Origin of the sequence: Paenibacillus sp. FSL K6-2524, from assembly GCF_038005525.1 — a bacterium.
GTDB lineage: Bacteria > Bacillota > Bacilli > Paenibacillales > Paenibacillaceae > Fontibacillus > Fontibacillus anaericanus.
In genome coordinates this window covers 4,937,501-5,052,843 of sequence record NZ_JBBOSP010000001.1, presented here as the reverse complement: position 1 = coordinate 5,052,843, position 115,343 = coordinate 4,937,501, and the positions used below count along the sequence as shown (strand labels likewise).

The window sequence follows — 115,343 nt, the reverse complement described above, 5'->3', positions numbered from 1 at the left end:
ATTCAGAAAGAATAGGGACTAAGGCCCCCTATCATGGGTATGAAATTAACGATCCCAGACATGCAGGATGGGACGCTGGCCTAAGTGATGGATTTAATGAAGGATATTTACGTGGTAGAGCTAATGCCATTATGAGTCAGCCTAGAACTCCTTGGCAGATACGCAATATTAAAGTACTGTATGCTGGTTCAGGTAAAGGACTTCCATATTCACCAATTGATGAAGCGGTCATTGCTACACTTCGGACCATGGTCGCAGAGCTGGCTGTTTCGGAAGTCGGCCAATCGCTTCCAGACCTCGCTGCTACGCTTCACCCCGACTTGGTTCTGGTATTGGATGGTATGGAGTTACCTGTAGAGCAAATAGATGCGGTCCGCGCTATGGGGATAAGAACCGCAGTTTGGCTCACGGATGATCCTTACTACACGGATTTAACTGTTCGGATGGTAACGCATTTCGACTATGTATTCACCTTGGAACGTAATTGCATTGATTTGTATCGGGCGGCTGGTGCAAATAATGTCCACTATCTACCATTTGCTGCCCATCCTGAACATTTTCGACCAACCTTGGTCCAGTCACAGATCAGGAGAGATGTCAGCTTTATAGGCTCTGCCTATTGGAATAGAGTTAACTTCCTTCAGCCCATTATAGGAGAGCTTATGAACAAAGGTCTACACATTAATGGAATTTGGTGGGACCGTCTTCCTGAGTATGGGTCTTATCCAGATCGGATCGAGATAGGTAAATGGATGGGGCCAAATGAAACAGCAGAAGTATACAGTGGGACAAAGATCATGTTGAACTTGCATCGCTCCCCCCTTGATGAATCGGTTAACCAAAATAATAGTGGTATCATGGCAGTTTCTCCAAATCCACGGACCTTTGAAATTTCTGCCTGTGGAACACTCCAATTGGTTGATGCGCGCGAAGACTTAGCTTCGTTCTATATACCAGGTCAGGAAATTGAAACATTTAATACTGCGGATGAATTGTTAGATAAAGTGAATTATTACTTAACGCATGAGAAGGAAAGAAGGGAAATTGCACTGCGAGGATTAGCAAGAACTTACCGTGATCATACGTACGGGAATCGAATCGATGAGCTCCTTCGCCATATCTTTGGGTAAATCTAAAAGGTATTACTTCTATAATATATTGTAATTGATTTGAACTTACCTTCACTAAACAACAAGCCGACAACCCCACTGGGATGTCGGCTTGTTATTATTTTTCTTGATAATACGGTTCAAATAATTACAACAGGTACGGTTAAATCTACCTGCATATTGGTCTGAACAACAGCGCAGTCTAAGACATGTTAATCATAAAATTAATCGACAAGGGGATGACTACATGCGAGGAGCCAAAATGATTCGCTTATCATTGTCAGCAGCATTAATCGCGGGAATGGTCGGATTGACTGGCTGCAGAGGTACAACAGATAACACCGCAATGCATACCAAGAGTGTACGAAATCATACTGCCCGGAATTATAATACAAATTCACTGAATCATGGGAGTCGTCTAAATAGTTATCAGAATAACAAAATGAACAATATGAAGCATAGCCCAACTTTGAGTAACAAAGTTGCTCAACTTCCAGACGTTCAGACTGCCCATGTTATCGTGAGGGATAATGATGCTTATGTAGCCCTTACACTGCATAATCAAACAGGTCAAACAGGTCAAACAGGTCAAACAGGTCAAACAGGTCAAACAGGTCAAACCGGGACTTCTAAGCTAGGAACGCTTAGTACTGGCATGAGAAATAACATGGGTACTAGCATGGGAACCAACAGGGGAACCAACTTGGGTACAAGTAATGTCGGCGGTCCTTACGGTGCGGATTATGGAACACGGGGCGCGGGAGATAATGGGCTGAGTAGAATAAACGGAAGATCTGGAAGCCTCATGGATATGGGTCGGGGGGCAATATTTGGTGATAATAACAGAAGCGGAATAAATACAGGTAGAACTACAACCTACGGCACGGGGACTTACAACGGTACAGGCACATATAACGGCACAGGGACATATGGTACAGGCACATATGGTACCTATGGAACGAGCACGGGTACTGGAACAACATTGAATAATTCGGGAACAGTAGTAGATAACGTTCCTCAGAAAGTGAAGAATGAGGTTTCTCGTGTGGTAAAAAATGCGGATTCAAAAATCCGTAACGTATATGTTTCAAATCATCCTGATTTTGTGAGCGGCGTTGGAGGTTATGTGACGAAATCACGTGGCGGGATGATGGTTAACGAAGCAGTAGTTGATTTCGAGGAGCTAGTTCAGCGTATCTTCCCCTCCCGTATGGGAACAATGCCTGGCCCGAGCGGATATACACCAACACCAACCCAAAGAAATGGTGTTAATGGGGTTAATGGTGTAACTCGTTAGATTCAACTTATATCAAACAATGGCAGGTCAAGATGGTATCCTTGACCTGCCATTGTTTTTCTAATTTAAATTAATTTTGGAACAAACGTCCCTTAACCCAAACATCTTGGAGATTTAAATCAGGATCTACGAGAAGTAAATCGGCTTGTTTACCTGTTTCAATTGAACCGGTATGCTGATCGATTCGGATCAGCTTGGCTGGATTTAAGCTTGCTGCTTCTGAAGCTCGTTCTACAGAGAGACCGATCTCTTGAACCAGGTGACGGAATCCACGAATCATGGTTAGCGTGCTTCCGGCTAACGTTGCTTCATTTTCTTTTAGAGTACAAACATTATCTTTCACCACGACAGGCAGATCGCCGAGCATATACTCGCCGTTGCCAAGTCCTGCAGCGGACATGGCGTCTGTGATAAGGATGAGATTGTGATCCGTCTTCACACTGGCGAGCAGTTGGATCCCCGCCTTATGGACGTGAATACCATCAGCAATGATTTCTGCACTCAAGGCAGGGTTACTAAGTAGTGCACCGGCTGTGCCTGGTTTACGATGATGAAGGGGTGTCATCGCGTTGAACATGTGAACCGCATGATGTAATCCAACCTCAGCGGCAGCCATAATTTCTTCATACGTGGCATCGGTATGTCCCGCTGCTGCGACGATTCCTTTTTTGCGTAAATAGCGAATTAATTCATGTGCACCTTCGCGTTCCGGTGCAAAGGTTACCTGTTTGATGAGACCCGGATATTGTGTCTCCCAAGCCTCAACCCACTCCCGATTTGGTGGAACAATGTGGACAGGATTTTGAGATCCAGGCCATTTTGGACTAATAAATGGACCTTCTAAATGAACGCCAACCAACTGTGCATAAGGCATGTCATTGTGAATGTAGGTGTTAATCTGTTCTAAGATCTCGTCGATGACTTCCTTAGGCATTGTCATGGATGTTGCCAACATGGAGGTCGTTCCTTGGCTGCAGTGTAGCTTGGTTATTGCGTCAAAACCTTCTTGGCTAGGTACGGAGAAATCCTCGAGCATACCTCCATGAACGTGAACATCTATAAATCCAGGAAGCACGTAGCTCCCTTTGGCATCAATGATTTTGGAAGAATTAGCGGAGTCAGATGGAGCTCCTGCCGCTGATCCAACATAAGTGATGATGCCTTTCTCTACTTGTACCGCACCATCATGAATAATTCCTCTTGGTGTAACGACCTCGGCGTGAACAATAGTGAAATTTCGATCTGAGTTCATGTTATAAGAGCCTCCCAGCGGCTTGATCAACTAGTACTACGACATTGGCATGAGTTTGGAGGAATGAAGCCGGACATTTAGTAGTCAGAGGACCTTTAAGCGCTGTAGCAAGTATTTCAGCTTTGTCAGCACCTTTAGCCATCAGTAAAATTTGTTTTGCTTTGAGAATGGAACCAATCCCCATCGTAATAGCATGGGTCGGAACTTCATCAATGGAGTTGAAGAAACGAGCGTTGGCATTACGCGTTACCTCGTCGAGGGTTACGATATGTGTTGGTCCTTGTAATTCTTCAGCAGGCTCATTAAATCCGATATGTCCATTATGTCCAAGGCCAAGTAACTGAAGATCGATAAGACCCGCGTCCTCCAGTAGACGGTTATAGTCGTCAGCAGCCTGTTCAAGATTCTCAGCATTACCAGATGGGACATGAGTGTTCTGCTTTTGAATATCAATGTGATCGAACAGTTTCTCATTCATGAAGCGTCTGTAACTCTCCGGATGGTTGTCAGGTAGACCGATATACTCATCTAAGTTATAGCTTTGTGCGTCTTTGAAGCTAACCAGACCTTCGTTATAAAGCTCGATCAATCTTTTGTAAACTCCAACGGGTGTACTACCCGTCGCTAGACCAAGATTTGCACGTGGGTTAATCTGTAACAAGCTAGCTATGAGGCTTGCTCCGGTTTCATTAAATTGTTGTTCATTGTTTACTTTAATAATATTTAACATATTATGACCCTCCAGTAGTTTTACGATATGTTTGAACATTCTGATAGGACGCTTCAAGTTTGGGGATGAAATCTTTAAAATTCATACTAACCATTCCTGTAAATAAAATATCGATGACATGAAGTTGGGCAATTCGGGAAGTCATATCCCCTCTGCGCATTCCTTCTTCCAAAGAAGATGAGAATAACGATATATCGGCTAGCGAAGCAAGTGTGCTATTCCCGTACTTTGTTAGTGAAATCGTAATGGCCCCGCTGTCTTTGGCACACTTTAGGGCATCGATTGTCTCCGGTGTCTCTCCCGAATATGAGATGGCTAGCGCGACATCGTTATTACCAAGCCCCGAGGCTGAGGTAATCTGCATATGCGAATCAGCAAAGGCAGTACAGTTCTTGCCAATACGGATAAGCTTTTGATAGAAATCCTGAGCGATTACGGATGAGGTAGCTACACCATACAAATCGATACGTTTGGCATGACAGAGTTTCTCTACGGCTAACTGGAGTTGATTCATATCCAAAAGACGGGTGGTATCCGTTATTGACGCCAGATGGTTCGCCTCCATGGCTTGAACGATCTTATGAAGATCATTGCCAGCGATAATATCCTGATACTGGTTGTCTAACGGTTTATTGGCAATCTCACTGGCTAACTTCATTTTGAAATCCGGGAATCCTTTGAAATGAAAACTTTTGCAGAAGCGCGTAACGGTAGAGGGGCTGATTTGGCAAGTGCTTGCCAATTCTGTAATACCAGTATGAATAACGGAAGATGGAGATTTTAAAATATGCTCACCAAGCCTACGTTCCTGTGGTGGTAAGGTGTCAAGAGAACTGAAGATCGCGTGAAGTATAGGGGTAAGCATAAACGATTCACCCGCTTTCATGAGATTTTCCCAAGAAAATAATTTCTAATATAAAATAAAAATTTATGAAAATAATTTCGATACCATCATAATAATTTATTCCACATACGAAAGCAAGTGACATGTTTCTTGTTTTTTCGATGGAGGCATACTAAACTGGTATTAAGCTTACTAACGTAGAGGAGGAATAGCATGGATCCGAATCTCGATCAATATGTAGACCGCTTAATGTCAGCTTGGTCTAAAACTTTCAAGAAAATGCATGCCGAGATTATGCATCATCGTGAACTTGGTTTAACGGGGCCTCAGTACCATATGCTCTCCATAATTTCCAAAGAGAAGTCATGTAATGTTACATATTTATCGGAGATGCTCGAAGTCAAACCGAGTGCAATTACTGTGATGATCGACCGGCTTGTTCAAAGTGGATATGTTGATCGCCGTCATGATGAACAGGATCGGCGTGCAGTGATTCTGTCTGCTACAGAAGACGGTGAGAAGATATTAGAGAAGGCGAAGATCAGATCCAGAACAGTTTTAAAGTCTTATTTATCTCTCGTAGAGCAGAATGAACTAGATGTGTTAATCTCTACTATAGAGAAATTTGCTCAGGTGGATAGGTCGCGTGACATCACATGATTTTTGATACTGAGAGAATAATCGATTGAAGCAATTTAAAAAGGAGCTATCCCTTTAGTAGATAATTCTACTTTTTGGGATAGCTCCTTATTTTTTTACCTTCGGAAGGCCAGCTATAAATTATAAATTGAAATTAACTGCGCCCGCGGATGGCATTACTGGATGAGGTGTTAGGTTTACTTTTCTCCCTTCCGACATAAAGTCGGACAAGAACGAATAGCAGTAGGGCTAGTTGCGCAGCAGTGGTCTCCCACGTTGGGAACGCACCTAACCAGCTTACCGATGGAAGCCAGGACTTGCTATGAGCAGGAAGTATTCCTGATATCTGTAGTGAATGAATACTTTCTCCCGTGAAGCGAATAACTAAGTAGTAGATAAGCAGAGTTGCGGTCAGCATGAATGGGCGAATCGGTAGCTTGACGCTAAACCGGATGATGCAGAAGCCAAGGATAATGAGCGCTAATAAAGCTCCAGTGATCCCAATTATGAATTGCATCGGTTCAATAGATGGTGCCATACCAATGTAGAACACGGCTGTCTCTGCACCTTCTCGTATAATAGCAAGACCAGACAAAGCAAATAGGGACCAAAGACTACCACGTTGTAATGCGCCACCGACATGTTTCGAAAGGTAGTTATTCCATGCCTGTGTACTGGATTTGCTATGAAGCCAATGCCCTACAGTCAACATCATTAGGACAGCTAGTAGTCCGACAAACCCTTCAATAAGTTCACGTGTGCTGCCTGAGGTTGATTGTGAGAACACATAGGTAAGTACGGCGGCCAGTACACCACTTAGTAGTAACCCTGTGCCCGCTCCTGCCCAAACATAGCTACGGGCGGTTCTGTTGTTTGCTCGCTTTACAAAGGCGAGTAAAGCTGCCAGTACTAGGATGGCCTCTAGTCCCTCACGAAGTAGTATGAGGGCTGCATCCCAAGCCGAATAGGCAGTACGCTCAGCCAGAGGCTCTAAATTGTTAAGTATTTTACTGATCAATTCTTGTGCCTTAGTCAAATCCGGTGGAGTGGATACGAGGTAGCTTTGTGCTTCAGTCATTTTATTCTCAGTATCTGTATAAATGGTAGCAGAGGATATGGACACCTCGCCCTCAACGGATGGCCAGAGTGTAATAAATTCACTCATTTGGCTACTAGCACCGGCTACATCCTGCAACTGGATAGCTTGATTGGCATCGCGTAATAAAATTAATGCGTCGGCCAGTGACGTCCCTCCCGCCTCTAGTGAGGACGAAGCAGCTGAATCATCAAGCTTACCGTCTATATAATTTTGAAGTAGGCTCAGCATAGATTTCAGTTCACTAATAGCTTGATCTGTTTTGGGAGGCTCAGCCTGAAGCGAGATACGAATTAGACTCATATGCCGTTCTACGTCGCTATAAACACCGAAATGACCACTGCGGATCGGTCCTTCTATTTTATGCCACTTATTCAGAATTTCCTTGTAACGGGACTGTGCTGTTGAGACGTCGATCTGCTCCTGCTCCAAAGGACTTAGTGTATTCTCCGCCATGCCCTGCAATAGCTGAGCAGCATCCTTTCCTGATGGAGTTTCGGCCTTTTCTGTATTGGCCTCGACATATGTATTTACCGTTTTAGCCAAGGCAGATAGTGAGGAATTCGCTTCCTCCTGGTTCTGAAGTTGAATAGCTTCTTTAGCTTTGTCTAGATGTCCTTTGATTTCTTCAGCCGTATCCACAGGTATGGGTGTTTGGACACCATTCCATAAGGTCTCGAATTGAAGTAGTTCTGTGGATGCCTCTTCCCAGTTCTTCGCTCCTGCTTCGACAAGTGCTCCTCCTACAAGGGGGAGGAGGTTGGTTAAGGAGCCATCACTTTCTTCAGCCGAGAGTTTAGGCGCTGGAAACATCATTACTATTAATAAAAGGGCCAGTAAACAGGTAGCTAATTTAAATATGGGGCGTGACAAGATACAGCACTTCCTTCCTTAGAAAAGTGTCTCCCCGATATACCCCCCTTGGCGTGTGCCAGGGAAACAGGCAAATACGGCGCTTCCGACATGAACGATATATTCATTAAGTTTGTCACTAGCCGCTAAAATTTGCTGCATCGCAACAAACTGTTTCTGAAGATCTCTTTGGTAACTGATGAAGAACAGCCCAGCGTCTAGTTGTCCTGTTTTGGTATCAATTCCGCTACTGTAAGAATAGGCTCTTCGTAGTATTTTGGTGTCCCCACTCATATTGGCTAAACGTGAATGAGAATTCATCGGAAGAATCGGTTGACCGGAAGGATGTTTTGCCTCTAAATCAAGCGGGGCGAATTCATCTTTGGAACCTAGCGGAGCGCCAGAATCACGATGGCGACCAAAGGTTATTTCTTGATCACTCAGCGACGAGCGATCCCATATTTCCACGCGCATGCGGATACGTCGAGCGGCCATATAACTGCCCCCTTTCATCCAATCCTGCGCATCTCCAGATTGAACCCAGACGATTTCATCCATCGCTTTTGGATCTTGTGTATCCGGATTACCAGTTCCATCTTTAAATCCCATTAGATTGCGGGGCGTTCCGCCAGACGGATCTGCTGTACCACTTCGCTGGAATCCTTCTTGAGTCCACCTAAGCACGGCTGTCCCGCGAGCGATTCGGGCTAGATTGCGAATCGCATGGAAGGCAACTTGTAAATCGTCAGCACAAACTTGAATACCAATATCCCCACCGCACCACTTTGGTTGCAACGCATCTCCACGAAATAGAGGGAGATCTTTGAAAGAGGCCGGTCGTTTACTCGCCAGTCCAAAACGTTCATCGAAGAAGGAAGGACTAACTCCAAATGTAATGGTCATCTTAGAAGGAGAAAGACCTGCCGCCTCTCCGGTATCGGAGGGGGGCAGGTTAAGACTACTGTTACTATTGCCGATAAGGTCACCAGTGATCATGACAGCTGCAGCTTCGGTCCATGCTTGGAATAATTTCCTTACTTCAGCAAGGGAGGTCGTCTTTAGATCAAATGAAGCGAAGCAAAGGAAGTTCTGGGCGGGTGTGATAATCCCAGCCTGATGTTGACCATAGAATGACACGCTGTCGCTAGCTGAGAAGTTATTCGTTTTGCTTTTGTTCGTACTCTTGGAGAGTGTATCTGTTGCGGCAAGAATGCCACCAACACCGCCGGCTCCAAGTAGTAAGCCGAGGCTACCAGCCCCGGCTAGCTTTAAGATATCCCTGCGACTAATTGGTTTATCCAGCAAGGAGTCTCGCGGGGAAGTTGCCTTCCCATCATTACGCTCAGTGTTTCCATCAATGGATCCTAAATCACTCATGTTATACTCCTAGAAGCTTGCCCATGTTGGACAGGGGTTCGGCTAAAGCATCTAAATTCTGACTTAGCGTTCGAACGTCTTCTTCTGTAAGTTTGTCATATGTAACATAACCTTCTCCTTCTCTAAAGGGAGCCAGTTCTTTCTCAAGAGCAGCAAAGCGCTCTCCAATTTGTTTATCAAGTTCTGCGTCATTAGTCGCTAGTTGGGGTTTAAGTAGTTCATATATTTTGGCTGCGCCTTCTACATTGGCAGCGAAATCGTACAGATCAGTATGAGAGTACCGTTCTTCTTCACCAGTAACTTTGGAAGTGGACACTTCGTTTAGCAACTCAACGGCTCCTGTCACCAATAAGGAAGCATCAATCTCTACCGTTTCAACCTTGGCCCGTAGCAGCTTAGCATCGCTTAGTAAGCGATCGGCATATTCTTTCTGACCTTCGGTTGTTTTATCTTCCCAGAGTGCTTTTTCGATGCGGTGAAATCCGCGCCATTCAGCCGCTTCTACATCTCCATCCCGAGCATCAATGTTGGGATCAAGATCACCAAGAGCCTCGGCGATCGGTTCAATCCGTTCATAGTGCATGCGAGCAGGGGCATATAATGCTTTGGCAGTATCGATATCTCCACTATTTACAGCATCGACGAATTTTCCCGTTTGCGTAACGAAAGCATCGCATTCTTGAATCACGTAGCTACGATATTGGTCGATAGCCGCTTGGAAATCACTTTGTTGAACACTGGAATTGGCTGCTTCAGCGGTTTGGGCTGCCTCAGTAGTATCATCTTTAACTTCAATAGATGTGTTATTTGTGTTATTGTTTGCAGTCTTGTTTTCAGAATTGCAGGCGGACAGTAATAGAGCCGTTGTAAGAATAGCAGCTGGTACAGCGTAACGATATTTCATTGAATACACCCCTTTTAATGGTTTTAATGGTATGGTCTGAATCTTATGTATAGTTCTATTTTCTGGGAATGATAATGATTATCACTTTCGTTTTCAATCATAATCGCAAGCTGAATAAGCGTCAATATAAATTATGATAAAAGTCACTGCTTTTTAGGTTAATATAAGAAATAAAATGATTAGGAACGGAGGGCTATAATGGAGAAATACATACTTGCACTGGATCAAGGAACGACGAGTTCGCGTGCTATTTTATTTAATAAACAGGGAGATATTGTTCATGCTGCGCAGCGCGAATTTCCACAGTATTTCCCCAAACCTGGTTGGGTAGAGCAGAACCCGAATGAAATATGGGGTTCTATTCTGGCGGTTATTGCCTCCTGTTTGTCGGAGTCGGGAGTAAAGCCGAAACAGATCGCTGGTATCGGCATAACGAATCAACGGGAAACTGCCGTCGTTTGGGATAAAGAAACAGGGTACCCCATCTATAATGCGATAGTTTGGCAGTCTCGCCAGACGGCGGAGATTTGTGAAGAGCTTAGATCCGCAGGCTTAAATGAAGTGTTCCGTGAAAAGACGGGGCTATTAATAGATCCTTATTTCTCAGGAACGAAAGTGAAATGGATATTGGATCATGTGGAAGGAGCTAGAGATCGTGCAGTGAAGGGAGAACTACTCTTTGGTACGATTGATACATGGTTGATCTGGAAACTATCGGGAGGGGTTCTCCACGTAAGTGATTATTCTAATGCATCTCGAACTCTTATGTATAACATTCATGAACTACGTTGGGACGATGATTTGCTAGAACTGCTAAATATCCCCAAAGTGATGCTGCCAGAAGTTCGCCCCTCTTCTGAAGTATACGGGCAAACGGATCCACATCATTTCTTCGGTGAGGAAGTGCCAATCGCTGGGGCTGCAGGAGATCAACAGGCGGCATTGTTTGGCCAAACTTGCTTTGAAAAAGGCATGATCAAGACAACATATGGCACCGGCTGCTTTATGTTAATGAATACGGGAGATAAGCCCGTTTCCTCGCAGCATGGACTAATCACTTCTATCGCTTGGGGGTTAAACGGCGGTGTGGAATATGTACTAGAAGGCAGTATTTTTGTGTCGGGTTCTGCTATTCAATGGCTACGGGATGGTCTGCGGATGTTCCGTGATGCGAAGGATAGTGAAACCTACGCTTTACGGGTCAATTCCACAGACGGGGTTTATGTGGTTCCTGCTTTTGTTGGTCTAGGTAGTCCATATTGGGACAGTGATGTCAGGGGCGCTGTTTTTGGGCTGACACGGGGAACGACCAAGGAGCATTTCATTCGTGCTACCTTAGAATCACTGGCTTATCAGACCAAAGATATTCTGGTTGCAATGGAGAAGGATTCAGGAATTAAGGTTGGGACCATGCGTGTGGATGGAGGCGCAGTATCTAATGCATTTTTGATGAAATTCCAGAGCGATATCCTTGGCATACCGGTTGAGCGACCAGTTATTAGGGAGACAACATCCCTTGGAGCAGCCTATTTGGCGGGTCTTGCCGTCGGTTACTGGAATGATCGTGATGAAATCTGCCAGTCATGGAGTCTAGATCAACGTTTCGAGCCTAAGATGACAGTAGAAGTAAGGGATGAGCTGTATAACGGATGGACTAAGGCGATTCAAGCGGCTATGGCTTTTAAATAAAATAAGAAAAACCCCAAGCCCATTTTGTTTATGTAGCGCACCATTGCTAAGTGTTTTTCATAATATGTGTTGACTGTATCCCACCCTTGTTAAACCATAAAACCCGATCAAGGAGGGGTGACGCATTTTGAAAAGCAGCGATCGTAACAGCAAATTTCTGTTAACTCATCGTGAACGAGAAGTTTTCGAACTACTCGTGCAGGATAAAACGACACGGGATATTGCGGGCCAGTTGTTTATTAGCGAAAAGACCGTACGCAACCACATCTCCAATGTAATGCAGAAACTGAACGTCAAAGGTCGGGCTCAGGCGGTAGTCGAACTGATTAAGCTTGGGGAGATAATAATCTGACGGTTTTTTTAGAGCGAAGAAAACCGTAAGCCTTCTTTTTCATCTCTATTCAATAGGGAGGAAAAGAAGGTTTTTTGTCTGTAATGTTTTAATTTTAAATATACAAAATATGATGTATGGTGTAAAATGACATTACTCAATTCCTGCTAAGAAGGCATTGGGCTGCTTTGACATGTCCCTTTGTGAATAAATACGCAAGGGATGATTCAACATAGAAGATTTTTTAGAGAAGAGATGGAGGCTGGAGAGAGTTATGAGAAATAGTAAGACGAAACAAGTAATCATGGTGTTAATGTTGGTGGTTGTTATTAGCGCACTTGCTGTCGGTTGCAGCACGAATAAAGAAGCTAATTCAGCAGAGGACAAGGAAATCCCTGTATTGTCTCTCGGATTGTTACCTTCGATCGATGCCATTCCATTTATCATCGCCCATGAACACGGTTTTGATAAGGAACATGGAGTTACCTTGAATATTGAAACATTTAAAAGTGCCAAAGATCGTGATGTCGCTTTCCAAGCAGATAAACTGGATGGAATTAGTGCAGATTTAGTGGCCTTAGCCATTTATAATGAAGCTGGATTAGATGTGAAAGCAACAAGTACAACCTTTGGTGAATTCGATTTGTTAACCGGTAATGATGAAATAAAAGATGTGAAGGACTTAAAAGGGAAATCTGTTATTTTGTCTAAGAATACATCTACAGAATATACTGTTGCTATGATGTTGAAGCAAGCGGGTCTGAGCGAAGCTGATATTAATGTAACAGAAGTACCACAAATCCCAACTCGCTTAGAATTGCTTAAGAATAAAAAATCGGATGCGGCTATATTGCCAGAGCCTTTTGTAACGATGGGAAAAGCTTCAGGACTCCAAGTATTAAGTTCCACTAAGCTAGCAGGAGTGAACCCGTTCATTCTAGCATTTCCACAAGAGGTTATCAGTGCAAAGTCCAAAGAAATTACTGCGATGTATGCTGCTTATGATGATGCAGTAGAATATTTGAAATCTCATGATCAATCAGAGTATATTGACTTGATTATTAAAGAAATAGGTTATCCTGAAACTTTAAAAGATGAAATCACAGTACCTGAATACGTACCCGCGTATCAAGTGGATGTGAAAGAGGTAGAGGAAGCATTTGCATGGGCAAAAGAGAAAGGATTATTAACCAAAGACATTTCACCAGAAGAAGTGATCTCGGATGTCGTATTTAAGAAATAAAGGACTTGAAATTAATAGCTTAACTGTGGAATATCAAGAGGGTCATTTAGCGCTGGAGCAGATGGATTTATGTCTGCCCGAGCATAGTATCTATACGATGATTGGTCCTTCTGGTTGCGGCAAATCAACATTATTGCGTGCTATTGCGGGACTGGTACAGTCATATACAGGAGAGATTAAGTTCTATGATCAATCTCTACGTAAACAAGGCACAGCTCTCATTGGACTTGTACCACAGAATTATGGTCTTCTTCCTTGGAAGACGGTCCATTCAAACATTAGAATGGCGATGAGAATTAGTGATTCTGGTCGTCATACCAAAGGGCAGCAAGAGCAGCAAATCACAAGTTGGCTCACTGCTATGGGTATTGCTGATTTGGCTCAGCGCTATCCTCTATCTCTTAGTGGGGGACAACAGCAACGGGTAGCGATTGCTAGAGCGTTTGCTATTTTACCTGAAATTATGCTGCTAGATGAGCCTTTCTCCGCACTGGATGCCATTACACGTGAAGAGATTCAAACCATTTTCCTGGAAAATTGGATTTCTCATCCGACAACTACGTTATTTGTGACTCATGATGTGGAAGAAGCGATTTTACTTGGTGAGAAGATTGTAGTCATGCCTTCCAACAAGGAGGAACCTCCGGTTATCATCGATAATCCGGTATTTCAAATCAGTCATGAAGACAAGCGAGATAGTGATGAATTCTTCGCACAGACTAAGAGAATCAGAAAGGTAATGCAGGAGAAATGGTGAAAAAAAAGCAAATCCCTCATCTGATAAGACTGTTGTTTGTTTTTCTAGGTATGAATGTGATTTGGTATCTTCTTTATATCGTCATTAATAAGTCGATTCTTCCTAATCCATTAGACGTTTACGCATCTATGCTACATTTGGATGGCCAAGAGATCGCAATTCATGTAGGGTATAGTTTGTTTCGGGTATTTGCAGGGGTGGTATTGGCGTTAATCCTAGGGCTATCTATAGGTATATTGATGGGACGCTCCCCGCGGTGGAATAAAATTTTAGACCCTGTAGTTTACTTAACCTATCCTATTCCAAAAATAGCTTTATTGCCCGTTGTAATGTTATTTTTTGGGCTGGGCGAGACTTCGAAAATTCTGATGATCATGTTGATCCTGCTCTTCCAGATCATTATATCTGTTCGTGATGGAGTCAAAGCGATTCCAGACAATACGTATGATGTACTCAGCAGCATTGGGGCGGATCGGGTAGAGAAGTTCTGGCATGTTACCTTACCGGGTGCATTATCCGTGATTCTGAGTACCATCCGTATTTCACTTGGAACGGCGATATCGGTGCTGTTTTTTACTGAGATTTATGGAACGGAATATGGTATGGGATATTTTATTATGGACGCTTGGTTAAGGATGAACTATTCGGAGATGTATGCCGGCATTATGTTGTTTAGCTTGGTCGGCTTCATTTTATTTCTGAGTGTGGATTATCTCGAGCATAGATTTATGAAGTGGCGAAAATAAAGACAAGCTCTCTTGAACTTCTCATGATATATGAGAGGGGATAGAGGGCTTTTTTTGATGTGAATGATAAGAACCATAATCAAAATTTCTGGAAAAAAAGTCGGATGATTGGAGCTATTCTATATTATTATGAAGTTATCTCGAGATGAATATAAGGAGTGCCTCCGATTGAACTACTACGAACGAATACAAAGATCTATAGACTACATTGAGAATAATCTGGAGAACAAAATCGATCTTCAAATTGTCGCACAGGAAGCATACATGTCCCTGTCCAATTACTATCGGATGTTCTTTGCGCTCGTAGGATACACCGTAAAGGAATATATTAGATGCCGTAGAATTAGTCTGGCTGTACCGGAAGTAGTGAAGAGTAGTCTCCCCCTAATTGATATAGCTGTGTTGTATGACTTTGAGAGTGGAGATTCTTTTTCTAGAGCATTCAAACGAATTACGGGGTCTATGCCTAGTGATTTCAGGAAACAGGATAAATCGTATCATTTTGAAAGGGTGAATATAATGGACAAATATTTTGATATTCAAGATAAGGAGCTGCTTGAGAAATACCCTGATATTAAAGTTCTCAAAGAACTGGAACCTATCAGAGTCGCTTATTATTGTTATTATGGGAAGGAACCTGAGACGAGAGCCTTTGCGGTCATGACAAGCTGGTTAAATAACCTTGGCTTAGACATTAATGAGCAGAAATTGCGTATATTCGGATATAATAATCCAAGCCCATCTTCTCCGGATCAAGAGGAATACGGCTATGAGGTTTGTGTTACAATTGACGATTCTGTGGTTGCCTGTGATGAACATGTTCAAGTGAAAATGTTAAGCGGTGGGCTATATGCGGTCACAAGTGTAAGTCAGGGAGATAACGGTGACATGGGGCCTGAAATAGAAAAAGCATGGGTCCGTTTTAGTAACTGGATGAAAGACAGTAAATATATATATGGCAAGCATCAATGGTTAGAGGAACATCTGGGGTTTGATGATAATCAGCATACAGGTGGGATAGATTTGTATATGCCTGTTGCAGAAAAATAAGACCGAAAAAAAGCAGCCTACATATGAGGCTGCTTTTTTTCGGTCTTATTTACTTAGAGTGATTTCAAGTATTCGACGATGGTCAGCATCCCTTTATCGAAATTCTCCAAGTTAAAATGTTCATTTGGTGCATGCAGATTTTCATCCGGAAGGCCGAATCCCATCATGACAGCAGGAGCTGATAATACCCGGGATAATGTTTCAACGATTGGAATGGACCCACCATCTTGCGTGAATAGGGCACGAGTACCATAGATACGCTCGTAGGCATCTGCTGCTTTTTGCAACATAGGGTCTGAAGGATCTATGGTAAATGCACGGGCACTTTCACCTTTCACCACCGTGATCTTAGCGCCGGATTGAATATTTGCATGCAAGTGGCGTTCGACTTTGTCGAGTGTAGCTTGAGGATCTTGTTGCCCCACCAAACGGCAAGTAATCTTAGCATGAGCTTCTTTAGGTATTACCGTCTTAGAACCTTCACCTTGGAAGCCGCCATATACCCCGTTCAATTCTAAGGTTGGACGGGCCCCTGTTCTTTCCACGAAAGAAAACCCTTCTTCTCCGTATAATGAATCTAATCCGAGGCTAGTTTTTAATTTATCTTCATTAAATTTCTGTTTGGCAAATTCCTCACGCATCTCTGGGGTCAGATCATGTACTCCTTCGTAAAATCCCTCTACAGCGACACGACCCTGTTCATCGTGAAGTGAAGTTAACAGGGAAACGAGCGCATGAAGTGCATTGGGAACTCCTCCCCCGAACGTACCGGAATGAAGGTCTGTATTCGCAGTATGTACGGAAAGCTCTAGCTCGCATAAGCCACGAAGTCCAGTACAAATGGCAGGTTTACCGGGTTCAAGTAATGAGGTGTCTGAGATCAAGATAGCGTCGGCAGCCAGCATCTCCGCATGGGATTCCAAAAAAGCAGGTAGACTCGGGCTAGATATTTCTTCTTCACCCTCGATGCAGAACTTAATGTTAACAGGAAGTTTTTGCTCTTCTTTGAGGATCGCTTCAACCGCCTTGATATGAAGGAACAGTTGGCCTTTATCATCTGTTGCACCACGGGCGTATAATTTCCCGTCTCGGATCGTAGGTTCGAATGGCGGTGTTTCCCACAAGTGCAGTGGGTCGACAGGTTGTACGTCGTAATGTCCGTAGACTAATACTGTGGGGCAACCAGGAGCTTGTAGATGTTCCGCGTATATTACAGGGTTTCCTGTCGTAGGATGAACCTCAACTTTGTCCATTCCCGCTTGGCGAAGTTTATCAGCTATCCAGTTCGCCGCTTGAGTAATATCTGATTTGTGCTCTGATAGTGCTGAAATGCTTGGAATTCTGAGCAACTCTTTAAGCTCTTCTAAGTGTTGTTCTCTGTGATTTTGGAAATAGGTTTCATAATTCATGGTTGTCATATCCTCCCAAACTTGTTTTACCTCATTATTTTACTACTTTTCGGCAGATAAAAGAAATCGGGATGCCTAGGTTAGGATGTTTCTTAAAATAAAATTAAAAAACACGTCACTTATTTTAATTATTCTTTAATGTTAAGTTAGGAGTATTCTGTTAAAGTCATTAAAGAGAACGTGGTTAATAGCTTTAAAAAATGAAGGGAGTCACAAGTCGAATGGAAGATAAAGATAAAAAAGAATTAGAGGTACCACAGGGGGAAGAAACAACAGATCAAGAAACTTCAGAGAAAGTTTTTGAGGACACTGTAGATCAAGAGAGACAAGCTTTGCTTGGTAATGAAGAGGATCAGGTTGAAGTAGCTGAAGAATCGCAGCCAAACGAAGATGTCTTTTCTGAGGACAATAAGGATGCTGATGTGAATCCAGGATATTTTGATCCTGCAAATCTAGCTATTCCTACTAGTCCTGAGAATCCGAGACCAGCTGTCTCCGGTAAAGTTTGGCCAATCGTTTCCCTCGTACTTGCTGCTCTACTCATTGTCGTATTGATTGTACAACCACTTGGCAAAGGCAAGTCTGAGGCAGTTGCTATTGTAAACGGAGTTAAAATTAGCAAAGATGTTTTTTATGATGAGTTAACAGCTCCAGGTGCAGGTGCAGAAACAGTCCTTGACGCATTGATTAAAAAGGAACTAGTCAAGCAGGAAGCGGAGAAGGCTAAGATCACCATCCCGGAAGCTGATATCCAAAAAGAGATCCAAGGGTATATAGACTATTATGGTTCAGAAGAAAACTATAAGTTGGCTCTTACTCAATCCGGAATGACGGAGGAAGTGTTGAGAAAAACTATTGGTGAAAACCTAACATTAACCAAGTTACTAGAACCACAAATTACAGTGACCGACGAACAAATCAAGGAGATATTTGACACTTACAAAGCATCCTTTGATACACCGGAACAAGTGCGCACTTCGGTTATTCTTGTAGCAACTGAAGCAGAAGCGAACGATATTATTAAGGAACTTGAGGGTGGCGCGGATTTTGCCGAGTTAGCTAAGAGTAAGTCGCTCGATACGCAAACAAAAGACATGGGTGGAGACACTAATTTCTATGGTCGCGGTGAGAAAGAAACTGCGGTAGAGGAAGCTGCCTTTAAATTGGCTAAGGATGAGATTAGCGGTGCGATCAAAACGACTGAAGGATATATAGTAATTAAGCTGACCGATCGCAAAGAAGCACATGAAGCTACGCTGGAAGAGAAGAAAGAAGAGATCCGGAAGGGGCTTGTGTCCCAGCAAGTATCTGAGCTTTCCGCGGCATGGTTTGAAGATGTTCGGAGCAAAGCTACCATCACTAATACTTTGACCGACAAAGCAGACGAAGAAGATACAACAGAGACTCCTGCGGAGTAAAGATCAGAGAAGCAGATATACACAGACTGAACAGCGGAAGCCCATCATAGCATCCGCTGTTTTTGTATTTATTTCTTCCCAAAATCAGAGCTTGAGTTTCATAACAGTAGAGGTACAATTAAAAGAATGAGAAATGACGATACCGAGTCTTACACGTAAACAACAAAGGGAGGGATGAATGTGATGGCTGAATGGTATGAGAAAAGCTTTGGAGAGGATTACTTACTCGTATATAAACACCGTGATGTGCAAGGAGCAAGACGTGAAGTACATAAAATGATTTCCTGGTTGGGGCTGTCACAAGGAGCGAGGTTACTCGACCTTTGCTGTGGAATGGGCCGTCATTCAATGGCACTTGTGGAAGCTGGATATGAAGTGACCGGCGTTGACTTGTCGGATGTATTGCTGCGTGAAGCAAAGCGAAACGATCCTGATAACCTAGTTGAATGGCTGAGAGCGGATATGCGAGAATTACCGCTTCATGGTGGATATGATGCCGTCGTTAACTTGTTCACTTCATTTGGTTATTTCGAGAAAGACGAAGAGCATACAAAAGTACTCAAAGAGATCGCTAGAATGTTAAAACCAAAGGGACGTTTTATCATCGATTTCCTCAATCCATCCTACATAGAAACACATTTGATCCCTTATTCGGAAAGGATGGATTCAGGACAACTTATTATTGAGAATCGTAGGATTGAAGACGGTTATGTGGAGAAGCATATAACAATTTGCCAAGAGGGACCTGAAGGAGACAAAGAATTAGTTAAGCCGAGACACTATCTGGAACGAATCAAGCTGTATTCTTACGATAGATTTCTTGCTATGTTGACCGAGGCAGGTCTGCAGTTGGACAAAGTACATGGAGGGTACGACGAGGAAAATTATGATATGGAGTCGTCCCCAAGAATGATATTGGTAGGAACATTAGCATGACGACAATTCCAGATATTCAGGATTGGAACGAAGAGGAAATCACCAGGGTACGTATTTCAATGGCGCCTCCGCTGCGCTGGGTTAATAGCTATCTTTTGCGTGGACCGGAGGGAATTACTATTATAGACCCGGGACCGCGCACAGAGACCTCGGAAGCGGAGTGGGAGGAAGCTTGGCGCGAGCTCGGAATCCTTCCACAGGAGATTACCTCGATCGTCCTAACACATCATCACCCCGATCATTACGGTCTGGCGGGGTATATGCAGTCGTTGACAGGTGCTTCAGTGACGATGTCTCGCCGTGCTCACGAGGAATCGCTGAGAATGTGGGGGAAGGATAGCATGATGTGTGAAGAACTCCCACGGTTGTTTCGTCGTCATGGCATGCCCGCCATATGGAGTGAACAAATCGCGGAGCACTTGGATGGGTTTATTCCCCAAGTTACACCATCTCCAAATATCACTTATATAACGGAAGGGAGTTATGTCTGCATGGGTGGGCGCAACTGGCTTGCGATTGAGACTGCTGGCCATGCTCCAGGACATTTATCCTTCTATGACATAGAGCGAGGAATAATCTTATGCGGCGATGCTGTTCTACCGCAAATCTCTCCTAACGTGAGCTTATTACCGGGAAGCGATTCCCAGCCGCTACGTTCCTTTATAGACTCACTGGTCAAGTTAGGTGAGTTAGATGTGAAGTTAGCCTTTCCTGGGCATCGCAATCCATTCTCTCATTTTGCAGAGCGTACGAATGGACTCATTAAACACCATGAAGAAAGGTTGTTACGAATTGAGGCATTATTGCAACAATCTTCGCAAAGTGGTTTTGAGATATGTACCGCGTTATTCGGAAATGATCTAGGTATTCATCAAATGCGCTTTGCTATGTCAGAAGCATTAGCGCACCTTGTTCATCTTGTTGGTCAAGGGCGTGTGGTAGAGAAGATATCGCCTACTGATGATGGAATGATACTTTTTTCTTCTATAAAATAAACAAAGAAGCTGCGACTATTCGCGGCTTCTTTGTTTATTAACTCTATACTATTACTCATTATCTTCTACTGATTATCTTTGTCAGTTACTTCTTCCTCAATTTCTATCTCACGTTCCGCTTGCTTACGATGTGCAATTCGGCTGCTGGCAGATGCTGCGACAGCTCCTACGATATCATCCAGAAAGGTATTACAAGGTCCAAGACTCTTGTCATTTAGTCGATCCAATACACCTGGTTTTAACTTATCTACATATCCGTAATTCGTAAATCCAATACTGCCATAAACATTGACAATGGAGAATGCAAGTATTTCATCTACTCCATAGAGTCCTTCATCATGGGAGATCATATCTTGAAGCTCAGGGATCAACAATTGCTGTTCGGCAAGAATATCAAGTTGAATACCGGTCAATACCGCGTTTTGTACTTCTCGCTTGCTGAGTACCTGCTCTACGTTATGTATGCATTCCTCCATGGTTAGACTCGGATAGTATTTCTGTTGTAATAGCATGACAAGCTCGGCAATTTCCAGTGTGGTAACACCGCGTTTGTGAAGCCATTCTTTCGTTGCGTCAGCTACTTTTTTGCTATTTAAGCTGTATGGTACTTTTGCTTTTGGTTGTTCCATTCCAATCACCTCTACCCCTCACTATTTTTATATCGGACTGAACATGATGGAGTGTGCCCACTTCTTGAAAAAAATATAGTATTTTTCGAAAAGAGGCTCGTATATATAGTAATACAAACCATAGAAAAATGTTAGGGAGGAACCCGTTCATGAAATGGAATTCTAATCTTCGTCGTACAATCGCTGTTGGCGTATTAACACTCCCACTAATGCTATCAGGCTGCAGTTACTTTGGAGCGAGCTCTTCAGCTCAAATCGATCCACCACCACCAGAGGTTGAGGCTCAAATGTTGGAGATGGGGCTTACGCCTACAGAACAGACAAGCCTGACGGCTGGGGACAAGCTCTTCACGGTTTATCTGGAGAATGAAAAGGGGCTTCTAGCTCCGGTGGCACTCCATTTGCCGACAGGTTCAGATGCAGAGAAACTGAACAGAACACTCGATATGCTTGTCCAAGACGGACCATATACTTCATTGATCCCGTCTGGGTTTAGGGGTGTACTTCCGAAAGGTACAGAAGTGAAAGCTGTTACAGTTAAGAAGGATGAGAAACTGGCGGTTGTGGAATTCAGCAAGTCGTTTAATCAATATGAAGCCGCAGATGAACGGAAGATTCTTGAGGCGGTCACTTGGACATTAACAGGAAATCCAGAGATACAGAATGTACAATTGTGGGTAGACGGCGAGAAGTTAAGTGAAATGCCAGTCGACGGAACATCGCTGGAACGCCCATTAAACCGCTCTTTGGGGATTAATTTAGAATTTGATGGTGGTTCAAGCCTATCAGGAACAAGTGCAGTTACCGTATTTTTCTCGGCAGAGACGCAGGACGGGGTTCAATATTTCGTGCCGGTCACTCGATTTGTACCAGCTCAGGGTGATCTCGTACAATCTGCACTTAGTGAATTGATAAAAGGACCTATAAAGGGAGCAGGCTTGGAGCGAGTTCTCACTGATAATACTGCGGTGGACGGAGTAACCGTATCTAATGATGGTATTGTGACGGTATCGATCCAAGATGACATGTTTGAGGTCGGTGAGAAGCCGCCGGCTCAGATGATGCAATCGCTGGTATTAACAGTAGCGGAGAATGCTAAGGGGGATAAAGTACGGATTTGGCTGAATGGACAAAAAGATGTAGTTGGTTTGGATAATCAGAAGTATAGTGAGCCAGTCTCGCGACCGGAATTGATTAATCAAATTCCTTTATAGTATAAGAAATGGGAAGGGGGACGAAAAACGTCTCCTTTTTTTATTCCCTTTTCTTCGCACAAGGCGTCATGTCCCAAGCGAGTTTACCACAGTAAAGAGGTTTCAAATGGTGCTTTTATGCTTACACTTTGATAGAATGGGGAAAGCATATAGACAGCATGTAATGTAGGAGGCAGTTAACGATGAGAATAAACGGACGTGAGGCAACTCAGCGGCGGACGATGAATTTAACGGTTAATGTGAATAAATACGCTGAAGGTTCAGTGTACATTGAAGTCGGAGATACCAAAGTGATTTGTACGGCGACAGTGGATGAGAAGGTTCCAATGTTCATGAAGGGTCAAGGAAAAGGCTGGGTAACTGCAGAGTACTCAATGCTCCCTCGGGCAACTCATTCACGGAATCAGCGAGAAGCAGCGAGAGGTAAGTTGAGTGGCCGTACAATGGAAATTCAGCGATTGATTGGTCGCTCACTTCGTTCAGTTGTTGATCTGCAAGCACTAGGTGAACGATCGATTACCGTTGACTGTGATGTACTGCAAGCAGATGGTGGCACGCGTACGACTTCAATTACAGGAGCGTTCATCGCGATGGCAATCGCAATAAATAAGATTGTTCAGAAACATAATCTACCTGTATTTCCAATTACGGATTATCTAGCATCCCTCAGTGTGGGGATCGTAGGCGAAGAGTTGTTGCTTGATTTGAACTATGAAGAGGATTCTAAAGCTAAAGTGGATATGAACGTTGTCATGACGGGACAAGGCCAATTCGTTGAGGTACAGGGAACTGGTGAAGAGAAACCGTTCTCCAGAAACGAACTGGATTCAATGCTGAAGCTTGCCGAACAAGGTATTTATGAGATGATTAAACAGCAACAAGAAGTATTAGGGCCGATCGCTCTTAAGATTGGTAGTGGACAAACAGGAAGTAACGTATGATTCAGCAAGCAGCAGACGTCATTATTGTAGCTACGAGGAATAAAGGTAAAGTCAAGGAATTTGCGCATGCTCTTGCATTTTTGGGTAAACCCGTACTGAGTATGTATGATTATCCTGACGTGCCTGAGGTCGTGGAAGACGGTGAGACCTTTGTGGATAATGTCCGTAAGAAGGCGAAAACCGTTGGTGACCTCCTTGGCTTACCCGTTCTTGCCGATGATTCAGGTCTCTGTGTAGACCAGCTTGATGGAGCACCAGGAGTGTATTCAGCTCGATATGCTGGTGAAGGGGCTACAGACGAAACAAACAATATTAAGTTACTTCGTGAACTGGAACAATTACATCAGGGAGAAGATACGGAACAGCCGTTACTGAGTCCCGCAAGATTTGTATGTCATTTAGCGTTGTATGATCCAGCGGATGGACAGTTTGTTGAGGCTTCCGGAACGGTAGAAGGGTGGATTACTTCACAGCCAGCCGGAGGTGGCGGGTTCGGATACGATCCGTTGTTCTATTTGCCAGCATATGAGAAGACGATGGCAGAGCTTAGCCTCACAGAGAAACAGGCTATCAGTCATCGCGGCGCAGCACTACGGGAACTAACTGAAAAATTGAAACAGCGTTAGTTAATCTAAATTATAGAACGACCCTTGAAGTAGTTTGAACTGTGACCCGTAAGATGGAAACTTTGAAAAAAGTGACCCTCTTACGGGTCATTTGTGTTTTAATCGAACTATTGAAACAAAACCGTGGAAGAACTCATCAATAAAACGAGAGGTGATTTAAAGATGTTCAACGAAAATGAGATTAAACAGCTAGAGGGGAATCCAAATGTCGAGAACGTGACGGAGAAGAGTATTACGTATTCACCTACGTTTAAACTTGCAGCAGTTAAGGCCTATAAAGAGGGACAAACCCCGATGGAGATTTTCCTCAAAGCCGGATTTAATATGGATATTATCGGTCGTAAGAAACCCAAGCATTGCCTAAACCGTTGGCGTAATTCTTACCAGGCTCATGGAGAAGATGGACTGCTTGAGAATCATCGGGGAAAAGGATCTACGGGCAGAAGACCTGCAGGAGAACTCTCCACCGAAGAAAAACTAAAACGTGCGGAAGCACGAATCAAGCTACTTGAGATGGAGAATGACTTTTTAAAAAAGCTCGAGGCGCTCGAAAAGCAGAAAATGCTGAGGAAACGTTGACACCCTCCGAGCGCTTCCAGATCATTAACCACACCATCCGCAAGCACGGCCTACAGCGTATGACGCGCTACCTATGCAAGTTGGCCCATGTGAGTTTAAGCGGTTATTACCGCTGGCTTGCGGCTGAGGAATCCAGACAGTTACGAGAGGAAGCAGATGAGCGTGACGCTTTCCTTATCCAAAAGCACTTTGACGATTTGAATGGTAAAGCTGGAGCCTTAGTAGTGAAGATGAGACTTGAACGGAAGAGCAGCGTTGTCATGAACCACAAGAAGATTCGAAGATTAATGCGAAAATATAACCTTATTGCTACGATTCGGCAAGCCAATCCCTATCGTAAGATGGCGAAAGCTACAAAAGAGCACCAAACATGTCCAAATCTACTAAAGCGTGAGTTTGACCAAGGAGAGCCTGAGAAGGTACTGCTGACGGATATAACCTATATGCACTATGGGCATGGACAATGTGCCTATCTGTCCGTGGTGAAGGATGGATCGACGAGACAAGTTTTGGCTCATTATCTCTCCTCCTCTTTGGCCCTATCGCTAGTGGAACGGACTATGGAAAGGTTGCTGGATCGACTGGATAGCAATATTCATCCTGAGGCCATTTTACACTCTGACCAAGGGATGCATTATACTCACCCAAAGTTTCATCTTCTCGTCAATAAGGCTGGCATTAAGCAGTCCATGTCCCGCAAAGGGAATTGCTGGGATAATGCCTCGATGGAGACATTCTTCGGTCATATGAAGGATGAGCTAGAGTATAAATCGTGTACGACCATTCAGGAATTACGAGTTCGAGTAAATGACTATATGGAATATTACAATACGGAGCGTTACCAGTGGACATTAAAACAGATGACTCCTGATGAATGATATTATCCCCTTTAAGTAGACAGTAAAAAGAATGACGTTTATTGTTGATATTTGGAGGGGATTTTTTATGGCCAGAATACTACAAAGCTATACCACCGAGATGAAACTTAAAGCGGTACAAATGTATATAGAAGCTGGAATGGGTTATAAACGAGTAGCAAGAGAGCTGAATATACCTGAACCATCTGTTAGACGTTGGGTGAAGCGTTATGAAAAAGAAGGGGCATCCGCACTGGAGGAGAAACGGGGTAAAACAAAAGGTTTGACTAAGGGAAGACCCCGCAAAAATCCATTAAGTCCGGAAGAGGAGTTAGTTAGGCTCCGAGCTGAGAATGAGTACTTAAAAAAGTTGTGGGCGCTACAAAGGGGGCAAAGAATAGAGTAAGTAAAGTCTCCCAATATGAACTGGTTAATCAATTAGTATCTGCTGGATACAACATCACGTTACTGTGCGAAATCGCAAAAGTATCTAGAAGTGGATATTACAAATGGATAAGAAGAATGCTCACTCCGTCGTCAAAGCAACTTATGGATGAGGAGCTGAAGGAAAAGATCATGGAAGTGCATCAACGTTTACACGGCATTTTCGGTTATCCACGAATACAAACATGGTTGTTTAAGACGCATGGCATACATGTTAATCATAAGAGGGTCTATCGTTTGATGAAAGAAATGGGGATCAAATCTAAGATTCGTAGAAAGAAACGATTTCATGGCAAAAAGGAGACTTATGTAACTTCAGACAATATTTTGAACCGCGATTTTCATGCATCCCAACCCAATGAAAAGTGGGTCACAGATATTACTTACATTCCGTATAACCAAAAAAACTTATATCTTTCCACCATTTATGACCTTTTTAACAACGAAGTCATCTCATACCAAATAAGTACTAGAAACGATTTACAGCTTGTCATAGACACGGTAGAGCTTGCTCGCGGTGTACGCAAAACGGAGGGAGTTCTTCTCCATAGTGACCAAGGTTATCAATACACTTCTAGGTTGTACAATAAACTTCTGACCCAATACAAGATGAAAGTAAGTATGTCTAGAAAAGGAAAATGTTTGGACAATGCCTGCATGGAGAGTTTCTTTGGACATTTCAAAGCAGAATGTATGTATATCCAGTCTTTTCAATCAGAGGAAGCATTGATCTCCGCAATTCATGAATACATACGGTTTTACAATTATGATAGGTTTCAGAAAAAATTAAACAACCTTAGTCCAGTGGAATACCGAACTAAGGCTGCTTAATGTACTTCAGTTTTATTAATGTCTACTTGACAGGGGTAAGATCAGAATTCAGAAGTCATCTGTTGACTGCCTAACGAAAGGCTCTTTTTCAGAACTGTCTACAAATAAGGTCACAGTTCAGTTAGCTACTTCAAGGGCCGTTTTTTTATAATAAATTTGCTCTTCTAGCGAATGGCGACCTGATACTTAATCAGCCAGTGGTTTACCTGTGTCAAATATGCAAATAGCTGTGGACCTGACATTAACTGGCCAAACCAAGGAAGGTGTGAGGATGATTCTGGAGAAGCAGCTATAGCTCGTATTTTAGCTGAATCAATCAACGGTAAAATGGGGGAAGCTGGATTATCCAAAATCTGCAGCATTTGTTCTTTAACTGCGTGTAAATATCCGGGATTATGTGTTTTAGGATACGGACTTTTTTTGCGATAAAGTACGTCCTCAGGAAGAATTCCTTCTAATGCCTTACGGAGAATCCCCTTCTCCCGGTCCCCTGTTGATTTAATCTCCCATGGTACGTTCCATACATACTGGACCAATCTGTGATCACAAAATGGAACGCGAACCTCAAGTCCCGCACCCATACTCATTCGATCTTTACGATCTAATAGGGTCGGCATGAAGCGAGTAATGTTCAAGTAGGACATGACGCGCATCCGTGCCGCTGCCTCACTCTCCCCTTCCAACTTGGGTGCTTCGTTTACGGCTTCGCTGTACCTTTTCGCAACATATTTCTCGGGTGAAATCCAATCACGAACTTCTGGAGATAATAGGCTGGCACGGAGATCCGTGGCAATGGACCATGGGAAGGTTCCAGCTCCCAGAAGCTCTTCTCGGTGAAACCAAGGATAGCCACCAAACACTTCATCAGCGGCTTCACCAGAGATGGCCACCGTGGCTCCTTTTTTGATTTCCCGGCAGAAGAGTAGAAGTGATGAATCGACATCAACCATACCGGGCAGATCACGGGCTATTGTTGAATCTGGGAGGGATTCTACGAGTTCAGGTGTGTCAATTGTAATCCAATGATGCTCGGTTCCTAGCTCCTCCACCATACGTTTGATCCACGGAGCGTCGGCCCCAGGTTGGTAACTATGAGCTTTAAAGTGCTTGTCGTTATCGACGTAATCGACAGAGTAAGTATGCATCTGACCTTGGCCGGTCCGTTTGTAATAATCGACTGCGAGTGCAGTTAAGGCGCTTGAGTCAAGTCCCCCAGATAATAGAGTACATACCGGAACATCGGAGATCAGTTGGCGGTCCATCGTATCTTGAAGTAGCTTGCGAATATTTGAGGCCGTTTCCTCTACATTGTCACCGTGCGGCTCGGCTTCGAGTTTCCAGTAGGCATAACTGCGCAGGCCTGAACGGCTCCAGATCATAGCATGACCTGGTTTGAGCTCATTCATATTTTGATAAACCCCATGACCTGGTGTACGAGCCGGTCCGATTACAAATATTTCAGCTAACCCTTCAGGACCAATGACAGGTTCAAATTTGGGATGTTTAAGAATGGATTTCGGTTCCGAACCAAAAATAAATGTACCGGATATTTGACTGTAGAATAGCGGTTTGACTCCAAGCCGGTCGCGTGCAAAAAACACATGGTTCCTTACACTATCCCAAACGGCAAAGGCAAAGATACCGTTTAGCCGGGAGATACAGTCTGGCCCCCATTGAATATATGCTTGTAACAATACCTCAGTATCACAGTGAGTACGAAAGCTGACCCCTCTCCGTTGCAATTCGACCCTTAATTCAGGGGCGTTGTAGATCTCCCCGTTATATACAATGGAGAAGACAGCATCCCCCTCGTAAATGACCATAGGTTGCGCTCCGTTCTCGGGGTCCATGACACTGAGCCGCCGATGGCCAAATGCAATTGGCCCTGAAATCCATGTTCCTTGAGCGTCAGGGCCTCTATTTTCTAGACAAGAAGTCATGGACAATACCAAGTCCAAGTCACTTGTCAGATCCCGATTCCACTCAATAAAGCCTGTTATTCCGCACATGTTGGTTTCTCCTCTCTCTATTGTGACTACCGCTCCGTTCAGCTCTGGGCGAAAAGTAATAACAGATTATGCCGAACAAGAGCATAAAATGTCTGTCCAATAAGGAAAACTATGACTATAAGGCATGAAAAGGAGGTTTAGCGGTGGAGAAAAAGTTATTTTACTTGTCCGTTCAAGGGCGATCTATACTTGAAGATCAGGGAGCCACGTCATTTGAATGGACGGTGGAAGCGACCCCAGAGGAAGCAGATAACCTAAGGGGGATGCTAGAGCGAATTGCTGAGAAAGAGGAGAGTTCATTTCTCGCGTTCACCTACCCTTGGCCTGATACTCCGGAAGAGGAGGTTAATGCTGGGTATCAGTCTCATTTGAATGAGCTATACCGTGAAATTTATCGACTAGGCACCAAGGAAACGCGTGATGGGATTGGGCGATACTTGGCGTTTTTGTAGAAGTGGAAATGAGCCCGAAATAAGGGGGATACGTTGATGTATTATATTAAGGATGCTAAGTTCAGACGAATGGCAGAGTTTAATGGGGTTCCCTGCGCAGAAATACAAGTTAGTCCGGGTGCAGTAGACGATCCCGACTTGTTCGTTTACGTTGCAAGGGATAGTAGTGGTACAGGGTATGACATTGTACGGATGGTGAGAAGTTATGCCGATTTGGAGATAGATTGGTTTAATAATAATCTACATGACGCTTACGCGGTGGTAAGTGAAGAGAACTTTGGAGACCACGGATGGCCCGAACCAGCACAACAGAGAAAACAGTTCAAAGAAAACTTGCTTTCTAACAACGATATTGTGGCTAAATTGGAGCAATATTTAACGTAATAAATTAACTATGTAAATTAGTCTTTGAAAAAAGGGCAAGATGCGTTATAATAAATAACGCATCACTTTTTTCATACCATGTCTCAGTAGCTCAGCTGGATAGAGCAACGGCCTTCTAAGCCGTCGGTCGGGGGTTCGAATCCCTCCTGGGACGTAACTAGAAAGAGTCCACTTTTAGTGGACTCTTTTCTTGCGTTCCTGGGGATGAGAACCCCAGATGGGGTTCGTCGGAGCATCAACTTCGATAGCGTAAACATCGCAGTAAAAGAAGAACTGTCCGCGGGTTTCCTCGGACAGTTCTTCTTATAAAATGAAATAAAAAAAACCTTTATCGCAAAAAGGTTTTTAACAACTATGAAAATTAAGCGGGTGAAGGGAATCGAACCCTCGCCTCAAGCTTGGGAAGCTGGCGTTCTGCCACTGAACTACACCCGCATGATGTAACCTTATATATTATAGCATATTGTTTTTTTTGTTCAAGGGTGAATTTAAAAGTGAAAGCACGACACAAGGAAGAAAGACTCGTATCGTACCTTCTGAATATCGTGGTTTCACTTTAATTATTTTGCAGATATTCCATTCATGATCAGTCGAATAGTATTCCTGACTTCCTTTTCTTCATCCCATGGTTGATCGGGCATCAGCAAGAAACGGGTAGCGATCATTCCAATCATAACGGAAGCTGTATAACGAAGTAATTCCTGAGTGGGGAGTTCAATGATTTCTCCCTTACTCTTGAAGTATTCTGCTATTTCACTTAACCGCTGGAAAATATGTGTTCCAATGTGCTGTTTGAATTCTGCCTGAAGATGAGGTTGGAATGGAATTTCCTGCAGCATGATTTTGATAATCTTGTGATGCTTTCGCACAAATTCGAGTCGGTTAATCATTAAGGCATATAAGAAATCTTCATATGTTGGGTAATCGGACTCTAGTACCTCTTTAAAGTTTTTTATTACAAAGGGGGCAATCAATTTACTCATCATAGGCGACACGATGGATAGGAGCAAGTCCTTTTTCGTTTTGTAGTGCCGGAAAATCGTACCTTCCGCTACACCTGCCTTCTGCGCAATTTCGCTTGTTGACGACCCAGCATATCCCTTCTCGGCAAATACCTCGATGGCTGCTTCAATAATTTTGAACTGTTTTTGAGTCATTTTTCCATCATCTATATTGTTTAGTTCATGAATCCATTGTTCCATCGATTCTTGCTGTGACATGCGTAGCTCCTCCCTCTTATCTTCTTTATATTAACATAATAGCCAGCGGGATTTAAATTTTACGGTGTTTGCGTAAAGCTAAAATGTTCAAGAGGATGAATAACAATGAAAAACCAATGAGTACATAAACATCACTTGCAATGGCCTCCCAGCCTTTACCGCGGATCATGACGTTTGTAAGTGCGTGCGCCCCGTAGGTAAGCGGCATGATGACTCCAAAACCCCGAAGCCAATCTGGAAGTGTTTCTAGAGGGAACATACCTGACAAGAAGAATTGAGGGACAATGATCAGTGGAATGAACTGAATCATTTGCAACTCATTATTAGCAAAAGCTGAAACCAAGGTCCCAAGGGTTAATGCGGTCATGGACATCAACAGTGTCAGCAACAACACGAAAAGGAAAGATCCTGTCATGAGGATACCAAGAACTTTGATGCTGTACCAGGAAATGAGCAGTGCTTGAAGTATAGTAAAAAGTCCAAAGCCTCCTGTATAACCTAATACGATTTCCCACCGCTTCAGTGGAGTAGATAATAATCGCTCAAGTGTTCCTGTTGTTCGTTCGCGAAGGAAGGATACGCCCGCTATCAGAAATACGAAGAAAAAGATAAAGAAGCCTATAAGTATCGGACCCAATTGATCGATGCTGGTCATATCTTCGGAACCGTGAAGATAAGTTATGCTCAAGTTTGGTGAAGCTACATCGGACTGTAGCCCCTCTCCGACTTTCTGCATAAGCAGTAGAACTGCCTTATTAACAGACGGTTCGCTCCCCTCAATCTTCACTTGAAGCTGTGCTTCACTTGATTCCATGAGGGCATCAATCTTTCGCTCATCGAGCGCTGCCTCAGCTTCTTCACGGATTTCGTATTTCAAGACGGTGGCTCCGAGCTTCTCAAACCTTTCATTCATAACATCAGGAGTGTTGATGGAGCCCAGCTTTGGTTCGTATTGTGAACCGTTGAATACGATATTCATCAAGGTAAGCACAAATATAGGAGCGATAAACATGAGTGCTAAGGTTCGTTTGTCGCGTCTGAATTGTCGTAAAATCCGTAGTATAATAGCCCAAATTCTCACGATTGCCCACCTCCGTAATAAATGAAAGCTTCCTCGATGGAATTTTTCCCTGCGTTTTGAATTAAGGCCTCGGGAGTATCCACCGCTAGTAGTTGGCCATCACGGATCATACCCAAGCGATGGCATTTCTCTGCTTCATCCATTACATGAGTATCATAAAAAAATGATGCACAAGATGGTTATTTTGTTTTGCAAATCCTTATGGAGTATAGATGTAACTAATACGCGCTTGTTGCACACAATGAAAACCTGCACAAACGAAAGGGCTGCACATTATAAATTGCACAACATTCGAAAGTAGTCCCTTTAACGATAAGATTTTTTTATGCTATGTAAAGTGTGTTGGTGAATCCATAAAATGATCTGCCTTTTTGAAATGATTGGCTTACATACTTTGCTCTGTTATGTACTGAAGTGGGTCTAACGTTTGGTGGGACGAATGTATTGGAATAAAAGTGCAGAGGTTTTGCGGAGTCAATGATAGTTTAAAAGTGTTAGTTATGGACCCGAATAGAAAGGGGGGATATCTGATGCATAAAACAACTCATATAGATCACAATTTGAAAATTGCACTGATCAATACACTCTCGGACAAGGCTTCAAGAAGGCGTCTGACGCGGTTGCTTATGTACTCGTATTTCAGAGATGTTTGCTGATAAAATCACGCAGAAGCAACACCAAGAAGTTCTGAAGCGCGTTGAGAAGACCTCTGTGAGTCTAGTTGAGTTTGAGGAACTACGTTCCTGTATCGACGACAATATCGGGCTTTACAACACCGATCAATTACAGTGGACATTAAATAAGATGACCCCCAACGAATTCGAGGCCACTGAAAAACTTGCGTTTTAATTAGTTGAAGGCATGCTTTAAATCAAAAAGACGATATCCCGTTCGAATTCGAACGGAATATCGTTTTTTTCTCTTTATTCTCTTACTTTGATTCTTTCATAAGTGTAATGATTCGCTTGAGATTAACAGAAAATATCGCCATGGCACCTTGCATTTGCATACCAATTAGACCCGAGGAAGATGCCACATCATACCCATGTCTGTGTTTGAGTTCACTATTTTTTGCCTCGATTTTATACCGCTCTTTCGATTTCTCTTTGAAATCATTGCTATTTTGAAACATTTCTTGTTCTTTATGTTCTGTCGATCTGATGGTTACAGAATAAGTTTTACTTTTTGCTCCTTCTTTATAACACCCATTCCTCATAGGCATAATTTGCATTTTTCAATATCAAACATGTAGGTATCTTTTTGGTTTTCATTGACACCTTTTTTTCCTGTGCGCGCTTTGCGAATCGCCATATGTCCTGCGTTACATACATACATTCCAGCATCTTTATTGAACTCAAATTCTTCTTCTTTTTTTCGAGTTCCTTGTGTAATATTTGGATTTAATTTAGCCACTAATTGTAACTCGTTTCGACTAGCATACTGAATATTATTCTTTTCCGAATAAGCTGTATCCCCAATTACTGTATCGATTTTCATTCCTGTCCCACGACTTTTTTCAATCAATATTTGAAGCTGTTTCCCATCACATTTTTCACCCGTCGTAATTACCGCAGATGTAATAATACGTTCTTCATTCATCGCAATATGTGTTTTATAGCCAAAGAAAGAGGAGTCGGCTGTTTTATGACCGACACGTGCATCTGGATCATTGGAGAGTTGAAGGTGCTCTTCGTGATCTTCAATAATTTCTTTTAAATAGTTCAGCTTTTCTTTTACTTTTGGGTATTCGCGAATCGCCTTTTCTTTTTCCACGATATGAATAACTTTCCGGCAATAGTCCAGTTCATCTAATAATTCGTTTGTCGTTGTTTTTGATGGGAATTTATCTTTCATCTTTTCATCGATTTGATAAACTGCTTTTCGTAGCAGTTTAGATTTCTCCATCAAGATCTCTTTGGGTGATTTCTGATTGTAACGCGCTTTTGTATGTGTGGCGTCCACAATAATAGCGCTACTTTTTATGATTTCTTTCTCCAATGCAATTTCCACTGTTTTTTGAATAAGCATGTCGAGCAGGTTTACATCTTTCAAACGAAGTTTGCGAAACTTCGTTAAAGAACTCGAATTTATAACTTCATCTTCCGGGGCAGTATCCAGGAAATATTTAAAGGACATGTCATATCTAGAACGTTCAACGACATCCACATCGGATAAATCAAAAATTGATTTCAGCAATAAGTATTTGAACATACGAATGGGAGGCACTGCATTGCGACCGTTATCAAGGCAATATTTATTTTGTAATTCTTCATGGACAAAGGAAAAATCAACGAGGTCATTGATTTGACGAAGCATATTATCTTTAGGTACGACTATATCGTAAATCCCCATATATGGGCTGAGGTTAAGAGATTGTTGGTTTGAAATCATCCGAGACACCACCTAGAATTAATGCAACCATTATACTGCAAAACAGGATACCTTCCCCGAAAAAAATCGAGGAAAGTATCCTGTTTTTAAGATATGAACTTTTTCAGTGGCCTCAACGAATTCAGGGGCCATCTCATAGCCTTAAACAAGGTTCTTTTTATTTATTGTCCTCAATTAAGGTTACAGCTCACACCTGCTCTTTTAAGGTTATATTCTTCATTCAGTTGAGTTTATAAAATGAACATTCAATGCCCAAAGCTAACTAGGCAATCAACAAAATGTTCGCTTTACTTGAACAACCAATTTAAGTGTGATAGGAATGAATGTTCCATAAGAAGGGATTGATATCCTATCAAACGATAAAATAAAAAGATCATTGACAACAACATCCAAATTAAACTATAGTTAAATTGTGGAAGGTGTGTTGTCTATATGGCAATAGCATCTTGCAGTTGGGATTTGCAACTCTATATGGGGGCAATTCAAATCGGCATCGATAATTTGTATTTTCGAGATGCCCACCTACTTGGATGAGGCATCTTTTTTGATGCCAACTTTCCGCATACGTTAATATAATGTAAATGGAGGAAGTTGAATGAAACCTTGTATTTTCCCTAGTGTCCATGGTATACCCCGTCTAGCAATGATTGGACCATCAGCTGCATCAAAAAGTACTATGGCTTATAACATGTTAGCTAAAGAGCTTCGCGAGATTATTAATAATATTATCGGTCCAACAACTGGACAGCACACAATTATCAAAACGAATTTTTTGGGGGACGAGGATTTTAAAGATCCCACTACTGTAAAATTACGAATCTCCTTAAAAAAGGAGTTTGATTCGGACGAACTACTTAGTGCACTTGACTTTAATCTCCGAAACTTTGTAAGCCGCTCTAATAGTTCTGGCATTCCACTATCTAATCTTAAAAAGTATGTTTCAGAGTTGAAATTCGTAGAAAATCTCCTTACGGAAGTTAACGGCACTGTCCGCTTAGAAAAACTTCGTTCCGATGAATTTAGCAATCTACTTCAACACTGTGTCCTTTCTCTACTAGATAATTTCAACACATCTGTTGTAGATGCTGACATAGCCAAAATGAAAAACGACAAACAACAAAATGATACCAAGTTGGTCTCCTTTAGCAACCAATTAAGAGTTTTATGGGATAAAGAATTAAAAACCGAGAAAAGCCCTACAGAGCAGTTTGTTAACTATATCAAGTCAGAGATCATGTACAAACTTTCGAATACAGTACCTCTAGAAGAATATCAAAAGGATAATCAAATATCATGTGAAATTGACCTCAAAAATGATTTGGATAAAGAAAGCTTGAGGAAATTGTTAGATCCATACGAACCGTTTTCCATAATTGTAAAAGAGTATGAAATTGCTCATGGCTTTAGCGATCAATTACTATCTATTTTAAAAATAAGAACAAACGAAAGAATTGGGCCCAATAAAATTCTTCCCTTCCGAGTTGTTCTCGTCGATAACCCAGGGTTAACACAAGATTCAAATGCGACCGAGTACAATATGAAGAAAAGACTAAAAACAGCTCTAAATTGCGATATTGATGGAATATTGCTAATGCTTCCGACTAATTCGTTTGATGCAATCACGCAAGCAATGAAAAATTTATTTTCCAATCAAAGTGAAGAGGGACGACAAATTCGGCAGAGCAAAATCCAAATTCATGCAGCAATTACTCGTGCGGATGAGAAAGTAACGCCTAATTCTGATGTTGACTATGATCAAGATACCTATATAAGTGAAATGAACAACATTTATATGTCTCTAAAGAGCCTAGAGGAATCTGCTATTCAAAACTTCTCAGCTAAGACAGCAAAATGCGTGACCAATCAATACAAAAAGGTGAAAGCATACCTTAATGATCTTAAAGAACATGGACAAGAAGAACTTGCAAATAACTTTGATATTCTTCTAGCTAATCATTCAGGATTAAACTATTTATTTGAAATTGTATCGGATTTGCAAAAACAGATTTTTTCTTTCAATTCTTCATTTTCTTCGAATGCAGAGCCGATTATCCTTAAATCAGTTGCAAATAATATTGAAGAGCAGCATTTTAAAGTAGATCTCATCTCCGATAATTTTGCAAAAGAAGCCGCCAAAGATATAGCAGATTCAAGCAAGTCGTACCACTTCGACGAATGGCTACATTGGGTTACAGCATTTGCATTCCGTGATTCAGTGATAAATGGCACCAAATTCGTGTCTAAAGCGATGATTCACGGAAGAATCAACATCTATATTGATGGTGATGTTCTTAATGCGATCAATCGAAAGTGGATTAACCAAACTTGCAATTTTACCATTCGTAATGTCGATTTTTCTCACGAACGCTCTTCTTCCCTCCTAAGAGCACTAGGCATATCATCAGACAACGTTGATGAAAACGTGATTGAAAATTCGTTGAAAGACTTCTTCTTCCAAAACTTCACAGATACTTCACTGTGGAGATTTTATAGAGCTATGTCAAGAACAGTACGCCGATTAAGCTATCAGGAACCTTGGATTATGAAGCGTGTAGATGATGCTTTTAGAGAAGCGTATTGGAAGTTGGATGGGGATGCTTCAACTGCCGTTTATAATATGTTACATGAATACAAAAAAATCTATCAGTCAGATGATTTTTATCAGACTATTATCGAAGTGATGAATGACGAGCTGACCAAAGAATTTAACAAGCTCTTCTACGTGGTCTATAGTTAATTGGTTAATGTACACTGACAGCAATACTCAACATTTTTAACTATTTAATATTAAAAAGCGTAACCGCCATAAAGGTTACGCTTTTTGTTTTATTTATTTGTATTTGTCAGAAGAAAATAAAGTATTAAACTTGAGATGTTGAATGGACGCGGTTTTTGTATTGGGAAAATCGTCAACTATAGAAAAATAAGTTTTAGACTGCCCTGCGATTATGATGTATTAAGTAACAAAATCAGAAAATAAAGTATTTTCTTAGTGCTTAAGTTAAGATAAGTCCCCTGTTTAAGCATTACATGCTACCCGCGTAAGTTCTTTAATAGGTGATTGGAAATGGAATATAATGAGGAGGACGTAGCCCAAGCGAAGGCGCGGGAGCTCTAACGGGAGTTATCTTGAGCAAGTTCTTGACTAAGGTGACGGGAAAGAGTAATATTTAACCAATATCCGTAAATCAATGATGGAACAAAAGTAAATCATTAAACTTTTCACAGGAAAGGGTTTCATGACTGAGAAAACCCTAGAGTACTGATTGAAAATGCCAGTTCCAGAGTATGGCTAATACCCATCGGTTTGACCCGTTATAGTCAATTAAGGTGGCTGTGTGAAAATACAGCAACCTGGGTGGTACCGCGATTAATATCGTCCCAGAGCATTTGGCTTTGGGGCGTTTTTTATTTTGGGAGGAGTCTATATGATATTAGAAAAAGTTATAAAAAGAATTGTAATACAAAGTGAATATAAGGATTTTGTTGATAAGTATATAGATAATATACTTACCGAATTTAAAGGTAAGATTCATAGCATTTATATGTGTGGCTCGATTCCAAAAGGAACTGCTAAACCTTTTAAGTCAGATGCAGACTTTACTATTGTATGTGTAAATCCCAATGATATTGATTACGAAAGATTGTCAAATATTAAAGACAGGCTGTTGGAAGAATATCCATTACTAACTAAGATTGATACGATAATTTGCTCGATTGACGATGTATTAAGCAAACCAAATGAGTGGGGTTTTTGGATTAAGATAATTTGTGTTTGCATATATGGTCATGACGTTGGTGAAAAAGTACCACCGATAATTATTTCTCCAGAGTTCATTTTAGACTTAAATACAGAGACCAAGGAGGAAGTAGATCGTGTACGTAGTTCACTTTCTAATGCTAGTGATAACACAATGAAAACTAGATATATTAAAGGTTACTCTAAGAGATTAATTCGTGCATTATACTCTTTAATTTTAGAAGATACAGGTGTATGGCAAGATGACATTATTAAGATGAAGAATGCCATATTAAACTATTGTGAGATTGACTCCGCTTTAGTTGATTATCTCTACGCTTGTTACTTGGATAGTAATAATGTACTTGTTGAAGAGTTTCTGGGAATTGCAGATGAAGTATATAGCTATTTTGAGAACGCGTTAAATGCAATGGCTGCTTCCAGAACTTCCTTCGACTAAAACAATATTGACGCTTCGGATCACTCTGAGAAGCAAGTGACCACATTCAGCCCCCTAAGCCCGTCGGGACGTCACTGCATTAGGTGTTCGGCAAGCCTCACAACTATAAGCAGCGACTGAACGTTAGTTCAATAAATAGGCTTTTACCACTTTTGAGCAACATGCTAAAATGCATTAGTGCCAGTTAACCTCTGAGTCTAATGTGGAGCTTAGAAAGACTTCTATAAAGTATTTGTGGTAACTGGTACGGTATTTAGAAGGAATTAGCTCCTATTATGGAGTATATATTATTGTGCAGTGACCTCTCAGGGAACAACCGCCCAGAATAGGTTTGGAGCCGGCAGGACATCCTCCTGGACTTCTTTAACAGAAATGAGGCGCTCCATGTTTTTGGCGCTGCACATTTGATGATTATTCAACCTGTCGAAATGACAGGTTTTTTGCATAGAAAAACAAAGAACTTAACAGAGAAAGCAGGAAATTGTTTCCTTATGTCGAAAGAACTTAATAGAAGCCCTTTAAAGTTATTGAGGCGGATTCTCGACCTCTCAGTTTATTTTGGGTAATGCATCGAATCAAAAACCTGACATGCTACATTGGGCCCATTGCGGAGCTCTTAAGAAAACTTGGTTAATCTGGTGCAAATGATTCGAATAGGTGATCATAAGTTGAACAATTTTATGCTTACGGATACAAGCATTATTGAAGGCCAAGACAACTCTAGATCTTTTTATCCCTTCTATGTTGGAATAGATATCGGTTCGGATTTCCATGTTGCTGCTTGCATTCCATTTGAAAAGTTCCGCAGTGAGAAGGAATGGAAACGCAGTAAAACGATGAAGTTTAACTCGGATAGCCAAGGAATTACGAAGTTTATCCATGCTCTAGAAGAAATTCAAGCACAATTCGGGTATAAACCCCAGGATTTCTTTATATTACTGGAGCCAACTGGCGGACATTATTCATATTTAGTTGTTCGTGTTCTATTAGATCAAGGCTATTCTATATATCAGGTTGAAAATAAAGCTGTAAAAGATTTTCGTGAACGCCAGCTAGGACTTAATGAAAAATCCGATGAAATTGATGCTAGAATCATGGCCTATATGGGATGGCACAAAACCCTTCATCCTGATATGCGTTCGGTGCGAATAGTTCGTCCTGCAAGTGCAGAGCAGGTTTTGTACCGTACATTAACTAGAGATCGCTGGTTACTTACTTCTCAATTAACGAGACGTAAGAATCAAGTTCAGCAATTATTTTCTGCAAACTCTAATAACAATTGGTGCAAAGACTACTGCTACGAAAGCCTCTATGACCTTGGCAGAGCTGTTACCTAGCACATTAGCCCTAAACATTCCACACCTATCTGAACGGCAAACGTGGCTAATTGAAGAAGCTTTGCGTATAGATGAAGCGATAAAAAGCATGGATAAACAGATAGCTTCCCTGCTTTATGGTGATAAAGAAAAAGGATATAAACCTCATCCTTATACAAAAATACTTATGTCCTTCCCTATCATGAGTGAATCTATGGCTTGTACATTTATCGGCGCTATTGGTGATATTGAACGTTTCTCAACATATTTAGAGCTTAAAAAGTATCTTGGGGTTGCTACAGAGAATAAAATTTCCGGCACATCCGTTTTTAAGAGTAGGCAGACATACGAGGGTGTTAGAGATACTCGCAGAGTGCTATTCTTAATGACTTTGCTACTAATATCTCCAAAAATAAGTGAAAATAGCTTTCGTGTTTATTATAAGCGATTAGTTGATCGAGGAATGGCGAAGAGAAAAGCAATAGGTCATGTATGCGGTAAGATAGCCCAAGTTTTATACTCATGCCTTAAAAACAACGAACCGTATGATCCGTTCAAACACGCGAGCAAAATGGGAGTAATCCTTGATAGCGATAAAGTGAAATTAAAGATCCCAGCTAATTTAGAAGATTACGAACGTCAGGCAGATGAGTTAGCTGACGATGATGTCTTATAAACGACAGTGTCTTACACTGCCTTAAATAGAACATAAATAGCCCATTGCCCTACAAATTGGAAATTTAGGATCTTCCAAATCACGGTGATGGGCTCATTGAATTTTTATAAGCATTACACTACATTAGACTAGAAATGCAGTAATGAAGATTTTAGGGTTTTGCCCTTAAAATCTCTGATCTAAATCACTATATTCACATGATCAATCTAACACCTACAACATCAGTAATCGCTAGGCTGACCACGCACCTTTGAAATCCTTATATCACGATTCCTTAACCTTTCTCTCACATCTTCTCTCGTACCTACCATACCCTGATTTAAGCAATAATCTATAGGAAACTTGTTTACTAATTGATTCTCAAGATTTCCGGATAGCAGAGGGTAATTAATAAAATCACACTCAGGACAACGACGTACAAATATTCTCGTAGTGTCTAAAGCCCTAAAGCAATCTATCGATAGTGAATACACCCCGATATCCTCCGCGAGACGATCCAATGGAATTTGTTTGCCCCAATGTTCTTTTATTCTTCTTTTTATATCGTGACTTATCCCAATATAAGCTTGACAATAATCGTCTAAAACCATAATGTAGAATCCTTTGACCTCGTTTACAGAATTAAGGTCAGTAATTTCAACAAAGGTATACGAATCTACTAACCTATGCAATTCTGCATTAAACTTATCCCAAGACAGAGTTTTGAAGTATTTCATATTAAGATCGAAATTGATCAGAGCCTTCTCGAATTTATTCTTTAAGCCTTCAAGGTGGGGAGAGGTAAAATCTTTACTCCTAAGTTTTATATAGTTATCAGCGATTAATCTAAATCCACCCTCTTTATTGCGGAAATTTACCCTGAAATGTGTGGTCATTATATTCCGTCCTCCTAACCCTGTCCCTTAAAACAAACCCAACTTAACAAAAAATCCCGATTCGCCCTAAAACACAAGTTTTATGGAGCGGACTAAAATCAGAATTTCCAAATTATTAAAGCCCATTATAAGAGAATCAGTCTACAACTTTATTTTTCAGTCTAACACTTTATTTTCTTTTAACATTCATAAGTATATCTCCCTTTTGAGAATTCAATTAAAAAAAGGAATCGGACCTTATCCGATTCCACATTGTTTTTCGCACATCTATGATGTGAATTCACCTTAAGTCAGGGTTAATCTCGGTACGCGCCGGAAAACATCCTTTTTTCGAGCATAACGAACAGGATCAAGTCTCCATTCCCTACTCAACGTTCCTGTTTCTTGGAGCGACTTCCGCTACGCATAGTTTGGTAATTTCTCAATTCTGAAATGAGTCAAACCATCGAGACTGTTATAAATCATTAACTCAATGCATAGGCTTTGTTGTTAGATTCGAAGGCAACACAGCTGTAATTGAGAGATTCCTAGCGAATTCAACTTAAAGCTATTAGAGTTTTCGTGAACTTAATTCCTGTATACGCGGTGTTATCCGCCGAAAGGATTGAGCCATCTCGTTTACGGTATTAAAACGACGATTAAGATCAGGACTGGTTGCGGTTTCAAAAAATTCGTATACGGATTCGTCCTTTATGGCCGAGAGCTCTTTTTTTCCAGTAAGTATATAGCATATGATGAAAGCAAGTGCAAAAACTTCGTGACGAACTTCATAGTTTTCAAACCCGATAATTCTCAAATTTGAATCGTTCAGTGATCCTTTAAACTCGGTCCCTGGACGTGTCAGTCGAATATGTGGATGTTTCGCCAAACCAAAATCGGCAACCTTAAGAAACACACTACCATCAGTATGCTTCTTGATAAGAATGTTGGTATATGAAATGTCCCGGTGCAAAAGACCTTCATGATGGATATAAGAAAAGGCCCGGAAAAGTTGTGTTATGAGTTGAATTCGTGCAATTATGGAAAGTCGATCATTCCATTTGAAGATGTATTTATCAAGTGTTAGAGGGACGAATTCCATTGTGTACGAATGATTTTGATTATCGTATTCAAAAGCTTGGATAATAAAAGGAGAGTCAAGTTTCTTTAAGTCGTCAAATTCGTTCCGTAACCGTGTGAGGTCTGCAGCAGTCAAGTTATTTAACGCTCGTTTTTGAGCGATCCATAGGTCATAACTTTCATCTCTATATTTAAAGACTTGCGCATATGAACCTTCCCCAACGAAAATTAATGGATACGCCCTCGACGGATTGTTCGGTACCGAGACTGAATGTTTAAGATGAAAAATATTGCGATGATCGATTAGTTCGATCTCTTCAAGATCATCCGGAATAGGACTGCCATTAGTAGGTCTTATAAAAGTTTTGCATTTTTTTAACAACTCATCATAAGATGGATCTAGCTCAAATTCAAATTCGGTATTTTTTAAGTTCATTTTTAAAGATCCGAGCATTTGAATAATGGCTAAAAGCTTCCGGCTTTCATTTGCATTATAATGATGGTTTCCTAGATGTTTCGCAAACAGATAACGAAGTAGCTCATTCAATTCATAATGTAATGCAGAGAACAGCCATTGCTGATCCCTGTGAGAAAACACTAAATAGTAGTCTTCATAAATTCGGATATTGTCAACTCCAAATAAATCTTGAAAATCAAGAAGTTTACGCTTCATTAAAGCAACACTATCATTATGAGTAAAAAGATCCATATGAATTTCATCTCCAAGAAAAATTTCTCCATTTGACTAACCTCAAAGGCTGGCCTCAGATAATCCTATTTATAACAAGAGATAATATATACAAATTATTCCTTTTAAAATTATAACACATAAGTTAATAAAACTAGCGCTTTAACCTTTCAGCTATTCCGCCAGTTTCTTCAATAAGGATTAATAGCCTTTGAGCCAACCTGTGAACTATGTAACTCTGGAAAATTTCATGTTGTAAGAGGAGGAGATTAATATAAGGGAAGGATCAAATAATAAAGAGAATCAGGGATGATCCCTGATTCTCTTTTATTAGAAATGTGTATAAGGACTAAGATCTATTTCATGACCAATTGTTTCTTTTGCAAAAACTTGTATTTCTTCTACCATTGTACCGAGATCAAATAACCTGAATATCTGAGAGGTGGAATCCATTGTTGTAAAGAGTGATTTATAATCTTCTTCACTAAATTGGTTTAAGCTCGGTCTTACCTGTTGTCTAAATAATTCGTATGAATTATTAAAACTTGTACTTTTGGAGAAATTATGAATAATCAATTTATTGTATTCCCCAGGTTTACCTGCATCTTCTGCGAGGCTCTTAACTATAACAATCGAACTGGGGATAGGTTCCTGAGAATTGTGGATTGCGTAACTTACCTTTGCTAAATGTTCTTCGGAGTTTTCACTTATGAACCAGGCATTAACAAGCCTAGCGAAGTTTCCAGTGATTAGTTCTACCATTTTCGCTTTAACTTCTTCTTCAAGCAATGAAAATAATCTAGGGGCTTGTTTGAAAAAATCAATGAGAAAGGTGATTTGTAATTTTCCTAGTGTAATATTACTATAAAAATTTCTTTCCCCATCAAATGCTGAATAGATTAAATGAGGATGTGTTTTTTGTAGTAATATAAGGACCTCGGAATTTGCATCTATGTTGGCTTTTGTGTCCTCATTTTCAATCCGAAACGTCAATTTCCATAGCGCCCGAAAAAGTCTTTGAATTCCCTTTTCATTAAGAAAGCGAATATATTTTTTTGAAATCACTCTTTCAAAACTGCCATCAGTATTCCAGAACCCTCCCCATGTCTCGTATAGTTCAGGAATATTTTTTATTATTCTGTCTACTATATGTGAAGTAAACATAGAGGGTTTTATTAGAACTCCTTCTAACATATTTCGTATGTGTGACCGAGCTGTTTCCTTATTAGGAGTGAATAAAACATCTTCTTGTGTGATTGCCGGGTGAGCTGATAAATTTCGATGGGCTTTTAGAGCTTCAATATTAGCCTTGTCGTGTAGATCCAACATCTTGGTATTTGTAAAAATCCTTTCCACTAATGTGTTTTCCCATTTAGAAGATGTCAAATCTCTGTTTCTCATTTGTTCTATTTCATCGATTATCTTCTGTGCTCCTGAGTCTTCCTCTTGATCAATTAAGTCTTTGAGTTTAAAAATCAAGTCTGCAATGACAACAGTATATAAGGACACAACTACAGACCTATAGTTCCCATTGTTATAAGAACTTAGAACTTCTTTAAAATATTCTTTGGTTTGTGGTTGGTATATTTTTTCTGCAGCTAAATCTAAGGAAAAATCACTCATAATTTTCTGGTCACCTCTATTTTCTTTTCAGTATTATTCATTTGTTATTTTACTATAATGTTTATCAGGCAGTTAGAAAAAATTATCTATATCCGTTTTTACCACCAAAATTTAGGGTTAGATTTGGTGTTAGAACGTTAAGTGAATACTTAAAATATAGGTGTAACTATAAGTGCCACACTCAATCTCTGATACCTATAACAATAAAATATTTGAAGCCGTCGAAAAAAATATGATATTAGCAATGACAACAAATGATTGAGCACACATACCATTGAAGAGGAATGATCATAACAGCAAGTTTTATTAACCCACCGTAAATACGAAGTGTTTGAACCGCTGGCCCTGGATATGACCATAGCGAAAAAACGGTTCGAAACCACATATAATTAATTTGAATCACATAAAGTCAAAGGCCCTCTCCATAAACAAGAGAGGGCTTTACTATTAGTATTCCGGAGGCTTCTGAGTTGTCATATAGTCCGGGTCTTGATCGTCTTTGATGTCTTTAATGTCCCTAAAGTGGATTTTCCGTTTTAATAATCGGTACTCATCAAGCATTTCTATTTTATTGTTCGAATCGATGTAACATGGGATAAGAATATAACCCTGAGCCTGCTCATACATCTTTTTAAAATTCTCCAAATTATTTGAGTCAGGAGTTGGATACATCCTGTGAATTCTGGTGATGTTAGTTATGAGATCTGCTTTGAATCCATCTTTCTCAATTTGTGCCACGTTATTTTCTATGTCGGCACCAATATGGACTGCGTAGCTAAATTCCTTTTCTCCAGGAAGGGATCCTTCAACAATAGAAATTCTTAGCTCTTCATGCTCATCTACTTGCCCAAAGCGTTCACGCCAGCCTTTAAAAATTCGAATAGCTGCTCCTTTGTTCTTATAAGCCAATCCGAGAATTGGCGGTCCACCCTCTATGGCCCCAAAAAACACAGCACGCCATTGAGCCTTATCCCATAAATCGACATCAATAAAGCCCGTCACAAATAGGTTTTTCCCTTCTCCACTCAATACTATGACCCCCTTTTTAAAGATTAATTTAGTATATCATAGAGTTCTATTTTGGAATATGTAGGAAGTTTGTGCTTATAAAATTGGATTTTTTAATAGAGTGAACGATTATATGAAACCGCAGAGGGGAGGTGATTCGAGTGATAAGAAATCAAACAAAATATATCGGTCCACCGTACAAAGGCCTGGCACCCAATCAGGTCTTTTCTAATGGCATTCCAGAGCATTTTAAGGCGCTGCAGCTCTCAGGACCGGTTCAAAGGCTTCTCGTCCCCGTTCACCTTCTAACTGAAGCCAAAAGAAAGGTGTAAACGAAGGGGACGCAGGAATATAAGGCATTTTAAGATTTGCTGACAGAAAAAGCGGAAAATGAAAATAGTGAAGGGGTGAATCATGTAATGAGTAGGTTCATGTTATGACACGCCAGTACCGAATAAACAGTACAACAGTCAAGGACAACTTGTGAACCCTGCTGATTATTATGGTCCTAATGGATTGAAAGTGGATTTCTCGGGCGGTCCAGCAGGTGCCCAAACGGTGATGCTTCAGAACAATGCTACGACTGCAGGTAATGGCACGGAGTTCGCTCCGAGCACAGAAACCAGACACTAACTTTTGAGATCGTCGGGAGCAGCGCGAGCAAAACAATCGCTTTCGAGATTGCTGGTCCCAGTGGATTATACGGACCACATACAGCCTTTAACGTGAGCGATTCGACGAAGTTTGGCCTTCAGACAACGGGTGAAAGTAATGCAGCACCAGAGAGATGAAACTACACAACGAAAGCCTTCTTCCCCCCGCAGGTGCGCAGGAGATTTTTTTTTGTTAATCGGTTAAAATCTCTTATATCACCTGCATCCTTAGATTCTTTCCAAGTTAAGCGAACTTAATTATAGCAGATCACTAACATTAGTTTTCCAGAGATCTACTAACACGTATTGTTTTCTTGAGACCTGAGAAAACTTCTACAAGAATATTGAAGGCTCTATGCCCAATCTTCTGTCAGGTTCAATTTTCTCTTACAAATATCGCATTGCACCTCAATAACTAATCCTATACCAGTGGGGATAAATGTATACGCTAATTTAGCACCAGTTACATCGGTTGCCTCGCATGAGTCCCATTCCCTGATTTTTTGTTCCATTTCCTCTGTGATTTCGAATTTCATGATCTACCCTCATATCCTGGTTATTATATTTGGTTACTTTTTATAAAATTCGGCCACTTTTTAACTTCATAATATGATCTCTCCAAATTGTATATCGATACAATGCTCACGTCGAACATTCGGAGGTGTCGTCGGATAACGATCAGCATTATCAACACCATTAAATAGCAGCTCAAAGCTTCTCCTTTATAAGGTCTTATCCATACTGTAAGTACAGACTTCACTCCTTTTCAACCAAATAAGAGCCCCCATATTTATGAGGACTCTAAGTTGGTTTTTTAGACCATTTGAGAGATTAATTCATTTGCTAGTGTCCTAGATCCACTTAACCCTTTTATATACCTAAGTGGTCCAGTTGATGACCATTCTACATTCTTTAACTTTTTCACACACTTAGTAACTTGATTATAATCAATTGTTCTCTTTTCTTCTCCAACAGAAATTGAGAAAACTTCATTTCCAGCTATAGCTAAAGCATTTAAACATACAATATGAGTTAATCGATATTCTTTATAATTCAGCCATTCCTTATTAAATTGCTCTTTAATTGCATTAAAATAAACAAGGCATAACATGAGCTTTTCTTCTTTATCAAGATTTGCGACATGTTCAGCCTTCGTCAATAGTTCTAACATTTTATATAAGTTCTGAAGTGTAACGTGTCTTCCAACACTTCTTTTTCCTGTTAAAGTACTATTAAAGTGAAAAGGACTATCACCTCGTATAATCAATTGTGTCGCTACCCAACTGTTATCATCAGAATTTCGATGAAGATACTTACTTAGAGAGATTCCAATTCCCTTTGCTTTTGTATTAATCGTATCAAACAACATTATTTCTTCGTCTTCATCAAGGTAATGAAACGCCAAAAATGGAACACTAATTTCTGAATGAGTATCTTGTGTGTATCGCTTTATTCCACCTAAACGATGTTGTCCATCCATTAAAGATGCTTTGCCTCTGCAAATTAATCTCCCAAACGATGCTCTTGATTTGTCGTATGCACTAAACTCCCAATTGGACTCTGCATTTAGCAAAATAGGCGTAAATAATGCATCATCTCCCTTCGAGAGATACATTGCAAAATCGTTGCAACGTTGACTATCAACCGGCCGCTGATACCCTTTTCCTGATGGATGGTCATACGGTTTCACATAAGTAATCTGTAAAGCTGACATGGCAGAAAGGTTACCCAGATAGGCCACTTTTCCACGCATCTTATACTGCAACACATTTTCAATCACATGATGATGAATCAAAGATGTCATTTTCTATCTCTCCTCTTGCTATTTCTAAATTCATTTTAGGATATATATATCCTATTTTCAATTGGTATTATGTAGTTTATTACTCTTCATTTATCCCTATTTGTTGCCTACTCTTTATTAAAGAGGTGACAAAATGTCCAATATTTATTCTGATGTAGGAAAAAAAATTAGGATATATAGAAAAGCAAATAATTACACTCAGGAAGAACTAGGGGAGATCCTGAAAATTGATCATTCATACTTGGGCAGGATTGAAAGAGGAGAAATTAACGTAACCCTTGAGACACTTTCAAAAATAGCTGATGCTCTCAAAATTAGCCCCTCTCGGCTATTGGATATTAGAAATGAACGCTCAAAAGAGAGTTCTGATGCTTTGGATAAGATCAATGCTCTACTTCATACATTAGATACATCAGATCTTCAAGCTATTCATCGATTACTCAAAGAGGTATTATCTTTCAAACAATCATACTAAAATGAAAAGCAGCCGGAAGATCCACTTATTTCACAATGGATCTGCCAACTGCTTTTTTGTTTATACTTGATCACTCACACCATATCGCAATAACTGTATATGTTGAAACACTTCATCGGCAGGTGAATTTTATCCTGTGGAAAAAAGTGTATCACCCCTCAGCAAATTTTGCTATTATTTTCATTAGGACTAAGTGGGCAGAAAAAGCAACAATTGCAAACCAATATTTATTATTAAATTCATGTTCAAGCTTAGACTACTTTATTAATGTAAAACAGAGGAGAATCAGATGTGAGTACTAAATATACTAATGTATGCGTTGTAATTGATTATGAAAATGTTCATTGTAATCTTAGAAGCGAATACACCAATGTTTTTGAGAGGGACTTTTTTTTTAGACTTAGAAAACATCTTGAACAAAAGAACATGAAAGTTATAGATATTATTGCTTACTGTAATTTTGATTTGCCAGATCTACATAACTCGCGCCACCAATCCAAGTTGCACGAATTTGGAATTGAGACCAGACATACATCCAACAATAATAAGAATTACGCTGATATTCAAATTACAGTGGATACCATGGACATGATTTTCCAGAACAATCTGATAGATGGTATTGTTTTAATATCTGACGACAAAGATATGACTCCATTAATAAAGGCTGTGAAGAAACAAAGAGGTTTTGTACATTTGATCACATCTTCTAATAGCGGGGAATTAATACTTCAAACGCCAACAAGTCATTCTTTTTTCGATGAATTATACACAATTCCTGCAAGTGACGACAACCCCATTACAGAACATATTTACAATCATTTAAATGACCACATTAAACGTGAGTTTGTTGATAATGGTAAAGTGCCACCTCTGGTTTCATTAGATAGGGTAGTAGAGAACAATTTAGGATGGCTAAAAATGTTTGAATATGAAATTATCAGACATTTAATGAAGCTTGATACAGAAGGGAAAATTGCACTTCATAATTACCGCCTAAAAAATGGGGACGGGCTTGAATATGGAAAATCACATGTAGGTATTGTAACTGACACTTATTTATATCTTTTTAATGAAGACAACCCGATAAACAAAGTAAACGATACTTATAAAAAAGAACTAATTACTTCAACTTATAAAAAGTACATGAAAAAAGCTTGACAAATATAAAAATGGATGATACCCTTTAATAAATAACTTAGCTTCAACTAAAAACTTGCTTTAACAAACAACTCGTCTAAAAAAATACTTGTTTTACCAAATTACTGAAAAATGGATCTCACATGAGTGAGATCCATTTTTATTTGCATACGATTAAACACTACTAAGGCTTATCTAATCCAAGACGGGATATATGTAAGGTCCAATAAACGAATATAACACATAGCGAGAGAAGCAACTTTCTGCTTCTCAATGTGTGTTATTGTACTTAATTCAGGCTTTTACATCATTGATCTCCACAGTAGGGCCCCAGGCTGTTACATACCACTCTAAGTTGCTATTTTTTTGGATAGTGTAGATAACGAAGCTCTCTTTTATCTATTGGTATTTCAATGATAACACGCGATGCGATGTGGAAATAACGTGCTAAAAATCATACTCGTTTTCCAGTTCCTCAATCTTTTTCTGTGATAAGGTTTCCTCTGATTCTGGAAAGTTTTTTTCTAAAGAATCAAGTTTTTCATAAAGCTTTTTATTTTTGTTAAAATCGATGATATCGGCAGTAATGCCTTGTTCTTTACGTAAATGAGGTTCTAAACTAGAGACTACAAGTTGGTTATATTTTGTTTCGTAATATTGTTTTTGGCTTCTTAAGTCTTGAATTTTTTTGTTTTGCTCTTCAAACAAATCTTTTATTTTCTCGTACTTCTTCGATTGCTCTTTGTGTTGTTGTTTTTCTTTGTAAAGATCTTGGACTAACAACTCTAGTTCATGTAGAGCATTAACCAACTTGACATGGCTATCCACGTTATATCCGTGCCTGGTGAAAATGGTCTCAATACTGGGGAATAAAATCATATCATCTGTATTTGATCCCATATCTCGAACTAGGGGTTTATTCAATTCACTAAGGTAATAGTCAATCCGTCTCTTCCAGGTCATACGACCGATCCCTGTTTCTCGTTCTAATAAAGAAGGGGTTAATTCTTTGCCTTTGTATTTTGCTTTGATTTCGTCAGCTAAATCCATAAGTTGATCATCTGTGAAATTAGATTTCCCCGCCATTGTTATCACCTTCACTAATCTTAAAATCTACTAATAATTTGTGGTCCATGTATTGCTGTAGTTGCCTTGAAGCATTTGAGAAAGAGGCTTCGGTAAGTGGATTGGATAACTTACTTAGACTCTTGCTCGTGCTGATCATCAGATCGAGTGTAGAGTCGATTTTTTGTTCTACTTCCTTGGAGTAACTCTCCAACCACGTTCCAGCTTGGCGTTCTTCATCGAGTCTAGGTTTGAAGATGAAATGGGATTGACAAACACGGCAATCTTCAGCGCAATCGTAAGGAAAGTTTTCACTCTTGCAATATCCGTGCGTTACTTTTCGGTATTTATCGATGAGTTCATCATGAGAGTACCTAACGAATCGTGCCGACTTTTCTCGAAGTGTCTGTCTCCATCCAAATATCCCATTGGGGATGCTTTGTCCCATTTTCTCTCCCATGCTGGTACGCAATAAATTATATACATGCGATTGTGCAAATGTTTTTGCATGGCTGTAATAATTATCTTGTGTTTTTAAATCTAAATGGCCAGCCATTCTTGCAATGGAAAGCATATTATAGCCTTGAAGGAACATGTTGATAATCGCAAAATGTCTAGTGTGAGCAGGTATTATTTGCATGGAGGTATGCTCATTGTACATGCCTTCAACGACTTGTTTATAGAATCGTTTGAGTAAACCATGAAGTTGGGTAGATGTGACTCTATCTTGGAATGATTCCGAGCCATCGGTAGCTTTGCGCGGCCAACTGGATTCATATGAACGCTCATGAAATTCCAAGGAACAAAGATAGTGTGATTCAATGCCAAGTTGCTTTTGGCGTAGAATAAACTCTTGAATAAAGAAATAGATATCATCAGTGATCTGAACGCTTTGGTACTGAATACCTTCACCTTCGCGGTTCTTAATTCTTGGGACCTCAATATAATAGTTTTCATTCTTGATCTCTAAACAATTCGTTTTTATTAAGGTAAATTCAGATGGTCGTAAAGGGATGATATTTGTGATGACCCAAAAAATTTGGATGGGTTTAAATGTTAAATGATCTTCTATGGACGTTCTTCGAAAATAATCATTCACGATCCTGTCGAATTCGATAATATCATCTAATTCGGGTAGATCTCTGTTTTTTGTGTTTATTCGAGAAATAGTGTAACAGCGTTCCAGGACTTTGTCTCGATTTTTTATAGGATAAAAATTCAAAAAGTTTAACAAGTGGCGACTATATCGGTATGCTTGGCCAGGTGATGTAACCTCCAATTGAGATAGGAAAGAGTTGAGATTATCGATTTTAAAGCCATTTGTTTCAAGAATGATTGTTTTTAAACTTTCTAGAGTGAGCTTTACAGTGCTCGCTGCTTTTGACATGGCCAGTTGACTTGCAATGAAACATTTGAGTGATATTTGTAATTCAGTGTAAACATCTAATTCAAAGCGCAAGGGGACAATCACATTTTTTATCTCGTCAAAGGTGTACCAATGTTTTTCACTAAATTCACCGTGTTCAATGATTCCTAGTGCTTTTAAACTATCAAAAATATCTTTATACTTAGAGATTTCATCGGAATGGAACACCACATCCTCAATCAAAATGGTTTTTAATGTTCCGCTAGAATTGATCACTTGTTTTAACTCCATTGATTACACCTTCTTTGGTATTTCGAGATATTTTTTCGCTTTTTGCCATTCGTTCGATATTGTTTCTAAGGCGATGTATGTATTGACCTTCTCGCGTCCGAATTCCTTTACAGCTTCTCCGATAACAATATACAGTCGATACAAAAACATAGAGTCCCTCAGGCGAAGAGATTCAGAAATGTTGTTTCTAATACTATCCGTTAGACGTAAAAATTCAGATTGTGCTTCCTTTAGTAATTGATATTGAGGGATGAACTCAGGGCAACCAATACATGAGGATCTTTCGGGAAAATGGCAATCAGGAAACACGAAACATTGACCTAGACCATCGCGGCTTGGTTTTTCGCATCTGTAGATTTTTACGACCTCTTTTATTAATTCTTCTCGGGACATCTTCATGAGTCGACGTACTACAAATTCTTTGTTTTTTTTATTTTGAAGTAAGCCTTCCGCCCAATCTTCTAATTCTCGTAAAGAGAATTCATCTCTTAATCCTTCGATCGACTCGGTTCTTCTTTCCATGCTTTGCTGAATGGACAAGCTGCTTTCAACGTGTGAGACCATTGTGTTATACAACCATCCGAAATGACCACGCCTGAATAAGTTGATAGATACGTTATCGGTGGAACCGTCTTTATTTGAAAAGGCCACGTAAGGGATCACGGAATTTTCTTGCTGATGTGATCGTCCTTTTGTTAACATCTTATCTGCTTGATTACGGGTATCAATATCTCCAGCTTCACCTTGTTCACTTACGTAAAAATAAACATAAGTCATGGTGCTCTTACATAGTTTATGAGAGCTGAACTTGGTTCGCTTTAATAATTCGTCTGTAGCGAAGTATTTCATGTGAGTTGCTCGTCCTGAAGAACTGGTTTTTAATTTTTCGGGCGTGATTCCCTCAAAAAATGTGCCTAACAGAAATCCTTTTTGAACTACGTTGCTAGTTGGGAGGTCCCTGCTGTGTAATTCGCATATGACGGCAGCAGTTGCGATAGCTTCTTCTAATTCAGGTATCATTAAAAAAAGCAATTCAGCACCTGTTTTTCCTACATTCGCAAAATTCAAAGATAAGCGTAATTGTTCTATTACTAGATGGACCTGGTTCTGATTCAATTTTTTTGTTTGGAACCATGCACAATCAGAAATATTCAGTATGTCTATGTCGATGCGTGGAAATTCGTAAAATAGATCCGTTGCTCTCCACATATCTGTTAATAGTAAAGTCGAGAACAGCCACATATTAGCATACGTTCTCTTTTGAATGGCTTGTGGAATATGGAGATCTACCTTTTTTGCATGAGTATAAAATTGGCCATAAATCGCAGGAGGATATATTTCATCCTCATTGGATTCACTTATTGTGCTTTTTGTTCGGTTTCTTGTTATGTAGACCTTGTGTGAGGGTGTGCGCTGTATTCTACACGCATACTTATAGAATCTCATGAAATCTTGTTTTACGTAATAAGGAATCTGATCATCGTCAATCATAGCAACAAGAAAATCTTTGCTCAGTGTATGAACTAAGCTTGGTAAGTGGGTAATGGCTTTATCAAATGTATTACCTAACTCCCATTTTCTGTTCTGTAGACTCGTTTCACGATCGTTTAAATCATTTAGAATTTGAATGATGAATTTAGAGAATAATTCCTTGTTCAGACGAAGTTCGGCGGTAAGCGATTTATCTATTATCTCATCGCTAAATTGTTTGATGAAATAGGCTTTGTTAAAGGGTTTTTGGATTTCATTCTTTTTGTTTAAATATTCAGCTTGCAATTGATGGATTTCTTTCTTATCTAAAAAATATTTTTTTGTTTGTTTTACTTTATCAAGCTTGAAATTCTTGAGAGTGCCGTCTTGAATAATTTTATACACGTGGGTGCGAGAAGTACCCAATAGTAATGCTGCATCAGGCACTGAATAATAATTCGCTTCTCTATCCGATACTTCTTGCAGTTGTTGTAGATTAACAAAAGTTTTCCTTTTTCCATATTTCGGAATAAAGGTAATGATTATTTTGTCTTTTATTAGTGCGTGAATTAAGTTTTTATTTAGTCCTGTGTGTTTACAAGCTTCATCAACAGTTAGGTAACCATCAGGTGGTATTATCCCATTGATAATGTCTCTTGCCGCGTCCTTGTGGAGCACGTTTTGTTTGTTATTCTCGCTTTTTATCACATTAGGATGAGTGTTCATTACTTTTCTAATATACTCAACGCCAATCGTGATTCCGAGAGCTTGGATGTGTTCGTGTAGTTGCTGGTAAGTGATAAAGTCTTTTTGTAGTTCGTCCAGTTTGGTGGAATCTATAAAAACTCTCCAAAAACCATCAAGAAGACGAAAGCATTTGTTTAATGTACCAGCTTCTGTTAATGAATCTATCTTACTCTGCGCAATATTATATTGTTTAAGTGCCTCGGAAGCGAGTACATAGCCCTCGGGGACTAACAAGTGTTGTTCTATAAGTTCTTGTGCATATTCTTTTGGGATCATGACGTTGGGATCTTTGATGACATGGGGATCATTATTCAACATGCCATATGCTGCTTTTTCTCCCACGTTATATCCTTTTTCTTTGAAAAAGGAACGTAATTGACTTACTGTATAATGCATTATTTTCTCCTTTGGAGAGCATCTTTATTAATTAAATTAGGTACAAAATCCTCGTGGGTTTCTGAGATGCGTTTTTCAATTCGATCTCTTGCTCTTGTTGTTTTAGCTAAGTAGGGTAAACAAGACATCAGATTAGAATCACCTCTTAAAAATGCAACTTCTGCAATGTTGTCAGTTTGTTCAGTGATCATGTTTGTAAATGTTCCCCGTCCAATATGAGTACTCCAATCTATTATTCGAAGATGATTAGCTACTATCTTATCTTCAGAATCTCCATATTGAATCAGGAAATCACAAAATTCCTGTTTTAATTTCTTGAAATAATAACGGTAGCTAGGCTCCGATAATGCTCTTCCTTGAGAATTTACAAAAAGGGCACCTTTTGGGGAGTAATTTGACAGGTTATTTGACTCTTTATATAGCTCTAAATGCTGTCTATAGAGTATGTCTCCCCAGTCTTTGATTTGAATTACAAGTTGTCTTCTTTGTTTCTTAACATATCCTCCTCCAGTGCTTCCATTTAAATCTGTTCTCATATTCCTGGTTTCGATGTTTAGTAAGAAATCACCCTTGCTAACAGTTCGAGAAAATTGAGTACGTTTAATATTGACCACTTCGGAAACGCGTAATCCTCCAAACATCTGAAGATACAATCCTAAAGTGATAGGGTTTGTTTTTAATATAGAAATCTCCAAAAGCAATGGTAGGTATTTAATAGGGAAGAAGTGTTCTAACTTTTTAATTTTTTTAGAAGGTAAAATCGGATCAAAGATCGATTCATAGTAATGTTCACCGTTATGGTGGTTTTTACGTTTAAACTCCCGTAATAGCTCTTCATCAACGTAAGGAAGCATGTCATTATTCTTCAACCAGATATAGAAATAAGTAAGTGTTTTGCTGATGCTTAATACCGTCGCTCTATCAATGGTTATGTTTTTCTCAATGCTGCAATCCTCTGCGGCTACGTCATGATTTCTAAAACTTAGATGGGTTAGAAAGTCAGTGCCTATTTGAATGGTGAGGTCAGACAGTTTACTGATCTTTAATTTCCTTTTGTTCTTTATTAGGTAATTTAAAAACTGAATGATATTGTGTACATGCTTTCGTTGAGTGTTATATTTTTTTGTTCTCCACCTGCTGCCTTCCCCTAATATAAAAGAGGTTAGCCCGTGGATAATATGTACATCTTTCAAGGTATCTTTTAAACCAATTGCAGCAACTTGCTTTTCCATAATACTACCATCACGCTTACGCCCCCAGTCTAACCACACAGGAACTAGCGTAAATCGTATATTATCATTGTTAAATTCTATGATTTCCGCTTTGTGAGATTTGTTCAACTAAGAATCCCCCCTATAATCCTATCAATATGTGCAATAATATCTCTTGGAATTTTTTAAGATATCACAGAGATTAAATGTTAACACAAAAATTAGTGTTGTGCATTATAAAATCTGGACACAAAAAAAACCTTTGAACATAAAGGTTTGTGATCACTTTTTGTATGTAATGTTGTGCAATATTATGATGTGCTATTTATTTCAGATAGACATGAGTCGTCATGACGATCGTAGTTCCTTTAGTATTGAGAATTTTTAATTCGTCCCATATGGACTTCCGTAGTAGCGGATCTATACCAACTGTTGGTTCGTCGAGAATGAGTAAGGAGGGTTCATGGAGTAATGTAATGGCCAAAGATAGGCGACGCTTCATTCCACCCGAGTATTGATCAACACGTTTATGAAGGTGATCGCTGAGAGCAACGAGTTCCATCACTTCAGCGATGCGTTGCCGTCTTCTTGATCCATTAAGCCCATAAATAGCGGCAAAGAACTGCAGATTTTCTAACGCACTAAGTTCAGTGTACAAAGCATCTGATTGGGCCATGTAGCCGATTCGATTTAACATAGATAGTTTCGGCATTAACGTTCCGAATACGTGGATTTCACCTGAGGAGGCTTCATCGATCCCACTCAACAGTTTGACTAGCGTTGTCTTTCCTGAACCAGAGGGACCTAGAAGACCAAATGTCTCACCGGGCTGTACCTCCAGGGTAATGTCCTCCAGAACACTTTTTGCTCCGAACTTTTTGCCTGCATGTGAAACGTTTATAACAGATGTGGGATGAGTCATGTGATCTCTCCTTTTTAGAAAAGTGAGTGAGTACTCACTATCGAGTATAGATCACTAGAAATATAAAGTAAATAGGTTAATTTTGTTCACGAAATATTGTTTTTACAAAATATTCTTGCGATTTTACAAACTATTACAAATCACAAGAATTGATTTAACAATTGTATACGAGAATCAAGGTATAGCTATTTATGCGATATGAAAAGGGTGAATATGATGAAGAAAAGTAAAGTAGTTGGAATGCTTCTCGCTTCCGCGTTGGTATCTTCAGCTGTAGCGGTTGGAACTGCAGGTGCGGCAGCAAACGTTAATGTAACTCCTGCAAAGGCAAGTTCAGCTCAATTAAAGGTGTCGAACAAAAGTGTATTGATTAATGGTAACTTGGTGACCTTGAGATCAGTTCAAGTTAATAAAGTTACATTATATTCGTTACGAGATTTGTCCGATAACATCGGAGCAAGTATTAAGCGTAGTGGATCAAACCTGGTTATTACAAATAATGTGACTGAGCACAATGTTCTCATTACAACAGGTGATAAGAACTATCAGGTGGATGGTAATACATCACAATTTACTGTTGCCCCACAAAATGTTTCAGGTACACATTATGTTGAACTTAATTCTATCGTAGAGTCATTGGGTGGCGAGGTTAATGCAGAAGAATTACGGAGTATTGCACGTCTAGATGGAGAATTTTCTGCACCAGTCTTTAACGTGAATGAGAATGTGATCGCCACAAGAGAAAGTGATGCAGGATTACAACTATTCCAGTTGAATGCACAAGGGCAGTATGAGGTGTTCTCATCTAACGAGAATACGATTGGAGCAGCCATCTCTCCAGATCATAGTTACGGCGCATTTACAAATGAGAATGGTGTTCTGAATCTAGTAAATCTGAGTACGGGTTTAGTGAAAAAAGTGGGAACAGATAGCTCGGTTAAAACAGATTTAAAATGGTCGGCGGATAGCAAGAAGATTTACTTCGTTCAAGGTGACAAACAAGAGAAGCTTGCATACATAACAGTTGACACAGGTAAAGTTACAGAGTTACTTGCTGATAAAGTTGAGAACAAGGCTGAAATTCAAGTATCTGACGATGGCAAAAAGATTGTGTATTTCGTTAACGTTACTGGGGTAGCTTCTACTGATAAAGCAGGTACCGAAGAATCACTAGAAATAGATTACTCCAAAGCAGGTACTCAAGTGTATTCACTGGACACTTCAACAAAGGGAGCCAAACCAGTTCAATTGACGAAAGAACTTGATAATAAAATGTTCCTCTCCTTGCTTGCAGACGGTAGAACTGTATATGTCAGTGCGGATCCAGATGGTGTAGTAACTAATAATGTGCTAAAAGTTATCTCTGCAGACGGAGCTAGCGTAACGAACCTAGTCGCAGATGTTGATATCATTTCTAGTGAATGGGTTGCAGGTAAATGGATCGTTCTTGCTTCAGCAGCAGATGGAAGTAATAAAGTTTTTCAACTTGATGCTGCCGGTGCAAAAACAGAATTGTACAGCACTACGAATGATATTTCAGAGGTAAGTGTTTCTCCAACTGGAGTTTTAGTTCTGATTGAAGATGGCAAAGTCGTATTGGTTCAAGGTAGTAAAACTACTGAACTAACAAAATAATTTAGGACTCGAAAGGGGTAATAATAAAAATGAAATTTTTCAAAAAGCTTTCTCTAGTTACGGTAGCTTCGGCTGTCCTTCTGACATCAGCACTTGCAGGTGCAGCATGGGCCAAGGATGATCTTAAAGGTAAAATTACAGTAAATGGTTCTACTGCTCTTCTTCCGATGACGCTGCAAGCAGCAAAGGAATTCCAAAAGCTGCACCCTAAAGTTAAGATCGCAGCTTCTGGTAAAGGTTCAGTAACAGGGCCACAAGCAGTTAAAAAAGGAATTGCTGACATTGGAGCATGTGACTGGGATGCAAGTATTGATGTACCAGGGTTCAAAGCCTTCACAGGTCAAGTAGCGAATAAAGTAGCAGTTATTCCGTTCGCTACATTCGTTAATAAGAGTGTAAAAGTCGATAGTCTGACAACAGAGCAGTTGAAGGGCATCTTCTCCGGTAAAATCACGAACTGGAAAGACGTTGGTGGCGCAGATGAAGATATCGTAGTCATTACTCGTTCATTCGGTTCAGGTACACGCGTTAACTATCAATCCAAAGCACTTGATGGTGGAGACATTGTTAAGAAAGAAAAGAACTACAAAGAAGTTGGATCCAGTGGTGATATGAAGACTGCGGTTGCTACGACTCCTAACTCGATTGGTTACATTGACTTGACTTACATCACAGGTAGTGACGTCAAAGCCTTGAAGCATAACGGCGTGGAAGCTACTACTGATAATGTTATTAATGGTAAATACAAGATTTGGTCTTATGGTTACTACATGACAAAAGGTCAACCAACTGGAGCTACTAAGGAATTTATCGAATATGTACAAAGCAAGAAGTTCCAAGATAGTTCCCTGAAAAAATTGAAATTCATTCCGATCTCAGCTATGAAATAATTTCTAACAGAATATGAATCTCATAGTATTCAAGCAACCAGCCCCAAATGACGGGGCTGGTTGCTGTATAGGAGGAACTAGGGTGAATACACCTGTCCAAGATACTGGTGCTCAAAGTGAGACGGTATATAATAAAAAGTCTTATACCCATCTATCCAAACAGCAAATAAAGGCGAGTTTCGTGAATAAGCTGTTTAAAAATTATTTTCTTTTCAGCATTTTGACACTTTGCTTCGTTTTGGCATTAGTTATCTTTTTTATTGGTAAAACGGCATTCCTTACCTTTAAAGATATTTCACTGGCACAATATTTCTTCTCTTTTGATTGGACCCCTGAAGAGGGGAAGTTTGGTGCCGCATTATTTATTCTTAATACCTTGTCGTTGACTGCTTTGACTTTAGTCATTGCTGTACCGATTTCAGTTGGCATGGCCATTCTGATCGCAGAAATTGCTCCAAAATGGATGAAGACGATAATTCGGCCTATTCTCGATTTGCTGGTAGGAATTCCTTCAATCGTTTACGGATATTTAGGGTTAACTATCCTCCTGCCGCTACTCCGCGAGCTAAGTGGAGAAAGCTTAGGAGATGGCTTGCTTGCAGCAGCGTTAGTACTCACAATTATGATCTTACCTACGATCTGTCGAATCAGTGATGATGCAATAGGAGCTGTACCTAAGAAGTATCGTGAAGCTGCATATGCGCTAGGTTCTACTCGATTGCAGAGTATTTTTAAAGTTATTCTTCCTTCTGCAGGGCGTGGCATCATTGCGGCTATTATTCTGGGAATGACCCGCGCGATTGGGGAGACGATGGCTGTCGTGATGGTGATCGGTAATACTCCGCAGTTAGCGAAGTCATTATTTGCTTCGACATCAGTATTGACTAGTAATATCGTCATGCAAATTTCGAATGTTGAGTTCGACTCTACTTGGAATTATGCGCTACATATGATGGCATTCCTCCTGTTAGTCATTTCATTTATCCTCATCCTGTTTATTCGCTTTCTGGGGAGAAAAGGGGGAGCTGAATCATGAGTGCCTTTACACCATCGCGTAAAAATAGAAGATCCTTATTCTGGGATCGGTTTGCAACGGTTTGCTTCTATGGTTTGGGAGCCGTCATTATGTTGTTTATCTTTTGGCTATTATTCACGATTCTGAGTAGAGGTCTCCCGGGGATTACACCGCAGTTTCTAGTGAAGTTACCCGAAGAGATTGATGCTGGTGGCGGAATTGGACCGATGTTATTTAACTCATTCTATGTTCTGTTCTTATCGCTCTTAATCTCGCTTCCAATCGGGGTGGGTGCAGGTATTTATATGGCAGAATATGCACCAAAGAATAAATTTACTGAGGTACTACGAATTTGTGTGGAATCATTGGCTTCTGTCCCATCCATAGTATTTGGGTTATTAGGACTTGCGATTTTTGCTGAGTATTTTGGTATTGGACTGACAATACTCGGGGGAGCGGTGAGTCTTGCGTTCCTGAACTTACCCATGCTGGCGCGTGTTACGGAGGAAGCTATACGGGCAGTTCCAAACGATTTGCGTAATGCAGCATTTGCACTGGGCATAACTAAATATCAAAGCATCCGTACAGTTGTTATTCCTGTAGCTATGAATGCAATCATAACTGGTGTTTGTTTGGTAGCAGGACGTGCTTTTGGTGAATCAGCTGTAATCCTTTTGACAGCAGGGCTCAGTACTTCAGGGGCAATGTGGGACTTCAACTTATTCTCACCAGGGGAGACGCTTGCCGTTCACTTGTGGTACGTTCAGTCAGAGGCGATCGTAGAAGATGCTCGACAAATTGCAGATATGTCAGCGGCGGTACTCGTATTTATCGTACTTCTGATCAATCTGGTGTTTCGTGTTCCGCTCTGGTTTAATAACCGAAAAGTTAAGCGATAAGTTGTCATAGCAATAGTGGTGACCTCCCTTGTTCGTCTTTTAAGACGATAGAGTGGAGGTTATTTGCTATGTAATAGATTAGGTATGTAATTCAGATAGAAATGACATATGAAAAACCGTGTGATAATATAATTTTCAAATAAAATAAGTCTCATTTGATGTAGTCCATATTTCTCTAATACGAAGGGAAGTTTAAACATGCGAGTAGGAATACCCAAGGAAATAAAAAATAATGAGAACCGTGTTGCAATTACACCAGCCGGAGTCGAAACCTTAATCAAGAGCGGAAATCAGGTGCTGATTGAGCAAGGTGCAGGGGTGGGTAGCGGATTTACGGATGACGAATACAAAGCTAAAGGAGCAGAGTTGTTTGCCACTGCTGAAGAAGTGTGGACCTCTGCTGAGATGATTATGAAAGTGAAAGAACCGCAGCCGGAGGAATACGGATTTCTGCATGAAGGCTTGATTCTCTTTACGTATCTTCACTTGGCTCCAGAGGCGCAATTAACCGAAGCCTTAGTTAAGAGTAAGGTAAGTGCAGTGGCATATGAGACGGTACAGCAGGAAGATGGTTCACTACCACTACTGACACCAATGAGTGAAATAGCAGGTAGAATGGCGGTTCAGGTCGGGGCGCAGTTTCTGGAGAAACCCCATGGTGGAAAAGGTGTTCTACTTGGTGGAGTTCCCGGAGTTTCACCTGCAGAAGTAGTTATTGTTGGCGGTGGCGTGGTTGGTATGAACGCAGCGAAAATTGCACTGGGTATGGGTGCGTGTGTTACTCTGCTAGATCTAAATGCTAATCGGTTGCGTTATATTGATGAGGTTTTTGGAGGGCGTGTAAGGACGATTATGTCGGACTCGTACCATTTGGAGCAGGAAATTAAAAAAGCAGATCTATTAATTGGGGCCGTACTAATTCCAGGAGCGCGCGCACCAAAGATAGTTAAGGAATATATGGTTCAACAAATGACGGAAGGTTCAGTAATTGTGGACGTAGCTATCGATCAGGGAGGATCTATTGAGACGATTGATCGGGTGACAACTCATAGTAATCCGACTTATGTGAAGCATGGGGTTATTCATTATGCGGTAGCCAATATGCCGGGAGCGGTTGCTCGGACCTCCACACTAGCTTTGACCAATGTTACGATTCCATATGCGCTGCAAATGGCTAATCAAGGATTGAAAAAAAGCGCAGCCGAAAATCCTGCGCTCGCTCGAGGTATTAATGTGATGAACGGATCCGTGACAAATGAGGCAGTGGCAAATAGCTTGGGCTATACTTATATCCCAGTAGATCATGCTTTGCGCGGAATTTAGTCGGCAAATGGGGAATATCTAATTCTCCAAGAGGTGCTGAATATCAGCTTCTAGAGCTTCGGGCTCCGTACGTGCCGGGATTTGTTTAACTATATTACCACTCCGATCGATCAGGAATTTCACGAAATTCCATTCAATCTCTCCAGTGTGATAAGGAGCTGGAGTGTTCTCTACCAGATATTTGTATAGCGGGTGAGCATTCTCGCCTTTGACATTAATTTTGCCGAAGAGCGGGAAGCTTACCTGATAATTTATTTCGCAGAAATGTTGGATCTCTTCTTCCGTACCGGGTTCTTGTCCAGCAAACTGGTTACAAGGAAATCCGAGGACAACAAGACCTTTGTCCTTATAAGTACTATAAAGCTGCTGTAGCCCCTTGTAATGCGGAGTCAAGCCACAACCGCTGGCTGTATTAACGATGAGCAGAACCTTACCTTTATAATCTTCAAGAGTTGTCGTCTCCCCATTAATCTTTTGAACCTCGAAATCATATATCTCCCCATTTGATAAAGAAAAACTCATATAATACCTCCTCAAAGTTTTGTGAGCTACACACCATTGAATGATCGTCGTGCAAAACTTACTACGTAAGCATGTGCTTAGTTTTGTGAGCCACACACCATTGAATGATCGTCGTACAAAGCAAGCTACACAATTTCAAATAAGCCTCTTGCCTTTCATTCATTGTACTCCAAGTGATAGATAATCCTCAAATTTGAATTAAAAGAGTGAAGAATGCATGTGATTAATTCCCTAGGGTTCTAATGGCTTGCCCGCTTACAATTTTAAGTAGAGGTGGTAAAAATGAATCAAAAGGAAATTTATAAAAATGATCTACTCGTCTTACCTAAGTGGGAATCGTATTTGTTACAGAATTCAGGCTTACCAGGCCCACGAGCAAATTTAACCTTGCTCTATGTAGCCGCGGAGTTGGGGAATGAGGAGATCTTCCGAAGTTTCTTGGATTTTCAAGTAGAAGATGATCATCATGGTGATTCACCGGATGAGTTTATTGTGATGTGCGGAGTTGTGGGATTGGGGAAATTGCTCGCCCAAGGTAAAGAAGAGTATTGGGTTCAATTGAAAAGATATGCTTCAGATTCTCGTTGGAGGATTAGGGAAAGCGTCGCAATGGCATTGCAAATATATGGTGAGTACAATATGGAGCGACTTCTTTCGGAAATGGCAATATGGAGCGTTGAGAGGTTACTAGAGCAAAGAGCAGCCGTAGCCGCTATATGTGAGCCAAAGTTGTTGAAAGATGCAAGGTATGGTGAAAAGTTGTTCATTATTTTAAACCAGACAACTTCATCGTTATTAATAGAAGATAATAGAAAAGAAGATGGATTTCTCGTTTTGAAAAAAGCGCTCGCCTACTGTTGGTCGGTAGCCATTGCGGCGTATCCTGACCAAGGTAAAAATGCCTTTCAGCCATGGCTTAACTATGAAAATAAGGACATTCGCTGGGTGTTGAAGGAGAATCTGACTAAGAACAGACTTCAAAAGTTGGACAGCATATGGGTGGAACGATGCAAGGACAAGATAGGAGTAAAATAAAGTGGGGGTTCTCATCCCCAGAACGCAAGAAAGAGTCCACAGAAGTGGACTCAGCTTGTCGAGAAACCCAGTCATTTTCATGACATCGGGTTTCTCTTTTTATTTTGGCAGATATAAAATCGGGAAACTAGGGGTTTAAACCCGGTACTCCAGGCGATCCAGGTGGATCGCCATCTTCTTCATATTCTGTACGGCTGCCGTCATCAGTGCTTGTTCTCTGACGTTTGGTAGCCCTCGCAAACGGCAATAGCGAAACCCATGGAGCTCTTTAGCATCCGCGAAGCTTCGCTCTATCGTTTCTTTTCGTTTACGGTATAACTGTTTGCCGGACTTGCTGAGCCGGTTATTCCGTACCCAGTCCTTGCTGTCTTCCCAAACATGTCGGGTTACCACCTTCCGGTGGTTTCGGGATTGCGTACATTGGTCCAGCAAGGGACAGTTCTTGCAATGCTCTGGATCGGACGCGTACTGCCGATAACCCTTGCGATCTGTGGTTCGGTAACCCAATTCATGGCTTGCAGGGCAGACGTAAATATTTCGCTCTGCATCAAACGTGAATTTCCATTTCGGAAACAAACCTTGCTTCGGATGAAATCTTCGGTGAGCAATTACCGCGAAAATATTTCTGCTTTGTAAACCTCGACAAATTGGCGTAGTTAAATAACCTGAATCTAATGCAACAGCTTCGACCTCAAATTTAAAACGTTCTCGCTGACGGTCCAAACGCGACAAATAGGGAACAGAATCATGGACATTTCCCGGTGTGACATGCACGTCCGTAATAAAATTGTACTTTGTATCCACCGTGCGGTGGTCCAGATAAAAGAAGCCCTCTGGTTTGCCATCCCGAATCATATATCCGCTGTCCGGATCCGTCTTGCTTACTTTAATTTCTTTGTCCTCAGTCACTTCCTCTCTAGGTTTTAGGGCTTTTTTCCGTGCTCTTTCCGGTCTTCTGCAACGGCGGCGTTTAGCTCGTCCACGTAATCTTTGGTATTTTGCAGCACTTGCTGTTTTGTGTACTGGTGTTTATTCGCATTTGCTTTCACGTGGGTAGAGTCACTCACCAGAACACGTCCGCCAACCATCCGGTGGGAAATGCCCTGCAAGACAATCTCATCGAAAATATCCTGAAAAATGTTCGTACCTTTAAACCGAGTTCGCCGATTCCAGCTAATAGTTGTATGGTCGGGCACTTTATCTGTTAATCCGAGGCCTAGAAACCATCGGTAAGCTAAATTGGTCTGAATTTCACGTTCTAATTGGCGTTCGGAACGAATGCCATAAAAGTATCCGAGAAATATCATCTTAAACAAAACAACAGGGTCAATCGCGGGTCGTCCATTATCCGCACAGTACAAGGGCCGAACTTTTTCATTGATAAAGGAAAAGTCGATATGTTTATCTACTTTGCGCAGCAAATGATCTTGCGGGACCAAATCTTCTATGGAAACAAACTCGTAGACTTGTTGTTTTTCTCGGTTGGAACGTAGCATACAGAACACCATCCGTTCTATAATAGTTACCTATATTATACAACATTAACGCGGTGTCGTCTTAAATAATTAATTCATAAAGAAGGCTGTCGAGACTTTCTCGACAGCCTGAGTCCACAGAAGTGGACTCTCTTTATATTACGTGCCAGTCGGGGTACTCTCCCTTTGGTCGAGACTGCGATGATTATGCTAACGCAGTTGATGCTCCGACGAACCCCATTTGGGGTTCTCATCCCCAGAACGCAAGAAAGAGTCCACAAAAGTGGACTCTTTCTAATTACGTCCCAGGAGGGATTCGAACCCCCGACCGACGGCTTAGAAGGCCGTTGCTCTATCCAGCTGAGCTACTGAGACATGATAACAAATAAAAAATTCAAGCAAAAAATATCTTATCATATACACAAACATTAATCAAGGACTTTATATTAATCTTATTTTGAATCAAAATCAAAAATAGCGTTTGACCAACAATCGAAGTTGATTGCGAATCTCTGTAACGGAACTCAGACGACCTTATTGCGGTTTATTCCACGTTTCTGGATTTTAACGGAACCAGCAAACGTTATTTGATCATATTCATTCATGAGAACATCATTTGGAAGAAATAAGGCCTCTCAGTTCCGTTAGAATGATGTCTGTGTACGTCAAGCACTGATTAAGGGGTTGATTCCTTTTTTGACGAAACATTATATGGGAATTTATGGCTGAATTAGGGCGTGAGTTACAACATGAATTTTCATCGGGTGAGGTGTCTATGCTATAATCTACAATTGATAATTATAGTTTGACAGTTTAGATGAAGGGAGGTGTCCTTATCAGCGGAATTCAATCGGATAATAAGGATAATATAGTCCTATTCCCCAAGACTCTGGATTACTACCAGATTGAGCTTACAAGGATGTTGGAAACGGAAAGATACGGAGAGGCTGCTGAATTACTCAAGTTTTTACTACAATGCCAAGGACAGGATCCAAGGCATTATGAAGAATGGCAGGCTCTGTTAGAGTGGTTGATGAGCGCCTTCCCTCAATCTCTGAATAATGATGATTTAGAAATTGCTGAAGAAGAAGGCGAAGAGCAACTAGCCAGAAGACATATGGATGCTAAGATTGCTGAGGATAAAGACTATCCAAAGAAGCTACTGCAAGCTGTTATGGAAAGACCAATGTCAGAACATAGCTTTCTTGCGTTGGAGCAGTTAACTTATGTCGATATGTCTGAAATTGACGAAACCCTTCATTTGTGGTTGAATCGGAGTGAATTGCATCCATTGTTGCAGTATCGTATCCTACAAATATTGAATCGCAGGGGTTCACAAGGCTTAATTAGGTTTCAGCGTGGAGGAGAAGAAGTAGAAGTTGAATTGGATCAAGTACCGTTGAAACCCGCTGATTTCCCACCTCCTGTGCAGGAAGTGTTGGAGAGAGTTGAACAACACACAGGGATTCATAATCCGACATTACTTTATTTTGCTCAAGAGTTATGGTACCAATTTATTATGGGAGTGTATGGGACTATGAATTATCGCTCCATACTTAGTGAGGGCGATTCAATCTTAGATGTATGGGCAGGAGCACTGCATACGATTGTGTCGGAAACTCTGTCCGATGACAAGAATGACGAAGAGATCCGTAGTCTCTATGGGATTACAGATAGTATGCGTTTGCGTTATGAACAGGCTTATCGCTCTATGAAACAGTTTGTTTCTATTGGAACAAAGTCCTGATTATGGGGAATAATACTCACTCTGGAAGTTGCAGTACTTGCTCTTGTAAAATGATGTATTGTTGTTTATAATATAATGGTTATTCTGATCGTGTTATAAGGACAGCTATACTGAAACCTTGATAGCTGTTTTACCGCGATTCGGTTTCAGTATTTCAGTATAGTATAGTGAAATTTGGAGGGGAAGGCATAAAATGAAAGCAACTTGGGAAAAAATAGAAAAGAACCTTGGGGTTCTTGAGGTAGAAGTAGACGCGGAACGCGTTTCCGTTGCACTGGATAAAGCGTTTCAAAAGGTAGCTAAGAAAGCTAATGTACCTGGATTCCGTAAAGGTAAAGTACCACGGCCTATTTTCGAAGCACGTTACGGTGTAGAAAGCTTGTATCAAGATGCAATCGACATTTTGCTTCCTGAAGTTTACGGTGAGGCTATTGACCAAGTGGAAATTTTCCCGGTTGACCGTCCTGAAGTAGACGTTGAACAGTTTGGCAAAGGCGAAACTTTCAAATTCAAAGCAAAAGTAACTGTGAAACCTGAAGTTCAACTTGGCGACTATAAAGGCATCGAAGTGCCTGCACAAAACCTAGAAGTTAGTGATGAGGAATTGAGTCAAGAACTTGAGCGTCTACAACAACGTCACGCTGAACTCGTTGTACTTGACGAAGAAGCGGCTCAAAATGGCGATACAGTTGTAATCGACTTTGATGGTTCTGTAGATGGTGTACCTTTCGAAGGTGGCAAAGCAGAACGTTATTCTTTGGAACTTGGAAGCAACACATTTATTCCAGGCTTCGAGGAGCAAGTGGTTGGCTTAGCAACTGGAGACTTCAAAGATGTTACCGTGACTTTCCCAGAAGCTTACCAAGTAGCTGAACTAGCTAACAAAGAAGCTGTCTTCGCAGTAAAGGTACATGAAATCAAACGCAAACAATTGCCTGCACTAGACGATGAGTTTGCTAAAGATGTTAGTGAATTTGATACTCTTGAAGAGTACAAAGAAGATCTGAAGAAACAATTGTTGGCTCGCAAAGAAAAAGAAGGACTCTCCGTTCGCGAAGGTATTGTTGTTGATAAAGTAGGCGACAATGCTGAAGTTGAGATTCCAGAAGCAATGGTACAAAGCGAAGTTCAAAACATGGTACGTGATTTCGACAATCGTCTTCACTCCCAAGGAATGAACCTTGAAATGTTCCTTAACTTCTCTGGTCAAACGATCGAAGACCTTCAAGAACAAATGAAAGGCGACGCTCAAAAACGCGTTCGCAACAACCTTGTCTTGGAAGCCATCGCAAAAGCTGAAGGTATCGTAGCTACTGAAGAAGAAATCAACAAAGAAGTAGCTGATATGGCTGTGGCGTACAAGCGTTCAGCAGAAGATATCCTTAACATTCTTGCAGCTAATGGTTCACTAAATAGTTTGAACGAAGATGTTACTCTACGCAAAACGATTCAGTTCTTGATTGAGAACAGCAAAGAAGTTCCTGCTGAGCAAGCAGAAGCTGCTAAGACTGAAGAGTCTGCTGAATAACATTACCTAATAACAACAAGTATTGCTTCAAGGCACGTATATTTAATGCGTGCCTTGATTTATCTCTTTTTTAGGATACATATATTTCCAAGTGGACCCGAAGCAGACCAAAGGTAATATATTGTGTTCCGGGCGACATAAACTGTAATGTGTGAAAAATGACATGTGACTTTGAACATGGTAGAATACTTCTGTAAGCGCAGAAATCGAATAGGAAAAGAGGTTGGTCACATGAATCTGGTGCCTATGGTTGTAGAACAAACAAATAGGGGAGAACGGTCTTACGATATATACTCAAGACTTCTCAAAGATCGCATCATTTTTCTAAGCAGCGCGATTGACGATGACGTTGCCAATCTCGTAATTGCTCAACTGTTGTTCTTAGCAGCCGAGGATCCTGAGAAGGATATTCATTTGTATATCAATTCACCAGGGGGTTCTGTTACTGCTGGGATGGGGATATATGATACTATGCAACTTATCAACCCAGATGTTTCAACGATATGTATGGGGATGGCTGCGAGTATGGGGTCGCTTCTGCTTACAGCAGGTGCGCCAGGTAAACGGTTTGCTTTACCAAACAGTGAGGTTATGATTCACCAACCACTCGGAGGTGTGTCAGGCCAGGCATCTGATATCAAAATCCACGCAGAATGGATTATCAAAACGAGACAAAAGCTGAACCAGATATATGTGGATCGTACGGGTCAACCCCTTGATAAGATTCAGCGCGATACGGACCGCGACTTCTTCATGAGCGCGGAAGAGGCTAAGGACTACGGGATCATCGACGAAGTCATCAATAAGCCGATCAAATCATAAAGGGGTGTTTACATGTTTAAATTTAACGATGAAAAGGGACAACTGAAGTGTTCTTTCTGCGGTAAATCGCAGGAACAAGTACGTAAGCTTGTGGCCGGACCGGGCGTTTATATATGTGATGAATGTATCGAATTGTGCACGGAGATCGTCGAAGAGGAACTCGGACACGAAGAAGAACTTGATCTCAAAGAGATTCCAAAACCAAAAGAAATCCGCGATATTTTGGATCAATATGTTATTGGTCAGGATTTGGCGAAGAAATCTCTCTCTGTAGCAGTTTATAATCACTATAAGCGTGTGAATACAGGTAGCAAGATTGAAGATGTGGAGCTACAGAAGAGTAACATCTTATTGCTAGGACCAACAGGTTCCGGTAAGACATTGTTGGCTCAAACCATGGCCAAAATTTTAAATGTGCCGTTTGCAATAGCAGATGCTACTTCGCTCACAGAAGCCGGCTATGTCGGTGAGGATGTAGAGAATATTTTGCTGAAGTTAATTCAGGCAGCAGATTATGATGTGGAAAAAGCAGAACGCGGAATCATTTATATCGATGAAATTGATAAAGTTGCGCGTAAGTCTGAGAACCCTTCGATTACCCGTGATGTTTCTGGAGAAGGTGTACAACAGGCACTCCTGAAGATATTGGAAGGGACTGTAGCATCGGTACCTCCTCAAGGAGGACGTAAACATCCGCATCAGGAATTTATTCAAATTGATACGACGAACATTTTGTTTATTTGTGGTGGGGCATTTGATGGCCTTGAGCAAATGATCAAGCGTCGTGTTGGTAAGAAAGTGATTGGTTTTAATGCGGTTAGTGATGGACAGAAAGATCTGAAGCCAGGTGAGCATCTATCGATGGTTCTACCAGAAGATTTGCTCAAATTCGGATTGATTCCTGAGTTTGTAGGGCGTTTACCGGTTATTTCCACACTAGAGCCGCTAGATGAGCTTACACTTGTTCGGATTCTATCTGAGCCGAAGAATGCTCTGGTTAAGCAATATCAGAAGCTACTTGAGCTCGACAATGTAACATTGGAATTTGAGCCAAAAGCTCTTGAAGCGATTGCCCGTGAAGCAATTAAGCGGAATACAGGCGCTCGTGGACTCCGTGCGATCATTGAAGCATTGATGCTTGATGTAATGTATGAGGTTCCTTCTCGCGCAGATGTTACCGATTGCGTTATTACGGAGAAAGTCGTCATCGAGAAGACGATTCCTGAGTTGGAAACTAAGAAGAATAAGAAGCAAGAAGAGAGCGCGTGAAGATAATTTTACACGTGACAAAATAGATGTTGAATTCTCCACCTTTGTAGAGTGAGCCCCTAGCTGGCTTTACTTACGGGGGTGGAGCTTTGACGTTATGGGAGAGGTATGAAATGACATTCTTGAGACAAGATACGCGGGCTGTCAAAGTCGGTAATTTGGTGATTGGCGGAAGTAATGAAGTGATCATTCAGAGTATGTGTACTACAAAGACGGCTGATGTTAAAGCAACGGTGGCTGAGATTCTTCGGTTGGAAGAAGCGGGCTGCCAGTTAGTTCGTGTGACAGTAAACAACGAAGAAGCGGCTGCCGCGATCAAAGAAATCAAGAAACAAATTCATATACCGCTCGTGGCTGATATTCATTTTAATTATAAGCTCGCTTTGCTAGCTATTGAGAACGGAATTGATAAAGTACGAATCAATCCAGGAAACATTGGCCGACGTGAGAAAGTTGAAGCTGTTGTTAATGCATGCAAAGAAAAGGGAATTCCGATTCGAATCGGCGTTAATGCAGGTTCATTAGAGAATCATCTCCTCGAAAAATATGGCTATCCAACGCCTGAAGCGATGGTAGAGAGCGCTTTGTTTCATATCGGCATATTAGAGGAATTGGATTTTCATGATATCATTGTATCTTTGAAAGCATCTGATGTACCGATGGCAATTGCAGCATATTCCCAGGCGGCTAAAGTGATTCCTTATCCACTTCATCTTGGTATTACTGAGGCAGGGACTTTATTCACTGGCGCAGTGAAAAGTGCAGCAGGAATAGGAGCTCTATTGTCCATGGGGATAGGGTCAACCTTGCGGATTTCTCTCAGTGCTGATCCAGTTGAAGAAGTGAAAGTTGCCCGTGAGTTGCTCAAAACATTTGGGTTAATTACGAATGCTGCTACACTTATCTCTTGTCCGACTTGTGGACGCCTTGATATCGATCTTTTCTCCATCGCCAATGAGGTCGAAGCATATATTGCAAATTTAAAAGTGCCTATCAAAGTTTCGGTGCTTGGATGCGCGGTAAACGGACCTGGTGAGGCCCGCGAAGCGGATATCGGTATTGCCGGGGCTCGAGGTGAAGGTCTCTTGTTCCGATACGGAGAAATGATCCGAAAGGTACCGGAGGATGAGCTTTTGTCTGAACTGAAGAAAGAGATCGATCACATCGTTGAAGTATTTGAGGCAACGGGGGAAATTCCAGGGCGGAAAGAACATCGTGAAGTATCTTCTAAATAAATGAACAAAAGAGCCGTAGGCTGCGCGTTTCGTGCAGTTTACGGCTCTTTTCATATTTGATTAGAGAGATACCGCATCATTATCAATCTAACCCGTAATTTTCAAAAAATAAAAAGTATCTTCATAATTCGCGTTTTATGATGGAGGGAAAAGGCTATACTACCATGTATCAGTCGAATTGTGGGAGGCTTAAGTATGATAGATATCAATGTAATCCTAATCGCCGTGCAAATGTTTTTTGCTGTGGTGATCGGCCTCTATTTCTGGAATCAGCTTCGTAGCCAGAAAGGAAATCGCACTGCGGTAGACCGAGAGTCACGTAAGGAAATGGAGAAATTGCGCAAACTACGAGCAGTCTCGCTTACTAAGCCGTTATCCGAACGGACGAGACCGTCTACGTTAAATGATATTGTTGGTCAAAAGGATGGACTGCGTGCACTGAAGGCGGCGTTGTGTAGCGCTAATCCGCAGCATGTTATTATCTATGGTCCGCCTGGGGTAGGCAAGACCGCGGCAGCTAGGGTCGTGATGGAGGAAGCCAAGAAAAATCCGAGTTCACCGTTCAAAGGTGATGCTAAGTTTCTGGAGATCGATGCTACTATCGCGAGATTTGATGAGCGTGGAATTGCGGATCCGTTAATTGGATCTGTACATGACCCTATATATCAAGGGGCGGGTGCAATGGGAGTTGCAGGTATTCCCCAACCCAAGCCGGGGGCCGTTACGAAGGCACATGGTGGTATCTTATTTATAGATGAGATCGGTGAACTACACAGTATTCAGATGAATAAACTGTTAAAGGTATTAGAAGATCGTAAAGTATATTTGGAGAGTGCCTATTACAGTTCTGAAGATACAGGGACTCCAGCCTATATCCATGATATTTTTCAGAATGGGCTTCCAGCAGACTTCCGCCTTGTTGGTGCTACAACTCGTTCTTCGCAAGATATTCCACCTGCGTTGCGGTCTCGCTGCATGGAGGTCTATTTCAGACCACTCCTTCCAGATGAAATTGCTCAGATTGCAGAGGATGCGGTGAAGCGAATAGGATTCAAGCCTTGCCCTGAGGCAGTTGATGTCATCAAGAAGTATGCTACAAACGGCCGGGAAGCTGTCAATATGGTGCAGCTTGCAGCGGGGCTCGCATTGACAGAGAAGCGTGATTATATGCTAGCGGGTGATCTGGAATGGGTAGCAACAAGTAGTCAGCTTACACCACGCCCGGATCGTAAGATTCCTGATCAATCGGAAATTGGAGTAGTAAATGGTCTTGCAGTATATGGTCCCAATATGGGGACTTTGCTGGAGATTGAAGCTACCGCTGTTCAGGTCGAAAAAGGTAGAGGAACCTATAACATTACTGGAGTTGTAGATGAAGAAGAGATAGGTGGAGGAAATAGAACACTTCGCCGAAAAAGTATGGCTAGAGGTTCCGTGGAGAACGTACTTACGGTGTTGAAGAGGATTGGTCTTGAAATCTCTAGGTATGACCTGCACATTAATTTTCCTGGTGGAACGCCAATTGATGGTCCTTCAGCGGGTTTAGCTATTGCTACGGCTGTAGCATCGGCGATTAAGAAGGTTCCTGTTGATCGTCGCATTGCAATGACTGGAGAGATAGGTATACATGGAAAAGTGAAGCCTGTCGGTGGTGTTGTAGCTAAAGTTGAGGCAGCTTTTCAGGCTGGTGCGACCACAGTGCTTATCCCGAAGGATAATTGGCAAACTTTATTTGAGGGTCTAGAGGGTTTGAAAGTCATCCCTGTTGAAACCGTTACTGAGGTGTTCCGCCATGTATTTGGACCCGAAGCAGAGAAGGACTTTGGTTTGTCATCAGTTGCCGACTTGTTTGCACCTGCACCTGGGCCGTTTCTGCATGCGGAATCACCACCACCAAATGGAAGCCTATAGTTTATTTGAAGGTTCAGCGTGTATATAATGTTGCTTACATCTCTGGGCGGCTGCATTTCGCAGCCGTCCTTCGTTGGTGTTTTAATGTAACATTTGCTAAAATAGGAATGATCTTTAACGAGAACGTTTGGAGGTGCATAAACGATGGGAACTCTTAAATCCAAGGGCCGTCGTTTTCCTTTGCTTCCTTTACGCGGCCTTCTCGTCTACCCGAGCATGGTTTTGCATTTAGATGTAGGGCGGGAGAAATCCGTAAAGGCGCTGGAAAAGGCGATGGTTGACGATAATTTAATTCTCCTATGTTCTCAATCTGAAGTGAACATTGAAGAGCCGACACAGGAAGATATTTTTCGAATCGGTACTGTAGCAAAAGTTCGGCAAATGCTGAAACTACCCAACGGTACAATCCGGGTGCTAGTGGAAGGTATGGAGCGCGCTGAAATTTTAGAGTATTTAGAGAATGAAGAATATTACGAAGTGTTTGCTCAGGAGCGACCGGAAGAAGAAACCGAAGATCCTGAAGTGGATGCTTTGATGCGCACGGTGCTTACTCAATTTGAACATTATATCAATTTGTCCAAGAAGGTGACCCCTGAAACGCTTGCTGCGGTGTCAGATATCGAAGAGGCTGGGCGTCTTGCTGATGTGATTACGAGCCATCTGTCGCTCAAAATCAAGGACAAACAGGAAATATTGGAGACTATTGATGTTAGAAAGCGGTTAGAGAAGCTGCTGGATATTTTGAATAACGAGCGGGAAGTTCTGGAGCTCGAACGCAAAATCAATCAACGTGTTAAAAAGCAGATGGAGAAGACACAGAAGGAATACTATTTGCGCGAGCAGATGAAGGCGATTCAGAAGGAATTAGGCGAAAAGGAAGGTCGCACGGGTGAAGTAGAAGAACTTCGAGCACAGCTCGAAGAGAAAGGCCTGCCTGACAAAGTCCGTGAAAAAGTTGAGAAGGAAATCGACAGGTTAGAGAAGATGCCTACAAGTTCAGCTGAGGGCGGTGTGATCCGCAATTATGTTGAATGGTTGCTCAGTTTACCATGGAGCAATGCGGAGGAAGAAGATTTAGATCTAACCAAAGCGGAGCAAATTCTGAACGAAGACCATTATGGACTAGATGAGCCTAAGGAACGGGTACTTGAATATTTGGCTGTACAGAAGCTAGTGAAGAAGTTAAAAGGACCTATTCTCTGTCTTGTTGGGCCACCTGGGGTGGGTAAGACATCACTTGCACGCTCCATTGCACGTTCCTTGAATCGGGAATTTGTTCGTATCTCACTTGGTGGTGTCCGGGATGAAGCGGAAATCCGTGGTCATCGGAGAACTTATGTTGGTGCCATGCCTGGACGTATTATTCAGGGAATGAAGACGGCAGGTACACTAAATCCCGTTGTATTGTTGGATGAGATTGATAAGATGGCTTCCGATTTCCGCGGGGATCCGTCATCAGCCTTACTTGAAGTTCTAGACCCAGAGCAGAACAATACATTTAGTGATCACTTTATCGAATTGCCGTTTGATTTATCGAACGTCATGTTTGTGACGACTGCTAATGCGGTTCATAACATCCCTCGTCCTTTATTGGATCGGATGGAAATGCTATATATTCCTGGTTATACTGAACTTGAGAAGCTGCAAATTGCTACCAGATACCTGTTGCCCAAACAGAAGAGGGAGCATGGTCTTGAACCAGAACAACTTGAGATTGGCGAAGATGGACTGCTTCGGACGATTAGGGAATATACCCGTGAATCCGGTGTGCGTAATCTTGAGCAGCAAATTGCGGCTTTATGCCGGAAAGTTGCCAAGAGTATAGTGTCAGGAGGCAAGGAACAGGTAGTTATTACTCCTGAGGATATTAAAGATTATCTAGGTATTCCAAAGTTCCGCCATGGTGTAGCAGAGTTAGAAGATCAGATTGGCACTGTGACTGGACTTGCTTGGACTGAGGTTGGCGGAGAGACCTTAATTATTGAGGTTACAGTTGTCCCGGGAACGGGCAAGTTAACTCTTACCGGTAAACTTGGGGATGTGATGAAAGAATCAGCTCAAGCTGCTTTTAGTTATACACGTTCAAAGGCGGAAGTACTTGGTATTGCCCCTGATTTTCATGAGAAGAACGATATTCATATTCATATTCCAGAAGGAGCGATTCCGAAAGACGGACCGTCTGCTGGTATTACAATTGCTACCGCACTCATCTCCGCACTAACGAACCGTTATGTTTCGAAAGATGTGGCGATGACGGGTGAAATTACGCTCCGTGGTCGGGTATTGCCGATTGGTGGACTGAAAGAGAAATCGCTCGCAGCTCATCGGGCCGGCTACAAAAAAATACTACTCCCTATGGATAACGAACGAGACCTAAAGGACATCCCGGACAGTGTGAAGGAAGACGTTGTTTTTGTGCCGGTGTCCCACATGGATCAGGTACTGGAACATGCACTCGTGGAACAATCCGGAGTGCTCTAGAGAGGAATTATAAGAATGAAAGTAGTAAATGCAGAATTTGTAATTAGCGCAGTAGGTCCAGATCAATACCCTGTTGACGGCTTGCCAGAGATTGCTCTGGCAGGTCGCTCCAATGTGGGGAAATCCTCACTTATTAACCGAATGATTAATCGCAAGAACTTGGCGCGAACAAGTTCAACCCCAGGTAAAACGCAACACTTGAATTATTACAGAATTAATGATGAAGTGTATTTCGTCGATTTCCCAGGTTACGGATATGCAAAGGTATCTAAGACGAAACGTCAGGTATGGGGCGAAATGATCGAGAAGTATCTCTTGGATCGTGAGACACTTCGTCTTGTATTACTTATTGTAGACTTGCGGCATCTTCCTTCCAAGGACGATGAATTGATGTACGATTGGTTGAAACACTACGATATGCCGGTATGTGTTGTTGCGACAAAAGCTGACAAAATACCGAGATCACGGTGGCCAAAACATCTTAAATTGATCAGAGAAGCACTGGCGATGCGTGCTGGCGATGGATTTATCATGTTCTCTTCCGAAGAAGGCATCGGCAAAGATGAGCTTTGGAGTCATATCAAACAGCATATGAAGAATGAGGATCTTGGACCGAATATCACGGAAGAATGAAAAATGATAATGGATCACAAAGGGATTTGGAGAAGTTTCGGTAGGAAAGTGAGCATGCAGGGGGATTTTTGGAGCTAAGAACGGCTTAATCCGTTTTTTTCTGAAAAATGGCAGGAATTCACGTTTTAATCGCTGAGCAAATGCTTTAATGAGTAGTGTATAATATTTTTAAAGGATTGCTAAAAGAATTGAGGAGATTTTTATGGCTCAGCGGTTAGCCACAGAATATGTTAATGCCAGTTTACGTTTGTCGGAAGATCAGGTGTCGCAGTTTATTCATAAAGTGTACGATCCACACGTACGTCAGCGAGTAAAAGTACTCGATAATGGCGGGCAAGTGGTGGTGCTGGAGGATGACGGTGGTGAAGAAGTCCATCTGCCCTTTGACCGCAGAGACGGTAATTACGTCTGTGAATTGTCTTTCCGCTTGGAAAAACCTCACTTAACCAACGTCATGAGACTTTTGTTCTCGACTTTTAAAGGTTCGGGTATGGTTACAAGAATTTATAATGGATTCATGATGATGTATTATTATCAAGAAGGTCGAGTTCGCAAAATTGAGGAATACTCACGTGATTCTCACAAACTAATTTACGAACATAAGGACACAGTTGGGGAGCTTCAACGGATTTATCGTAATAATGATGTGGAATTAGAGATCGATCTCATTCATAAAAGTATTAATGCTCTGCTCGATTTACGTATTGTCACTCAAGACTCTCATGAAGTGGGACGAATTGATGGAGAACTTCGTCAGCATACCCGCCGCTTATTTGTACTAGAAGCGTAAGGTTTACTTAGACGATTGTCACAGAATGAGCTGAAGCAACATAAGGTATTGAAGAAAACTACCTGTTATCTAGGGTAGTTTTTTTAGGACCTGGAGAATGCGCTAAGGTGTAAGTAAGGCGAGTTTCATTTGGAATATGTTCACACTCTTGAGCATTTTTTATGTAGATGGTTTTAAAAAAGGGTTGCATTTGTCGCTAATAGATGTTATTTTTAATCTCGTTGAAAAGAATATAGGAACCAGGATTCACTCAGGACATGGAGATGTTGCGAGAGATTTTTCCCTCGGGAAGTGAATGACGTAGGTCCTAGCGGATGAAATTTTTCAAACATTTTATTCCTAGGAAGGGGGAACCGAAAGATGGAATATTCAACTTTCGGAAGACACGTTGCTGTTGATACTTGGGGAGTAGACTTTGAGGTATTGAACAATGCGGACCTGTTGCAGGAGCATTTGGTGGAAGCTGCCGAATCTTGCGGAGCTACGATACTGTCAATGCAATCGAAGCAATTTGAGCCACAAGGGGCTACAGTACTTGTATTGCTGTCGGAGAGCCACCTCTCGATTCACACGTATCCTGAGAGAGGGTTTGCTGCAATTGATTGTTACACTTGTGGGGAGACTGTTGATCCACAGCTTGCGATCGATTACCTGGTGTCCGTATTGAAACCGGACAAAATATTCGCGAAGCAATTAATTCGCGGTTTGGGTGAACTTGAAGTCGTAACACCTGTTATGAATCAAGTGGAACTCGTATAAAGATAATACTAAGCTGGATAGAATAACCATGGAAATGTTCCATGGTTATTTTTTTATGAAGTAAAAAGGATAAGAAATGGCCTTGTTTCATAAATAGTTCATAAAAAGCTCACCGAAGTCTCAAGGAAACATTATTTCTCTGTGATATAATTAACAATATTTATTAGGGAATGATGCATGTATATTTTTACGAGGCAGGTGAACTTGCAATGCACGTCATCGCAGTTGGGTTAAATTATCGAACAGCGCCAGTGGAAGTTAGGGAGCGTTTTTCTTTTACAGATAGTGACATGCCACAGGCACTGCAAGAACTGAAACGTACCAAGAGTGTATTGGAAGGTGTCATATTAGCTACCTGCAACCGTACAGAAATTTACGTGGTCGTAGACAGGCTGAATATGTGTGAATATTATATTCGAAGTTTCATGGAGAAGTGGTTTGGAGTTCCTCGTGAGGAGTTCACTTCACATTTATATATGTATGAAGATAAACAAGCGATAGATCATTTGTTCCGGGTCGCTTGTGGACTAGATTCGATGGTTCTAGGTGAGACACAGATTTTAGGTCAGGTGCGAAGCGCCTTCTTATTATCGCAAAACCTGAATGGAACGGGAACTTGGTTCAATATGCTATTTAAGCAAGCCATTACACTCAGTAAGCGGGCGCATTCGGAAACCGCAATCGGCGAAAATGCCGTTTCTGTAAGTTATGCGGCTGTGGAGCTTGGGAAACGCATATTCGGTAGCTTTAATGGTAAGAGAGTTTTGATTCTTGGTGCCGGTAAAATGAGTGAGTTAACAGCCAAACATCTCAGCGGAGGTGGTGCTGAGGAAGTACTCGTAGCTAACCGTACTTTTGGACGCGCTCAGGAACTAGCATCAAAGTTTGATGGAGTTCCCTGTACAATGCAGGAAGCTTTTCAGCGGCTGAAAGATATTGATATTCTTATTAGTTCTACGGGCTCTGAAGGATATGTTGTTACGGCCTCCCAGGTGGCAAATAGTATGAAAATGCGTCCTGATCGTCCTTTGTTTATGATTGATATTGCGGTACCACGCGATATAGATCCTTCAATAGGTGATTTGGAGAATGTATTTTTGTATGATATTGATGATTTGGAAGGTATTGTGGAAAGCAACATGGAAATGCGTCGCACCGAATCGATCAAAATAGAGGTTATGATTGAGGAAGAATTAAAGTTGTTTGACGAATGGATAGAAACATTGGGCGTTAAGCCAGTCATTCGTGCACTGCAGGAGAAATCATCCTCCATCCACGAAAGTACAATGGACAGTCTGTTCAACAAACTTCCAGAGCTGGATGAGCGCCAGCGTAAAATAATACGGCGATTGACGAAAAGTATAGTTAATCAGATGATGCACGATCCAATTAACCGAGTTAAGGAAATGGCGGGAGAAAAGGGAGGCGCTGAGGCGCTAAAGACTTTTACGCAAATTTTCGCTTTGGAAGAACAGCTAGATGCCCAAATGGATGTAGACTGTGAGAAGGATTCTTCTCAGGAAGTTCAAGATGTTCAGGAGAATATACTCTCTCTTCTTGATAAAGCTCCACTATCATTGGTTTCGGGTTAGAAATATGGTGATAGCTAACCAAGACTAATTATTATTGAGTGTATAACCGGACCGGATTAGTTTCTCAGATACCCTGAGCTTGCTGTTTCTTTACTCGAATTGCCTTCATGGCAACGCGGGTGTGAATCGGATAGGCCAGGGTTTCTTGTTTATTTACCGATCCCATATTGCTCATTAATGAGGTCCACTGATGGAAAAATAGATAATGGTGGAGTATGCTATTATCATTATAATTATGTGTTTAAAATTTGTCGTCCGCCTACCATGGTGGGACCGGAGGGAAATGACGATGCCTCAATATATTCCCATCATGCTGAATTGCGAAGGTTGGCGTATTGTTATTGTGGGGGGCGGCAGGGTAGCTGAACGCAAGGTATCTTCATTACTTGAGGGGAAAGCCGAAATTGTTGTGATTAGCCACAAGTTGACACCGTGGTTAAAGTCCCGTCATACCGAAGGGGTGATCTCGTGGTTTGAGCGTGGTTACATCGAGGGCGACCTGGAAGGAGCGAGACTGGTTTTTGCTACTACGGATCAGGTCGCAGTTAACGAGGCTGTCATAATGGAGGCAACAGCGCTCCGTATACCAGTTAACCATGCCGGAGATGGTGAACGAGGTTCTTTCATTACCCCTAGTATGATACGACGTGGGAAATTAATTATTGCTGTATCTACTTCTGGGGCGGGACCGAGGATAGCACGAAGTCTTTGCCACGAAATTGATAAGCAATATGGTGATGAATATGAGACATATATAGATTTTATTAGCAATGTAAGAGCGTTTATTAAAGAGCTAGTACCTGATGGTTCACAGCGACAATCGCTGTTCAAATTGCTGGCGGAGATGGACATTTTGACAGAAATTCGGGAGGGTAATTTTCGTCCTTGGAGCGAAGAAGAAATCACTTCGTGGATTTCAGAGTATCGGGAGGTATAAATGATGATGAAACGTACGATTGTGGTGGGTACTAGACAGAGCCAGCTGGCTTTAACACAAACGGGGCAGGTAATTGATACATTGAAGCTCCTTTGTGAGGAGCATTCTCTACCGTTTGATTTTGAAGTCCGTAAGATCATTACAAAGGGTGACCGGATTTTGGATGTGACATTGTCCAAAGTAGGAGGGAAAGGGCTGTTTGTAAAGGAAATTGAACAAGCCATGCTAGACGGTGAGATTGATTTGGCTGTGCATAGCATGAAGGATATGCCCTCGGAACTTCAGGAAGGTCTAGTAAACGGGGCAACTCCTGTAAGGGTAGATCCTAGGGATGCTTTGATTTCAAGCCGGGGATATAGTCTTGAGAGCCTCCCACAAGGAGCTAAGGTTGGTACGAGCAGCCTGCGTCGTTGTAGTCAGCTCTTGGCATTTCGTCCGGATTTGAACATTGAGCCGATCCGTGGAAATATCGATTCTCGGCTACGTAAGTTGGATGAAGAAGGATTTGATGCCATCATTCTTGCTGCTGCAGGATTATATCGGATGGGCTGGGGAGATAGGATTACTTCTTTCCTACCGGTGGATGTCTGTCTTCCAGCCGTGGGTCAAGGGGCCCTTGGAATTGAGTGTCGTGAGGCGGATACGGAAATACGTCACCTTCTGTCGTTGTATAACGATAAGGAAGCAGAGTTAACTGTGAAGGCAGAACGTAAGTTTCTTAGTGTGCTGAATGGGGGCTGCCAAGTTCCAATTGGGGCATATGCAACTTTGATTCATGATGTAGGGGGAGCGAGTTCTGATGTGGATGGGGATTCTCCGCGCATTATGCTAACGGGAATGGTTGGCTATCCAGATGGGCGAACCATTATTAAGGAGACCCTTATGGGAAAGGATCCTATTCGATTGGGTGAAGAAGTAGCCTGGAGACTTATTTCCAGAGGGGCAGACGAAATATTGGCGGAAGTCAGGGAGTGACGTTATGACGGGGAAGGTTTACCTAGTAGGTGCGGGGCCTGGCGATGCCAGGTTGATTACTCTTAAAGGGATGGACTGTATTGAAAAAGGCGATGTGATTGTCTACGATCGACTGGCTAATCCTAGCCTTTTGAAGAGAATGAAGTACGGAGCAGAGAAAGTATATGTCGGAAAGAGACCTGACCGACACACCATGAAGCAAGAAGAGATAAATCAGCTTCTGGTTGATTTGGCTCTGACGGGTAAAACCGTCGTTCGTTTAAAGGGTGGGGATCCAACAATTTTCGGACGGGTTGGAGAAGAGGCCGAACTATTGCGGAAACACGGGATACCTTATGAAATTGTTCCAGGCATAACAGCGGCTATTTCAGTGCCAGCCTATGCGGGGATTCCGGTCACGCATCGCGATATTGCCTCTTCCCTGTCCATTATTACCGGGCATGAAAGCCCAGAGAAGTTGGACCAGTCTATAAACTGGGAGAAGGTAACAAATGCTACGGGTACGTTAGTATTCATGATGGGTGTCGCTAAAATTGGATACATAAGCAAACAACTAATTACCTATGGCAGATCACCGGATACTCCCGTGGCACTTGTACGTTGGGGAACGCGTGCTGAGCAGGATACATTGACGGGAACACTAGCTGATATCGAAGAAAAGGTACGCGAGGCAAATTTTCAGCCACCTGCTGTCATCGTGGTCGGAGAGGTGGTTAACCAACGTGAGCAGTTGAAATGGGCGGAGTCAATGCCACTCTTTGGCAAACGGATTCTCGTAACCCGTGCCCGTTCGCAGGCAAGTGAGCTCGTTAACCGGATTGAGGATTTGGGCGGTGAGCCATATGAGTTTCCTGTCATAGAAGTCGTCATGCCTAGAAACGAAGTAGATTTATTACAAAGTCATACCGCACTGGGATGTCTTGCTGAGTATGATTGGGTATTCTTCACTAGTGTGAATGGAGTGGAGTATTTCTTTAAGCACCTGGAGAAACTGGGACAAGATATCCGTTCGTTGCATAAGGCACGTATTGCTGCTGTTGGACCAGCGACAAAGGAAGCGCTGAGGCTGCGAGGGATTGTTGCCGAAGAGTTACCGGGTAGTTATCAGGCTGAAGGTATGTTTGAAGCTTACGGTGATGAGATGTTGGCAGGACAGCAAGTGCTATTGCCGCGAGGTGATCTGGCTCGCACGTGGCTTCCTGGGGTGCTTCGTGAGAATGGACTATCTGTGACAGAAGCCGTTATGTACGAGACAGTACCAACTGGAGAAGAAGATGATGAGCTGCTCAAACTGATTGAAGAAGGCGGCATCCATGCGGTTACATTTACGAGTTCTTCAACTGTGACCAATCTAATAGGCGCCCTCAAAAGAATGGGGATTTCCGATCCCGTTCAAGCATTAAGCGGCGCTGAGATTGCTTGTATTGGCCCCTTAACTGCGAAGACTGCCGAGGAGGCTGGTCTGAACGTTACCTTATTGGCTGAAGAGGCCACGATTGATAGCCTTGTTGAGGCGTTATGCCAATGGAAGGCGAGGACTTCCAAGGTGTAAGTTTGAAGGATGCTAGGAATTCTTATATAAGATGATCTGCTGATTGCGATGGGGCTGCGATAGCGAAATGTTCTTACGATCGCTGTTGCCCTCAGATTTCTTTTATAAGTAGGACTATAGATTGTAATTAAGCTGCGACAGCGAAATGTTCTTACGATCACTGTTGTCCCCGAATTTCTTGATTGAACTATTTTACAAGGTTGAAATTCGGGGACAAAGGTGAACGCTTCGCTTCTTCAGAATCATTTCGCTTTCTCCGCTGGATTACTATCTTTAATTCAACTTAGAAATCCGATGACAAAGGCGAACGCTGCCGCTTCTTCAGAACAATTCCGTCTTCTTCGCTACGTTATGGCAACCAACTACTTACACCAAGTAAGTAAAAAAGAGTGATAATTAGACCTTATTTCGGCTTCGCATACGAAATAACGCCCAATTTCAATTCATTAGTATCGAAGAAACTGACGCGAATCCTCCGAAGGAGGACAGCGTCAGTTTCAGTAGTTCGTTAGAAGTAGAGCGTGCCCCGTAGGGGAGAAAAGCGGCTTTCAGCAGGTAGTGGCGCGGGTGAGGAGAAAGTAGCAGAATTCTGCAACATGTTTCATGGTAACCCAGGAGCATCTAAAGTAAGACGTACCCGAAGGGGGAAAAGCGTTCCACGCACAAAAGTATAGCGCATCCCCGAAGGGGACAGCGAGCAGGAGCGTCTCTCTACCTCCCACGTTTCCTAAGCGGGTATCCAAAGGGCAGCAGCCCTTGGGGCCCTCCCTTAAGACAAGGGAGGGTTTGGGAGGGATGGGATCAATAATAACTAAGGAGGAACAAAATATAATGACTTTTCCAATCGTAAGACATCGTCGTTTACGTCAGTCTGCGGCTATTCGTGGTATGGTTCGCGAAACAGTGCTCACTGTGGATGATTTGATACAGCCGATCTTTGTGACTTATGGAAGCGGTGTGAGGAATGAAATTTCTTCTATGCCAGGTGTGTTTCATTTTTCTCTAGATACACTTGAACAGGAAGTGAAGGAAATTGTAGATTTGGGTATACCAGCCGTATTATTATTCGGTATTCCGGAGAGTAAGGATAGCGTTGGTACCCCAGCGTTTATTGATAATGGCATTGTTCAGGAAGCTACGCGTAAGATCAAATCACTATATCCCGACTTGCTCGTTGTGGCGGATACATGTCTTTGTGAATTCACGGATCACGGGCACTGTGGTATGGTCCATACCTTTGAACGTGATGGTCATGTATGCGGAGATGTGCTAAATGATGAATCACTCGAATTGTTGGTGCGTACTGCAGTATCTCAAGCAAAGGCGGGAGCTGATATTATTGCCCCTTCTAATATGATGGACGGATTCGTGCAAGCCATTCGTTCAGGTTTGGATGAGGCAGGATTCAATTATATTCCGATTATGTCGTATTCAGTAAAGTACGCTTCGGCTTTTTACGGTCCATTCCGGGAGGCTGCTGATTCTGCTCCACAATTCGGAGACCGTAAGACATATCAAATGGATCCTGCTAATGCACGGGAAGCGCTTCGAGAAGCGGAGTCAGATGTGCTAGAAGGTGCTGATATGCTAATGGTTAAGCCGGCTTTGGCGTTCATGGACATCATACGTATGTTACGTGATCAATTCGATCTCCCTCTTGTTGCTTATAATGTTAGTGGCGAATATTCCATGGTAAAAGCAGCAGCTCAAAATGGTTGGATTAATGAACGGGCGATTGTGATGGAAATGCTGCTCGGGATGAAGCGCGCGGGAGCGGATATTATTATTACGTACTTTGCCAAGGATGTAGCACGCTGGTTACGTAGCGATAGATAACATGCAGTAATGTAGCATATTAATTAGGATGGGGAGTGGATCTGAAGTGAGTGAAACAATTGGAAGACAGGGTGAAGAACTTTCACGGGTAGCCTTTGAAGAAGCCCAAAACTATTTACCTGGGGGAGTTAACAGTCCGGTTAGGGCTTTTAAATCCGTTGGGTTAACACCGATTTATGCGGATCATGGTATAGGTTCACGAATTTATGATATTGATGGTAATCAATATATCGACTATGTGGGATCGTGGGGCCCACTTATTATGGGACATGCCCATCCGGAGGTAGTCAAAGCATTACAGGAGACAGCGATGAAAGGGACAAGCTTCGGTCTGCCAACGCTGCTGGAGACGAAGATGGCCAAACTTGTGGCAGAGAGAGTGCCATCCATCGACATTGTACGAATGGTGAATTCCGGGACAGAGGCGACGATGAGTGCGATTCGGCTTGCTAGAGGATATACCGGACGCAATAAAATCATGAAATTTGAAGGTTCCTATCATGGACATGCAGATAGTTTATTGATCAAAGCGGGTTCCGGCGTTGCCACGTTAGGTCTTCCAGATAGCCCAGGTGTACCTGAAGGTGTTGCTGCAAATACCATTGCGGTTCCTTACAATGATCTCGAATCTGTTCAACTAGCTTTTGAACGTTTCGGTGAAGAAATTGCAGGAATTATTGTTGAGCCTGTAGCCGGTAATATGGGCGTCGTACCACCGCTACCAGGTTTCCTTGAGGGACTTCGCCGACTGACGACAGAATACGGTAGTCTGCTTATTTTTGATGAAGTCATGACTGGATTTAGGGTACATATGAATTGTGCTCAAGGTCTATATGGTGTTACACCTGACCTGACTTGTCTTGGTAAGGTCATCGGAGGAGGACTTCCAGTGGGTGCCTACGGTGGTAAGCGTGAGATCATGCAGCAAATTGCGCCAACAGGTCCTATCTATCAGGCAGGTACGTTGAGCGGTAATCCACTGGCGATGACAGCAGGATTTACTACATTATCGTTATTGACACCCGAAGTATATGATCGACTGGAGCGCTTATCGGCGAAGCTTGCGGCTGGTATAGAAGCCAATGCTAAGGAACGTGGTATTCCGTGCAGTATTAATCGTGTTGGATCTATGGTATGTCCTTTCTTTACATCTGATAAGGTTATCAATTATGACACGGCTAAGAATAGTGATCTGGTTTCCTTCCGTAAATATTTTGCGGCGATGGTGGAAGAGGGTATCAATATAGCTCCGTCTCAGTTTGAAGGTATGTTTGTATCTGGCGTTCATACGGACGAGGATATCGATATTACGATTGAAGCCCATCGTCTTGCCCTGCAAAAATTATGAGTCCACGCATAGTAAGTCAGAAACGCGGAGAGTGGTTGGAACTAACTCCTGGTAAGTTGACTCCACCAGAGAACGGTGACCGCCTCACAGCGGCGCTTATCTGGCTAAAAGATGTGTTAGGAGCTCCACCCAAACTGTTGCAGTCTTTAGAGTCTGACGGAGGGATTAAGCTCGCAGGTGATCGACTTCGTCTGCGGCTTTTCCCACCCAAGAAATCTCAATATGAACCCTATAACCAAGATTTAACCATACTGTACGAGGATGACTTCTGTCTTGTTGTACATAAACCTGCGGGGATCAAAGTCCATCCAGATGGTATGGAGCGACAACCATCGCTAGCTAACATAGTGTCCGCTCTATACTCAGTGAGAAATGAGGTGGTTGCGCCTGCGCATATTCATCGACTAGATGAATATACCTCGGGGCCGGTCTTGTATGCTAAAAATGACTATGCTCAGCTCAAGTTGGATGAAGCGATGGCATGTAAAGAAATCGGTCGGAGTTATGTCGCATTTGTCCAAGGAGTAGTTGATTCTAAGCTTCAAGTGATAGATCAGCCTATTGGCAAGGATCGACATCATAATCAACGGCGGCGGATTTCTCCTACGGGGAAACATGCGGTAACACGAGTCGAAGTGCTAGAGATTTATCCTTCGGCAAGTCTGGTTCGCCTAACGCTAGAGACAGGACGAACACATCAAATTCGCGTCCATATGAGTCATGTAGGACATCCATTGGTTGGAGATTCAATATACGGAGGAAGTACAGCCTTAATTCCTCATCAAGCGCTTCACGGTGAGAAGCTCTCCTTCAGGCATCCATTAAGTGGAGAAATGATTGATGTGGTGGATCCGTGGCCTAGCGCTATGACCATTTTACACGAGCAATTACAGGGCTAAGAAACATAGGAGAGAGATACGTAAAAATAAGGCATGCACTCTTTTTTTAAGCATATAAATAAAACGAGCGATGATTTGGATCATGAACAGCTATGGATGAAAAATCATGTTTGGATATGCTGAAAGGAGGTAATTGCTCTTGGTTGATCAATCCTACGGACTGCGATTCGATATTTATGAACGCGTTCATTTATCGGATGATGTAATTGGTATTGATGAGTTGGAGGAGATTGAACTTTACCCGAAAATTCAGGTCATTCCCGGTGAAGAGTACGCCGCGCTTCGCGGGCATTTGCTGTTGTCGGGGTTATACCGCGGGGAGGGGGAAACTCGCGAATTAGAGCACTGGATTCCAGTGGAAATCACGATTCCGCTCAGTCGAGTGAATCGGCTGGAGGATATCGCAGTAGAAATTGAGAATTTCGATGTTGATCTTCTTAGCGCCCGCAGTTTGAATATCACAGGCGTTCTATCGCTGCAAGGAATTGAGACCTCCTCTTTGGTGACGGAGAGGCGCGAGTGGGGAGGAAGGGAATTTACTGCCGAACATGATACGGTGCAGGATAACCGGAGTGATGCGGAAATTCCGCAGTTTGGTTTGACAGAAGAGTCCTCTGAAGGTCGGGATACGGACGAGCAGGAAGACGCTGAAGAAGTTTTGTCGTGGACAGAGGATTCCTCCGAGTTGTTGTCACCGACACTATGGGCGGACAAGGAATATGGAGTTCCTGAATCAGTGGAAGTGGTAGCAGAACCGGAGTATACCCCTGAATCGAATAGTAACGTTTGGTTCAAAGAGAAAGTTTTTACTACCTCTAGAGTGAATCAAACTGCTGAAGTAGCGGAAATTGCGCAAGCAGCGGAACAACATCAGCATGAACAGGTTTCCGCTGATTTGGGACCTGAGGATGCTATTCCTGTTGATGCAGAGGTACAGTTCGAGACGACAGAAGATGTACAAGAAGACTTGGAAGCTGTTGCATCGGTGCAAGTAGAAGAGAAGAAAGAACTAAAAATTGCAGTAGGTAGTAAAAAAGGTAGCGATGAAGAACAAGAAAATAGTTTTGGTATAACTAAACTATTGCCCTCCAAACGAATAGGTAGTGAAGTTGAAGCCTTGGTAGAAGAGGAAGAAATATTAGCTGAATCTAGTACGGAACCTAGAGACACCGAGGAAGTATACTGGAAAAACTTGTTCATCGGAAATGTAGATGAGAAGACTCCTTTTCGCAAAGTGAAGCTCGTCATTGTTCAACGTGAAGAGACGCTCGATGATATCGCCCAACGATACCATCTTAGTAACCGGGAGCTTCAACTTTATAATCGTTTGTCCGAACAGATTATATCAGAAGGTCAAGTGCTCTACATCCCATAATATAAGGTCTCCTGCGCTACGGATGCGCAGGTTTTTTTATTTTTAAGCTCGTCAATTATACAGGAAAGTCGTTATATTGACTCTCGGACCTATCCAAGTTATGATGTTATAGATGAATTTAGGATATCTTATTAAAGACTTGGAACGGGAAGAGTAGGCAGTAAACCCTTCAGAGAGCGGAATTGTATCGCTGAAAGATTCCGTAGGATGTAGCTGATCGAAGTCGCCCGGGAGTCGCCTGTTTGAGCATTATAAGTTAGAACGGGCCGGCAAGCAGCCGTTATCTGCATTGAGTGTCACGAATCTATATCCGTTATCCCTGAGGAAGGCGGAGATTTATGCGTGAAACAAAGGTGGTACCGCGAAAGTAAAGCCTTTCGTCCTTTGAGACGAGGGCTTTTTGTGTTTTCTACCAAAGTGAAGTAATGCAGGCACCCCATCCTCAGGATTAGCTCAATTTTGCCAAGATACGCTTAAATGTAACGGAGGTTGAATAATAATGACAGAGAAAAATGAGCAGCAAACTTCGGCTGATATGCCGACAACGTATGATCCAAAAGCAGCAGAGCAGAAATGGTACCGCTATTGGCAGGAAGGTAACTTCTTTAAAGCAGGGCAAAGACCTGATGCCAAGCCTTATACGATCGTTATCCCGCCTCCAAACGTAACGGGTATGCTGCATATCGGACATGCCATGGATTTTACGTTACAGGATATTTTAATTCGTACGAAAAGGATGCAGGGTTATGATGCTCTTTGGCTACCAGGTTCAGACCATGCTGGGATTGCCACGCAGACGAAAGTAGAGCAAAAGCTGCGGGAACAGGGTCTTACGCGCTATGATCTAGGACGTGAGAAATTCTTAGAAAAAGTGTGGGAATGGAAAGATCAATATGCCGATACGATTCGTGATCAGTGGGCAAAAATGGGGCTTTCCCTTGACTATTCACGTGAACGATTCACGCTCGACGAGGGTCTATCTCAAGCGGTTCGTAAAGTATTTGTTAAGCTACATGAAAAAGGGCTGATTTACCGGGGCAAGTATATTATTAACTGGGATCCAGCAGCTCGTACGGCAATTTCTGATATTGAAGTTGAGTACAAAGAGGTTAACGGCCATCTGTACCATCTGCAATATCCACTCAAGGATGGATCCGGCTATATTACTGTTGCAACGACACGTCCTGAGACGATGCTCGGAGATACGGCTGTGGCAGTTCATCCTGAGGATGAGCGATACCGTCATTTGATTGGTAAATCGTTGATTTTGCCAATTATTGAACGTGAAATTCCGATTATTGCGGATGAATATGTAGAAAAGGATTTCGGAAGTGGTGCTGTTAAGATTACTCCGGCGCATGATCCTAACGACTTTGAAGTTGGGCTACGTCACGATCTTCCGCAGATCACAGTTATGGATGAGAGCGGAACGATGAACGGGGCTGCAGGCAAATACCAAGGCTTAGATCGCAGCGAGTGTCGTACCTTGATTGTGAAGGACCTTCAAGAAATGGGAGTTCTGATCAAGATAGAAGATCATGTTCATCAAGTAGGTCATAGTGAACGCTCCGGTGCTGTCGTGGAGCCGTATTTGTCAACACAATGGTTCGTAAAGATGAAGCCATTAGCTGAAGCCGCTATTGCCGCTCAAAAGAGTGGGAAAGGCGTTAATTTCATTCCGGATCGGTTTGAAAAAATATATTTACAATGGATTGAGAATGTTCGAGACTGGTGTATTTCACGTCAATTGTGGTGGGGTCATCGGATTCCAGCTTGGTACAGTGAATCAACTGGAGAAATGGTAGTAGCTCATAGTGAGGAAGAAGCTCGCGAGAAATTAGGCAAGGATGATCTGAGACAAGATAATGATGTTTTGGATACATGGTTCAGCTCAGCATTGTGGCCCTTCTCTACACTCGGTTGGCCGGATGAGAACAGTGAAGATTTCAAACGGTTTTTCCCAACGGATGTGCTCGTTACTGGGTACGATATCATCTATTTCTGGGTAGCTCGTATGATCTTTACGGCGCTCGAATTTACAGATGAAATTCCATTCAAAGATGTGCTTATGCATGGTCTTGTTCGTGATAGCGAAGGCCGGAAGATGTCTAAGTCACTTGGTAACGGTGTTGATCCGATTGAGGTTATCGACCAATATGGTGCGGATGCTATGCGTTATATGATTTCGACAGGTAGTACACCAGGTCAGGATTTGCGCTTTCGCTGGGAACGTGTAGAGCAGTCCCGTAATTTCGCCAACAAAATATGGAATGCTTCTCGTTTTGCGCTCATGAATTTAGAAGGAGTAACCTACGACGATATCGATATCAGTGGTGATCTTTCTACCTCGGATCGTTGGATTTTACACCGCTTTAATGAGACGGCTCGTGAAGTAACTCGTCTAATTGATGCGTATGACTTCGGTGAAACTGGACGTGTACTTTACAACTTTATCTGGGATGATCTATGCGACTGGTACATTGAGTTCGCTAAGTTGTCCTTCTACGGTGAAGATGCGGATGCTAAACGGAAGACTCAATCCGTTCTTGCGTATGTGCTTGACCGTACGTTGCGGTTGATCCACCCGTTCATGCCGTTTATTTCCGAGGAAATATGGCAGCATTTGCCGCATTCTGGCGAGACGATTACGCTTGCTGAGTGGCCACAGTATGATCCAGCACTTGAAGCGCCAGATGCTGTTCAGGAGATGAACCTTCTGATCGACATAATTCGTTCTGTACGGAATATCCGTGCTGAAGTGAACGTGCCTATGAGTAAGAAAATCGAGCTACTTGTGAAACCAGGATCTGAAGAACTACTGGATATCCTTGTCCGTAACGGTCATTATATCCGTCGTTTCTGTAATACTTCAGAATATGAAGCATCGCTAACTACCGTAGTTCCTGATAAAGCAATGACAGCAATAGTAACAGGTGCGGAGTTGTATTTGCCGCTAGCTGGCCTGCTCGATATTAGCCAGGAAATCGCACGTTTGGAGAAAGAGCTTGAGAACTTGAATAAAGAAGTTGAACGTGTCGAGAAGAAACTTGCCAATCAAGGTTTCGTTGCCAAAGCGCCTGCGAAAGTGATTGAGGAAGAAACCGCAAAAATGGCGGATTATTCTGATAAGCGCGATAAAGTACTCGCCCGTATTGAGGAATTGAGAGGGTAATCTTTACGCATTTCAAATATTAATTGAAGGTGAAATACATGGGGGAAAGTACAGACAAAGAAATGGATTCAGAGTTGAAGGATTATAAAGAAGCGGTAGAGTGGATTAATGGGCTGATTCCTTTTGGAATCCGCCCAGGATTGGAACGAATAGAACTTCTGCTGGAACATTTAGGGAACCCTCATCGGAGACTTAAATTTATTCATGTTGCCGGAACGAATGGTAAGGGCTCTTCCTGTGCCTTTTTAAGTAGAACGCTTCTGGAATGTGGTTACAGCGTAGGGACGTTCACCTCTCCTTATATCACAAAATTTACGAACCGATTTCAATATAATCTGGAGGATATTCCTGAGGCGACGTTGCATGAGTTAACTAATCGGATCGTTCCTTTCGTGAGGGAAATCGCTGATAGTGAGCTTGGTTCTCCCACGATGTTTGAGGTAAGTACTGCTATCGCTATTTTATATTTCGCGGAGGTTTGTTACCCCGATGTTGTGGTATGGGAGACTGGCCTCGGGGGAAGAATGGATGTAACTAATATTGTGACACCTATCATTTCTTTGATAACGAATATTGGAACTGATCATACGGATGTACTAGGTGACACAATTGAACTGATCGCTAAGGAGAAAGCTGGGATCATCAAACCTGGTGTTCCGGTTATCAGTTGTGTGGGGCAGCCCGAAGCCATTGCTGTGCTAAAGGAGACTGCGGCTAAGCATAACTCGGCCTTATATCTACTTGGAGAACAGTTTCATTTTGATCGTAAGCAACTAGGTGAGACTTTGCAAAAAATTTCATTTCATGGACCATTTCGTGACCTTGATATCGATATTGCGATGCTGGGTGAGCATCAATGTAAGAACGCCGCTGGTGTTATGATGGTACTAGAAGTACTTAGGCAGTACATGGCCTTTAACCTGGATGATAAGGAAATGCTGCATGGTTTTCAGAGTACTTTTTGGGCTGGTCGCCTAGAGTTGGTATCGGAACAGCCGCGTATCTTGCTCGATGGGGCTCATAATCCAGAAGGAGCGGAATCGCTTTCCAGAAGCATTCCAGAGATTTATCGATACAGTAAGTTGAATTTGATGATGGGAATGCTCGCTAATAAGCATCATCGCGCCTACTTGAAGCATATATTACCAATAGTGGATACACTTATTCTGACCGAGCCTGATTTTCGTAGGAAAATGGATGCACAGGCGTTATTTGATCTCGTAGTTGAACTACGAGATTCTTATGGTAAGACTAATTTAGAGATCATCGTGGAACGTGACTGGAGAAAGGCCCTTTCGCTGCTGGAGTCACGGACGGAACGGGAAGATCTTGGGGTAGTGACGGGCACGTTGTATATGATTTCGGACGTGCGAGCAACCCTTTTGCATCAAACCGATTCTGAAAAAGGCTGGTGACTATATTGTTGAATAAAACGGAACAACATGTACATTTTATCGGTATTGGTGGATACGGAATGAGCGCTATCGCCCGCGTTATGCTGGAGATGGGCTATAATGTAACAGGTTCGGATGTTGCTGCTTCGGACCTAACTGTAAAGTTAGAGGCCAAAGGGGCAAAGATTTACATTGGGCATAATGCCGAGTATGTTCAAGGAGCGGAGTTAGTAGTTTACTCTACAGCACTCCCTCGTGATAATGTAGAGCGGGTTGAGGCTGAGGAACAAGGTATACCGGTATTGCATCGTTCTCAGATGTTAGCGCGACTGTTAAATGAACGCACAGGAGTCGCTGTAGCTGGGGCACATGGAAAGACAACAACTTCTTCTATGATCGCTATTGTTATGGAGAGATGTGGTATCGACCCAACCTTCATTATCGGTGGAGAAATTATGGACTTAGGAACGAATGCAAAAGCGGGACAAGGCAAATGTGTTGTGGCGGAAGCCGATGAGAGTGATGGATCATTCTTGCAATATCATCCCTCGCTGAGTGTTGTCTTGAATATCGAAGCAGATCATTTGGAGAACTATGATGGAGATTTTGGCCGTTTGAAAGAAGCCTATGTCCAATTTCTCAATCAGACCAAACCTGAAGGAAAGGCAGTCATTTGTGGCGATGATACAAATATCCAAGAATTATTACCGAAATTGAAGTGTGAAAAGCTTACATACGGTATTGATAATTCATGTGATTATTCTGCCACTAATATTGTACTCGGTGATCGCCGCGTAACTTTCACTATGTTACAAGGTGAGGTAGAGCTTGGGGAAGTGAGGCTATCTGTACCAGGGAGACATAATGTTTATAACGCAATGGCTACTATAATTGTGTGTCTCGAAGCAGGAATTCCTTTTGAGGAAATCACCGAAGCTATCGGCTATTTCCACGGTGCAAAACGTAGGTTCCAAGTACTTGGGGAGCGTGACGGTATTCTGATTGTTGATGATTACGCTCATCATCCAACTGAAATCGAGGCAACTATCGCTGCTGCCAAGGCTACGGGTAAACGCATTATTGCGGTATTCCAACCGCAGCGTTATTCGCGAACGTTCTTCCTACTTGATGCATTTAGCCGGGCATTTAGCGGTGCGGATGAAGTGATTATTACGGATATATACTCCCCCGCAGGAGAAAAACAGATCGAGGGAATTAATTCTTCCAAATTGGTAGATTTAATTAAGGAGAATAGTAATGCTGGGGCAAGATATCTCCCAACAAAGGATGATGTAATTTCAGACCTCCATAATCGGGTACAACCTGGTGACATGGTGCTGACCATGGGTGCTGGCGACATTTGGAGAGTCGGATATCAACTTGCCAAGGAGCTTTTAGATTAATTAATTTTCAAGTACAAAGAATAGCGATCCTTCCTCAATATTCATAGTTGAGGAATGGGTCGTTTTTTTGCATTGTAATAGATCTTTTCTGCACAAATGGCATATAAGTTGTCCATTGTTCATATTGTATCTCTAGAAGAATGGACAAGGAGCGTGCGGACAGTGAACAAGGCCAAGATGACATTTCGGTTTGACGGGCAAGGGCGGGAAGTGGAGCCTATGCAGCCGAATGTGAGAGATAACAAGCAGAGTGAATTTCCTGATAACGTAAAGCAATTATTTCCTTCACAGACTCCGACTACTTACCATGCCGTGGAAACGATGAATCAATGGGGAGATCCGTTCACTGATCATACGGGGACTGAGATGACCGTGTATCATCAGCGTGAGCAGAATGATAAGCTTCAGAGCGATGAGATATACGAGGAAGACCCGTTAACTAGGGAAGATTGGTATGATAACTATCAATCTGCCGAAGATGAAGAAGAGATTAAGGAATACAATAGTGAAATTTATGCGGAAAACTATCATTATCGTCCTACCCGTACATCGTGGTGGAAGTTAGGTGGATCGATAACTGGGGCTATTGTGACCGGAGCGTTGTTTGGATTTGTGGTACTATCCCTATTTAATAATGATGTGAGTCTTCCATTCCCTAGTATTGGCGTACCTAGTCAAAATACAACAGGCGAAGGGGTTAGCATTCCCGTACTAGGGGAAATTGGATTAGATAAGACGGAGGAGCCGTTACCTATAAATCTGGCTTTACCTGAGCAGACCTACTATTTTCTCCAATATGGAGTATTCAGTACGGCGCAAGGCGTTCAATTAGCTCAAGAGGAATTACAAGCCTCTGGTATTGCTGCCGCAAGGGATACGGTTGATGAGAAGAGAGTCTACGCGGGAGTGTCACCTGATCGTGAACAGGCCAAGCTGTTAAGTGGAGGTCTCAAAGCTGAAGGAGTTAATCTGATATTACATGAAATCTCTTTGCCGAAAGCTGTAGAATTGCAATATAGTGGTGACGTTCAGTCATTAGAGCGTTATTTGTCGCAAAGTGTAGATTTGGTCAACTTGTTAAGTTCATCTTCCGCCTCCCTATTAGGCGAATTGACACCTAAGATTCAGAGTGTAGAAGATATTCAAGAACAGGGCGAAAAACACCAACTTTGGACGGAAAGCGCAGCCGCAATTCGGGGCAAGTTATCCCCAGGAAGCGAGCAAGAAATAAACGAGATGGAGAAGGCGATGAACAGCGCTGTAGAAGCGATGGGTGAGTACAATAAGAAACAAGCCAAAACACTACTATGGGAAGTTCAGAATCAGATCATGCGATTTATTTTGGCTGAACAAAAACTAGTTACTGCAGGGCAATAATTAAGAATACTCTTGAATTGTGGCAGGGAATTGGAAATACTTCCCCCTGCCCTTTTTGTGTTTGTATTGACGGTGAATTAACCTTATAATAATAAAGTGTCAAAAAATGGCGAGGATGACAGTCTTAAAGTATTCATTCCGCTTTTTAATTTATTCTAAATTCGTAAATGTAAAAAATGAGGAGATCCTACGTTTTGGAAACAACATCTGTTCGTTCAATTATTCTTGCCTCAACATCACCCCGCAGAGCTGAATTGTTGTCTTCTCTACAAATTCCGTTTGAAATTGTGCCAAGTCATGCCGACGAGACTATACTGGACCATTGGACGCCGGAAGAGATTGTGACGGAGCTAGCAAAACGAAAAGCAGAAGTTGTTTATGAAACACTGGAATTATCTAAACGTGATGCTGTTATTATTGGTAGTGACACGATTGTAGTTAGGAACGGTTTGATTTTGGGTAAACCGAAAGACGTTGAAGAAGCAGCTTCCATGCTTCGAATGCTACAAGGAAGTAGTCACACGGTATTAACTGGAGTGGCCTGCATTGATGGTCTTACCGGGTCATCACAGGTAGAGTACCGCTCTACAACTGTAACAATGAAGGCTCTCGCTGAGGATGAAATATTGAGTTATGCACGAACCGGAGAAGGACTTGATAAAGCGGGTGCTTATGCGATTCAAGGCCTTGGTGCTGTCATCGTTACGGGAATTGAGGGTTGTTATTTCAATGTGGTTGGATTACCATTATCGCTACTAAGTGATATGCTGGCCAATTTTGGAATCAACGTGTTGTAGAGTTAAGACCTTAAAGACAAGGAAGAGATAAAGCATATCCTTCCGCAATGGATTTTGCCATCGGAGTCGTACTAATGACTTCGCAAAAACATTCGGAAGAGAGTGATTGTGATGGAATCTTCGCAATATATGCTGCGTGATATTCCCCTTGAGGAACGCCCGAGAGAACGTATGATACAATATGGTGCAGGGGTACTGAGTAATTCAGAACTGCTCGCAATTTTATTGCGGACAGGAACGCGACATGAATCAGCCATTCACATGGCTCAACGCATACTGGTTGGGACCGGCGGTATACGTGGTTTAATCGATTTTAGCCTGGAGGAATTGACCAAGCTGAATGGAATAGGTCCAGCTAAGGCTGTACAATTGAAAGCGGGGATCGAACTTGGTCAAAGATTAGCCAAGGCTCGCCTTCCCGAGACTGGGAATATTCGCAACCCACGCAATGTCGCGGATATGGTCATGGAACAACTCCGTTATTTACAGAAAGAACATTTCGTCTGTCTATTTTTGAATACGAAAAATCATATCATTGCTCAAGAAACGCTCTCCATTGGAAGTCTGAATGCATCGATTGTTCATCCGCGTGAAGTATTTCGTGCGGCGATCAAATGCGGCAGCGCTTCTATGATTTGTATCCATAATCACCCTAGCGGAGATCCTACGCCGAGTCCGGAAGACATCTCGATGACACGGCGCCTGTGCGATGCGGGAGAAATTGTGGGTATTGATGTACTAGATCACATCATAATTGGTGACGGAGAGTTCATAAGTTTGAAGGAGCAGGGCTTGATGTAATATAATAGTTTAGATACAGAAAGAAAGGGAGATTACATCATGTTTGGTACGAAAGATTTAGGAATTGATTTGGGGACAGCGAATACGCTGGTATATACCCGTGGTAAAGGTATTATTGTGAGAGAGCCCTCGGTAGTTGCTATTAATACGGATACAAAGAGTATTGTTGCAGTGGGGGAATCTGCTAAGAAGATGATTGGAAGAACACCTGGTAATATCCGTGCGATTCGTCCAATGAAGGATGGCGTAATCGCCGATTTCGATACGACAGCTACGATGATCAAGTACTTCATTCGCCAAGCTCAGAAGCAACGTTCGATTTTTCAACGCCATCCTAATGTTATGGTTTGTGTTCCATCAGGCATTACAGCCGTAGAACAACGCGCCGTAGAGGATGCAACGAAGCAGGCTGGTGCTCGTGAGGCCTACACGATTGAGGAGCCATTTGCAGCAGCGATTGGCGCAGATCTCCCCGTATGGGAGCCGACAGGAAGTATGGTTGTTGATATCGGTGGAGGAACGACTGAAGTTGCAGTGATCTCCCTTGGTGGTATCGTAACAAGTAAGTCTGTTCGTGTAGCTGGAGATGAAATGGATGATTCAATCATTCAATACATCAAGCGTCAATATAATCTGATGATTGGTGAAAGAACGTCAGAGCAAATGAAAATGGAAATCGGTTCTGCGCAAGCACTTGAACAGGTTGAAACGCTTGAAATTCGTGGACGCGACTTAGTAAGTGGATTGCCGAAGACGATTACCATAACATCTGATGAGATTTCGGAAGCGCTTAGTGATACGGTAGGAGCTATCATTGATGCTGTTAAAGTGACACTTGAGAAATGTCCACCTGAATTGGCAGCTGACATTATGGATCGCGGCATTGTGCTGACTGGTGGCGGGGCTCTGCTTCGTAATCTAGATAAACTACTTGCTAGTGAAACTGGAATGCCTGTTGTTGTAGCTGATAATCCGTTGGATTGTGTAGCCATTGGAACAGGACGAGCGTTGGATAATATACACTTGTTTAAATCGAAAGGTAGTTCAGCCCTTCGTTCCAGACGATAATTCACCACAGAAGAAGACACCCTTATGATAAAGCGGCGCCGTCCTAACCTGGGCGGTCATGCCGTTTTTCTCTAGTTTATTGTTATTCATTTTGTTGGGGATTAGTGGAGAAAAATTGTAAGGTTGGAGGTGCTTAAACTGTCTAAGCTACTTGGCAACAAAAGATTATTTGTTTTGTTGATCGGACTGATTCTATTTATTTCTGTTATGGGTATTACACTTGGACCGCGATCGAATTTAACCTGGCCGGAGAAATTTGTAAAAGACACGGTTGGCTTCGTGCAATACGTGTTTTACAAGCCCGCTAGTTATGTAGCGGGCTTGTTTGAAGACATTTCGAACTTGCATTCGATTCAAGAAGAGAACGAACAGTTAAAGATCTCATTGGCCCACTATGCCAGGGATAAAGCAGTATATAACTGGATTGAGCAGGAGAACATCCGACTCAAGGAAAAACTTAATTTTACAGAAGCCCAGAAGACTCAAAATGACTATAAATGGCCGATTGCACAAGTTGTAAGCATCAGCAATGATCCTATTAACCCGACGATTGTCGTGAATATCGGCCTTCGTGAAGGTGTTAAAGAGGGCATGGCGGTTCACTCTGGTGAGGGATTAGTAGGTGTTATTAGTCATGTGAGTAACTTTACCTCAACAGTTAAGCTGCTTACGTCAATGGATGCGAGGGATCCTAACTCCAATGCTATCGCCGTAACATCCCAAGGTAAAGAGAACGAGGTTTTTGGAATGATTGAGACTTATGACGCGAATAAAAATGTCTTCCTGATGACTAAAATTGAAGATCCAAAGTCGGTTTCTATAGGTGATACGATCGTTTCCTCCGGGATTGGCGGGGTATTTCCACGTGCGATGGTCATTGGTAAGGTCACGGATATCGAGGTTGGCGAATATGGTCTGACTTATACGGCATCTGTGGAGCCAGCAGCTAGTTTTATGGATTGGAAGGAACTGTTTGTGGTGTTTACACCAGAGGTTGAGGAATAATGAGGGCTGTAAGTAGACGTAAATTCATACTTATCTCCTTGTTGTTCCTACTCTTTATCATCGAGGGAACAATCATTCCATGGTTGATTCCTGGGGCATGGCAAACTCGTGTCGTTCCACATTTAACTTATATAGCGATTTTGTTTTATGCGGTGTATGATAATCGACATTCGGCGCTCATACTCGGTTTAACATTTGGACTGCTACAGGATGTCGTCTTTTATGGCGCATTGATTGGGGCCTATTCTTTTGCTATGGGGTTCTCCTGTTATATACTCGGTTTGATATTCCGTTCCCAGCGAGGACGGGCATCTATGCCATTGATGATGATCGTTGTCATGCTCGGAAGTCTCCTGTTGGATACGATCTTATTTGGAACGTATTCTTTGTTTGAACTTACGCATCAACCCCTTACCTGGGCGCTGATGAATCATATCATTCCAACCTTGTTTGTTCATTTCGCCTTTGCTCTTATTATTTATGTGCCGCTCCGTCGGCAGTTGGAGATTATTACGAAACGTCGATCCTCTGAGGATAATGCTTAGTCACTGTAGACTTTTCCTCACAAGAAAGCAGGAAATAGGGTGTTCCTGCACGAATTGATTAAGAGGGAGGTACAGGCTATGACGGTAAAATCCAACCACGTTACGATTAAGGGCATCAAAGATGGCCTGGTTTTCTTATTAGACGACAGGTGCGAATTCACAAGTCTTTTGGATGATCTACGTTATAAATTAGAGTATAGTCATCAGAACATTCTGACCGGTCCGATCATTCATATTGACGTGAAGTTAGGTACGAGAATGGTAACGGAAGAGCAGAAAGAGATGATACTCGATATATTGAAGCAAAGAGGTAATTTGCTCGTTCGTTCCGTAGAATCTCCTGTTTTGGAAGAGGAGAAAGATGTCGAAGGGGCTTTAATGACGATGAGCGGTATTGTCCGGTCGGGTCAAGTTCTTCACCACAAGGGTAACTTGCTTTTTCTAGGGGATGTGAATCCTGGAGGGACAATTACTTGTACCGGAGATATCTTGATTCTTGGATCCTTGCGGGGAATGGCACATGCAGGGGTAGAAGGCAATGTGGACGCAATAATAGCGGCCTCTTATTTGTCGCCAACGCAACTGCGTATCGCCGAAACGATCAGCAGGCCTCCTGATGAATGGGAGAATCGTGAGACAAGCATGGAGTTTGCTAGTTTACAAGATGGAAAGATGCAGATCGACAAAATCACGAATATTACCCGGGTTCGACCGGATCTTAACGTGTTCAAAGGGGTGTAAATAATGGGAGAAGCTATCGTTGTCACATCAGGCAAAGGTGGGGTAGGTAAAACGACGACCTCGGCCAATATTGGTACAGCGCTTGCGCTGCAGGGCAAAAAGGTTTGTCTAGTAGATACGGATATTGGCCTTCGTAATTTGGACGTTGTAATGGGACTAGAGAACCGAATTGTCTATGACTTGATTGATGTAGCTGAAGGACGTTGCCGTCTAAATCAGGCTCTTGTCAAGGATAAGCGATTCGATGAACTATATATGTTACCTGCTGCACAAACGAAGGATAAAAATGCGATTTCTCCTGAACAGGTCAAAGACATCATCCTAGAACTAAAGAAAGAATATGAGTATGTCATTATTGATTGTCCAGCAGGAATTGAACAAGGTTTCAAGAATGCGATTGCTGGTGCCGATCAGGCGATTGTTGTTACAACACCAGAGCATGCCGCAGTTCGTGACGCGGATCGAGTAATTGGACTTCTCGAAAGTTCGCATATTACCTCGCCTAAGCTGGTTGTGAACCGGATTAGAGTCAATATGATGAAATCAGGCGACATGCTTGATATTGAAAGTATTCTCCAGGTACTTAATATTGACCTTATTGGAATTGTCCCAGATGATGAGCTCGTTATCAAAGCAGCTAATACTGGAGAACCAACGGTCATGAATCCTGACTCCAAAGCTGCAATTGCCTATCGGAACATCGCTCGTCGAATCCTTGGTGATACTGTACCTCTAATGCTATTGGATCAGAAGCAAGGTGCGTTTAAACGTTTCAAGAAGTTCTTTGGAATGGGTTGATTTTAGACGTCAGAATGTTGGCTATGCCTTAGATTGAATTAGAAACCAGTGCGCTAGAGCACTGGTTTTTTTGTTTCTGGTAAAGCTAGGCTTGTTCATATTCCGGTCAAGCCTCTCATAAACTTAACTACAGCATAGTCGGGTGTAGTCGTTATAGTGAAGGGTAATCTCTGAACATGCCTTGAGGTACTAGGGAGGAATGAGGAATATGGATGTGAAGTCTAATGTTAAGAAACGGAGAGAAGAGCGGATCAAGCAACTGACGGCTGGTGATGTGATAGAAAACTCCCTTCAAGATCGGGGGTGGGGATCAACAGTGACCAACAACATTATCCCTGGAAAATCAATCGCTTATGCTTCCACATCGGAGAGGGAAGAACCTGACCCTGAGTTACTGTGGAAACGTGGTCAAGGTCGCTGGCAAGATGCTTATGGATCTGGTCCTAAAGATACTCCGGATAACTATCATAGTAAGGGTTCTACCTTTTGGAATATGTTCTTTATACGTTTGATCATTAGCGCTGCAATATTCTTCAGTTTATGGGGGATTGAAAAGTATGAGCCATCCTGGTCTAATCCCCTCCGTACATTCGTGGCGCAATCATTAACTCGTGAGATCGACTTTGGGGCTGTAGAGACATGGTATGAGAAAAATTTCGGAGGGGCTCCTTCTTTTATTCCAATTTTTAAGCAGGCTGAAGATAAGGGGTTAAAAGTAGGAACAGCGAGGGGATTTGTGACACCGTTGAATGGTAGCATTGCTACTCCTTTTGCTATTAATTTAAAAGGTGTAGAGATTACCCCCTTAGAGAATTCATCTAGCGGCGTAGGTATTCAAAATATAGAAACGGGACGAGTGCTAGAAATTACCCAAGATGCGTTCACCGGAAAGACAGTGGCTATCCAGCATGCCGGGGGATATGTCTCTCTTTATGGGCATTTGGAACAGCCTTTTGTAGAAAAGGGAGATTGGGTAGAAACAGGCGAGTTGATTGGAAGTCTCTCGCCATCATCGGGTTCTCCAAGTCCCACGTTGTACTTCGCTTTGAAAAAGGATGATCGATTCATCGATCCCACGGATGTGATACCTTTTGATTAAGTACAAAGGCATTTCACTCTCTGTCCATCCATTCTTCGTAATCATCATGTTAGCTTCGATTATGACAGGTCATTTCTTGGAATTGTTAACTCTCTTTATCATCGTGTTTATACATGAACTAGGTCATGTTATAGCTGCGCGTGGATTTGGGGTAACGGTTCGCTCCATTCAGATGCTGCCTTTTGGTGGTGTTGCGGTAATGGAAGATACAGGGTATCTGACGGCTGGTCGAGAGATGATCATTTCACTCGCAGGTCCGCTTCAGAATGTTCTACTGATAGGCATATCATGGATTCTTCATCTACTTGGTTTATGGGACGGGCCGTTTCTGTTTTATTTTATAGAAGCAAATCTTCTGATTGCACTGTTTAATTTGTTACCGATTTTGCCGCTGGATGGAGGAAAGCTTGTTCAGTCCTTATGCAGTATTGTGCTGCCGTATCATGCTGCTCTCCTCTGGTCGCTACGAATCAGCCTAATGTTCAGTGTTTTAGTTCTTATATATTCGGTTCTGCCACTTCTACTTGCTCAGGGAATACTTCAATTTAATTTACTACTTGTGGGTACTTTTCTTCTGTATTCAAATTGGGTGGATTATCGTAATATCCGGTATCGATTTCTACGCTTTCTTATGAACCGCGATCGGGCATTTGCTAGACATCTCATAAATGGAACTATTGTCCAGCCGATTGTGACCGATAAGGCGAAACCTTTGGACAATATTTTGCGTCTATTTAAAAGGGAAAAGTATCACTTTATCTATGTGATGAACCCTCAAGGAAATATTGTGGCTGTAATCCCGGAACAGCGGATAATCTCCGCTTTTTTGCGAGGCAAACCGGGGGCTTGAAGTATAGCATGTTATAATATCTGAATAGAACGTTAATGAAGGGTGAGGTCATGAAACGGATGATTGTTCACTGCGAGCCTGGCTCCACCGAAATGGTCCTGTTTGAAGATGATAAACTGGTGGAATATGCGGCGGAGCGTTCTCAGAAAAGAGGACTGGTAGGCAGTTTTTTTAATGGAAGAGTTGTAAATGTGATTCCTGGGATGCAAGCTGCGTTTGTCGATATTGGACAGAAGAAGAATGCATTTCTCTATATTGATGACTTACTGCATCCTAATTTGGAGAAGCAGTCTAAGCTGAAGCCTTCTATTGCGGAGTTACTTAGGCCGGGGCAGGAACTGATCGTTCAAGTTATTAAGGATGCGATTGGTAACAAGGGAGCAAGAGTATCGACTCATTACTCGCTGCCTGGACGTTGGCTGGTGTATATGCCTTCCGCAGGGTATGTAGCGGTTTCTAAGAAGATAGGCCAAGAAGAGGAAAGGTGGCGTTTGAAAGCAATAGGTGAGGAGCTTCGCAACGCTGATGAAGGGCTTATTCTGCGTACGGTTGCAGAGTATGAGGCACGTGAAGCCATTGCGGAGGATTTAGCATTGTTGCGTGAACAATTTGCCTTGATCTTGGCAAAAGGAGAAAGAGTTTCAGCTCCAACGGCTCTTCATCATGATCTCAGCATGGTACAACGGTTAATGCGAGATGCTTATAGTCCCGAGACAGATGAGATTATTATGGATAGTCCAGAGCAAGCAGAAGAAGCTTTATTATTTTTAAATTCTATGTTTCCGGGGACTCCACCGCGTGTTATTGCTTACGATGGTGAGGTTCCACTGTTCGATTTTTATGGTGTCAGACATCAATTAGATAGAGATTTTCAGCGGAAAGTGTGGTTACCTGGAGGTGGATACCTTGTGTGGGACCAAACGGAGGCCCTAACCGTCATCGATGTTAATACAGGGAAGTTTACCGGCGGGGATAATTTGGAGGATACCGTATTTCAAACCAATCTGGAAGCAGCACAGGAAATGGCTAGATTGATTCGCCTTCGTGATACGGGTGGAATTATTATTATTGATTTCATTGATATGGAAAGTGACCAACACAGAAGTGTTGTATTAGATAAGCTGGATAATTGCATGCGCGGAGATCGGACTCAGCATCATATTCTTGGATGGACGAAGCTGGGGTTGCTTGAAATGACGAGGAAAAGAATGAGGGAAGAGAGCACTGTAGCGATTGGAGAGGCTTCTCCAACATCCAGAGCTAATAGTAAAGGGAAATTTAACGGATACAGTTGATTTTCCTAGGAACCCATGATAGTATATTAGGGTATGTGTCATAAGTAAGTCTTGTGCACATGCTGTAACCGCTCCGATCGGGTTATGAAGATCGTCCTATTTTATAGGCGACACCTGAATTAGGCGAGTCTGAGACATGAGGAGGTGCAAGCATATGTACGCAATTATCGAAACTGGCGGTAAACAATACCGTGTTCAAGAAGGCGATGTTCTTTTCATCGAAAAATTGGACGCAGTGGACGGCGCAAGCGTGACGTTCGACCGTGTATTGGCCGTATCTAAAGGTGAAGGTTTGGTAGCGGGAGCTCCATTGGTATCCGGTGCTAGTGTGACGGCGAAAGTCGAGAAACACGTTAAAGGCAAAAAGGTTATCGTCTACAAATACAAACCTAAGAAGAACTACCACAAAAAGCAAGGTCATCGTCAACCATACACAAAAGTGACCATCGAGAAAATCCAAGCGTAAGTAGGTGACATCAGTGATTGTTGTCTCCATATTGCGCCGGCAGGATAATGGCATTGAGGGATTTGAAGTAAAGGGCCATGCGAATTACGCTAAAGCAGGACAAGATATTGTATGTGCTGGCGTGTCGGCCGTTACCGTTGGTACGGTCAACTCGATTGAAGCACTCACAGGAATTGTTATGGATTCGGAGATGAAGAACGGGTTCTTGAACGCGAGTCTTCCCTCTACAGTCCAGCCTCAGGCTAAGGATCAAGCGCAACTGCTTCTTGCCTCAATGGTTGTTATGTTGAAGGGCATCGAAGGATCATATGGGAAATATATTAAGATACAGGATATCATTACTTGAAGAAGGAGGTAGACAATAATGTTACAATTGGATCTTCAGTTATTCGCATCCAAAAAGGGTGTAGGCTCCACGCGAAATGGTCGTGACAGTGCATCTAAACGCCTTGGCGCTAAACGTGCAGACGGTCAAATGGTTACTGGTGGCAGCATTCTTTTCCGTCAACGCGGAACGAAAATTCACCCAGGAACTAACGTGGGCATCGGTAAAGATGATACACTATTTGCGAAAGTCGATGGTGTTGTGAAATTCGAACGTTGGGGTCGCGAACGTAAGAAAGTGAGCGTCTACCCTGTGGAAACCGCTCCAGTAGCGGCTGCAGTCGAAGTTTAAGAGCTTTACTGTTCTAGTGAGGCTTTTGAAGCCCCCGGCACTCTAGTGCCGGGGGCTTCTTTTTTGGATATATGCAGGTCTAAGTATTCAAAGCGTTCTTATCAATTATCCTCGGAATGTGCAGTATACCGCAATACACTTTGTGGCGTCTTTAGACAAGGATTGTGATATACTGGGTAATGATATAGGGGTAAGGTATTACAACTAAATTGGTAGAGGAACGGGGAAAGTCATGAAACATCGGTTTACGGTGCCTGTCATCGTCTTAATAATATCGCTTGTTATTATGGGGATTATCTACTTCGTTCAGTCGCCACTAGGGGATCTTATTCTTTGTATATCAATGCTCGCAGTGCTTTGGGGATATGTAAGATACATTCAGAGGCAGGCAGCTAAAGAGCGTACGACTCTGCTGGAATCAGTTCAAAGAACGGCGATTTCAACGCTAAGTCATCATCGGCATGATTGGATGAATGATTTGCAAATATTGTATGGATACATTCAACTGGGCAAAATTGATAAATTGACTAACTGTGTGGAAAGAATAAAAGAACGCATGGCAGTGGAAAGTAAGATTTCCGGATTAGGCCTGCCGTCATTAGTATTTTATTTACAGTCTTTCCGTGAGATGAATGGATCTGTTCAACTTGAAGTTGACATTGAAGATGATTTGAATTTAAGTAATTTGCTTTCGAAAGATGATGCTAGAAAATTAGCTGAGGCAATTATTGAAACGGTGCGTGCTTTTCAATTAACAGGACGTTCGTCATGGGACGAGATCCTACAATTGAAGATGGCGATTTACCGGGAGAATGACGAGGTGTTAGTTCGATTTGATCGTGAAGCAGGGGCAGGTAATCTGGAGACGCTGAAACAACACATCGACGAATTAATGTCAGGTAAGAGAGTGACAGCCGAACAGGTTGATCCGAAACTATCTTCATTGCGGCTTCGGATGCCTTGCGGAAATATAAATGAGGTGAATGAATGTTTGTAGATAAAGCGAAGATTTATGTAAAAGGTGGCGACGGAGGCGACGGTCTCGTTGCATTTCGTCGTGAGAAGTACGTACCAGAGGGTGGTCCAGCTGGTGGCGATGGTGGTAAAGGTGGAGATGTAATCTTCCAAGTGGATGAGGGTTTACGGACCCTAATGGATTTTCGTTATCAGCGCCACTTTAAGGGTGATCGTGGGATAAAAGGCCGCAATAAAAGTCAACACGGTGCAAATGCGGAGAAAATGATTGTACGTATTCCGCCAGGAACGATTATTATCGATGATGATACGCAGGAAGTCATTGCTGATATGACTCGGCACGGTCAGCAAGTTGTTGTAGCCAAGGGCGGCCGCGGAGGTCGCGGTAACACCAGATTTGCAACACCAAACAATACAGCTCCTGAGATTGCTGAACATGGTGAAGAAGGCCAAGAGCGCTGGATTGTTCTTGAATTGAAAGTCATGGCTGATGTAGGACTAGTTGGTTTCCCTAGTGTAGGCAAATCGACGTTATTATCGGTTGTATCCGCCGCTCAGCCGAAGATCGGAGCCTATCACTTTACGACGATAACGCCGAACCTTGGTGTGGTGGAAGTCAGTGAAGGACGTAGCTTCGTAATGGCCGATTTACCTGGACTTATCGAAGGTGCGCATGAAGGGGTTGGACTTGGTCACGAGTTTCTACGTCATGTAGAGCGGACACGAGTTATTATCCATGTTGTCGATATGTCAGGTTCAGAAGGCAGAGACCCATTTGATGACTGGGAGAAGATCAATGCAGAGTTGAGACAATATAATGCAGATCTTGAGAATCGACCGCAGATTGTTGCAGCGAATAAGATGGATATGCCGGACTCGGCTGACAACTTGGTGAAATTCCGTGAGCAGGTAAGCAAGGTTCGTCCTGATCTAGAAATTCTCCCAATCTCCTCGCTAACTCGTCAAGGTGTACAGGAACTGTTGTATCGTGCAGCTGATTTGTTGGATCAAATTCCAGAGGCACCGGCCATTGAAGAAGTAACTGAGATCAATGAACGTAAAATATATACCTTAGACGAAGGTGAAGATGAAGGATTCACGATTAGACGTGAGAATGAAACCTTCATTGTAGAGAGCGTGAAGATTGAGCGCATGATGAAGCGGATGCAACTTAACACACATGATGCTATTCTGAAGTTGGCTAGAACTCTTCGCCATATGGGTGTGGACGAGGAACTTCGTAAACGTGGAGCGAAAGATGGCACTTTGGTACAGATCGCTGATTTTGAATTCGAATTTGTTGAAGGCAGTAGCTATTACTAAACAGCAACTGTCATGAAGCGATGTTCATGAGAGCACCGGGAGGTGCTCTTTTATTTATTTTACATAGAGAAAATCTAGAAATTTACGCCTACATTCAAATAAATCCGCAGATACACAACCCAAAAAAGGTTGCCGTTAGAGGTTGTTTCACGTATAATGTCCACTATATGAAAACAATAGTCTCTAAGGAGAGGACGATTGTGAAGGAACGTTATTACCTAGTAAGAGAGGACATTCTACCGGAAGCAGTAATCAAGACGCTTCAAGTGAAGCAACTGCTAGCAAGTGGGGATGTTAAGACCGTTCATGAAGCTGCTCTGCAAGTAGGCTTAAGCCGCAGTGCATTTTATAAGTATAAAGATGGCATTCATCTCCTTAATCAAATGGATCGTGAACGTATTGTTACGATTTCTTTTGATTTGGAGCACCGCTCAGGTATTTTATCTAAAGTACTTGCATTGATCGCTGGGTTTGGTGTTAATGTACTTACAATTAATCAAAGTATTCCACTTCAAGGAAGGGCGAATGTAGTGATTTCCGTGGAGACTTCACGTCTCAGTGAGGAATTGGATGAGATGATTGAAGCTCTGCAAAGCATTCCTGATGTGAAGAGGACCCATATCGTGGCTCAAGGTTAGATCGTTATTTTGATAACCCCTAGAGGGATACAGGAGGGAATAAAAATGAAACCTGTGAAGGTAGGTTTGCTCGGACTGGGGACTGTTGGGACTGGTGTGGTTCGTATTGTAGAAGGACACCAAGAAGATTTAAGTAGTCAGGTAGGATCTCCAATAATAATTGAACGTATAGCGGTCAATAATCTAAATAAAATTCGAAATATTGAAGTTGATCGAAGTAAATTGACAGAGGATCCTTGGGATATTATCCGCGATCCTGATATTGATGTCATTATTGAAGTTATGGGTGGCGTTGAACCTACAAAGGCTTATATCCTAGAAGCATTAGAACGCGGGAAACATATCGTTACAGCGAACAAAGATTTAATGGCGCTCTATGGCTCAGAAATTCTTGCGAAGGCTCAGGAAAAGCAATGTGACGTATTCTATGAAGCGAGCGTTGCCGGAGGGATTCCAATTATTCGGACTCTGATCGAAGGGTTCTCTTCTGATAGGATCATGAAGATTATGGGAATTGTAAATGGAACAACTAACTTTATTTTGAGTAAAATGAGTCAGGAAGGTGCCTCCTATGAAGATGTACTCTTAGAGGCGCAACAACTTGGCTACGCTGAAAGTGATCCAACAGCCGATGTGGAGGGTCTGGATGCGGCTCGTAAAATGGCGATCCTTGGTACACTTGGCTTCCGCACAAATGTGGAACTATCTGACGTGACTGTTCGTGGGATTTCTGCAGTAACTAAGGAAGATATTACTTACGCTAAGAAGCTTGGGTATGAAATGAAGTTGTTAGGAATAGCCGATCGTGATCCTGAAGATGATGAGTTTAGTATTACTGTACAGCCAACGATGGTGAAGAATACTCACCCAATCGCAGCAGTTAGCGGCGTGTTTAATGCGGTTTATGTATATGGTGAAGCTGTTGGTGAGACGATGTTCTATGGAGCCGGAGCAGGTGAGATGCCAACTGCAACATCGATAGTAGCTGATTTGGTCGCTGTCATCAAGAATTTAAAGCTAGGAGTTAACGGTCTAAAAGCTATTGTTCCTTATAAGCCTAAGAAGCTGAAGAATGATGAGACGATTGCCTATAAGAATTTCTTGTTACTTCATGTTGCTGATAGAGCAGGGGTGCTTGCAAAAATCACTCAAGTGTTCGCAGAATATGCTGTTAGTTTGGAATCGGTGGTCCAATCACCAAACGCTAATACGAAGGACGCTGAAATCATAATTGTAACTCATAACGCTAGTAAGGCCAGCATGGATAAAGTGTTGAAGCACTTCGAGAAGCTAGATGTAATTCAGCGCGTGAAGAGCGTATATCGTGTAGAGGGTTAAAATATAACCAAAATGCAAGGAGAACTATTATGATTGTAAATGAAGGCGTTAGGGTGAAAGTGCCCGCTAGCACAGCAAATTTAGGGCCTGGGTTTGATACCTTGGGTATGGCATTATCGCTATATGCCTGGATTGAGATGAAACCGTCGACAGAGACCGTTTTCCATTTATATGGAGATCATATGGAAGGAATCCCGAGAGATAAGAGTAATCTTATATACAAGGTTGCGCAGTCCGTATTTCGCAAAGCTGGTGTGGTCGTGCCGGAACTCGAAATATCGATGTATAGCGACATTCCACTAACTCGGGGATTAGGTAGTAGCGCATCGGCAATTATCGGGGCGTTGTTCGCCGCAAATTGTTTGATTGGTTCACCGCTGAGTAAGACTCAATTGTTCGACATGGCAACAGCGTTAGAAGGTCATCCTGACAATGTAGGTGCTTCGTTGTTTGGTGGAATTATTACCGCTGTTTGGGATGGAAGCCATGCAGAATATTTACGAATCGAGCCACCGAGTGATATGGAAGTACTCGTTGCAATTCCAGATTTCCAGTTGTCTACGTCGAAAGCTCGTAACATACTTCCTGAATCGGTGAGTCTCGATGATGCGGTATATAATGTAAGTAGAACTTCTTTGCTCACAGCGGCACTTGCTTCAGGGAGAATGGATCTTATTTCTTTCGCCATGCGTGATCGACTTCATCAGCCCTACCGTGCCTCTCTTATTCCAGGTATGACCCGGATCCTAAAGGAAGCGACTGAACACGGTGCTCTAGGTGCTGCTCTTAGTGGAGCAGGTCCTACGCTGCTAGCATTAGTTGATCGGCGTAATCAAGATGGCGTGGATTTGGAACGATTCTTATTGGATGTACTTGGTGAGCAAGGTATTAGTGCGAAGTTACTGTGGCTAAAACCTTGCACAACGGGGGTAACGAGCCTTACTATAGAAGATAACAAATCGTTTTTGGAGATCGTTAAAGGGGAAGTAACAGTATGAAGACAATAGCGGTGTTACCAGAGGGGTCAGTATCTCACGAGGCTCTGCTTCATTTGTTTGGGGATGAGCAGGTAGAACTGTTGCATTACAAACAGATTTCCGATGTTTTCTTGGCAACAGCCACTGGTAAGAGCCACTACAGTGTGATTCCAATTGAGAATACGATTGAAGGTTCAGTTAGTCTTCATATGGATTGGCTCGTACATGAAGTGGATATTCCAATGCAGGTTGAGTGGGTATATCCTTCTATTCAAAATCTAATCGGTAGACGGGAAGAATTTTCTACTTCAACAGGGGATATAGACTTCTCCAAAGTGACAAAGGTGCTATCACATCCAGTGGCAATGGCACAATGTCTGCAATTTATTCGTTCGAACATGCCACATGCAGAACTAGAACATGTTGGTAGTACATCTGAAGCGGTTGAACGAGTCAAGCAACATCCGGGTGAGGGTTGGGTCGCTATTGGAACAACACTTGGTGCTAAGAGGCACTGTCTGGATATTCTTGCGAATAAAGTTACGGATCACGATAACAATTACACGCGTTTTGTCCTGATTGGTCAAGATCCTCTGAGCTTAGCTATAAGTTCGGATCAAGACAAGACGAGTATTTTGGTCACTTTACCGGAGGATTTTCCGGGTGCACTCCATCAGGTATTGTCAGCATTCGCTTGGCGTAAACTGAACTTATCGCGCATTGAATCTCGGCCGACGAAGAAGAGATTAGGTAGTTATTATTTTTATATGGATGTGCTCACTTCATTGGATTCTGTATTGCTTCCATCTGCAATTGAAGAGATCGAAGCGCTAGGGTGTCAGGTGCGTATTTTGGGTAGTTATCCTAGTTATTCTTTTGGGAAATAATAAATCGGAGGTGCCAATATAGTGGCAGAACAATGGATATATTTAAATGGACAATACGTAACTAAGCAAGATGCAGTAGTTTCGGTGTATGATCATGGTTATTTGTATGGAGATGGTATCTTTGAAGGTATTCGGATCTATAATGGAAATATCTTTAAATGTAAAGAACATCTAGATCGGCTCTTTGATTCGGCTAAATCAATTATGCTAAATATCCCATTGACTTATCAAGAGATGGAAGATGCGCTCGTTGAGACGCTACGTCGTAATGAATTACGCAATGGTTATATCCGTCTTGTTGTATCTCGTGGTACGGGTGATTTGGGTCTAGATCCAAATCGCTGTCCGAAAGCCACGGTTGTCATTATCGTGGAGCAACTTTCAATATATTCGGAAGAAGCATACAAAACAGGCTTGAAAACAGTATCAGTATCTACGAAACGTAACATTCCGGATGCGCTCAATCCTAAGATTAAATCACTTAACTATTTGAACAATATATTAGTGAAGATTCAATCCAACTTATCTGGAGCAGGAGAAGCGATTATGCTGAACTCCCAAGGATATGTAACTGAAGGTTCTGGCGATAATATTTTTATCGTTAAGAATGGAGTAATTACGACCCCTCCATGTTATTTAGGTGCTCTGGAAGGAATCACTCGCGGGGCAATCATCGACATTTGTGCTGAAAAAGGGTACAAGCTTAAGGAGGAACCATTTAGTTTGCATGATGTTTATGTAGCGGATGAAGTCTTCCTTACAGGCACGGCTGCTGAGGTTATTGCGGTTCGTGAAGTGGACGGTCGCATTATCGGCGAGGGCCATGCCGGCCCAATTACATTAAATCTTCTTGAAGAATTCCGTAGCGTAGTTGATAAAGACGGAATAAAAGTGTGGTAATTCGTTTTATAACGATAATCCTATTCATCTCTTATTAAAGAGGTGGGTAGGATTTTTTTTATTTATAGTGATGTCAAAAACCGGGCTTCTGCATAGGATGTATTAATTGGGCCCCGGGCGAAGATCACGGTCCGGAGAAGAAATCTAGGAGGTCTTTCGCACGTGAAAATACACATAGTGAAAACTGGGGACACATTATTCGACTTATCAAAAAAGTATAATGTGCCCCTGCAAAAATTAATTGACGCTAATCCGCAATTATCCAATCCAAATGAACTGAGTGTTGGAATGAAGATCAAGATCCCGTCGGAAGCTATATCTATTGGTGGCAACAAGTATGTTGTGAAAACAGGGGATTCATTATGGAAGATTGCTAAGGCTTGGGGAATTCCGTTGCAAGCTCTAATTAACGCAAATCCTCAAATCAGTGATCCTAATGTCCTTAAAGTTGGGGAAATTGTAAATATCCCATCGTCTTCTTCCTCGGGTCAAGGAGGTCCCTCTAATCAACAGCCAGGTGGGACATCTAAGCCTGGCAATCCAGGTAAGAAGAATACAGGGGTCAAACCGGAGAATGTAAAATCGGAGAACATCAAACCGGAGAATGTAAAACCAGAAAACATCAAACCAGAGGTTAAACCAGAAGCCGTTAAGCCAGAGGCTATCAAACCCGCGCCGATCAAACCAGAAGCGATCAAACCAGCACCAATCAAACCGGAGAACCTTAAGCCAGCGCCAATCAAACCAGAGAATATCATGCCTGAAAATATCAAACCTATACCAATTATGTTTGAGCAATTGAAAACTCAAGAACTTCCATGCTTCCCAGAGCCTCATTACCCAGAGTTCATGTCACCACAGAACTATCAGATGGAGCAACAACCCATGACGCTACCCGCACCGCTCTATCCATCTTCGTGTGGATGTTCAGATTTCGGGATGCAACCTAATAATAATTTATTTCAACAATATCAAACCCAAGCGGGGAACGTATCGTCCTTTTACGACTTCCCGCAAACACC

101 protein-coding genes, 3 tRNA genes, 4 pseudogenes and 3 other annotated features (2 of these 111 running past the window's edge) are annotated in these 115,343 nt (G+C 42.1%); of the genes and pseudogenes, 80 read left to right on the top strand and 28 right to left on the bottom strand.

All coding sequences use genetic code 11. The annotated features are described in order from the left end of the window. Together NST85_RS23345 and NST85_RS23340 are read left to right on the top strand one after the other, a co-directional pair. A protein-coding gene (locus tag NST85_RS23345; protein ID WP_307400124.1) for a CgeB family protein crosses the window boundary here: on the top strand, window positions 1-1,130 show its 3' portion. 7 nt of this gene lie to the left of the window's left edge; only the last 1,130 of its 1,137 coding nucleotides appear in the window; its start codon lies off the left edge, out of view; it ends in the stop codon at window positions 1,128-1,130. 226 nt (window positions 1,131-1,356) lie between these two features. Further along, complete coding sequence (locus NST85_RS23340; RefSeq protein WP_341190542.1) at window positions 1,357-2,406, top strand: YhcN/YlaJ family sporulation lipoprotein; 1,050 nt, start codon at window positions 1,357-1,359, stop codon at window positions 2,404-2,406. Window positions 2,407-2,476: 70 nt separating this feature from the next. Here the strand turns inward: NST85_RS23340 and nagA are convergent, their stop codons facing one another. Genes nagA through NST85_RS23325 form a run of 3 tightly spaced genes read right to left on the bottom strand, consistent with a single transcriptional unit; the run spans window position 2,477 to window position 5,274 of the window. After that, complete coding sequence (nagA, locus tag NST85_RS23335; RefSeq protein WP_341190541.1) at window positions 2,477-3,658, bottom strand: N-acetylglucosamine-6-phosphate deacetylase; 1,182 nt, start codon at window positions 3,656-3,658, stop codon at window positions 2,477-2,479. Between the two features lies 1 nt (window position 3,659). Continuing rightward, a complete protein-coding gene (nagB, locus tag NST85_RS23330; RefSeq protein WP_127190220.1) occupies window positions 3,660-4,388 on the bottom strand; it encodes a glucosamine-6-phosphate deaminase in 729 nt (242 codons plus the stop codon). 1 nt (window position 4,389) lies between these two features. After that, the gene (locus NST85_RS23325) at window positions 4,390-5,274 is read right to left on the bottom strand and encodes a MurR/RpiR family transcriptional regulator (protein WP_341190540.1); all 885 of its coding nucleotides are present in this window, start codon (window positions 5,272-5,274) and stop codon (window positions 4,390-4,392) included. A 171-nt stretch (window positions 5,275-5,445) separates the two neighbouring features. Here NST85_RS23325 and NST85_RS23320 point away from each other — a divergent pair, with 171 nt between their 5' ends. Continuing rightward, the gene (locus tag NST85_RS23320) at window positions 5,446-5,892 is read left to right on the top strand and encodes a MarR family winged helix-turn-helix transcriptional regulator (protein WP_127190218.1); all 447 of its coding nucleotides are present in this window, start codon (window positions 5,446-5,448) and stop codon (window positions 5,890-5,892) included. A 133-nt stretch (window positions 5,893-6,025) separates the two neighbouring features. Here NST85_RS23320 and NST85_RS23315 read toward each other — a convergent pair whose 3' ends face one another. The 3 genes from NST85_RS23315 to efeO are packed head-to-tail and all read right to left on the bottom strand — an operon-like array spanning window position 6,026 to window position 10,100. Continuing rightward, entirely contained in the window at window positions 6,026-7,840 is a 1,815-nt protein-coding gene (locus tag NST85_RS23315; protein WP_341190539.1) for an FTR1 family protein, read from the bottom strand. A gap of 18 nt (window positions 7,841-7,858) precedes the next feature. After that, the gene (efeB, locus tag NST85_RS23310; protein ID WP_341190538.1) at window positions 7,859-9,196 is read right to left on the bottom strand and encodes an iron uptake transporter deferrochelatase/peroxidase subunit; all 1,338 of its coding nucleotides are present in this window, start codon (window positions 9,194-9,196) and stop codon (window positions 7,859-7,861) included. Window position 9,197: 1 nt separating this feature from the next. Then, on the bottom strand, window positions 9,198-10,100 hold the full coding sequence (efeO, locus tag NST85_RS23305) for an iron uptake system protein EfeO (RefSeq protein WP_341190537.1): 903 nt from the start codon (window positions 10,098-10,100) through the stop codon (window positions 9,198-9,200). A 198-nt stretch (window positions 10,101-10,298) separates the two neighbouring features. Between efeO and glpK the strand changes: the two genes are divergently transcribed. The 6 genes from glpK (at window position 10,299) to NST85_RS23275 (ending at window position 15,916) form a co-directional block, all read left to right on the top strand. Further along, window positions 10,299-11,789 carry a glycerol kinase GlpK gene (gene glpK / locus NST85_RS23300; RefSeq protein WP_127190215.1) on the top strand — a complete coding sequence of 497 codons (1,491 nt, stop codon included), beginning with the start codon at window positions 10,299-10,301 and terminating at the stop codon, window positions 11,787-11,789. A gap of 127 nt (window positions 11,790-11,916) precedes the next feature. Next, complete coding sequence (locus NST85_RS23295; protein ID WP_307400140.1) at window positions 11,917-12,141, top strand: helix-turn-helix domain-containing protein; 225 nt, start codon at window positions 11,917-11,919, stop codon at window positions 12,139-12,141. 253 nt (window positions 12,142-12,394) lie between these two features. Next, window positions 12,395-13,363, top strand: a complete 969-nt coding sequence (locus NST85_RS23290; protein ID WP_341190536.1) for an ABC transporter substrate-binding protein — start codon at window positions 12,395-12,397, stop codon at window positions 13,361-13,363. Continuing rightward, window positions 13,344-14,120, top strand: coding sequence for an ABC transporter ATP-binding protein (locus NST85_RS23285; RefSeq protein WP_341190535.1), 777 nt, complete (start codon window positions 13,344-13,346; stop codon window positions 14,118-14,120). Before NST85_RS23290 ends, NST85_RS23285 begins: the two co-directional genes overlap by 20 nt. Beyond that, window positions 14,114-14,866 carry an ABC transporter permease gene (locus NST85_RS23280; protein ID WP_127190136.1) on the top strand — a complete coding sequence of 251 codons (753 nt, stop codon included), beginning with the start codon at window positions 14,114-14,116 and terminating at the stop codon, window positions 14,864-14,866. The genes NST85_RS23285 and NST85_RS23280 overlap by 7 nt, the downstream gene beginning before the upstream one ends. A 168-nt stretch (window positions 14,867-15,034) precedes the next feature. Next, a complete protein-coding gene (locus NST85_RS23275) occupies window positions 15,035-15,916 on the top strand; it encodes an AraC family transcriptional regulator (protein ID WP_341190534.1) in 882 nt (293 codons plus the stop codon). Between the two features lie 53 nt (window positions 15,917-15,969). Here the strand turns inward: NST85_RS23275 and NST85_RS23270 are convergent, their stop codons facing one another. Then, complete coding sequence (locus NST85_RS23270) at window positions 15,970-17,325, bottom strand: dipeptidase (RefSeq protein WP_341190533.1); 1,356 nt, start codon at window positions 17,323-17,325, stop codon at window positions 15,970-15,972. Between the two features lie 221 nt (window positions 17,326-17,546). On the opposite strand from NST85_RS23270, the gene NST85_RS23265 reads away from it, so the two are divergent. The 3 genes from NST85_RS23265 (at window position 17,547) to NST85_RS23255 (ending at window position 20,674) form a co-directional block, all read left to right on the top strand. Beyond that, window positions 17,547-18,743, top strand: coding sequence for a peptidyl-prolyl cis-trans isomerase (locus NST85_RS23265; RefSeq protein WP_341190532.1), 1,197 nt, complete (start codon window positions 17,547-17,549; stop codon window positions 18,741-18,743). A 183-nt stretch (window positions 18,744-18,926) separates the two neighbouring features. Continuing rightward, a complete protein-coding gene (locus tag NST85_RS23260) occupies window positions 18,927-19,679 on the top strand; it encodes a class I SAM-dependent methyltransferase (RefSeq protein WP_341190531.1) in 753 nt (250 codons plus the stop codon). Further along, window positions 19,676-20,674 carry an MBL fold metallo-hydrolase gene (locus tag NST85_RS23255; RefSeq protein ID WP_341190530.1) on the top strand — a complete coding sequence of 333 codons (999 nt, stop codon included), beginning with the start codon at window positions 19,676-19,678 and terminating at the stop codon, window positions 20,672-20,674. Before NST85_RS23260 ends, NST85_RS23255 begins: the two co-directional genes overlap by 4 nt. Before the next feature lie 65 nt (window positions 20,675-20,739). Here the strand turns inward: NST85_RS23255 and NST85_RS23250 are convergent, their stop codons facing one another. Beyond that, window positions 20,740-21,303, bottom strand: a complete 564-nt coding sequence (locus NST85_RS23250; RefSeq protein ID WP_127190130.1) for a phosphatidylglycerophosphatase A family protein — start codon at window positions 21,301-21,303, stop codon at window positions 20,740-20,742. Window positions 21,304-21,452: 149 nt separating this feature from the next. Between NST85_RS23250 and NST85_RS23245 the strand changes: the two genes are divergently transcribed. The 7 genes from NST85_RS23245 to NST85_RS23215 all read left to right on the top strand — a co-directional run bounded on the left by NST85_RS23245 (window position 21,453) and on the right by NST85_RS23215 (window position 26,795). Further along, a complete protein-coding gene (locus tag NST85_RS23245; RefSeq protein WP_341190529.1) occupies window positions 21,453-22,517 on the top strand; it encodes a GerMN domain-containing protein in 1,065 nt (354 codons plus the stop codon). Window positions 22,518-22,699: 182 nt separating this feature from the next. After that, window positions 22,700-23,458 (top strand): ribonuclease PH, encoded by a 759-nt coding sequence (rph, locus tag NST85_RS23240; protein WP_127190128.1) that lies wholly within the window; start codon window positions 22,700-22,702, stop codon window positions 23,456-23,458. Further along, window positions 23,455-24,084 (top strand): RdgB/HAM1 family non-canonical purine NTP pyrophosphatase, encoded by a 630-nt coding sequence (gene rdgB / locus NST85_RS23235; RefSeq protein WP_307400161.1) that lies wholly within the window; start codon window positions 23,455-23,457, stop codon window positions 24,082-24,084. The genes rph and rdgB overlap by 4 nt, the downstream gene beginning before the upstream one ends. Window positions 24,085-24,246: 162 nt before the next feature. Beyond that, window positions 24,247-24,663: an HTH domain-containing protein gene (locus NST85_RS23230; protein WP_246054465.1), complete on the top strand. Its 417-nt coding sequence runs from the start codon at window positions 24,247-24,249 to the stop codon at window positions 24,661-24,663. Continuing rightward, complete coding sequence (locus tag NST85_RS23225; protein WP_341190528.1) at window positions 24,660-25,541, top strand: IS3 family transposase; 882 nt, start codon at window positions 24,660-24,662, stop codon at window positions 25,539-25,541. The genes NST85_RS23230 and NST85_RS23225 overlap by 4 nt, the downstream gene beginning before the upstream one ends. Window positions 25,542-25,608: 67 nt before the next feature. Next, window positions 25,609-25,926 carry a helix-turn-helix domain-containing protein gene (locus tag NST85_RS23220; protein WP_127195317.1) on the top strand — a complete coding sequence of 106 codons (318 nt, stop codon included), beginning with the start codon at window positions 25,609-25,611 and terminating at the stop codon, window positions 25,924-25,926. Beyond that, window positions 25,893-26,795 carry an IS3 family transposase gene (locus tag NST85_RS23215; RefSeq protein WP_127195318.1) on the top strand — a complete coding sequence of 301 codons (903 nt, stop codon included), beginning with the start codon at window positions 25,893-25,895 and terminating at the stop codon, window positions 26,793-26,795. Before NST85_RS23220 ends, NST85_RS23215 begins: the two co-directional genes overlap by 34 nt. A 164-nt stretch (window positions 26,796-26,959) precedes the next feature. Here NST85_RS23215 and asnB read toward each other — a convergent pair whose 3' ends face one another. Next, the gene (gene asnB / locus NST85_RS23210; RefSeq protein ID WP_341190527.1) at window positions 26,960-28,804 is read right to left on the bottom strand and encodes an asparagine synthase (glutamine-hydrolyzing); all 1,845 of its coding nucleotides are present in this window, start codon (window positions 28,802-28,804) and stop codon (window positions 26,960-26,962) included. Window positions 28,805-28,947: 143 nt separating this feature from the next. Between asnB and NST85_RS23205 the strand changes: the two genes are divergently transcribed. From NST85_RS23205 to NST85_RS23195, 3 genes are all read left to right on the top strand, one after another. Beyond that, entirely contained in the window at window positions 28,948-29,256 is a 309-nt protein-coding gene (locus tag NST85_RS23205) for a hypothetical protein (protein WP_341190526.1), read from the top strand. 36 nt (window positions 29,257-29,292) lie between these two features. After that, window positions 29,293-29,640 carry a hypothetical protein gene (locus tag NST85_RS23200; RefSeq protein WP_127190124.1) on the top strand — a complete coding sequence of 116 codons (348 nt, stop codon included), beginning with the start codon at window positions 29,293-29,295 and terminating at the stop codon, window positions 29,638-29,640. 80 nt (window positions 29,641-29,720) lie between these two features. Then, a tRNA-Arg gene (locus tag NST85_RS23195) sits at window positions 29,721-29,794 on the top strand. A 210-nt stretch (window positions 29,795-30,004) separates the two neighbouring features. Here the strand turns inward: NST85_RS23195 and NST85_RS23190 are convergent. The 4 genes and pseudogenes from NST85_RS23190 to NST85_RS23175 all read right to left on the bottom strand — a co-directional run. Then, window positions 30,005-30,075: transfer RNA gene (locus NST85_RS23190), tRNA-Gly, on the bottom strand. 125 nt (window positions 30,076-30,200) lie between these two features. Beyond that, window positions 30,201-30,860: a TetR/AcrR family transcriptional regulator gene (locus tag NST85_RS23185; protein WP_341190525.1), complete on the bottom strand. Its 660-nt coding sequence runs from the start codon at window positions 30,858-30,860 to the stop codon at window positions 30,201-30,203. A gap of 52 nt (window positions 30,861-30,912) precedes the next feature. Continuing rightward, complete coding sequence (locus NST85_RS23180) at window positions 30,913-31,941, bottom strand: ABC transporter permease (RefSeq protein ID WP_341190524.1); 1,029 nt, start codon at window positions 31,939-31,941, stop codon at window positions 30,913-30,915. Continuing rightward, window positions 31,938-32,093: pseudogene (locus NST85_RS23175) on the bottom strand (ATP-binding cassette domain-containing protein); the annotation flags it as partial. The gene NST85_RS23180 and the pseudogene NST85_RS23175, both read right to left, overlap by 4 nt. A 493-nt stretch (window positions 32,094-32,586) precedes the next feature. On the opposite strand from NST85_RS23175, the gene NST85_RS23170 reads away from it, so the two are divergent. Next, window positions 32,587-32,790 (top strand): IS3 family transposase, encoded by a 204-nt coding sequence (locus NST85_RS23170; protein ID WP_341190523.1) that lies wholly within the window; start codon window positions 32,587-32,589, stop codon window positions 32,788-32,790. 82 nt (window positions 32,791-32,872) lie between these two features. Here NST85_RS23170 and NST85_RS23165 read toward each other — a convergent pair. Beyond that, window positions 32,873-34,332 (bottom strand): annotated as a pseudogene (locus NST85_RS23165) (IS1182 family transposase). Between the two features lie 595 nt (window positions 34,333-34,927). Between NST85_RS23165 and NST85_RS23160 the strand changes: the two are divergent. The 3 genes and pseudogenes from NST85_RS23160 (at window position 34,928) to NST85_RS29395 (ending at window position 40,523) form a co-directional block, all read left to right on the top strand. Further along, complete coding sequence (locus NST85_RS23160; RefSeq protein ID WP_341190522.1) at window positions 34,928-37,069, top strand: hypothetical protein; 2,142 nt, start codon at window positions 34,928-34,930, stop codon at window positions 37,067-37,069. Window positions 37,070-37,514: 445 nt separating this feature from the next. After that, window positions 37,515-37,719 (top strand) — a binding site (T-box leader). Window positions 37,720-37,760: 41 nt separating this feature from the next. Next, window positions 37,761-38,531: a nucleotidyltransferase domain-containing protein gene (locus NST85_RS23155; RefSeq protein ID WP_341190521.1), complete on the top strand. Its 771-nt coding sequence runs from the start codon at window positions 37,761-37,763 to the stop codon at window positions 38,529-38,531. A gap of 653 nt (window positions 38,532-39,184) precedes the next feature. Beyond that, window positions 39,185-40,523, top strand: a pseudogene (locus NST85_RS29395) (IS110 family transposase). Between the two features lie 221 nt (window positions 40,524-40,744). Here NST85_RS29395 and NST85_RS23140 read toward each other — a convergent pair. The 4 genes from NST85_RS23140 to NST85_RS23125 all read right to left on the bottom strand — a co-directional run bounded on the left by NST85_RS23140 (window position 40,745) and on the right by NST85_RS23125 (window position 45,797). Further along, window positions 40,745-41,398: a hypothetical protein gene (locus tag NST85_RS23140; protein WP_341190518.1), complete on the bottom strand. Its 654-nt coding sequence runs from the start codon at window positions 41,396-41,398 to the stop codon at window positions 40,745-40,747. Window positions 41,399-41,948: 550 nt separating this feature from the next. After that, window positions 41,949-43,166 (bottom strand): protein kinase domain-containing protein, encoded by a 1,218-nt coding sequence (locus NST85_RS23135; RefSeq protein WP_341190517.1) that lies wholly within the window; start codon window positions 43,164-43,166, stop codon window positions 41,949-41,951. A 309-nt stretch (window positions 43,167-43,475) separates the two neighbouring features. Further along, window positions 43,476-44,768 (bottom strand): hypothetical protein, encoded by a 1,293-nt coding sequence (locus NST85_RS23130; protein ID WP_341190516.1) that lies wholly within the window; start codon window positions 44,766-44,768, stop codon window positions 43,476-43,478. 447 nt (window positions 44,769-45,215) lie between these two features. Beyond that, window positions 45,216-45,797, bottom strand: a complete 582-nt coding sequence (locus NST85_RS23125; RefSeq protein ID WP_341190515.1) for a hypothetical protein — start codon at window positions 45,795-45,797, stop codon at window positions 45,216-45,218. Window positions 45,798-45,937: 140 nt separating this feature from the next. Between NST85_RS23125 and NST85_RS23120 the strand changes: the two genes are divergently transcribed. After that, on the top strand, window positions 45,938-46,108 hold the full coding sequence (locus NST85_RS23120; protein WP_341190514.1) for a hypothetical protein: 171 nt from the start codon (window positions 45,938-45,940) through the stop codon (window positions 46,106-46,108). Between the two features lie 151 nt (window positions 46,109-46,259). Beyond that, on the top strand, window positions 46,260-46,409 hold the full coding sequence (locus NST85_RS23115) for a hypothetical protein (protein WP_341190513.1): 150 nt from the start codon (window positions 46,260-46,262) through the stop codon (window positions 46,407-46,409). Window positions 46,410-46,782: 373 nt separating this feature from the next. Here NST85_RS23115 and NST85_RS23110 read toward each other — a convergent pair whose 3' ends face one another. Together NST85_RS23110 and NST85_RS23105 are read right to left on the bottom strand one after the other, a co-directional pair. After that, window positions 46,783-46,965, bottom strand: coding sequence for a hypothetical protein (locus tag NST85_RS23110; RefSeq protein ID WP_341190512.1), 183 nt, complete (start codon window positions 46,963-46,965; stop codon window positions 46,783-46,785). Between the two features lie 278 nt (window positions 46,966-47,243). After that, window positions 47,244-48,233 (bottom strand): DGQHR domain-containing protein, encoded by a 990-nt coding sequence (locus NST85_RS23105; protein WP_341190511.1) that lies wholly within the window; start codon window positions 48,231-48,233, stop codon window positions 47,244-47,246. A gap of 133 nt (window positions 48,234-48,366) precedes the next feature. Between NST85_RS23105 and NST85_RS23100 the strand changes: the two genes are divergently transcribed. Next, window positions 48,367-48,708, top strand: coding sequence for a helix-turn-helix domain-containing protein (locus NST85_RS23100; RefSeq protein WP_341190510.1), 342 nt, complete (start codon window positions 48,367-48,369; stop codon window positions 48,706-48,708). Between the two features lie 291 nt (window positions 48,709-48,999). Next, window positions 49,000-49,866 (top strand): NYN domain-containing protein, encoded by an 867-nt coding sequence (locus NST85_RS23095; RefSeq protein ID WP_341190509.1) that lies wholly within the window; start codon window positions 49,000-49,002, stop codon window positions 49,864-49,866. 426 nt (window positions 49,867-50,292) lie between these two features. On the opposite strand, the gene NST85_RS23090 is transcribed toward NST85_RS23095, so the two are convergent. The 5 genes and pseudogenes from NST85_RS23090 to NST85_RS23070 form a co-directional block, all read right to left on the bottom strand. Further along, on the bottom strand, window positions 50,293-50,931 hold the full coding sequence (locus tag NST85_RS23090; RefSeq protein WP_341190508.1) for a hypothetical protein: 639 nt from the start codon (window positions 50,929-50,931) through the stop codon (window positions 50,293-50,295). Beyond that, entirely contained in the window at window positions 50,915-52,567 is a 1,653-nt protein-coding gene (locus NST85_RS23085; RefSeq protein ID WP_341190507.1) for a hypothetical protein, read from the bottom strand. The genes NST85_RS23090 and NST85_RS23085 overlap by 17 nt, the downstream gene beginning before the upstream one ends. Window positions 52,568-52,570: 3 nt before the next feature. Beyond that, on the bottom strand, window positions 52,571-55,180 hold the full coding sequence (locus NST85_RS23080) for a helix-turn-helix domain-containing protein (RefSeq protein ID WP_341190506.1): 2,610 nt from the start codon (window positions 55,178-55,180) through the stop codon (window positions 52,571-52,573). Beyond that, the gene (locus NST85_RS23075; RefSeq protein WP_341190505.1) at window positions 55,180-56,520 is read right to left on the bottom strand and encodes a hypothetical protein; all 1,341 of its coding nucleotides are present in this window, start codon (window positions 56,518-56,520) and stop codon (window positions 55,180-55,182) included. Before NST85_RS23075 ends, NST85_RS23080 begins: the two co-directional genes overlap by 1 nt. 208 nt (window positions 56,521-56,728) lie before the next feature. Beyond that, window positions 56,729-57,313 (bottom strand): annotated as a pseudogene (locus tag NST85_RS23070) (ABC transporter ATP-binding protein); the annotation flags it as partial. 213 nt (window positions 57,314-57,526) lie between these two features. Between NST85_RS23070 and NST85_RS23065 the strand changes: the two are divergent. The 5 genes from NST85_RS23065 (at window position 57,527) to ald (ending at window position 63,075) form a co-directional block, all read left to right on the top strand. Further along, a complete protein-coding gene (locus tag NST85_RS23065; RefSeq protein ID WP_341190504.1) occupies window positions 57,527-58,948 on the top strand; it encodes a stalk domain-containing protein in 1,422 nt (473 codons plus the stop codon). Window positions 58,949-58,977: 29 nt separating this feature from the next. Continuing rightward, window positions 58,978-59,838, top strand: a complete 861-nt coding sequence (locus NST85_RS23060) for a phosphate ABC transporter substrate-binding protein (RefSeq protein WP_127190119.1) — start codon at window positions 58,978-58,980, stop codon at window positions 59,836-59,838. An 82-nt stretch (window positions 59,839-59,920) separates the two neighbouring features. Next, window positions 59,921-60,874, top strand: a complete 954-nt coding sequence (gene pstC / locus NST85_RS23055; RefSeq protein WP_307400179.1) for a phosphate ABC transporter permease subunit PstC — start codon at window positions 59,921-59,923, stop codon at window positions 60,872-60,874. Further along, the gene (pstA, locus tag NST85_RS23050) at window positions 60,871-61,752 is read left to right on the top strand and encodes a phosphate ABC transporter permease PstA (protein WP_341190503.1); all 882 of its coding nucleotides are present in this window, start codon (window positions 60,871-60,873) and stop codon (window positions 61,750-61,752) included. Before pstC ends, pstA begins: the two co-directional genes overlap by 4 nt. A 198-nt stretch (window positions 61,753-61,950) precedes the next feature. Further along, window positions 61,951-63,075: an alanine dehydrogenase gene (gene ald, locus NST85_RS23045; protein ID WP_127190116.1), complete on the top strand. Its 1,125-nt coding sequence runs from the start codon at window positions 61,951-61,953 to the stop codon at window positions 63,073-63,075. An 18-nt stretch (window positions 63,076-63,093) separates the two neighbouring features. On the opposite strand, the gene NST85_RS23040 is transcribed toward ald, so the two are convergent. Further along, window positions 63,094-63,597, bottom strand: coding sequence for a glutathione peroxidase (locus NST85_RS23040; protein ID WP_341190502.1), 504 nt, complete (start codon window positions 63,595-63,597; stop codon window positions 63,094-63,096). Window positions 63,598-63,879: 282 nt separating this feature from the next. On the opposite strand from NST85_RS23040, the gene NST85_RS23035 reads away from it, so the two are divergent. Further along, window positions 63,880-64,632 (top strand): hypothetical protein, encoded by a 753-nt coding sequence (locus NST85_RS23035; protein ID WP_341190501.1) that lies wholly within the window; start codon window positions 63,880-63,882, stop codon window positions 64,630-64,632. A gap of 135 nt (window positions 64,633-64,767) precedes the next feature. On the opposite strand, the gene NST85_RS23030 is transcribed toward NST85_RS23035, so the two are convergent. Both NST85_RS23030 and NST85_RS23025 read right to left on the bottom strand, forming a co-directional pair. After that, a protein-coding gene (locus NST85_RS23030) for an IS1182 family transposase (RefSeq protein WP_341188322.1) occupies window positions 64,768-66,128 on the bottom strand; the annotation gives its coding sequence in 2 pieces (ribosomal slippage) (window positions 64,768-65,558 and window positions 65,558-66,128; 1,362 coding nt in all). A gap of 280 nt (window positions 66,129-66,408) precedes the next feature. Further along, window positions 66,409-66,482: transfer RNA gene (locus NST85_RS23025), tRNA-Arg, on the bottom strand. 442 nt (window positions 66,483-66,924) lie between these two features. On the opposite strand from NST85_RS23025, the gene NST85_RS23020 reads away from it, so the two are divergent. From NST85_RS23020 to NST85_RS22805, 44 genes are all read left to right on the top strand, one after another. Next, on the top strand, window positions 66,925-67,854 hold the full coding sequence (locus NST85_RS23020) for a hypothetical protein (protein ID WP_341190500.1): 930 nt from the start codon (window positions 66,925-66,927) through the stop codon (window positions 67,852-67,854). A gap of 193 nt (window positions 67,855-68,047) precedes the next feature. After that, entirely contained in the window at window positions 68,048-69,382 is a 1,335-nt protein-coding gene (tig, locus tag NST85_RS23015; protein ID WP_341190499.1) for a trigger factor, read from the top strand. A gap of 231 nt (window positions 69,383-69,613) precedes the next feature. Further along, the gene (gene clpP, locus NST85_RS23010; protein ID WP_307400193.1) at window positions 69,614-70,204 is read left to right on the top strand and encodes an ATP-dependent Clp endopeptidase proteolytic subunit ClpP; all 591 of its coding nucleotides are present in this window, start codon (window positions 69,614-69,616) and stop codon (window positions 70,202-70,204) included. Between the two features lie 12 nt (window positions 70,205-70,216). Then, window positions 70,217-71,473: an ATP-dependent protease ATP-binding subunit ClpX gene (gene clpX, locus NST85_RS23005; protein ID WP_127194707.1), complete on the top strand. Its 1,257-nt coding sequence runs from the start codon at window positions 70,217-70,219 to the stop codon at window positions 71,471-71,473. A gap of 113 nt (window positions 71,474-71,586) precedes the next feature. Then, entirely contained in the window at window positions 71,587-72,708 is a 1,122-nt protein-coding gene (gene ispG, locus NST85_RS23000) for a flavodoxin-dependent (E)-4-hydroxy-3-methylbut-2-enyl-diphosphate synthase (RefSeq protein ID WP_127194706.1), read from the top strand. 195 nt (window positions 72,709-72,903) lie between these two features. After that, window positions 72,904-74,619: an ATP-dependent protease LonB gene (gene lonB, locus NST85_RS22995; protein ID WP_370877727.1), complete on the top strand. Its 1,716-nt coding sequence runs from the start codon at window positions 72,904-72,906 to the stop codon at window positions 74,617-74,619. A 144-nt stretch (window positions 74,620-74,763) separates the two neighbouring features. Further along, window positions 74,764-77,100: an endopeptidase La gene (lon, locus tag NST85_RS22990; protein WP_127194705.1), complete on the top strand. Its 2,337-nt coding sequence runs from the start codon at window positions 74,764-74,766 to the stop codon at window positions 77,098-77,100. Window positions 77,101-77,115: 15 nt separating this feature from the next. After that, on the top strand, window positions 77,116-77,733 hold the full coding sequence (yihA, locus tag NST85_RS22985; RefSeq protein ID WP_127194704.1) for a ribosome biogenesis GTP-binding protein YihA/YsxC: 618 nt from the start codon (window positions 77,116-77,118) through the stop codon (window positions 77,731-77,733). 202 nt (window positions 77,734-77,935) lie between these two features. Continuing rightward, a complete protein-coding gene (locus tag NST85_RS22980) occupies window positions 77,936-78,523 on the top strand; it encodes a non-ribosomal peptide synthetase module (protein WP_341190498.1) in 588 nt (195 codons plus the stop codon). Window positions 78,524-78,883: 360 nt separating this feature from the next. After that, window positions 78,884-79,282, top strand: coding sequence for an adenosylmethionine decarboxylase (speD, locus tag NST85_RS22975; protein ID WP_127194702.1), 399 nt, complete (start codon window positions 78,884-78,886; stop codon window positions 79,280-79,282). Window positions 79,283-79,491: 209 nt separating this feature from the next. Further along, on the top strand, window positions 79,492-80,874 hold the full coding sequence (gene hemA, locus NST85_RS22970; RefSeq protein ID WP_341191157.1) for a glutamyl-tRNA reductase: 1,383 nt from the start codon (window positions 79,492-79,494) through the stop codon (window positions 80,872-80,874). A gap of 289 nt (window positions 80,875-81,163) precedes the next feature. After that, window positions 81,164-81,811 carry a precorrin-2 dehydrogenase/sirohydrochlorin ferrochelatase family protein gene (locus NST85_RS22965; protein ID WP_341190497.1) on the top strand — a complete coding sequence of 216 codons (648 nt, stop codon included), beginning with the start codon at window positions 81,164-81,166 and terminating at the stop codon, window positions 81,809-81,811. A gap of 3 nt (window positions 81,812-81,814) precedes the next feature. Continuing rightward, window positions 81,815-82,786, top strand: coding sequence for a hydroxymethylbilane synthase (gene hemC, locus NST85_RS22960; protein ID WP_341191156.1), 972 nt, complete (start codon window positions 81,815-81,817; stop codon window positions 82,784-82,786). 4 nt (window positions 82,787-82,790) lie between these two features. After that, complete coding sequence (gene cobA, locus NST85_RS22955; protein WP_341190496.1) at window positions 82,791-84,338, top strand: uroporphyrinogen-III C-methyltransferase; 1,548 nt, start codon at window positions 82,791-82,793, stop codon at window positions 84,336-84,338. Between the two features lie 219 nt (window positions 84,339-84,557). Then, on the top strand, window positions 84,558-84,731 hold the full coding sequence (locus tag NST85_RS22950) for a hypothetical protein (protein ID WP_341190495.1): 174 nt from the start codon (window positions 84,558-84,560) through the stop codon (window positions 84,729-84,731). Between the two features lie 438 nt (window positions 84,732-85,169). Continuing rightward, window positions 85,170-86,174 carry a porphobilinogen synthase gene (gene hemB, locus NST85_RS22945; RefSeq protein WP_127194698.1) on the top strand — a complete coding sequence of 335 codons (1,005 nt, stop codon included), beginning with the start codon at window positions 85,170-85,172 and terminating at the stop codon, window positions 86,172-86,174. 46 nt (window positions 86,175-86,220) lie between these two features. Then, window positions 86,221-87,522, top strand: a complete 1,302-nt coding sequence (gene hemL / locus NST85_RS22940) for a glutamate-1-semialdehyde 2,1-aminomutase (protein WP_246054415.1) — start codon at window positions 86,221-86,223, stop codon at window positions 87,520-87,522. Next, on the top strand, window positions 87,519-88,421 hold the full coding sequence (locus tag NST85_RS22935; protein WP_341190494.1) for an RluA family pseudouridine synthase: 903 nt from the start codon (window positions 87,519-87,521) through the stop codon (window positions 88,419-88,421). The genes hemL and NST85_RS22935 overlap by 4 nt, the downstream gene beginning before the upstream one ends. Window positions 88,422-88,560: 139 nt before the next feature. Further along, complete coding sequence (locus tag NST85_RS22930) at window positions 88,561-89,796, top strand: LysM peptidoglycan-binding domain-containing protein (protein WP_341190493.1); 1,236 nt, start codon at window positions 88,561-88,563, stop codon at window positions 89,794-89,796. Window positions 89,797-89,927: 131 nt separating this feature from the next. After that, window positions 89,928-90,184, top strand: a binding site (T-box leader). Window positions 90,185-90,295: 111 nt separating this feature from the next. Next, window positions 90,296-92,968 carry a valine--tRNA ligase gene (locus NST85_RS22925; protein ID WP_127194694.1) on the top strand — a complete coding sequence of 891 codons (2,673 nt, stop codon included), beginning with the start codon at window positions 90,296-90,298 and terminating at the stop codon, window positions 92,966-92,968. 38 nt (window positions 92,969-93,006) lie between these two features. Next, window positions 93,007-94,383: a bifunctional folylpolyglutamate synthase/dihydrofolate synthase gene (locus NST85_RS22920; protein WP_341190492.1), complete on the top strand. Its 1,377-nt coding sequence runs from the start codon at window positions 93,007-93,009 to the stop codon at window positions 94,381-94,383. Window positions 94,384-94,442: 59 nt separating this feature from the next. Continuing rightward, complete coding sequence (gene murC / locus NST85_RS22915; RefSeq protein ID WP_341191155.1) at window positions 94,443-95,765, top strand: UDP-N-acetylmuramate--L-alanine ligase; 1,323 nt, start codon at window positions 94,443-94,445, stop codon at window positions 95,763-95,765. A 162-nt stretch (window positions 95,766-95,927) separates the two neighbouring features. After that, on the top strand, window positions 95,928-97,142 hold the full coding sequence (locus NST85_RS22910; RefSeq protein WP_246054414.1) for an SPOR domain-containing protein: 1,215 nt from the start codon (window positions 95,928-95,930) through the stop codon (window positions 97,140-97,142). 176 nt (window positions 97,143-97,318) lie between these two features. Next, complete coding sequence (locus NST85_RS22905; protein ID WP_127194691.1) at window positions 97,319-97,939, top strand: Maf family protein; 621 nt, start codon at window positions 97,319-97,321, stop codon at window positions 97,937-97,939. Between the two features lie 111 nt (window positions 97,940-98,050). After that, complete coding sequence (gene radC, locus NST85_RS22900) at window positions 98,051-98,740, top strand: RadC family protein (RefSeq protein WP_127194690.1); 690 nt, start codon at window positions 98,051-98,053, stop codon at window positions 98,738-98,740. Between the two features lie 39 nt (window positions 98,741-98,779). Then, window positions 98,780-99,808, top strand: coding sequence for a rod shape-determining protein (locus NST85_RS22895; protein WP_127194689.1), 1,029 nt, complete (start codon window positions 98,780-98,782; stop codon window positions 99,806-99,808). 129 nt (window positions 99,809-99,937) lie between these two features. Next, window positions 99,938-100,813 (top strand): rod shape-determining protein MreC, encoded by an 876-nt coding sequence (gene mreC / locus NST85_RS22890; RefSeq protein WP_127194711.1) that lies wholly within the window; start codon window positions 99,938-99,940, stop codon window positions 100,811-100,813. Continuing rightward, window positions 100,813-101,358 carry a rod shape-determining protein MreD gene (gene mreD / locus NST85_RS22885; RefSeq protein ID WP_127194688.1) on the top strand — a complete coding sequence of 182 codons (546 nt, stop codon included), beginning with the start codon at window positions 100,813-100,815 and terminating at the stop codon, window positions 101,356-101,358. The genes mreC and mreD overlap by 1 nt, the downstream gene beginning before the upstream one ends. Before the next feature lie 78 nt (window positions 101,359-101,436). Then, entirely contained in the window at window positions 101,437-102,099 is a 663-nt protein-coding gene (gene minC, locus NST85_RS22880) for a septum site-determining protein MinC (RefSeq protein WP_341190491.1), read from the top strand. A 3-nt stretch (window positions 102,100-102,102) separates the two neighbouring features. Further along, complete coding sequence (gene minD, locus NST85_RS22875) at window positions 102,103-102,897, top strand: septum site-determining protein MinD (RefSeq protein ID WP_127194686.1); 795 nt, start codon at window positions 102,103-102,105, stop codon at window positions 102,895-102,897. 208 nt (window positions 102,898-103,105) lie between these two features. Then, entirely contained in the window at window positions 103,106-103,996 is an 891-nt protein-coding gene (locus tag NST85_RS22870) for a M23 family metallopeptidase (protein ID WP_127194685.1), read from the top strand. Then, window positions 103,989-104,846, top strand: coding sequence for a M50 family metallopeptidase (locus NST85_RS22865; protein WP_127194684.1), 858 nt, complete (start codon window positions 103,989-103,991; stop codon window positions 104,844-104,846). Before NST85_RS22870 ends, NST85_RS22865 begins: the two co-directional genes overlap by 8 nt. Before the next feature lie 50 nt (window positions 104,847-104,896). Beyond that, on the top strand, window positions 104,897-106,141 hold the full coding sequence (locus NST85_RS22860; RefSeq protein WP_127194683.1) for an Rne/Rng family ribonuclease: 1,245 nt from the start codon (window positions 104,897-104,899) through the stop codon (window positions 106,139-106,141). A gap of 56 nt (window positions 106,142-106,197) precedes the next feature. Beyond that, window positions 106,198-106,282, top strand: a sequence feature (ribosomal protein L21 leader region). A 13-nt stretch (window positions 106,283-106,295) separates the two neighbouring features. Continuing rightward, window positions 106,296-106,607, top strand: coding sequence for a 50S ribosomal protein L21 (rplU, locus tag NST85_RS22855; RefSeq protein WP_127194682.1), 312 nt, complete (start codon window positions 106,296-106,298; stop codon window positions 106,605-106,607). A 13-nt stretch (window positions 106,608-106,620) separates the two neighbouring features. Continuing rightward, entirely contained in the window at window positions 106,621-106,953 is a 333-nt protein-coding gene (locus tag NST85_RS22850; RefSeq protein ID WP_127194681.1) for a ribosomal-processing cysteine protease Prp, read from the top strand. 18 nt (window positions 106,954-106,971) lie between these two features. Then, window positions 106,972-107,283: a 50S ribosomal protein L27 gene (rpmA, locus tag NST85_RS22845; protein ID WP_127194680.1), complete on the top strand. Its 312-nt coding sequence runs from the start codon at window positions 106,972-106,974 to the stop codon at window positions 107,281-107,283. Window positions 107,284-107,515: 232 nt separating this feature from the next. Beyond that, the gene (locus tag NST85_RS22840) at window positions 107,516-108,280 is read left to right on the top strand and encodes a Spo0B domain-containing protein (RefSeq protein WP_127194679.1); all 765 of its coding nucleotides are present in this window, start codon (window positions 107,516-107,518) and stop codon (window positions 108,278-108,280) included. Then, window positions 108,271-109,581, top strand: coding sequence for a GTPase ObgE (gene obgE / locus NST85_RS22835; RefSeq protein ID WP_127194678.1), 1,311 nt, complete (start codon window positions 108,271-108,273; stop codon window positions 109,579-109,581). The genes NST85_RS22840 and obgE overlap by 10 nt, the downstream gene beginning before the upstream one ends. A gap of 200 nt (window positions 109,582-109,781) precedes the next feature. Continuing rightward, complete coding sequence (locus NST85_RS22830) at window positions 109,782-110,219, top strand: ACT domain-containing protein (protein ID WP_127194677.1); 438 nt, start codon at window positions 109,782-109,784, stop codon at window positions 110,217-110,219. Window positions 110,220-110,264: 45 nt separating this feature from the next. After that, window positions 110,265-111,557, top strand: coding sequence for a homoserine dehydrogenase (locus NST85_RS22825; protein ID WP_127194676.1), 1,293 nt, complete (start codon window positions 110,265-110,267; stop codon window positions 111,555-111,557). Between the two features lie 29 nt (window positions 111,558-111,586). Next, window positions 111,587-112,555 (top strand): homoserine kinase, encoded by a 969-nt coding sequence (thrB, locus tag NST85_RS22820; RefSeq protein ID WP_127194675.1) that lies wholly within the window; start codon window positions 111,587-111,589, stop codon window positions 112,553-112,555. Next, window positions 112,552-113,421: a prephenate dehydratase gene (gene pheA, locus NST85_RS22815; protein WP_127194674.1), complete on the top strand. Its 870-nt coding sequence runs from the start codon at window positions 112,552-112,554 to the stop codon at window positions 113,419-113,421. The genes thrB and pheA overlap by 4 nt, the downstream gene beginning before the upstream one ends. Before the next feature lie 21 nt (window positions 113,422-113,442). Beyond that, window positions 113,443-114,321, top strand: coding sequence for a branched-chain-amino-acid transaminase (gene ilvE / locus NST85_RS22810; protein WP_127194673.1), 879 nt, complete (start codon window positions 113,443-113,445; stop codon window positions 114,319-114,321). Between the two features lie 162 nt (window positions 114,322-114,483). Continuing rightward, a protein-coding gene (locus tag NST85_RS22805; RefSeq protein WP_341190490.1) for a muramidase family protein crosses the window boundary here: on the top strand, window positions 114,484-115,343 show its 5' portion. It continues 637 nt past the right edge of the window; the window shows 860 of its 1,497 coding nt (coding positions 1-860); it begins with the start codon at window positions 114,484-114,486; its stop codon lies off the right edge, out of view.

Excerpts from the sequence above, each read along its gene's own strand:
- NST85_RS23340 (WP_341190542.1), top strand. The coding sequence starts at position 1,357 with ATGCGAGGAGCCAAAATGATTCGCTTATCATTGTCAGCAGCATTAATC.
- nagA (WP_341190541.1), bottom strand. The coding sequence starts at position 3,658 with ATGAACTCAGATCGAAATTTCACTATTGTTCACGCCGAGGTCGTTACA.
- nagB (WP_127190220.1), bottom strand. The coding sequence starts at position 4,388 with ATGTTAAATATTATTAAAGTAAACAATGAACAACAATTTAATGAAACC.
- NST85_RS23325 (WP_341190540.1), bottom strand. The coding sequence starts at position 5,274 with ATGAAAGCGGGTGAATCGTTTATGCTTACCCCTATACTTCACGCGATC.
- NST85_RS23320 (WP_127190218.1), top strand. The coding sequence starts at position 5,446 with ATGGATCCGAATCTCGATCAATATGTAGACCGCTTAATGTCAGCTTGG.
- efeB (WP_341190538.1), bottom strand. The coding sequence starts at position 9,196 with ATGAGTGATTTAGGATCCATTGATGGAAACACTGAGCGTAATGATGGG.
- efeO (WP_341190537.1), bottom strand. The coding sequence starts at position 10,100 with ATGAAATATCGTTACGCTGTACCAGCTGCTATTCTTACAACGGCTCTA.
- glpK (WP_127190215.1), top strand. The coding sequence starts at position 10,299 with ATGGAGAAATACATACTTGCACTGGATCAAGGAACGACGAGTTCGCGT.
- NST85_RS23290 (WP_341190536.1), top strand. The coding sequence starts at position 12,395 with ATGAGAAATAGTAAGACGAAACAAGTAATCATGGTGTTAATGTTGGTG.
- NST85_RS23285 (WP_341190535.1), top strand. The coding sequence starts at position 13,344 with ATGTCGTATTTAAGAAATAAAGGACTTGAAATTAATAGCTTAACTGTG.
- NST85_RS23280 (WP_127190136.1), top strand. The coding sequence starts at position 14,114 with ATGGTGAAAAAAAAGCAAATCCCTCATCTGATAAGACTGTTGTTTGTT.
- NST85_RS23270 (WP_341190533.1), bottom strand. The coding sequence starts at position 17,325 with ATGAATTATGAAACCTATTTCCAAAATCACAGAGAACAACACTTAGAA.
- NST85_RS23265 (WP_341190532.1), top strand. The coding sequence starts at position 17,547 with ATGGAAGATAAAGATAAAAAAGAATTAGAGGTACCACAGGGGGAAGAA.
- NST85_RS23260 (WP_341190531.1), top strand. The coding sequence starts at position 18,927 with ATGGCTGAATGGTATGAGAAAAGCTTTGGAGAGGATTACTTACTCGTA.
- NST85_RS23255 (WP_341190530.1), top strand. The coding sequence starts at position 19,676 with ATGACGACAATTCCAGATATTCAGGATTGGAACGAAGAGGAAATCACC.
- NST85_RS23250 (WP_127190130.1), bottom strand. The coding sequence starts at position 21,303 with ATGGAACAACCAAAAGCAAAAGTACCATACAGCTTAAATAGCAAAAAA.
- NST85_RS23245 (WP_341190529.1), top strand. The coding sequence starts at position 21,453 with ATGAAATGGAATTCTAATCTTCGTCGTACAATCGCTGTTGGCGTATTA.
- rph (WP_127190128.1), top strand. The coding sequence starts at position 22,700 with ATGAGAATAAACGGACGTGAGGCAACTCAGCGGCGGACGATGAATTTA.
- rdgB (WP_307400161.1), top strand. The coding sequence starts at position 23,455 with ATGATTCAGCAAGCAGCAGACGTCATTATTGTAGCTACGAGGAATAAA.
- NST85_RS23230 (WP_246054465.1), top strand. The coding sequence starts at position 24,247 with ATGTTCAACGAAAATGAGATTAAACAGCTAGAGGGGAATCCAAATGTC.
- NST85_RS23220 (WP_127195317.1), top strand. The coding sequence starts at position 25,609 with ATGGCCAGAATACTACAAAGCTATACCACCGAGATGAAACTTAAAGCG.
- asnB (WP_341190527.1), bottom strand. The coding sequence starts at position 28,804 with ATGTGCGGAATAACAGGCTTTATTGAGTGGAATCGGGATCTGACAAGT.
- NST85_RS23200 (WP_127190124.1), top strand. The coding sequence starts at position 29,293 with ATGTATTATATTAAGGATGCTAAGTTCAGACGAATGGCAGAGTTTAAT.
- NST85_RS23185 (WP_341190525.1), bottom strand. The coding sequence starts at position 30,860 with ATGTCACAGCAAGAATCGATGGAACAATGGATTCATGAACTAAACAAT.
- NST85_RS23170 (WP_341190523.1), top strand. The coding sequence starts at position 32,587 with ATGTTTGCTGATAAAATCACGCAGAAGCAACACCAAGAAGTTCTGAAG.
- NST85_RS23160 (WP_341190522.1), top strand. The coding sequence starts at position 34,928 with ATGAAACCTTGTATTTTCCCTAGTGTCCATGGTATACCCCGTCTAGCA.
- NST85_RS23155 (WP_341190521.1), top strand. The coding sequence starts at position 37,761 with ATGATATTAGAAAAAGTTATAAAAAGAATTGTAATACAAAGTGAATAT.
- NST85_RS23140 (WP_341190518.1), bottom strand. The coding sequence starts at position 41,398 with ATGACCACACATTTCAGGGTAAATTTCCGCAATAAAGAGGGTGGATTT.
- NST85_RS23135 (WP_341190517.1), bottom strand. The coding sequence starts at position 43,166 with ATGGATCTTTTTACTCATAATGATAGTGTTGCTTTAATGAAGCGTAAA.
- NST85_RS23130 (WP_341190516.1), bottom strand. The coding sequence starts at position 44,768 with ATGAGTGATTTTTCCTTAGATTTAGCTGCAGAAAAAATATACCAACCA.
- NST85_RS23110 (WP_341190512.1), bottom strand. The coding sequence starts at position 46,965 with ATGAAATTCGAAATCACAGAGGAAATGGAACAAAAAATCAGGGAATGG.
- NST85_RS23105 (WP_341190511.1), bottom strand. The coding sequence starts at position 48,233 with ATGACATCTTTGATTCATCATCATGTGATTGAAAATGTGTTGCAGTAT.
- NST85_RS23100 (WP_341190510.1), top strand. The coding sequence starts at position 48,367 with ATGTCCAATATTTATTCTGATGTAGGAAAAAAAATTAGGATATATAGA.
- NST85_RS23090 (WP_341190508.1), bottom strand. The coding sequence starts at position 50,931 with ATGGCGGGGAAATCTAATTTCACAGATGATCAACTTATGGATTTAGCT.
- NST85_RS23085 (WP_341190507.1), bottom strand. The coding sequence starts at position 52,567 with ATGGAGTTAAAACAAGTGATCAATTCTAGCGGAACATTAAAAACCATT.
- NST85_RS23080 (WP_341190506.1), bottom strand. The coding sequence starts at position 55,180 with ATGCATTATACAGTAAGTCAATTACGTTCCTTTTTCAAAGAAAAAGGA.
- NST85_RS23065 (WP_341190504.1), top strand. The coding sequence starts at position 57,527 with ATGATGAAGAAAAGTAAAGTAGTTGGAATGCTTCTCGCTTCCGCGTTG.
- NST85_RS23060 (WP_127190119.1), top strand. The coding sequence starts at position 58,978 with ATGAAATTTTTCAAAAAGCTTTCTCTAGTTACGGTAGCTTCGGCTGTC.
- pstA (WP_341190503.1), top strand. The coding sequence starts at position 60,871 with ATGAGTGCCTTTACACCATCGCGTAAAAATAGAAGATCCTTATTCTGG.
- ald (WP_127190116.1), top strand. The coding sequence starts at position 61,951 with ATGCGAGTAGGAATACCCAAGGAAATAAAAAATAATGAGAACCGTGTT.
- NST85_RS23040 (WP_341190502.1), bottom strand. The coding sequence starts at position 63,597 with ATGAGTTTTTCTTTATCAAATGGGGAGATATATGATTTCGAGGTTCAA.
- NST85_RS23035 (WP_341190501.1), top strand. The coding sequence starts at position 63,880 with ATGAATCAAAAGGAAATTTATAAAAATGATCTACTCGTCTTACCTAAG.
- NST85_RS23020 (WP_341190500.1), top strand. The coding sequence starts at position 66,925 with ATGAAGGGAGGTGTCCTTATCAGCGGAATTCAATCGGATAATAAGGAT.
- tig (WP_341190499.1), top strand. The coding sequence starts at position 68,048 with ATGAAAGCAACTTGGGAAAAAATAGAAAAGAACCTTGGGGTTCTTGAG.
- clpP (WP_307400193.1), top strand. The coding sequence starts at position 69,614 with ATGAATCTGGTGCCTATGGTTGTAGAACAAACAAATAGGGGAGAACGG.
- clpX (WP_127194707.1), top strand. The coding sequence starts at position 70,217 with ATGTTTAAATTTAACGATGAAAAGGGACAACTGAAGTGTTCTTTCTGC.
- ispG (WP_127194706.1), top strand. The coding sequence starts at position 71,587 with ATGACATTCTTGAGACAAGATACGCGGGCTGTCAAAGTCGGTAATTTG.
- lonB (WP_370877727.1), top strand. The coding sequence starts at position 72,904 with ATGATAGATATCAATGTAATCCTAATCGCCGTGCAAATGTTTTTTGCT.
- lon (WP_127194705.1), top strand. The coding sequence starts at position 74,764 with ATGGGAACTCTTAAATCCAAGGGCCGTCGTTTTCCTTTGCTTCCTTTA.
- yihA (WP_127194704.1), top strand. The coding sequence starts at position 77,116 with ATGAAAGTAGTAAATGCAGAATTTGTAATTAGCGCAGTAGGTCCAGAT.
- NST85_RS22980 (WP_341190498.1), top strand. The coding sequence starts at position 77,936 with ATGGCTCAGCGGTTAGCCACAGAATATGTTAATGCCAGTTTACGTTTG.
- speD (WP_127194702.1), top strand. The coding sequence starts at position 78,884 with ATGGAATATTCAACTTTCGGAAGACACGTTGCTGTTGATACTTGGGGA.
- hemA (WP_341191157.1), top strand. The coding sequence starts at position 79,492 with ATGCACGTCATCGCAGTTGGGTTAAATTATCGAACAGCGCCAGTGGAA.
- NST85_RS22965 (WP_341190497.1), top strand. The coding sequence starts at position 81,164 with ATGCCTCAATATATTCCCATCATGCTGAATTGCGAAGGTTGGCGTATT.
- hemC (WP_341191156.1), top strand. The coding sequence starts at position 81,815 with ATGATGAAACGTACGATTGTGGTGGGTACTAGACAGAGCCAGCTGGCT.
- cobA (WP_341190496.1), top strand. The coding sequence starts at position 82,791 with ATGACGGGGAAGGTTTACCTAGTAGGTGCGGGGCCTGGCGATGCCAGG.
- hemB (WP_127194698.1), top strand. The coding sequence starts at position 85,170 with ATGACTTTTCCAATCGTAAGACATCGTCGTTTACGTCAGTCTGCGGCT.
- NST85_RS22935 (WP_341190494.1), top strand. The coding sequence starts at position 87,519 with ATGAGTCCACGCATAGTAAGTCAGAAACGCGGAGAGTGGTTGGAACTA.
- NST85_RS22925 (WP_127194694.1), top strand. The coding sequence starts at position 90,296 with ATGACAGAGAAAAATGAGCAGCAAACTTCGGCTGATATGCCGACAACG.
- NST85_RS22920 (WP_341190492.1), top strand. The coding sequence starts at position 93,007 with ATGGGGGAAAGTACAGACAAAGAAATGGATTCAGAGTTGAAGGATTAT.
- murC (WP_341191155.1), top strand. The coding sequence starts at position 94,443 with ATGAGCGCTATCGCCCGCGTTATGCTGGAGATGGGCTATAATGTAACA.
- NST85_RS22905 (WP_127194691.1), top strand. The coding sequence starts at position 97,319 with ATGAGGAGATCCTACGTTTTGGAAACAACATCTGTTCGTTCAATTATT.
- radC (WP_127194690.1), top strand. The coding sequence starts at position 98,051 with ATGGAATCTTCGCAATATATGCTGCGTGATATTCCCCTTGAGGAACGC.
- NST85_RS22895 (WP_127194689.1), top strand. The coding sequence starts at position 98,780 with ATGTTTGGTACGAAAGATTTAGGAATTGATTTGGGGACAGCGAATACG.
- mreD (WP_127194688.1), top strand. The coding sequence starts at position 100,813 with ATGAGGGCTGTAAGTAGACGTAAATTCATACTTATCTCCTTGTTGTTC.
- minC (WP_341190491.1), top strand. The coding sequence starts at position 101,437 with ATGACGGTAAAATCCAACCACGTTACGATTAAGGGCATCAAAGATGGC.
- minD (WP_127194686.1), top strand. The coding sequence starts at position 102,103 with ATGGGAGAAGCTATCGTTGTCACATCAGGCAAAGGTGGGGTAGGTAAA.
- NST85_RS22870 (WP_127194685.1), top strand. The coding sequence starts at position 103,106 with ATGGATGTGAAGTCTAATGTTAAGAAACGGAGAGAAGAGCGGATCAAG.
- NST85_RS22860 (WP_127194683.1), top strand. The coding sequence starts at position 104,897 with ATGAAACGGATGATTGTTCACTGCGAGCCTGGCTCCACCGAAATGGTC.
- rplU (WP_127194682.1), top strand. The coding sequence starts at position 106,296 with ATGTACGCAATTATCGAAACTGGCGGTAAACAATACCGTGTTCAAGAA.
- rpmA (WP_127194680.1), top strand. The coding sequence starts at position 106,972 with ATGTTACAATTGGATCTTCAGTTATTCGCATCCAAAAAGGGTGTAGGC.
- NST85_RS22840 (WP_127194679.1), top strand. The coding sequence starts at position 107,516 with ATGAAACATCGGTTTACGGTGCCTGTCATCGTCTTAATAATATCGCTT.
- obgE (WP_127194678.1), top strand. The coding sequence starts at position 108,271 with ATGTTTGTAGATAAAGCGAAGATTTATGTAAAAGGTGGCGACGGAGGC.
- NST85_RS22825 (WP_127194676.1), top strand. The coding sequence starts at position 110,265 with ATGAAACCTGTGAAGGTAGGTTTGCTCGGACTGGGGACTGTTGGGACT.
- thrB (WP_127194675.1), top strand. The coding sequence starts at position 111,587 with ATGATTGTAAATGAAGGCGTTAGGGTGAAAGTGCCCGCTAGCACAGCA.
- pheA (WP_127194674.1), top strand. The coding sequence starts at position 112,552 with ATGAAGACAATAGCGGTGTTACCAGAGGGGTCAGTATCTCACGAGGCT.